Annotated in this window: 100 protein-coding genes, 2 pseudogenes and 1 riboswitch (1 of these 103 cut by a window edge); of the genes and pseudogenes, 34 read left to right on the top strand and 68 right to left on the bottom strand. The window is 71.7% G+C overall.

Translation table 11 applies throughout. From position 1 onward, the window contains the following. Positions 1-35: 35 nt before the first annotated feature. Both ABZ939_RS09775 and ABZ939_RS09770 read left to right on the top strand, forming a co-directional pair. Complete coding sequence (locus ABZ939_RS09775) at positions 36-1214, top strand: Glu/Leu/Phe/Val dehydrogenase dimerization domain-containing protein (protein ID WP_361851160.1); 1179 nt, start codon at positions 36-38, stop codon at positions 1212-1214. Positions 1215-1290: 76 nt separating this feature from the next. After that, on the top strand, positions 1291-1920 hold the full coding sequence (locus ABZ939_RS09770) for a TetR family transcriptional regulator C-terminal domain-containing protein (protein WP_361851158.1): 630 nt from the start codon (positions 1291-1293) through the stop codon (positions 1918-1920). Between the two features lie 94 nt (positions 1921-2014). On the opposite strand, the gene ABZ939_RS09765 is transcribed toward ABZ939_RS09770, so the two are convergent. From ABZ939_RS09765 to ABZ939_RS09755, 3 genes are all read right to left on the bottom strand, one after another. After that, a complete protein-coding gene (locus ABZ939_RS09765) occupies positions 2015-2839 on the bottom strand; it encodes an SIMPL domain-containing protein (RefSeq protein ID WP_361851156.1) in 825 nt (274 codons plus the stop codon). 119 nt (positions 2840-2958) lie between these two features. Beyond that, on the bottom strand, positions 2959-3972 hold the full coding sequence (locus ABZ939_RS09760; RefSeq protein WP_361851154.1) for a DUF6745 domain-containing protein: 1014 nt from the start codon (positions 3970-3972) through the stop codon (positions 2959-2961). A gap of 12 nt (positions 3973-3984) precedes the next feature. Beyond that, a complete protein-coding gene (locus tag ABZ939_RS09755) occupies positions 3985-4311 on the bottom strand; it encodes a hypothetical protein (protein ID WP_361851152.1) in 327 nt (108 codons plus the stop codon). A gap of 166 nt (positions 4312-4477) precedes the next feature. Here ABZ939_RS09755 and ABZ939_RS09750 point away from each other — a divergent pair, with 166 nt between their 5' ends. Genes ABZ939_RS09750 through ABZ939_RS09730 form a run of 5 tightly spaced genes read left to right on the top strand, consistent with a single transcriptional unit; the run spans position 4478 to position 9742 of the window. Further along, a complete protein-coding gene (locus tag ABZ939_RS09750; protein WP_361851150.1) occupies positions 4478-5437 on the top strand; it encodes an STM4015 family protein in 960 nt (319 codons plus the stop codon). Continuing rightward, positions 5434-6657 carry an STM4014 family protein gene (locus ABZ939_RS09745; protein ID WP_361851148.1) on the top strand — a complete coding sequence of 408 codons (1224 nt, stop codon included), beginning with the start codon at positions 5434-5436 and terminating at the stop codon, positions 6655-6657. Before ABZ939_RS09750 ends, ABZ939_RS09745 begins: the two co-directional genes overlap by 4 nt. 20 nt (positions 6658-6677) lie before the next feature. Then, positions 6678-7499, top strand: a complete 822-nt coding sequence (locus ABZ939_RS09740) for an STM4013/SEN3800 family hydrolase (RefSeq protein ID WP_361851317.1) — start codon at positions 6678-6680, stop codon at positions 7497-7499. Continuing rightward, complete coding sequence (locus ABZ939_RS09735) at positions 7496-8827, top strand: STM4012 family radical SAM protein (protein WP_361851146.1); 1332 nt, start codon at positions 7496-7498, stop codon at positions 8825-8827. The genes ABZ939_RS09740 and ABZ939_RS09735 overlap by 4 nt, the downstream gene beginning before the upstream one ends. A gap of 12 nt (positions 8828-8839) precedes the next feature. Then, the gene (locus tag ABZ939_RS09730) at positions 8840-9742 is read left to right on the top strand and encodes an STM4011 family radical SAM protein (RefSeq protein ID WP_361851145.1); all 903 of its coding nucleotides are present in this window, start codon (positions 8840-8842) and stop codon (positions 9740-9742) included. Here the strand turns inward: ABZ939_RS09730 and ABZ939_RS09725 are convergent. Together ABZ939_RS09725 and ABZ939_RS09720 are read right to left on the bottom strand one after the other, a co-directional pair. Next, positions 9729-10496 carry an SGNH/GDSL hydrolase family protein gene (locus ABZ939_RS09725; RefSeq protein WP_361851143.1) on the bottom strand — a complete coding sequence of 256 codons (768 nt, stop codon included), beginning with the start codon at positions 10494-10496 and terminating at the stop codon, positions 9729-9731. The two genes, ABZ939_RS09730 and ABZ939_RS09725, sit on opposite strands and share 14 nt — an antisense overlap. Positions 10497-10684: 188 nt before the next feature. Beyond that, complete coding sequence (locus tag ABZ939_RS09720; RefSeq protein ID WP_361851142.1) at positions 10685-11668, bottom strand: LysM peptidoglycan-binding domain-containing M23 family metallopeptidase; 984 nt, start codon at positions 11666-11668, stop codon at positions 10685-10687. Positions 11669-11672: 4 nt separating this feature from the next. Beyond that, positions 11673-11861: riboswitch (cyclic di-AMP (ydaO/yuaA leader) on the bottom strand. 350 nt (positions 11862-12211) lie between these two features. Between ABZ939_RS09720 and ABZ939_RS09715 the strand changes: the two genes are divergently transcribed. Continuing rightward, positions 12212-13024 (top strand): tyrosine-protein phosphatase, encoded by an 813-nt coding sequence (locus tag ABZ939_RS09715; RefSeq protein ID WP_361851140.1) that lies wholly within the window; start codon positions 12212-12214, stop codon positions 13022-13024. Positions 13025-13039: 15 nt separating this feature from the next. Here the strand turns inward: ABZ939_RS09715 and ABZ939_RS09710 are convergent, their stop codons facing one another. The 19 genes from ABZ939_RS09710 to ABZ939_RS09620 all read right to left on the bottom strand — a co-directional run bounded on the left by ABZ939_RS09710 (position 13040) and on the right by ABZ939_RS09620 (position 33588). Then, positions 13040-13195, bottom strand: coding sequence for a DUF6126 family protein (locus ABZ939_RS09710; RefSeq protein WP_361851138.1), 156 nt, complete (start codon positions 13193-13195; stop codon positions 13040-13042). 20 nt (positions 13196-13215) lie between these two features. Then, complete coding sequence (locus ABZ939_RS09705; protein ID WP_361851136.1) at positions 13216-13845, bottom strand: XRE family transcriptional regulator; 630 nt, start codon at positions 13843-13845, stop codon at positions 13216-13218. Positions 13846-13920: 75 nt separating this feature from the next. Next, positions 13921-15306 (bottom strand): aspartate aminotransferase family protein, encoded by a 1386-nt coding sequence (locus tag ABZ939_RS09700; RefSeq protein ID WP_361851134.1) that lies wholly within the window; start codon positions 15304-15306, stop codon positions 13921-13923. Then, a complete protein-coding gene (gene dxs / locus ABZ939_RS09695) occupies positions 15303-17183 on the bottom strand; it encodes a 1-deoxy-D-xylulose-5-phosphate synthase (RefSeq protein ID WP_361851132.1) in 1881 nt (626 codons plus the stop codon). The genes ABZ939_RS09700 and dxs overlap by 4 nt, the downstream gene beginning before the upstream one ends. Before the next feature lie 81 nt (positions 17184-17264). Next, on the bottom strand, positions 17265-18287 hold the full coding sequence (hpnH, locus tag ABZ939_RS09690; protein ID WP_361851130.1) for an adenosyl-hopene transferase HpnH: 1023 nt from the start codon (positions 18285-18287) through the stop codon (positions 17265-17267). 7 nt (positions 18288-18294) lie between these two features. Beyond that, positions 18295-18951 (bottom strand): 1-hydroxy-2-methyl-2-butenyl 4-diphosphate reductase, encoded by a 657-nt coding sequence (locus ABZ939_RS09685; protein ID WP_361851128.1) that lies wholly within the window; start codon positions 18949-18951, stop codon positions 18295-18297. Then, the gene (gene shc, locus ABZ939_RS09680) at positions 18951-20945 is read right to left on the bottom strand and encodes a squalene--hopene cyclase (RefSeq protein ID WP_361851126.1); all 1995 of its coding nucleotides are present in this window, start codon (positions 20943-20945) and stop codon (positions 18951-18953) included. The genes ABZ939_RS09685 and shc overlap by 1 nt, the downstream gene beginning before the upstream one ends. 107 nt (positions 20946-21052) lie before the next feature. Beyond that, entirely contained in the window at positions 21053-22153 is a 1101-nt protein-coding gene (locus tag ABZ939_RS09675; protein ID WP_361851124.1) for a polyprenyl synthetase family protein, read from the bottom strand. After that, the gene (gene hpnE, locus ABZ939_RS09670; RefSeq protein WP_361851122.1) at positions 22150-23535 is read right to left on the bottom strand and encodes a hydroxysqualene dehydroxylase HpnE; all 1386 of its coding nucleotides are present in this window, start codon (positions 23533-23535) and stop codon (positions 22150-22152) included. Before hpnE ends, ABZ939_RS09675 begins: the two co-directional genes overlap by 4 nt. An 82-nt stretch (positions 23536-23617) precedes the next feature. After that, positions 23618-24568 (bottom strand): presqualene diphosphate synthase HpnD, encoded by a 951-nt coding sequence (gene hpnD / locus ABZ939_RS09665; protein ID WP_361851120.1) that lies wholly within the window; start codon positions 24566-24568, stop codon positions 23618-23620. Continuing rightward, positions 24565-25482 carry a squalene synthase HpnC gene (gene hpnC / locus ABZ939_RS09660; protein WP_361851118.1) on the bottom strand — a complete coding sequence of 306 codons (918 nt, stop codon included), beginning with the start codon at positions 25480-25482 and terminating at the stop codon, positions 24565-24567. The genes hpnD and hpnC overlap by 4 nt, the downstream gene beginning before the upstream one ends. Before the next feature lie 315 nt (positions 25483-25797). After that, on the bottom strand, positions 25798-26451 hold the full coding sequence (locus tag ABZ939_RS09655) for a TetR/AcrR family transcriptional regulator (RefSeq protein WP_361851116.1): 654 nt from the start codon (positions 26449-26451) through the stop codon (positions 25798-25800). A 116-nt stretch (positions 26452-26567) separates the two neighbouring features. Next, on the bottom strand, positions 26568-27353 hold the full coding sequence (locus ABZ939_RS09650; RefSeq protein WP_361851115.1) for an ABC transporter ATP-binding protein: 786 nt from the start codon (positions 27351-27353) through the stop codon (positions 26568-26570). Then, on the bottom strand, positions 27346-28275 hold the full coding sequence (locus ABZ939_RS09645; RefSeq protein WP_361851113.1) for an ABC transporter permease: 930 nt from the start codon (positions 28273-28275) through the stop codon (positions 27346-27348). The genes ABZ939_RS09650 and ABZ939_RS09645 overlap by 8 nt, the downstream gene beginning before the upstream one ends. Before the next feature lie 50 nt (positions 28276-28325). Continuing rightward, positions 28326-29204 carry a glycosyltransferase gene (locus ABZ939_RS09640; protein ID WP_361851315.1) on the bottom strand — a complete coding sequence of 293 codons (879 nt, stop codon included), beginning with the start codon at positions 29202-29204 and terminating at the stop codon, positions 28326-28328. 20 nt (positions 29205-29224) lie between these two features. Further along, positions 29225-30004, bottom strand: a complete 780-nt coding sequence (locus tag ABZ939_RS09635; protein ID WP_361851111.1) for a CDP-alcohol phosphatidyltransferase family protein — start codon at positions 30002-30004, stop codon at positions 29225-29227. Further along, a complete protein-coding gene (locus tag ABZ939_RS09630; RefSeq protein ID WP_361851109.1) occupies positions 29982-31043 on the bottom strand; it encodes an iron-containing alcohol dehydrogenase family protein in 1062 nt (353 codons plus the stop codon). Before ABZ939_RS09630 ends, ABZ939_RS09635 begins: the two co-directional genes overlap by 23 nt. Further along, a complete protein-coding gene (locus tag ABZ939_RS09625; RefSeq protein ID WP_361851107.1) occupies positions 31031-31768 on the bottom strand; it encodes a phosphocholine cytidylyltransferase family protein in 738 nt (245 codons plus the stop codon). Before ABZ939_RS09625 ends, ABZ939_RS09630 begins: the two co-directional genes overlap by 13 nt. Further along, entirely contained in the window at positions 31765-33588 is a 1824-nt protein-coding gene (locus ABZ939_RS09620; protein WP_361851313.1) for a DUF5941 domain-containing protein, read from the bottom strand. Before ABZ939_RS09620 ends, ABZ939_RS09625 begins: the two co-directional genes overlap by 4 nt. Before the next feature lie 416 nt (positions 33589-34004). Here ABZ939_RS09620 and ABZ939_RS09615 point away from each other — a divergent pair, with 416 nt between their 5' ends. The 3 genes from ABZ939_RS09615 (at position 34005) to idi (ending at position 37114) form a co-directional block, all read left to right on the top strand. After that, complete coding sequence (locus ABZ939_RS09615) at positions 34005-34946, top strand: cation diffusion facilitator family transporter (RefSeq protein WP_361851105.1); 942 nt, start codon at positions 34005-34007, stop codon at positions 34944-34946. A 168-nt stretch (positions 34947-35114) separates the two neighbouring features. Then, a complete protein-coding gene (locus ABZ939_RS09610; protein WP_361851103.1) occupies positions 35115-36362 on the top strand; it encodes a bifunctional class I SAM-dependent methyltransferase/N-acetyltransferase in 1248 nt (415 codons plus the stop codon). Positions 36363-36505: 143 nt separating this feature from the next. After that, entirely contained in the window at positions 36506-37114 is a 609-nt protein-coding gene (idi, locus tag ABZ939_RS09605; protein WP_361851101.1) for an isopentenyl-diphosphate Delta-isomerase, read from the top strand. Positions 37115-37250: 136 nt separating this feature from the next. Here the strand turns inward: idi and ABZ939_RS09600 are convergent. Both ABZ939_RS09600 and ABZ939_RS09595 read right to left on the bottom strand, forming a co-directional pair. After that, positions 37251-37697 (bottom strand): annotated as a pseudogene (locus tag ABZ939_RS09600) (ATP-binding protein); the annotation flags it as partial. 131 nt (positions 37698-37828) lie between these two features. Further along, positions 37829-38458 carry an HdeD family acid-resistance protein gene (locus ABZ939_RS09595; RefSeq protein ID WP_361851099.1) on the bottom strand — a complete coding sequence of 210 codons (630 nt, stop codon included), beginning with the start codon at positions 38456-38458 and terminating at the stop codon, positions 37829-37831. A 66-nt stretch (positions 38459-38524) separates the two neighbouring features. Here ABZ939_RS09595 and ABZ939_RS09590 point away from each other — a divergent pair, with 66 nt between their 5' ends. Beyond that, positions 38525-39268, top strand: a complete 744-nt coding sequence (locus tag ABZ939_RS09590; protein WP_361851097.1) for an enoyl-CoA hydratase/isomerase family protein — start codon at positions 38525-38527, stop codon at positions 39266-39268. Between the two features lie 6 nt (positions 39269-39274). Here the strand turns inward: ABZ939_RS09590 and ABZ939_RS09585 are convergent, their stop codons facing one another. Together ABZ939_RS09585 and ABZ939_RS09580 are read right to left on the bottom strand one after the other, a co-directional pair. Further along, complete coding sequence (locus ABZ939_RS09585; protein ID WP_361851311.1) at positions 39275-39919, bottom strand: DJ-1/PfpI family protein; 645 nt, start codon at positions 39917-39919, stop codon at positions 39275-39277. A gap of 124 nt (positions 39920-40043) precedes the next feature. Then, positions 40044-41015, bottom strand: coding sequence for a GlxA family transcriptional regulator (locus ABZ939_RS09580; protein WP_361851095.1), 972 nt, complete (start codon positions 41013-41015; stop codon positions 40044-40046). Positions 41016-41138: 123 nt separating this feature from the next. On the opposite strand from ABZ939_RS09580, the gene ABZ939_RS09575 reads away from it, so the two are divergent. Both ABZ939_RS09575 and ABZ939_RS09570 read left to right on the top strand, forming a co-directional pair. Further along, positions 41139-42002 carry a hypothetical protein gene (locus ABZ939_RS09575; RefSeq protein ID WP_361851093.1) on the top strand — a complete coding sequence of 288 codons (864 nt, stop codon included), beginning with the start codon at positions 41139-41141 and terminating at the stop codon, positions 42000-42002. Positions 42003-42109: 107 nt separating this feature from the next. Beyond that, positions 42110-44509 (top strand): Tex family protein, encoded by a 2400-nt coding sequence (locus ABZ939_RS09570; protein WP_361851091.1) that lies wholly within the window; start codon positions 42110-42112, stop codon positions 44507-44509. Between the two features lie 59 nt (positions 44510-44568). Here the strand turns inward: ABZ939_RS09570 and ABZ939_RS09565 are convergent, their stop codons facing one another. The 8 genes from ABZ939_RS09565 to ABZ939_RS09530 all read right to left on the bottom strand — a co-directional run bounded on the left by ABZ939_RS09565 (position 44569) and on the right by ABZ939_RS09530 (position 54053). Next, positions 44569-44976, bottom strand: a complete 408-nt coding sequence (locus ABZ939_RS09565; RefSeq protein ID WP_361851089.1) for a hypothetical protein — start codon at positions 44974-44976, stop codon at positions 44569-44571. Next, on the bottom strand, positions 44973-45740 hold the full coding sequence (locus ABZ939_RS09560; protein WP_361851087.1) for a 2-phosphosulfolactate phosphatase: 768 nt from the start codon (positions 45738-45740) through the stop codon (positions 44973-44975). The genes ABZ939_RS09565 and ABZ939_RS09560 overlap by 4 nt, the downstream gene beginning before the upstream one ends. Next, positions 45740-47377 (bottom strand): ABC-F family ATP-binding cassette domain-containing protein, encoded by a 1638-nt coding sequence (locus ABZ939_RS09555; RefSeq protein WP_361851085.1) that lies wholly within the window; start codon positions 47375-47377, stop codon positions 45740-45742. The genes ABZ939_RS09560 and ABZ939_RS09555 overlap by 1 nt, the downstream gene beginning before the upstream one ends. Before the next feature lie 26 nt (positions 47378-47403). Then, on the bottom strand, positions 47404-48435 hold the full coding sequence (locus ABZ939_RS09550; protein ID WP_361851083.1) for an oxidoreductase: 1032 nt from the start codon (positions 48433-48435) through the stop codon (positions 47404-47406). A 103-nt stretch (positions 48436-48538) separates the two neighbouring features. Continuing rightward, positions 48539-48844 carry a hypothetical protein gene (locus tag ABZ939_RS09545; RefSeq protein ID WP_361851081.1) on the bottom strand — a complete coding sequence of 102 codons (306 nt, stop codon included), beginning with the start codon at positions 48842-48844 and terminating at the stop codon, positions 48539-48541. 77 nt (positions 48845-48921) lie between these two features. Continuing rightward, a complete protein-coding gene (locus tag ABZ939_RS09540) occupies positions 48922-50586 on the bottom strand; it encodes a BCCT family transporter (RefSeq protein WP_361851079.1) in 1665 nt (554 codons plus the stop codon). A 168-nt stretch (positions 50587-50754) separates the two neighbouring features. Further along, the gene (locus ABZ939_RS09535) at positions 50755-52065 is read right to left on the bottom strand and encodes a M14 family metallocarboxypeptidase (RefSeq protein ID WP_361851077.1); all 1311 of its coding nucleotides are present in this window, start codon (positions 52063-52065) and stop codon (positions 50755-50757) included. Continuing rightward, positions 52062-54053 (bottom strand): Xaa-Pro dipeptidyl-peptidase, encoded by a 1992-nt coding sequence (locus tag ABZ939_RS09530; RefSeq protein WP_361851075.1) that lies wholly within the window; start codon positions 54051-54053, stop codon positions 52062-52064. Before ABZ939_RS09530 ends, ABZ939_RS09535 begins: the two co-directional genes overlap by 4 nt. A gap of 182 nt (positions 54054-54235) precedes the next feature. Between ABZ939_RS09530 and ABZ939_RS09525 the strand changes: the two genes are divergently transcribed. The 7 genes from ABZ939_RS09525 to ABZ939_RS09495 all read left to right on the top strand — a co-directional run bounded on the left by ABZ939_RS09525 (position 54236) and on the right by ABZ939_RS09495 (position 62970). Further along, positions 54236-55762 (top strand): M1 family metallopeptidase, encoded by a 1527-nt coding sequence (locus tag ABZ939_RS09525; RefSeq protein WP_361851073.1) that lies wholly within the window; start codon positions 54236-54238, stop codon positions 55760-55762. A 141-nt stretch (positions 55763-55903) separates the two neighbouring features. After that, on the top strand, positions 55904-56896 hold the full coding sequence (locus ABZ939_RS09520) for a hypothetical protein (RefSeq protein WP_361851071.1): 993 nt from the start codon (positions 55904-55906) through the stop codon (positions 56894-56896). Between the two features lie 112 nt (positions 56897-57008). Then, positions 57009-58034, top strand: coding sequence for a LacI family DNA-binding transcriptional regulator (locus ABZ939_RS09515; protein ID WP_361851069.1), 1026 nt, complete (start codon positions 57009-57011; stop codon positions 58032-58034). 130 nt (positions 58035-58164) lie between these two features. Further along, positions 58165-59469: an extracellular solute-binding protein gene (locus tag ABZ939_RS09510; RefSeq protein ID WP_361851067.1), complete on the top strand. Its 1305-nt coding sequence runs from the start codon at positions 58165-58167 to the stop codon at positions 59467-59469. Between the two features lie 224 nt (positions 59470-59693). After that, positions 59694-60662 (top strand): sugar ABC transporter permease, encoded by a 969-nt coding sequence (locus ABZ939_RS09505; RefSeq protein WP_361851065.1) that lies wholly within the window; start codon positions 59694-59696, stop codon positions 60660-60662. Then, the gene (locus ABZ939_RS09500; RefSeq protein ID WP_361851063.1) at positions 60659-61498 is read left to right on the top strand and encodes a carbohydrate ABC transporter permease; all 840 of its coding nucleotides are present in this window, start codon (positions 60659-60661) and stop codon (positions 61496-61498) included. The genes ABZ939_RS09505 and ABZ939_RS09500 overlap by 4 nt, the downstream gene beginning before the upstream one ends. Before the next feature lie 80 nt (positions 61499-61578). After that, positions 61579-62970, top strand: coding sequence for a GH1 family beta-glucosidase (locus ABZ939_RS09495; RefSeq protein WP_361851061.1), 1392 nt, complete (start codon positions 61579-61581; stop codon positions 62968-62970). Here the strand turns inward: ABZ939_RS09495 and ABZ939_RS09490 are convergent. From ABZ939_RS09490 to rimP, 8 genes are all read right to left on the bottom strand, one after another. Continuing rightward, positions 62945-63862: an oxygenase MpaB family protein gene (locus tag ABZ939_RS09490; RefSeq protein ID WP_361851059.1), complete on the bottom strand. Its 918-nt coding sequence runs from the start codon at positions 63860-63862 to the stop codon at positions 62945-62947. The genes ABZ939_RS09495 and ABZ939_RS09490 overlap by 26 nt on opposite strands. Before the next feature lie 171 nt (positions 63863-64033). After that, the gene (gene truB, locus ABZ939_RS09485; RefSeq protein WP_361851057.1) at positions 64034-64930 is read right to left on the bottom strand and encodes a tRNA pseudouridine(55) synthase TruB; all 897 of its coding nucleotides are present in this window, start codon (positions 64928-64930) and stop codon (positions 64034-64036) included. Continuing rightward, positions 64930-65376: a 30S ribosome-binding factor RbfA gene (rbfA, locus tag ABZ939_RS09480; RefSeq protein ID WP_361851055.1), complete on the bottom strand. Its 447-nt coding sequence runs from the start codon at positions 65374-65376 to the stop codon at positions 64930-64932. Before rbfA ends, truB begins: the two co-directional genes overlap by 1 nt. A 29-nt stretch (positions 65377-65405) precedes the next feature. Further along, positions 65406-65699 (bottom strand): DUF503 domain-containing protein, encoded by a 294-nt coding sequence (locus ABZ939_RS09475; protein ID WP_361851053.1) that lies wholly within the window; start codon positions 65697-65699, stop codon positions 65406-65408. A 150-nt stretch (positions 65700-65849) separates the two neighbouring features. After that, entirely contained in the window at positions 65850-68942 is a 3093-nt protein-coding gene (gene infB, locus ABZ939_RS09470) for a translation initiation factor IF-2 (protein ID WP_361851051.1), read from the bottom strand. A gap of 147 nt (positions 68943-69089) precedes the next feature. Continuing rightward, positions 69090-69368 carry a YlxR family protein gene (locus ABZ939_RS09465; RefSeq protein ID WP_361851049.1) on the bottom strand — a complete coding sequence of 93 codons (279 nt, stop codon included), beginning with the start codon at positions 69366-69368 and terminating at the stop codon, positions 69090-69092. 131 nt (positions 69369-69499) lie between these two features. Then, positions 69500-70504 (bottom strand): transcription termination factor NusA, encoded by a 1005-nt coding sequence (gene nusA / locus ABZ939_RS09460; protein ID WP_361851047.1) that lies wholly within the window; start codon positions 70502-70504, stop codon positions 69500-69502. A 2-nt stretch (positions 70505-70506) separates the two neighbouring features. Beyond that, positions 70507-71004, bottom strand: coding sequence for a ribosome maturation factor RimP (gene rimP, locus ABZ939_RS09455; protein ID WP_361851045.1), 498 nt, complete (start codon positions 71002-71004; stop codon positions 70507-70509). Positions 71005-71157: 153 nt separating this feature from the next. On the opposite strand from rimP, the gene ABZ939_RS09450 reads away from it, so the two are divergent. From ABZ939_RS09450 to ABZ939_RS09435, 4 genes are read left to right on the top strand one after another with little or no spacing between them, the layout of a single operon-like run. Then, on the top strand, positions 71158-71745 hold the full coding sequence (locus ABZ939_RS09450; protein ID WP_361851043.1) for a hypothetical protein: 588 nt from the start codon (positions 71158-71160) through the stop codon (positions 71743-71745). Then, a complete protein-coding gene (locus tag ABZ939_RS09445) occupies positions 71742-72158 on the top strand; it encodes a ferritin-like domain-containing protein (protein WP_361851041.1) in 417 nt (138 codons plus the stop codon). Before ABZ939_RS09450 ends, ABZ939_RS09445 begins: the two co-directional genes overlap by 4 nt. Before the next feature lie 56 nt (positions 72159-72214). Next, entirely contained in the window at positions 72215-73114 is a 900-nt protein-coding gene (locus tag ABZ939_RS09440) for an aminoglycoside phosphotransferase family protein (RefSeq protein ID WP_361851039.1), read from the top strand. Between the two features lie 47 nt (positions 73115-73161). Continuing rightward, positions 73162-74115 carry an SPFH domain-containing protein gene (locus ABZ939_RS09435; protein WP_361851037.1) on the top strand — a complete coding sequence of 318 codons (954 nt, stop codon included), beginning with the start codon at positions 73162-73164 and terminating at the stop codon, positions 74113-74115. A gap of 71 nt (positions 74116-74186) precedes the next feature. Here ABZ939_RS09435 and ABZ939_RS09430 read toward each other — a convergent pair whose 3' ends face one another. The 10 genes from ABZ939_RS09430 to ABZ939_RS09385 all read right to left on the bottom strand — a co-directional run bounded on the left by ABZ939_RS09430 (position 74187) and on the right by ABZ939_RS09385 (position 87640). After that, complete coding sequence (locus tag ABZ939_RS09430) at positions 74187-75887, bottom strand: proline--tRNA ligase (protein WP_361851035.1); 1701 nt, start codon at positions 75885-75887, stop codon at positions 74187-74189. A 234-nt stretch (positions 75888-76121) separates the two neighbouring features. Next, positions 76122-76676: a GNAT family N-acetyltransferase gene (locus tag ABZ939_RS09425; RefSeq protein WP_361851033.1), complete on the bottom strand. Its 555-nt coding sequence runs from the start codon at positions 76674-76676 to the stop codon at positions 76122-76124. Positions 76677-76696: 20 nt separating this feature from the next. Then, on the bottom strand, positions 76697-77542 hold the full coding sequence (locus ABZ939_RS09420) for a GNAT family N-acetyltransferase (protein ID WP_361851031.1): 846 nt from the start codon (positions 77540-77542) through the stop codon (positions 76697-76699). A gap of 139 nt (positions 77543-77681) precedes the next feature. Further along, positions 77682-78839 (bottom strand): flavodoxin-dependent (E)-4-hydroxy-3-methylbut-2-enyl-diphosphate synthase, encoded by a 1158-nt coding sequence (gene ispG, locus ABZ939_RS09415; protein ID WP_361851029.1) that lies wholly within the window; start codon positions 78837-78839, stop codon positions 77682-77684. A 102-nt stretch (positions 78840-78941) separates the two neighbouring features. Next, positions 78942-80246, bottom strand: a complete 1305-nt coding sequence (locus ABZ939_RS09410) for a site-2 protease family protein (protein ID WP_361851027.1) — start codon at positions 80244-80246, stop codon at positions 78942-78944. After that, positions 80243-81493, bottom strand: coding sequence for a 1-deoxy-D-xylulose-5-phosphate reductoisomerase (gene dxr / locus ABZ939_RS09405; protein WP_361851025.1), 1251 nt, complete (start codon positions 81491-81493; stop codon positions 80243-80245). Before dxr ends, ABZ939_RS09410 begins: the two co-directional genes overlap by 4 nt. 34 nt (positions 81494-81527) lie before the next feature. Next, the gene (gene aroA, locus ABZ939_RS09400) at positions 81528-82787 is read right to left on the bottom strand and encodes a 3-phosphoshikimate 1-carboxyvinyltransferase (protein WP_361851023.1); all 1260 of its coding nucleotides are present in this window, start codon (positions 82785-82787) and stop codon (positions 81528-81530) included. A gap of 142 nt (positions 82788-82929) precedes the next feature. Continuing rightward, the gene (locus tag ABZ939_RS09395; RefSeq protein WP_361851021.1) at positions 82930-84855 is read right to left on the bottom strand and encodes an acyl-CoA dehydrogenase family protein; all 1926 of its coding nucleotides are present in this window, start codon (positions 84853-84855) and stop codon (positions 82930-82932) included. Between the two features lie 162 nt (positions 84856-85017). Continuing rightward, positions 85018-86463, bottom strand: a complete 1446-nt coding sequence (locus ABZ939_RS09390) for an aldehyde dehydrogenase family protein (RefSeq protein WP_361851019.1) — start codon at positions 86461-86463, stop codon at positions 85018-85020. A 217-nt stretch (positions 86464-86680) separates the two neighbouring features. Then, on the bottom strand, positions 86681-87640 hold the full coding sequence (locus ABZ939_RS09385; RefSeq protein WP_361851017.1) for an EamA family transporter: 960 nt from the start codon (positions 87638-87640) through the stop codon (positions 86681-86683). 101 nt (positions 87641-87741) lie between these two features. Between ABZ939_RS09385 and ABZ939_RS09380 the strand changes: the two genes are divergently transcribed. Next, the gene (locus ABZ939_RS09380) at positions 87742-88194 is read left to right on the top strand and encodes a phage tail protein (protein ID WP_361851015.1); all 453 of its coding nucleotides are present in this window, start codon (positions 87742-87744) and stop codon (positions 88192-88194) included. 96 nt (positions 88195-88290) lie between these two features. Here the strand turns inward: ABZ939_RS09380 and ABZ939_RS09375 are convergent, their stop codons facing one another. Together ABZ939_RS09375 and ABZ939_RS09370 are read right to left on the bottom strand one after the other, a co-directional pair. Continuing rightward, positions 88291-89850 (bottom strand): PucR family transcriptional regulator, encoded by a 1560-nt coding sequence (locus ABZ939_RS09375; RefSeq protein ID WP_361851013.1) that lies wholly within the window; start codon positions 89848-89850, stop codon positions 88291-88293. A gap of 95 nt (positions 89851-89945) precedes the next feature. Beyond that, on the bottom strand, positions 89946-92033 hold the full coding sequence (locus ABZ939_RS09370; protein WP_361851011.1) for an ATP-binding protein: 2088 nt from the start codon (positions 92031-92033) through the stop codon (positions 89946-89948). A 215-nt stretch (positions 92034-92248) separates the two neighbouring features. On the opposite strand from ABZ939_RS09370, the gene gabT reads away from it, so the two are divergent. Both gabT and ABZ939_RS09360 read left to right on the top strand, forming a co-directional pair. Then, a complete protein-coding gene (gene gabT, locus ABZ939_RS09365; RefSeq protein WP_361851009.1) occupies positions 92249-93583 on the top strand; it encodes a 4-aminobutyrate--2-oxoglutarate transaminase in 1335 nt (444 codons plus the stop codon). A gap of 414 nt (positions 93584-93997) precedes the next feature. Then, on the top strand, positions 93998-94444 hold the full coding sequence (locus tag ABZ939_RS09360) for a phosphatase PAP2 family protein (protein WP_361851007.1): 447 nt from the start codon (positions 93998-94000) through the stop codon (positions 94442-94444). Here the strand turns inward: ABZ939_RS09360 and ABZ939_RS09355 are convergent. Further along, positions 94410-96224, bottom strand: coding sequence for a glycoside hydrolase family 18 protein (locus ABZ939_RS09355; protein ID WP_361851005.1), 1815 nt, complete (start codon positions 96222-96224; stop codon positions 94410-94412). The two genes, ABZ939_RS09360 and ABZ939_RS09355, sit on opposite strands and share 35 nt — an antisense overlap. A 67-nt stretch (positions 96225-96291) precedes the next feature. Then, positions 96292-96759: a hypothetical protein gene (locus tag ABZ939_RS09350; RefSeq protein ID WP_361851003.1), complete on the bottom strand. Its 468-nt coding sequence runs from the start codon at positions 96757-96759 to the stop codon at positions 96292-96294. A 287-nt stretch (positions 96760-97046) separates the two neighbouring features. Between ABZ939_RS09350 and ABZ939_RS09345 the strand changes: the two genes are divergently transcribed. Then, a complete protein-coding gene (locus ABZ939_RS09345; protein ID WP_361851000.1) occupies positions 97047-99344 on the top strand; it encodes an MMPL family transporter in 2298 nt (765 codons plus the stop codon). Positions 99345-99465: 121 nt separating this feature from the next. Here ABZ939_RS09345 and ABZ939_RS09340 read toward each other — a convergent pair whose 3' ends face one another. The 6 genes from ABZ939_RS09340 to ABZ939_RS09315 are packed head-to-tail and all read right to left on the bottom strand — an operon-like array spanning position 99466 to position 106650. After that, the gene (locus tag ABZ939_RS09340) at positions 99466-100884 is read right to left on the bottom strand and encodes an FAD-dependent oxidoreductase (protein ID WP_361850998.1); all 1419 of its coding nucleotides are present in this window, start codon (positions 100882-100884) and stop codon (positions 99466-99468) included. A gap of 37 nt (positions 100885-100921) precedes the next feature. Beyond that, a complete protein-coding gene (locus tag ABZ939_RS09335) occupies positions 100922-101716 on the bottom strand; it encodes an ABC transporter permease (protein ID WP_361850996.1) in 795 nt (264 codons plus the stop codon). Then, positions 101716-102645: an ABC transporter permease gene (locus ABZ939_RS09330; protein WP_361850993.1), complete on the bottom strand. Its 930-nt coding sequence runs from the start codon at positions 102643-102645 to the stop codon at positions 101716-101718. Before ABZ939_RS09330 ends, ABZ939_RS09335 begins: the two co-directional genes overlap by 1 nt. Further along, positions 102642-103793, bottom strand: coding sequence for an ABC transporter ATP-binding protein (locus ABZ939_RS09325; RefSeq protein WP_361850991.1), 1152 nt, complete (start codon positions 103791-103793; stop codon positions 102642-102644). The genes ABZ939_RS09330 and ABZ939_RS09325 overlap by 4 nt, the downstream gene beginning before the upstream one ends. A 44-nt stretch (positions 103794-103837) precedes the next feature. Next, a complete protein-coding gene (locus ABZ939_RS09320; protein ID WP_361850989.1) occupies positions 103838-105085 on the bottom strand; it encodes a spermidine/putrescine ABC transporter substrate-binding protein in 1248 nt (415 codons plus the stop codon). Between the two features lie 50 nt (positions 105086-105135). Further along, complete coding sequence (locus tag ABZ939_RS09315; RefSeq protein WP_361850987.1) at positions 105136-106650, bottom strand: gamma-aminobutyraldehyde dehydrogenase; 1515 nt, start codon at positions 106648-106650, stop codon at positions 105136-105138. Between the two features lie 175 nt (positions 106651-106825). Here ABZ939_RS09315 and ABZ939_RS09310 point away from each other — a divergent pair, with 175 nt between their 5' ends. Continuing rightward, complete coding sequence (locus ABZ939_RS09310; RefSeq protein ID WP_361850985.1) at positions 106826-107374, top strand: NADAR family protein; 549 nt, start codon at positions 106826-106828, stop codon at positions 107372-107374. 228 nt (positions 107375-107602) lie between these two features. Here ABZ939_RS09310 and ABZ939_RS09305 read toward each other — a convergent pair whose 3' ends face one another. Then, positions 107603-108235 (bottom strand): DUF4190 domain-containing protein, encoded by a 633-nt coding sequence (locus ABZ939_RS09305; protein WP_361850983.1) that lies wholly within the window; start codon positions 108233-108235, stop codon positions 107603-107605. 75 nt (positions 108236-108310) lie between these two features. Here ABZ939_RS09305 and ABZ939_RS09300 point away from each other — a divergent pair, with 75 nt between their 5' ends. The 4 genes and pseudogenes from ABZ939_RS09300 to ABZ939_RS09285 all read left to right on the top strand — a co-directional run. Beyond that, complete coding sequence (locus ABZ939_RS09300) at positions 108311-109336, top strand: adenosine deaminase (protein ID WP_361850981.1); 1026 nt, start codon at positions 108311-108313, stop codon at positions 109334-109336. Between the two features lie 28 nt (positions 109337-109364). Continuing rightward, positions 109365-110072: a glycerophosphodiester phosphodiesterase gene (locus ABZ939_RS09295; RefSeq protein ID WP_361850980.1), complete on the top strand. Its 708-nt coding sequence runs from the start codon at positions 109365-109367 to the stop codon at positions 110070-110072. Beyond that, the gene (locus ABZ939_RS09290; RefSeq protein WP_361850978.1) at positions 110069-110854 is read left to right on the top strand and encodes an SAM-dependent methyltransferase; all 786 of its coding nucleotides are present in this window, start codon (positions 110069-110071) and stop codon (positions 110852-110854) included. The genes ABZ939_RS09295 and ABZ939_RS09290 overlap by 4 nt, the downstream gene beginning before the upstream one ends. After that, positions 110854-111278: pseudogene (locus ABZ939_RS09285) on the top strand (histidine kinase dimerization/phosphoacceptor domain-containing protein); the annotation flags it as partial. The gene ABZ939_RS09290 and the pseudogene ABZ939_RS09285, both read left to right, overlap by 1 nt. Positions 111279-111406: 128 nt before the next feature. On the opposite strand, the gene ABZ939_RS09280 reads toward ABZ939_RS09285, so the two are convergent. From ABZ939_RS09280 to ABZ939_RS09270, 3 genes are all read right to left on the bottom strand, one after another. Further along, the gene (locus ABZ939_RS09280; protein WP_361850976.1) at positions 111407-111991 is read right to left on the bottom strand and encodes a hypothetical protein; all 585 of its coding nucleotides are present in this window, start codon (positions 111989-111991) and stop codon (positions 111407-111409) included. 30 nt (positions 111992-112021) lie between these two features. Beyond that, positions 112022-112516, bottom strand: coding sequence for an HXXEE domain-containing protein (locus tag ABZ939_RS09275; protein ID WP_361850974.1), 495 nt, complete (start codon positions 112514-112516; stop codon positions 112022-112024). Positions 112517-112578: 62 nt separating this feature from the next. Further along, positions 112579-113116, bottom strand: the 3' portion of a protein-coding gene (locus ABZ939_RS09270) for an extracellular solute-binding protein (protein WP_361850972.1). 626 nt of this gene lie beyond the right edge of the window; only the last 538 of its 1164 coding nucleotides appear in the window; the start codon falls outside the window, past its right edge; the stop codon is at positions 112579-112581.

The raw sequence follows: 113116 nt of genomic DNA, 5'->3' as shown, positions 1-113116 counted from the left end.
CTGTTCAGTACCGCCGCCATTCCCGGAGTGTTCCCATGAGCGCCGCCCCCCTGCTGTCCGTCGGCTGGACCGACCACGTGACCGGCCGCCGCGGCCATCTGGTCGTCGACCGGCTGGTGCGCGGGGTGGCCAGCGGCGGGCTGCGGATGCGCGAGGGGTGCACGGCAGAGGAGGTCGCCGGGCTCGCCCGTGGCATGACCATGAAGGAGGCCCTGCACTACGACCCGAGCAGCCGGTACGTCCCGCTGGGCGGCGCCAAGGGCGGCATCGACTGCGACCCGCGCTCCCCCGAGGCGTACGGCGTGCTGGTCCGCTACCTGCGGGCGATGCGCCCGTACATCGAGCGCTTCTGGACCACGGGCGAGGATCTGGGGCTGACGCAGGACCTGGTCGACCGGGCGGCGGCGGAGGCCGGGCTCGTCTCCTCGATCCAGGCGGTGTACCCGCTCCTGGACGACGAGGAGGCGGCCAGGCGGCGGCTCGCCGACGCCTTCGCGGTGGAGGTGGACGGGATCGGCCTTGACGAGCTCGTGGGCGGCTGCGGGGTCGCCGAGTCGGTCCTCGTGGCTCTGGACCGGGCCGGGCGGCCGTACGCCGGGACCCGGGTCTCGGTCCAGGGTCTGGGAACCATGGGCGGTGCCACCGCCCGCTTCCTGGACCGGGCCGGGCTCACCGTGGTCGCGGTCGCCGATGTGAAGGGGACGATCGTCAATCCGGACGGCCTCGACGTCGAAGCGCTCCTCGCGGCCCGCGACGCGCACGGGACCGTGGACCGCTCGGCGCTGCGGCCCGGGGACCGGGAGGAGGCGGGCGACGCCTGGCTGTCGGCCGAGGCGGACGTGCTGGTCCCGGCTGCCGTCTCGTACGCGATCGACGCCGAGGCCCAGGGGCGGATCCGAGCCCGGTGGATCGTCGAGGCGGCGAACATGCCGGTCCTCCCCGAGGCGGAGGAGCTGCTCGCCGCGCGCGGGGTCGTGGTGCTCCCGGACGTCGTGGTCAATTCCGGCACCAACGCCTGGTGGTGGTGGACGCTCTTCGGCGACATCGGGGCGGACGCGGACGAGGCCTTCGCACACACCCGGCGGGCCATGCGGTCCCTGGTGGGCCGGATGCTGGACCGGGCGGAGGCGGACGGAAGCACTCCGCGCGCGGCGGCGCACGCGCTGGTGGAGGAGCGGCTGCCGGAGATCGCGGAGCGTTACGGCTGGTACTGACGGCACCGCCCGGGGCGGCCCGGCGGGCCCGCATAAATGATCATGCCCGTGTCATGTGCTGTGTAGGCTGACCGACGTGGCGAGAGTGCGGTTGAGCGTGGCGGAGCGGCAGGAGGAACTCCTCCGGGCCGCCGTCGAACAGATCGAGGCACGGGGAGTGGCGGCCGTCAGGATCGCCGATGTGGCCTCCGCGCTCGGCGTCAGCAACGCGCTGGTGCTCTACCACTTCTCGACCAAGGAGAAGCTCGTCGCCGCGGCCTTCACCTACGCCGCCGAGGCCGACCTGGCGCATCTGCGCCGTCTCCTCGGGCGGCGGACCACGGCCCTGCGCCGGCTGCGTGCTGCCGTCCGCTGGTACGCCCCTACCGGGCAGGCCAAGGGCTGGCGGCTCTGGATCGAGGGCTGGGCGGCCTGCCTGCGGGATCCGGCGCTGCGCGAGGTCGCCGGGGCGCTCGACCAGCAGTGGAAGGCCGCCCTGACCCAGGTGATCGCCGAGGGCGCGGCGGCCGGCGAGTTCCCCTGCACGGACCCGGCCGCCGCGGCCTGGCGCCTGACCGCTTTCCTGGACGGGCTCGCCGTACAGATGACCTCGTACGCCGGATCGCTCTCCCGCGCCGCGATGCTGGAGTGGGCCGACGCCGCCCTGGCCCGCGAACTCGGCCTGCCCTCGCTGGACGGCACGGCGCCGGAGTCCGCTCAGCCCTAGCCGACGCGGTCGTCCGTCGCCCGTCATCCGTCGTCGGCCCTCGGTCGCGGGCCTCTTGTCGTCCGTCGTCGGGCGTCAGTCGTTCAGCCTTCGGTCAGAGCAGTTCGTACACCGCCGTGACCGTCACCTGCTCCTCGATCTCGCCGGGGGCCAGGGGGGCCTCCGGAGCGTCTGCGGGCATTCCGGGGGCGGCTCCGGCGCCGGGGCGGACGCTGTCGCCCTCGGTCAGGGACACGAGCCGGCCGAGTCGGTGCCCGCTGAGCCTCGCGTGCTGGGCGGCTTTGTCGTGCGCGTCCTTGTGGGCGATCTCGCGGGCCTTCGCCCGCAGCGCGCTCGGGTCGGCGACGTCGAAGGCGACGCCGTTGACGCGGCCCGCGTCCCCCGCGGCGTCGGTCACCGCCCCGATGACCTGGCCCGCCCTGTCGACGTCCCGGATCTTCGCGGAGAAGCTCTGGGAGGCCTGATAGCCCGTCACCTTGCTTTCCCCGTCGGCGGTCTGGGCGTAGACCGGGGAGAGGGACAGGCTGTCGGTACGGATGTCCCGGTCCGCGACGGACTGCTTCCGCAGGGCGGCGAGCAGAGCCTCCGCCGCGGTGCGCTGGGCGGCCATCGCCTCCTTGGCTGTCTTACGGGTCGCCTCGACGCCCACCGAGAGAACCGCGAGGTCGGGCGCGGCGGCGGCCCGGCCGGTACCGGTCACGGTGAGCGTCGCCGGAGCCGTGGCGGTCGCGGTGGTCGGGGGTGCCGCTGCGTCGGGGCCCACGGCTAGCGCGGGCGCCGCAGCCCCGAGCGTCAGCGCGCCGAGCACCGTGCCCAGGGCGATCGCCCGGCCGAGCGGGCCGACGAGCGGGCGGACATGGAACGGCGAACCGATGGGTTCGGCCAGGAGTTGGCTGCTCGGGAGATGACTGGTCCTCACAGGCGTTCCTTTCGGGGGTCGCTGTGGTGCGGTCGCTGCCGGAGAGCCGCCCGGCGTCGCGCACATCCCAACACCCCCCGGCGCTCCCTCCCGCGCGCCACTCCTGCCCCGTCACCCGCTCAGGTCTGGACGAGAGGCTCGTACACCTCCGACGCCAGCCCGAACGTCCAGGCGACCCCCTGCCGCGCGGTCCGTGTCTCCGGTGGCACTCGCAGCCAGTAGGTACGGAAGGTGCCGTCCGGTTCCGGGGTCGCGTTGACCACCTCGACCATGGCCACATCCTCGTCGTCGGCCAGTTCGATGCGCCACAGCACGCCGGTCTCGTCCCGGTCCACCGGCCGGGCGCCCGACTCCGCCAGATACCGGTCGTATCCGAAGTACTCCAGCATCACGCGCCGAAGCTCGGCGTTCTCCTCGGCGCGTATCCGCTCCGGGGTGAGCCCGTCGAGCCCCGCGAGGAACTCCGCGGGCACCGACATGCCCCGCCAGGCGTACAGCGCGAAGCCGTCGCCGTAGGCGAGCGCCGGGCCGTCGCCCCGGTCCAGGCGTCCGGCCTCGTCCCGGTGCAGCTCGGTGGGGCGTTCGCACAGGACGACCGCCTTCTCGTACGGCCACCACCAGCCCGCGTGCTCGGCGACCGCGGCGAGCCCGCGGAGGCGTTCGCCACGGCCGTCGAAGGCGGCGAGCCAGGCCGCGTCGTGCTGGCCGAGGACCGCGTCGAGCAGCACCTGGCGCACGGCCGCGGCTTCGCCGGGCGCCACGGCGAGGTCGTCCACGACGGCGGACCGTATGCGGTCGGCGAGTGCGCGCGTGGTGTCCCAGAGCCGGGCCCCGGTGCTCGTCCACAGGGTGGTCCAGCCGCCGGGCCCGAGCTCGTCGTGGGCCCGTCGCCGCTCCTCGGCCCAGGGTCGGGTGCGGACCTCGTCGCGCACCGAGCGTCCCGCGTCGGCCAGTTCGCGTACGAGCGTCACGGCCGCCCGGGGCGAGTCCGCCCAGACGATCCGCTCCGGCGCCGCCAGCCCGGCCGTGCGGTAGGCGAGCCGTACCCCCGCCTCCGCCGCCGCCCGGTCGGCCGCCCCCGTGGCGGCCGCGACGGCCCGCCACCTGTCCACCGTCGTCGGTGTCCCGTTCATCTCTTCCCCCTGTCAGTCCGCGACGATCCGGTACGCACCCGGCGTGTACTCCCGCTGTCGCACCACCCGGTACCAGCCCTTCGGCAGCGGGATCGGGGCGTGCTCCTCGTGCACCACCCGTCCGCCCGTGGGCAGTTCGAGCAGCAGGGGCCCGAAGGGACCGGGCTCGCGCACCAGTCGGCCCGGGCCCGGGATCGCGTGGGCGTGCCCGGTGACCTCGCCGAGCGCGAGGACCAGCCGGCCCCTGGCGTCTCTCGGCTCCCCCGCCGCGCCCTTCACATGCGCGGGCACCGCGCTGTCCGTGACGGGCACGATCAGCACGTCTCCCTGCCGGTACATGGCTCTCCCCTCCGTGGTGAACACGCCGTGCGTCGACCACCCCTTCGACGCTAGAGGCAGCCACTGACAACGGCCTCCGGCCGCCCCCGGCGCGCGGCGTTGTCGGTGCGGCTTGGTACAACTGCTCGCGTCAGCCGATCAACGCCGTCCGGTGTCTGGAGCCCTCATGACCATTTCGGGATATCTGCAGGAGCTGAACGGCCTGCCCTCGTTCGCATTCCCGGACCGTGACTCCAACGTCGAACTGCCGGACGCCGCCTCCGTGGCCTGGCGCGTCTCCGCCCCGACGTACGGCGACCCCGACGACGAGCAGTGGGAGCAGGTCTTCGCCCGCTTCCTCGCGGACGTCGACACCGCCCGGGTCCGTGCGCTGATCGTCGGTGGCTGGAGCGAGGCGTACGACACCTCGTCCGCGGCGATCGTCGCCGCCCTCGTCGCGGCCAAGGACCGGCTCCCCGCTCTCGAGGCGGTCTTCCTCGGTGACATGGGCTTCGAGGACTGCGAGATCTCCTGGATCCAGCAGTCCGACGTGACACCTCTGCTCGCCGCCTACCCGGACCTGCGGGAGTTCGGTGTACGCGGAGGTTCGGGGCTCGCCTTCCCGGCGGTCCGGCACACCGGGCTGCGCACTCTCGTGGTGGAGTCGGGCGGTCTCGGTGCCGGGGTCGTGCGCGGCATCGCGGGCAGTGACCTGCCCTCGCTGGAGAAGCTGGACCTGTGGCTCGGCACGGACGAGTACGGCGGTGACTCCGCGGTCGCCGACCTGGAGCCGCTGCTCGCCGGCACCGGGTTCCCCGCCCTGCGCCATCTCGGGCTGCGCAACAGCGTCATCCAGGACGAGATCGCCGCCGCCGTGGCGGGCGCCCCGGTGGTCGCCCGGCTCGAGCGCCTCGACCTGTCGATGGGCACGCTCACCGACGAGGGGGCCGAGGCGCTGCTCGTGGGGCAGCCGCTCACCCATCTCACGCATCTCGACCTCTCCCACCACTACCTGTCCGAGAAGATGAGCGAGCGGATCGTCGACGCCCTCACCCCGCACGGGGTGACGGTCGACGTCGACGACGCGCAGGAGCCGGAGGACGACGGCGACGGCGAGATCTATCGGTACGTCGCGGTCGCGGAATGACGCAGTCCCCGCCCCTCGCGCACCCCCGCCTCGTCGTGGTCGGCAATCCGGGCAACCGCCGGGTCGCGTTCTTCCGCGACGCGGTGCGGGCCGCCGGGCTGCCCGACGCGCGGGTCGAGCCCTGGCTCGACGTCCTGCGGGGCGGGGCCGTGTTCCACCCGGGCGAGACGGTCCGGCTGGAGTCGCCCGGCGAGGACCCGGAGGTCGACCGGCTGCTGCGCGGCACGGACGACCCGACCCGGGTCGAGGGCACGGGCCGCTGGTACGAGGCGTTCACGGCCGCCACGGCGCGGCTCGCCCGGAGCGTCGGCGACGCCGGGGCGGTCCTGGTCGACGACCCCGACGAGCTGGCGGTGCTGTTCGACAAGCGGCTCGCGCATGCCCGGCTGCGCGAGGCCATGGTCCCGGTGCCGGACTCGCCGACGTCCGGCGCGGACGCCCCGCCCGTGGCCGGCTGGGCGGACCTCCGTTCCCTGATGGCCGCCTCCGGGCTGCGCCGGGTGTTCGTGAAACTCGCCCATGGCTCGTCCGCCTCGGGGGTGTTGGCCCTGGAGACGAACGGCGCCGGCCGGGTGCAGGCCACGACCTCCGTGGAACTCGCCCCGGACGGACGGCTCTTCAACTCCCTCCGGGTGCGCCGTTACACGACGGAGCGCGAGGTCGCCGCCGTCGTGGACGCGCTCGCCCCCGACGGGCTGCACATCGAGCGCTGGTTGCCGAAGGCGGCCCAGGGCGGCCGCGCGGCCGATCTGCGGGTGGTGGTGACCGCCGGCCGGGCCACCCATGCCGTCGTCCGGACCAGCCGCTCGCCCATGACCAATCTCCATCTGGGCGGCGCCCGGGGCGATCTGGGCGCCGTGCGCGCGGCCGTCGCCGGAGCGGGCGGCCGGTGGGCGGACGCGCTCGACGTGTGCGAGCGGGCCGCCGCCGCGTTCCCCGGCACGCAGTGCGTCGGTGTCGATCTGCTGCCGGGCGCCGGCTGGCGCCGCTTCGCCGTCGGCGAGGTCAACGCCTTCGGCGATCTGCTCCCCGGGCTCACCGGCCTGCCGGGCACCGGCGCGGAGGGTCTGGACACCTACGCGGCCCAGGTCGCCGCGCTCAGCCGCGCCGGCAGCGCCCGGACCGCCCCCAGCACGACCCGGACCGCCCGCACCACCCTCAGCTCCCCCTCCCCTGACAGCTCCCGCACCACCCGCACCACAGGAACGAGCACCGCGTGAACGAGCCGCCCGCACCCGACATGAACGAGATCGTGGGCAGCCACGATCTCCTCCTTGTCACGCTCGACACCCTCCGGTACGACGTGGCGGCGGAGCTCGCCGCCGCCGGCCGCATCCCCCACCTGGCCCGGCACCTCCCCGGCGGCCGCTGGGAGCGCCGGCATGCCCCCGGCAGCTTCACCTACGCCTCCCACCAGGCGATCTTCGCGGGCTTCCTGCCGACCCCGGCCACCCCCGGCCCGCACCCGCGGCTCTTCGCCGCACGGTTCGCGGGCAGCGAGACCACCGCGGACGGCACCTTCGTCCACGACACCCCCGATCTCGTCTCCGCTCTGGCGAAGGAGGGCTACCGCACGGCGTGCATCGGCGGGGTCGGCTTCTTCAACAACCAGGCGCCCCTCGGCTCCGTCCTGCCGGGCCTCTTCCAGGAGAGCCACTGGGAACCGGGCTTCGGCGTCACGTCCCCCACCTCCTTCGAGTCCCAGGTGACCCGCGCCGAGGAGATCGTCGCCTCGCTCCCGCACGAGCAGCGGCTCTTCCTCTTCGTCAACGTCTCCGCGCTGCACCAGCCCAACTGGTTCCATCTGCCCGGCGCGACCCGGGAGGCCGGGGACAGCCGGGCCACGCACGCGGCGGCACTGGAGTACGTCGACCGGCACATCGGCCGCCTCTTCGCCGCCATGAGCAGGCGCCGGAACTGTTTCGCGATCGTCTGCTCCGACCACGGTACGGCGTACGGGGAGGACGGCTTCACCGGTCACCGGCTCGGCCACGAGGTCGTGTGGACCGTTCCGTACGCGCACTTCGTCCTGGCCGGCCCGGAGCGGGAGGCGGTCGCATGACCGAGGTGCCACGCCCGTACCAGAGCTATGTCTACGCCTACCCGCACAAGACCGCGTACCGGCAGCTCCCCGACCCCGCGCCCGATCTCGCGGCGCTGTGGGCGGGCGAGCCGAAGGACACGCTCTCCCTCTACGCGCACATACCGTTCTGCGAGGTCCGCTGCGGCTTCTGCAATCTCTTCACCCGGATCGGCGCCCCGGACGAGCTGACCACCCGCTATCTCGACGCGCTCGACCGCCAGGCGACAGCGGTGCGGGAGGCGCTCGGCGACGCCGGACCGGTCCACTTCGCCACGGCCGCCTTCGGCGGCGGCACGCCCACGTTCCTCACCGCCGACGAGCTGACACGGCTCTGCGACATCGCGGAGAAGCGGATGGGAGCGGACCTGCGGGCCGTCCCGCTCTCCGTGGAGACCTCCCCCTCGACGGCGACCGCCGACCGGCTCGCGGTGCTGGCCGAGCGGGGCGCCACGCGGCTCAGCATCGGTGTGCAGAGCTTCGTCGAGGCCGAGGCCCGAGCCGCCGTACGCCCCCAGCGCCGCGCCGATGTCGAGGCCGCGCTCGCCCGTATCCGGGACACCGGCGTCCCCGTCCTCAACATCGACCTGATCTACGGGATCGACGGCCAGACCGAGCGCACCTGGACCCACTCCCTCGACGCGGCGCTCGCCTGGGCGCCCGAGGAGCTCTATCTCTATCCCCTCTACATCCGCCCGCTCACCGGTCTCGGCCGGCTCTCGCCCACCGCGGACCGGGACTGGGACGAGCAGCGGTTGCGGCTCTACCGCCACGGCCGGGACCATCTGCTCGCCCGGGGCTACGAGCAGGTGTCGATGCGGATGTTCCGGCGCGCGGACGCCCCGCCGCAGGGGGCCGACGACTACGCCTGCCAGACCGACGGGATGATCGGCCTGGGCTGCGGGGCCCGCTCGTACACCTCCTCGCTGCACTACTCCTTCGACTACGCCGTCGACATGAGGGAGGTCCGCTCGATCATCGACACCTACACCGGGACGGATGACTTCACGCGGGCCCAGGTGGGCCGGTGGGTCGACGCGGACGAGGCCCGCCGCCGCCATCTGCTCCAGTCCCTCCTCCAGGCCGGGGGCATGTCGACGGCCGGGTACGAAGAGCGCTTCGGCTCCTCGCCGTTCGTGGACTTCCCTGTCGAACTGGGCCGGTTCGAGGCGCTCGGCTGGCTTGATCCGACGGCCCCCGCCGGCCTGCTGCGGCTCTCCCCCGAGGGCCTGGCCCACTCGGACGCGCTCGGTCCCGCACTGTTCTCCCCGGCCGTCCGGGCGGCGATGGCTGCCTACGAGCCGAAGTAGCGGGGTGACGGCATGGACCTGACGATCCTCTACCGGGGCCCGCTCGCCTCCTGCGACTACGACTGTCCTTACTGCCCCTTCGCCAAGCGCCGCGACAGCCGCGAGCAGTTGCGCGCCGACCGGGCCGCACTGGAACGGTTCTCCGCCTGGGCGGCCGCGCAGACCGGCGACCGGCTGAGGATTCTCTTCACCCCGTGGGGCGAGGGCCTGGTCCGGTCCTGGTACCGGCGTGCCCTCACCGAGCTGTCACACCTCCCGCACATCGAGCGGGTGGCGATCCAGACCAATCTGAGCTGCCGCACCGACTGGCTGGCCGAGGCCGACCCCACGACCCTCGCGCTCTGGTGCACGTACCACCCGGGGCAGACGCCGTACGACCGATTCCTCGCCAAGTGCCACGAGTTGGCCCGCCGGGGCACGCGTTTCAGCGTCGGGATCGTCGGCCTGCCGGAGCACCGGGAGCACGCCCGGCGACTGCGGGCCGAGCTCCCGCCCCAGGTCTACCTCTGGGTGAACGCGGCCGAAGGGCACACGTACACCGACGAGGAGGCCGAGGGCTGGACGGCCCTCGACCCCCTCTTCCCGTACAGCCGCCATCCGCACCGCTCGGCCGGTCTCCCCTGCCGGACCGGCGAGTCGGTGATCTCCGTCGACGGCGACGGAACGGTACGGCGCTGCCATTTCGTCAGGGCGGAGCTGGGTCGGCTCTACGACGGTTCATACCGTGCCGCCCTGCGTCCGCGCGCCTGCCCCCTCGCCGTCTGCGACTGCCACATCGGCTACGTCCATCTGGAGACGCTGCCGCTGTACGACGTGTTCGCCGGCGGTGTCCTGGAGCGGATCCCCGAACGGATCCCCGCACCCGAACCCGCACCGAACCCCGTATCGATCCCCGTCGTGCTCAGAGGGGCATGAGGTCCGGGCGCTTCGCCTCCACGTGGTCGCCCGAGCTCTCGCCCCGCAGCCGTCGCCCGATCCACGGCACCAGGTACTCCTTGGCCCAGTGGATGTCGTCGCGCCGCACGTCCAGCGTGTTCCTCGGCGGCAGCGGCGGCCAGGGCTGGTCCGGGTCGGCGGGCACGTCCATGCCGAGGACCTGGGCGGCACGCAGCGCGACCCTGGTGTGACCCTCGGGCGAGAGGTGCAGCCGGTCGTCGTCCCAAGCCCGCCTGTCCTGCACGGACTTGAGCGACCACAGGTCCAGGACCGGGCAGCCGTAGCGGTCCGCGATGGCCCGGACATGGGCCGTGTAGGTGGCGATCTTGCCGCGCAGGTGGCGCAGCACGGGTACGTCGCGGGTGTCGAAGCCGGTCGTCACCATGACCGTGCCGACGGCCGAGGTCAGCTCGGCGACGGCCCGCTCGAAGCGCTCGGCGACGTCGTCGGGGTCGCTGCCGGGGCGGATGATGTCGTTGCCGCCCGCGCAGAAGCTCACCAGGTCGGGGGCGAGTTCCTTCGCGCGGGGCACCTGTTCCTCCACGATCTGGTCGAGGAGGCGGCCGCGTACGGCCAGGTTGGCGTAACGGAATGCGTCGTGCTCCGGCAGCTGGTCGGCGAGCAGCACCGCGAAGCGGTCCGCCCAGCCGAGGAACTTCCCGTCGGGCCCCGGGTCTCCGACGCCCTCGGTGAAGCTGTCACCGATCGCCGCGTACGACCCGAATACGTGCATGTCTCTTGATCTCGAATCGTCTGCCACGGGAGCTCATCTTTCCCTTACATGTGTGACCTACGCGACCGTAAGGAGGGGTTGACGCCTGGTGAGATACGCCACCGTTCAAGATTCTGCCAAGCCGGAATACGGAAAGCCCGAAGGGGCCCGGCACAGGTGCCGGGCCCCTTCGGGGTGCTGAGCGTGCGTCAGATGCCGACGCCGTGCGAGCGCAGGTAGGCCAGCGGGTCGATGTCCGAGCCGTAGCTCGGTCCGGTGCGGATCTCGAAGTGCAGGTGCGGACCGCTGGAGTTGCCGGTCGAGCCGGAGAGGCCGATCTGCTGACCGCCGGAGACGGTCTGACCGGCGGAGACGGAGAGGGAGGAGAGGTGGGCGTACTGGGAGTACGTGCCGTCGGCGTGCTGGATGACGACCTCGTTGCCGTACGCGCCGCTCCACCCGGCGGAGTGGACCGTGCCCGCGCCGACGGCCTTGACCGAGGTGCCGGAGGAGGCGATGAAGTCGACGCCGGTGTGGTAACCGGAGGACCACATGGAGCCGGAGGCGCGGTACGGGGTGGAGACACCGCCGCCGACAGGGGCGACCCAGCCGGAGGACGAGGCCTGCGCGGGGGCGGCCTGCGCGGGGGCGGATTCCACCGTGCTGCGCTCGGTGGAGCGCGAGCTGCGCGACTCGGCGGCACTGGCGGAGGACTTCTCGGCCTTCTTCGGAGCGGCCTTGGGCGCGGCCTTCGGGGCGGCCTTGGGGGCGGCCTTGGGGGCCGTGGCCTTCGGGGTCGCCTTGGCGGTCGACTTGGCGCCGAGGGTGAGCTTCATGCCGGGGAAGATCAGCGAGGGGTTCTCGCCGACGACCTGACGGTTGTCCTCGTAGAGCTTCTTCCAACCGCCGGCCAGGTGATGCTCGGCCGCGATCTTGGACAGGTAGTCACCGGGGACGACGGAGTACGTCTTCGGCTTCGCGGCGGGCGCGGCGGCAGGGGCGGCGGCCGGAGCCGCGGCGACGGCGGCAACGGCCTGCTCGGGCGTCACGACCGGGGCGCCCTTGTCGGCGGCGTGGGCTCCGGTCGCACCGAGGAGCGGCAGGGCGACGACGGCGCCACCGGCGCCGGCGGCGACGAATCCGCGCGTGATCGGGTTGACCTTGGGACGGCGATGCTTACCCTTCGCGGGCATGGCGAATTCCTCTCCGTCGCCTGCGAGGTGAGCTGTCGGGTTCGGACTGGAGATGTCCGGCCGCGTTCTCACGCGACTTCACCCCGAGCCGTCCGGATCTACCGGTTCGGCGTACTTACCTGGGTCCCCCGCTCCTGCCATACGTGGGTGGGTGCGGATTCCGGACGGTGGCAGGATTCGGCGGTCCGACCGGATTGACGGTGACCGTAGACGAGCGGGGTCGAGGCGAACAAGCCGCCATTTTTCATTCGCATTCACGGCCGTGATATTCGCGCCGAATTCCGGTCACCCTCCGTGGATGACGGAACCTCGATGCCCCTTTCCGGTAAGGAGATTGCCCGGAACGATCAGGCACGGTCCGTCACTTTTATGACGCTGCTCACGCACCGAAGCCCATCTCCCCTATTAACAGGGCGCGTTATACCTAAGGGCCCAATTCGGACAGAACACCCATTCCCATGCCCCGGGGGTATGCGGAGCCGAGCCCACCCGGGATGATTGCCCCAGGAACCGATCTCGACCCGCCAACCTTCAGGAGCACTCGTGACGCAGCAGCTGCCGCAGGTCCCGTCGACCGAACCCGAGCTCGCCGGGGTACGCAACTTCCGGGACGTGGGCGGCCTGCCGACCGTGGACGGTGGTTCGGTGCGGTTCGGACGCCTCTTCCGCAGCGGCCACCTCGCGCACGCCACCGAGGAGGACGCGGCCTTCCTCTCCACCCTCGGGCTGCACACGATCTTCGATTTCCGCAATCACGCGGACCGGAAGGTCGAGGGCGCGGACGTCGAACTTCCCGGCGTACGGAATGTGAACATCCCGCTCAACGACCCGGCCGACGGCAAGGAGTTCTGGAAGCTGGTCAGCACCGGCGAGCTGGAGCAGCTCCGCGCCGCCCTGGGTGACGGCAAGGCGGCCGGTCGAATGTCCGATTCGTACCGGAAGATGATTGTCGAGCGGACGGCGGAGCACAGCCGGATCCTGCACGCGATGGCCGAGGACAGCATCCCCGCGCTGATGCACTGCGCGGCGGGCAAGGACCGGGCCGGACTGTCCATAGCCATCTCGCTGCTCGCGGTGGGCGTCGAGCGCGAGGCGATCGAGGCCGACTATGTGAAGTCGAACGATCCGCACCGCCGGTACAAGGTGCGCCGCAGCTCCACCGCCGCGGACGCCATGTCGCCCGAGGTGATGGAGCTGCTCAGCCCGCTCTTCGATGCGCGTCTGGAGTACCTGCGGGCGGCGTTCGAGACGATGGAGCAGACCTGGGGCACGGTCGAGAGCTACCTCTCGGACGGCCTGAAGATCAGCCCCGAGACCCGGGAGCGGCTGCGCGAGCGGCTCGTCGTCGTGGGGTGACCCCTCCCCCCTCCGCTACTGGTTCTGCCCGCCGAGCATGAACAGCAGGTAGAGGAACCCGGCGAAGAGGTGCCCGGCCACCAGATAGGCGAAGAGCCGGAGCACGAGCCCCTTGGGGAACTTGCCCTCGCCGCGCTCCTCGCCGGTGATCGATGCGGACTTCTCGGACATATCTGCCCCTTCCGAAGGGCTCAGCGCAGATGGGGGGCTCCGTCACCGAGGCACAGCTCGGCGGCGGGGCTCTGCATCAGCGTGTGGACGAAGAGCAGCTCGGCCCCGTCGCGGTCGGCGGCGCCGATGCGGTGCGGGGTGAGCGAGTCGAAGTGCGCGCTGTCTCCCGGGTCGAGTACGTGCACGGCGTCGCCGAGCGCGAGCCGCACCCGTCCGTCGAGCACATGGAGCCACTCCTCCCCGGGATGGACGCGCACGATGTCGGCCCGGGTGGCGTACGGCACGTGGACACGAAGCGCCTGCAGGGCGCGGCCGGGGCCGCCGGCCTGGCGGTAGATCCAGCCGTCGGCCTCGACGGGCTCGGACCGGCCCGCCCGGACGATCGGGTCACGCTCGGGCGGAACCTCGCCCAGGAGCTCGGAGACCGTCGTACCGTAGATACGGGCCAGGGCGAGCAGCATGGGCAGCGAGGGCTGCCGGCGGCCCGTCTCGAGCCGGGAGAGATGCGCCGGGGAGAGACCGGCCCGCAGGGCCGCGGCCTCCAGGGTCAGCCCACGGCGCCGGCGCAGGGCGCGCAGCTGGGGCGCGACGTCCGTCAGGACGTCCGGTGCGGCAGGGTCCGGGGACTGCTCCCCGGGGAAGTGCTCCATGCCCCCATTCCGCCAGGATCTTTCCTCTGAGGCAAATTTCTTGCCCCAGAGGCAAAACTCTCCCGCGTCACGCCCTCAGCGCTGCGCCACCGCCTGCTTGACCAGCGTCTTCCCGAAGTCCCACATCAGTCCGCCTCCACCATGGGCATCGTCCATCACGGCCGTGAACGCGGTCACGAAGCGGTCCACGTCCGCGTCGTCGATGATCAGCGGCGGAATCAGCTTGATCACCTCCAGATGGTCCCCCGACACCTGGGTGAGGATCCGGTGCCGCTGGAGCAGCGGCACGACGACCATCTGGGCGAAGAGCCCCTTGCGGGCGGCCTGCAGCATCGTCCACCGGCTCCGCAGGCCGAGCGAGGACGGCCGCCCGAACTCGATCCCGATCATCAGCCCGCGCCCGCGGATCTCCTTCAGCAGCTCGTAGCGCGGGACGAGCTCCTTCAGACGCGCGGACAGCAGCCCGCCCACCCGGCGCACGTGCGCCACCGTCCCCTCGCTCTCCATGACCGAGAGCACGGCGAGCCCGGCGGCCATGGCCTGTGCGTTGGAACCGAAGCTGGCCGAGTGGACGAGGACCCGGTCCATGCTCGAGTAGACCTTCTTGAAGATCCAGTCCTTGCCGAGGGTCGCGCCGACCGGCACATAGCCGCCGGAGAGCGCCTTGGCGACACAGACCAGGTCCGGTTCGACACCGTCCTCGTGCTGGTAGGCGTAGAAGTCCCCGGTCCTGCCGAGCCCCGTCTGCACCTCGTCGGCGATCAGCAGCGCCCCGCGCGCGTGCAGCAGCTCCTGGGCGGCGCGCAGGAAGCCGGGCGGCGCCTCGTGCACCCCCTTGCCCTGGATGGGCTCGACGACGAACGCGGCCACGTCCCCCTTGCGGAGCTCCCGCTCCAGGGCGTCCAGGTCACCCAGCTCGATCGCGGTGTCGGGCAGCAGCGGGGCGAAGCCGTCCCGGAAGCCGTTCTCGCCGTTGACCGAGAGGGAACCGGTGGTGAGGCCGTGGAAGGCGTGGGTGCAGTACAGGACCCTCGGCTTCCCGGTGGCGTACCGGGCGAACTTCAGCGCGGTCTCCACCGCCTCCGTACCGCTGTTGCCGAAGAAGACGCGGTCGAGGTGCGGGCTGTGGGCGAGCAGCTTCTCGGCGAGCAGCCCGGGCAGGGGCTGGCAGTCGAAGCGGGTGAGGTCGGCGAGAGAGGCGTCCAGGACGTCGTGGAGGGCCTTGCGGACCACCGGGTGGTGCCGGCCGAGCCCCATGACGCCGAAGCCGGCGAGCATGTCGAGGTGGTCACCGCCGTCGGCGTCCCAGAAGTGGGCGCCCTCTGCCCGCTCGTAGACCTTGTCGAAGCCGATCGTGTGCAGCATCCGCGGGAGCTGGTGGTTGAGGTACCGGCTGTGCAGCTCGTAGCGCTCGGCGCCGCGTTCGGCGAGCAGCGCCGCGAGGTCGAACTCCTTGGTCATCGCCCCTTCTTCCGGGTCAGTGCCGCGCTGATGTCTCCGGCGATCTCCACCGGGGTGAGCCCCAGATCGGCGAGCACCTCGCCGCGCTTGGCGTGCGCGAGGAACTGCTCGGGGATCCCGTACGTCCGCAGGGGTACGTCGACGCCCGCGTCGCGCAGGGCCTGGCCGACGGCCGCGCCGACGCCGCCCGTGCGGCTGTTGTCCTCGACGACCGCGACGAGGCGGTGCCGCTCGGCGAGCGGGCCGAGGGCCTCGTCGACGGGCTTGACCCAGCGCGGGTCGACGACGGTGCACCGGATGCCGCGCCCGGCCAGCAGATCGGCCGCCTGGAGGCAGGCCTCGGCCATCACGCCGACGGCGACCAGCAGCACCTCCGCGTCCGGCGCCGAGGGGAGGAGCAGATCCATGGAGCCGATCCGTCCCACGGCCGGGACCGGCTCGCCCACGGTCTCCTTGGGGAACCGCAGCACGGTCGGGGCGTCGTCGACCTCGACGGCCTCGCGCAGCTGGGCCCGCAGCTGCTCGGCGTCGCGCGGCGCGGCGAGCCGCAGCCCGGGCACGACCTGGAGGATCGACATGTCCCACATGCCGTTGTGGGAGGCGCCGTCGGTGCCGGTGACGCCGGCCCGGTCCAGGACGAAGGTGACACCGCACTTGTGCAGGGCCACGTCCATGAGCAGCTGGTCGAAGGCGCGGTTGAGGAAGGTCGCGTAGACGGCGACGACCGGGTGGAGCCCACCGGCCGCGAGGCCCGCGGCGGAGACGACGGCGTGCTGCTCGGCGATGCCGACGTCCCAGACGCGGTCGGGGAAGCGCTCGGCGAACTTCGTCAGGCCGACGGGGTGCAGCATGGCGGCGGTGATCGCGACGACGTCCGGCCGCTCGGCCCCGATCTCGGCGATCGCGTCACCGAAGACGGAGGTCCAGGACGGGCCGCCGGCCGGGGTCAGCGGCTCGCAGGTGAGCGGGTCCATGGCGCCGACGGCGTGGAAACGGTCGGCCTCGTCGTCCAGCGCCGGGCCGTAGCCGCGGCCCTTCTCGGTGAGGCAGTGGACGAGCACCGGGCCGCCGAAGCGCTTGGCGCGTGTCAGGGCGGACTCGACAGCTCCGATGTCGTGGCCGTCGACGGGTCCGACGTACTTCAGCCCGAGGTCCTCGAAGAGGCCCTGGGGCGCGAACGCTTCCTTGAACCCCTTCTTGGCGCCGTGCAGCGACCCGTACAGAGGCTGTCCGATGACCGGTGTGTGCTGGAGGACGTCCTTGCCCCAGGCGAGGAAGCGCTCGTAGCCGTCGGTGGTACGGAGCGTGGCCAGGTGGTTGGCGAGGCCGCCGATCGTGGGCGCGTAGGAGCGCTCGTTGTCGTTGACGACGATGACCAGCGGGCGGTCCTTGGCGGCGGCGATGTTGTTCAGCGCCTCCCAGGCCATGCCGCCCGTGAGGGCTCCGTCGCCGATGACGGCGACCACGTGGTCGAGGCGGCCGGACACCTCGTTGGCCTTGGCCAGACCGTCGGCCCAGCCGAGGACGGTGGAGGCGTGTGAGTTCTCGATGACGTCGTGCTCCGACTCCTCGCGGGAGGGGTAGCCGGAGAGTCCGCCCTTGCTGCGCAGCTTGGAGAAGTCCTGGCGGCCGGTGATCAGCTTGTGGACGTAGCTCTGGTGCCCGGTGTCCCAGAGGATGCGGTCGTCGGGCGAGTCGAAGACCCGGTGCAGGGCGAGGGTCAGCTCCACCACGCCGAGGTTGGGGCCGAGATGGCCACCGGTCCTGGCGACGGCTCGGATGAGGAACTGTCTGATCTCCTCGGCCAGTTCGTCGAGTTCGGCTCCGCTGAGCGGCCGGAGGTCGCGCGGCCCCCGGATGTACTCCAGAATCGTCATGCTCGGCCCCCTTCGGCCCGTGGACCCGGCGTCCGGCTGCGCGCTCGGGGAGCCCTGGCAGGGCTCCCCGAGCGCCTCTGTTCACCCCCGGTTGCCGGAGACGGTCTCGCGGGCCGCCCGCAGCGACTCCTTGAGCGAGCCCATGGTGGCGAGGACGGCGGTCGGCTCGTATCCGCAGTGCGCCATGCAGTTGGCGCAGCGCGGGTCCTTGCCGCGGCCGTACTTGTCCCAGTCGGTCTCCTCGATGAGCTCCCGGTACGTGGGGACGTAGCCGTCGCTCATCAGGTAGCAGGGGCGCTGCCAGCCGAACAGCGAGTAGTTCGGGATCGCCCACGCGGTGCAGGGGAAGTCGGCCTTGCCCTCCAGGAAGTCCAGGAAGAGCGGCGAGTGGTTCAGCCGCCACCGGCTGCGGTTGCCGCCGGCGAAGGCCTTCTTGAACAGCTCCCGGGTCTGCTCGACGCCGAGGAAGTGCTCCTGGTCGGGGGCCTTCTCGTAGGCGTACGCGGGCGAGATCATCATCTCGTCGACCTGGAGGTCGTCGTTGAGGTAGTTGAGCACCTCGATGATGGTCTGCGGGGTGTCGGTGTTGAAGAAGGTCGAGTTGGTGGTGACCCGGAAGCCGCGTCGCTTGGCCTCCTTGATCGCCGCCACCGCCTCGTCGAACACGCCCTCCTTCGCCACGGATTCGTCGTGCCGCTCACGCAGCCCGTCGATGTGCACCGCGAACGCGAAGTACGGGGAGGGGGTGAAGTTCTCCAGCTTCTTGCGCATCAGCATCGCGTTGGTGCAGAGGAAGACGTACTTCTTCTTCGCCACCAACTGGCGCACGATCTCGTCGATCTGAGGATGCATCAAGGGCTCGCCGCCCGCGATGGAGACCATCGGCGCCCCGGACTCCAGGACCGCGCCGACGGCCTGGGCGACCGGCATCCGCTGCTTGAGCACACCCGCCGGGTGCTGGATCTTTCCGCAGCCCTCGCACTTGAGGTTGCAGGCGAACAGCGGCTCCAGTTCGACGATCAGCGGGAACTTGTCCCGCTTGCGGAGCTTCTGTTCGATGAGATAGGTCCCGACCCGGATGGACTGACGGAGCGGCATGGCCATAACTCGCTCACCTCCTGGGGAGCAGCAAAGAACGGTGCCATTCGAAGAATGCGGGAAGGACGGCACGAAGAACACGGAAAGCCGATATTCCACCGCGTACCGTGCCAATCCGGACCAGTTCATGTTCTGGAGCGTCCACGACCACCCGTACGGCCGCAACCGGGCGGGGACCGGCGGCGAGCGCCGTACCGAGCGTGGCGGCGGACTCCATGTCCACCGCGATGGCACCCGTGGCCCGCAGCTCGGCCCGCTCGTGGCCGCGCACGACGTGGCCCGAGCCGGTCAGCGGGCCGGTGTGGACGGTCCTCCCGGGCAGCGCCCGGGTCAGGGCCTTCACCAGCGGTTCGGTCCCGGTGCAGGGGGTGGCGCCGTCGGGGCCCCGGGTCTCGTCGGCGACGATCAGGTCCCCGGGATGCATCCCGGGAGCGAGTCCGGCGCAGAAGCCCGAGGCGATGACGACGGCGTCCCGCCAGGGCTCCCGGTCGAGCGCCCGGGACACGGCGCGGCGGGCGCGGTCCGGTCCCATGCCCGTGCGCACCACGGTGAACGGACCGGACGCGCCGCCCCGCTCACCGCTGCGCAGGGCGAGCTGCTCGATCCCGAGCGCGCACGCGATCAGCAGCGGCGCCGCGCCGGCGGACGAAGGCCCCGGTTCCTCGGCCATCACCCCTCCCTGGAGACGGCCGGTTCGCCGTTCACATAGCGCCCGAGCGCCGTGAGCGGGAACACCTGCCGGTAGAGGTGGTAGTTGATGGAGAAGTCCCAGGGGAATCCGGTGCCGGTGAAGTACGGCTCGTCCCAGGAGCCGTCCGCGCGTTGCGTCTCGGCGAGCCAGGCGACGCCCCGCTCCACCGCCTTGGACTCGCGCCCGCCGGCGGCGAGCAGCGCGAGCAGCGCCCAGGCGGTCTGCGAGGCGGTCGAGGCACCGTGCCCGATCCAGGGCTGCTCCTTGTACGAGCGCAGGTCCTCGCCCCAGCCGCCGTCCTCGTTCTGTACGGACTCCAGCCAGGCGACGGCACGGAGGATCGCGGGATGGGAGCGGGGCAGCCCGGCAGCGGTCAGTGCGGGGACCACCGAGCCCGTCCCGTACACGTAGTTGACCCCCCAGCGGCCGAACCAGGCGCCGTTCGGCTCCTGTTCGGCGAGCAACCACTCGATTCCCCTGCGCGTACGGGGGTGGTGGGCCTTGCCCTCGTAGGCCAGCATCTCCACCACATGGGCGGTGACGTCGGCCGAGGGGGGGTCGATGACCTCGCCGAAGTCGCAGAACGGCAGCCGGTTGGGGAAGGGGCTGGTGTTGTCCGCGTCGAAGGCGGCCCAGGCCCCGTTCTTCGACTGCATGCCGAGGCTCCAGCGGGCGCCGCGGGCGATGGCGGCCTCGACCCGGGCGGGGTCGTGGTGCTTGACGCGGCGCAGCGCGAGGATGACCTCGGCGGTGTCGTCGATGTCCGGGTAGTTGTCGTTGTGGAACTCGAACGCCCAGCCGCCCGGCGGAAGTCCGGGCCGGCGCACGGCCCAGTCGCCGGGCTTGACGATCTCCTCGCCGAGCATCCAGTCGGCGGCCTTCACGAGGGCCGGGTGGTCGGCCGGCAGGCCGGCATCGGCCAGGGCGATGGTGGCGAGACAGGTGTCCCAGACGGGCGACTGGCAGGCCTCGATCATGCGTGAACCGTCCTCGCGCCAGACGGCGAAGCGGTCGAGGGACTCGAGTCCGGCCCGCATGACCGGATGCCCCAGGTCGTAGCCGAGCAGATGCAGGGCGATCACCGAGTAGACGGCCGGGGGCTGGATGCCGCCCCAGCAGCCGTCGTTCTCCTGGCGTTCGACGATCCAGCGGGCGGCGACGTTCATGGCCGCCTTGCGCAGCCGGCGGGGGGCGACCTTGTGGTACAGGTGCATCGCCTTGTCGAGCCGCTGGAAGGCTCCGTCCCAACTGGCCGCGGGCGCCGGTGGCTTCACCGGATTCGGCCGGGCCGGATCGGTGTGCAGCTCGTCCAGCGGGAAGGGCGCGGGCCGCACCGGCCGCTTCGCGGAGACCACGGTGAGCGGCACGATGGTCTGCCGGGCCCAGCAGCCGAAGTCGTAGATGTTGAGCGGGAACCACTTCGGCAGGAAGATCAGCTCGGGTGGCAGCTCGGGCAGGTCGTCCCACTTCCACCAGCCGAAGAGGGCGAGCCAGATCCGGGTGAAGACACGGGCGGAGGCGATGCCGCCGCGGTCCCGGATCCAGGCGGCGGCGCGGGCCATGTGCGGGTCCTCGGGCAGGTCCCCGGCGAGACGCAGCGCCACGTACGCCTCGATGGTGGTGGAGAGTTCGCCGGGTCCGCCGTAGAAGGTCGCCCAGCTGCCGTCCTCGCGCTGCTCGCCCCGGATGAAGAGGGCGGCGGCGCGTGTGGTCTCCGCGTCCTGGATGCCGAGGAACTGGCGCAGCAGGAGGTCTTCGGCGTCCATGGTGACGTTGGTCTCCAGGTCGCCCTTCCACCAGCCTTCGGCGTCCTGGCGGCCGAGCAGATGCTCGACGGAGCGTGCCGCGGCCCGGGCCGCGATCTCTGTGAGGCCGGCCGCCGCGGGCGCGGCGGCCGTGATGTCGGTGGTGTCGCTGGCCGCGGCCGCCCGGGGTCCCACGGCCCCGGCGCTTCCGTCGGTCGTCGCTGTCATGGCTTCCCCTTCGTGCAGTCGAATACTTCTGCTTCCTCGGGTCTGCCGTCGGCCGATGCCCCGTGGCACCGGCCGGCGACTGCGCACTCATATCAGGGTGATGGTGATCATCTCTTCCGTACGACGACGAAGTCGGCGAGCGCGGTGAGCTGCGCCCTGACCCGCTCGGGCATGTCCACCTCGTGCAGGGCCTGGATGGCGATGGTGTGCTGGCGGCGGGCCTCCTGGGAGGTCCACTCGCGGCCGCCGGCCTCCTCGATGAGGGCCGCGCGGGTGGCGAACTCCTGCTCGGAGAAGGAGTCGAAGTCGCTGCTCTTGGCGTCGGCGGCGAGGAGTTCGCCGAGCTTCTCGGACGCCGGGCCGCCGGCCGCCAGGGCGGCGACGACGGGCAGGGACTTCTTGCGCTGGCGCAGGTCGCTCCAGGTCTGCTTGCCGGTGGCCTCGGGGTCGCCCCAGATGCCGAGCAGGTCGTCGACGGCCTGGAAGGCGAGGCCGAGGTGGTAGCCGTACTCCTCCAGCTTGTCCGCCGTGCGGTCGTCGGCGCCGCCGAGGACCGCGCCGATGGAGACGGCGCAGGCGAGCAGGGCGCCGGTCTTGTTGCCCTCCATCTCCAGGCACTCCTCGACGGTGACCCGCTCGCGGTGCTCGTAGGAGATGTCCTGGGCCTGCCCGTCGATGAGCTTGCGGGTGGCGGTGGTCAGCCGGCGGGTGGCGCGGCCGGCCTCGACGGTGCCGAGTTCGAGCAGCAGCTCGTTGGCGAGCGCGAAGAGGGCGTCGCCGACGAGGATCGCCTGGGCGGGGCCGTGCACCTTCCAGACGGTGTCGCGGTGGCGGCGCTGCTCGTCGCCGTCCATCAGGTCGTCGTGCAGCAGCGAGAAGTTGTGGACGAGCTCCACGGCGACCGCGCCGGGGATGCCGACCTCGGGGGCGGCTCCGGCGGCCTCGGCGGAGATCAGCGCGAGCGCGGGACGCACCGCCTTTCCGCTGTCGGCGTCCGTGGGGTTGCCCTGGGCGTCGATCCACCCGAAGTGGTAGGCGGCCACGGTGTCCATGGGCGGTGCGAGCCGGTCGACGGCCGCCCGCAGGACGGGGGTGGACAGGGTCCGCCCACGCTCCAGCAGAGCGGTCACGTCCGCGGTGTCGACGGCCGGATTCACCGGGGGCACAGTCGGCACGGTCTCTCCTCTTGTTCCAGTACTCACACTCATACCGCCTCCTGCAGCGGGTGTTCATGGCGGCGGCCGAGGCCGGAGAGCGCGGCGCCCGCGGCGCTGAAGCCGCTGCGTACGGCGCCCTCCATCGTCGCGGGCCAGCCGGTGGCGGTCCACGCGCCGGCCAGGTAGAGGCCGGGCGCGCGGGTGCGGGCGGCGGGACGGAGCCGGCCGACGCCCGGTGTGGGGGCGAACGTCGCCGTCCGCTCCCGGGTGACGAAGAAGTCCCGGATCCCGGCGCCGCGGGCCGCGGGCAGCAGCCGCTCCAGCTCCGGGAGGTAGCGCTCGCGGAGCACCGAGACCGGCGCGTCGATCTCCTCCTGGGCGGCGGACTGGGAGATGGCCAGGTACTGACCGCCACCCTTGAGACCGGAGGAGTCGGTGCGGTCGAAGACCCACTGCACCGGGGAGCCGAGCGCGGTGAAGAACGGCTGCCTCAGCACCTTGCGGTCGTAGACGACGTGCACGTTGAGGATGGGTGCCGTGCCGATGTCGAGCAGCCGGTCGGGGTCGTCGAGGGCGCCCTCGGGCAGCAGCTCGCGGGTCTCGCGCTGCGGCACGGCGAGCACGACGGTGTCCGCCTCGATGGTCTCCCCCGGTACGTCGACGTTCCACCGTCCGTCGTCGGTACGGGAGATCCGTGTGGCCTTGGTCCGCAGTTCGGTGCGTACGCCGAGGGAGTCGAGGGCCTTGCGGGCCAGGGTGTCGTGGAGCTCGCCGAGGGGCACGTGCGCCCAGCCGATGTCCGCGGCGCCCGGCTCGGAGAGCAGGCCGGTCTTGAAGACCATCGCGGCCAGGCCCATGGAGGCGTGCGGCGCGGTGGCGTTGAGGGTGGCGACGCCGACCAGGTCCCACAGGGCCTCGACGGCGCGCGGGGACTGGCCGTGGCGGCCGAGCCAGGTGGCGAAGTCGATGCCGTCGAGCGCCGGGTCGGCGGGGTCGAGCGCCTTGAGCGCCAGCGCGGCGCGCCCGACGCTCGCGCGCTCCACGAGGGAGAGGTGCGGATAGGTCGCCAGGCTCTTGGCGAGGTGCAGCGGTACGGGCAGGGCGGTCCGGCGCAGCCGTCCGAGGCGGGGGCCGCGGGGGTGGCCGACGTCGAGGACGGGCACGTCGAGCCGGTTCTGCAGGGGCGCGAGGCGGGCGCCGTCGACGCGGTCGAGGAACCAGCGGTAGGCGGTGCAGCAGCGCAGATAGACGTGTTGTCCGTTGTCGACGGTGAGTTCGCCGCGTTGGAACGAGAACGCGAGGCCGCCGAGCCGCGGCCGCCCTTCGAGCAGCGTCACCTCCAGCCCGGCGTCGGCAAGCTGCAGCGCGGTGGTGATCCCGGCGAGCCCGCCGCCGATCACGACGGCGTGCGAGGCCGTCTCCTCCTGGCTCATACCGCCTCCCGTCGGGCCGTCGAAGTGAGGGACGCCGCGGTGCGGCGGGGGGTTGCCCGGTGCCGGGCGGCGTACGGGCGCATCACGCGCGCCTCCTGACGGTCCGTCGGGAGATATGGCGGGTGTCGAGACCGGAGAGGCCGCGCACGGCGACGTACGCCTTCTCCCGGCCGGGCAGCGAGACGCGGCCGCGCAGCACCGCCTCGGGGTCGCGTTCGATCCGGTCGAGCAGACGCCGGTAGATCCCGGCCATGGCGGCGACGCAGGCGCCGCTGCGCCGGTCGAGCATGGGGAGGAGCCGGTAGCCCTCGGCGAACAGGGCGCGGGCGCGCCGGACCTCGAAGTGCACGAGTCCGGTGAAGTCGGCCCCCTCGGGCGGGGTCTCCTTCTCGAAGCCGTCGCCGCAGCCGAACTTGGCCAGGTCGTCGGCGGGAAGGTACGTGCGCCCGCTCCCGGCGTCCTCGCGGACGTCCCGGAGGATGTTGGTCAGCTGCAGGGCGAGTCCGAGTGTGTCGGCGTACTCGGGGGCGCGCTCCGCCCCCTGCGCGCCGGGCTGGGTGCCGAACACCCCGAGGGAGAGCCGTCCGATGGCGCCCGCGACACACCGGCAGTAGACCTTGAGGTCGTCCCAGGTCTCGTACGTCTCGCCGCGGACGTCCATCAGGACCCCGTCGATGAGTTCGTCGAGGCCGCCGAGCGGGATGGGGAAGCGGTGGGAGGCGTCGGCGAGGGCCACGGCGACGGGGTCGGTGTCGTCCTCGTCCACCTCGTTCCGCCGGATCCGATCCAGGAGGGCGCGGGTGGATTCCAGCCGGTCCCGCTTCGCCTCGGGCGCGAGGGCACCGTCGCCGATGTCGTCGACCCGACGCGAGAACGCGTACAGCGCCGACATGGCCTGCCGCTTCTCCGTCGGCAGGAGTCGGATGCCGTAGGCGAAGTTGCGTGCCTGGTGGCCGGTGACGGCCTCGCAGTAGCTGTACGCGGCCTGTACCGGCGCGGACGTCTCCGTCTGTACCTCCACGGTCCGGCTCACCCCTCTCTCCGCGCTCTGAGCAGGACCGCTCCCGCTTCGCGCATCAGACTCGGCTTGGTGGGCTTGGGCGGCTTCGGCAGTACGTCGTACCCGCCTCCGGCGGCGGCGATCGCGTCGAGCGCGGCGAGCCCGCCGGCGGTGAAACCGGCGAGCAGCAGACGCAGCCTGCCGTGGACGCTGCCCACCAGCGGGGTGCCGTCGTGCAGCAGCTCGCGGGCGCGCTGCGCCTCGAAGGCGATCAGCGCACGGACCGACGCTCCGGCGGTGGGCCGGGCGAGGTCGTCCTCCGTGACGTGGAAGGCCTTCATGTCCTCGGCGGGCAGGTAGATCCGGTCGCGGCCGAGGTCCTCGGCGACGTCCTGGAGGTGCTCGACGATCTGCAGCGCGGTGCAGATCGCGTCGGAGCGGCGGATGCGCTCGGGGGTGGCGGTCCCGGTGATCCCGAGGACGAGCCGGCCGACGGGGTTCGCGGAGAGTTCGCAGTACGCGAGGAGGTCGTCGTAGGTCTCGTAGCGGCGCACCAGCTGGTCCTGGCGGTTGGCCTCGATCAGGCCGAGGAACGGCTCGGGGGTGAGCCCGCGGCGCCGTACCGTCGGCTGGAGGGCCCGCAGCAGGGGGTGGCGCGGGTTCGAGTCGAAGACCCGCGTCAGATCGGCCTCGAAGGCGTCCAGCATCGCGAGCCGGTCCTCGGCCCGCTCCGGGGGGACGCCGAGGTGGCGGGCGTCGGCTCCGCCGGGTGCGAGATCGCCGTCGCCGATGTCGTCGACGAGGCGGGCGTAGCCGTAGACGGCCATGAGGTCGTCGCGCCAGGCGCGCGGCAGGAAGAAGGGGGCCACGGGGAAGTTCTCGTCCGCGGCCTTGTCGAGCGTGGTGCGCGATGAGGCGTCGGGGCGCACCTGCCGGATTCCCGTCACTGGGGGCTGCCCGACGCGGGGACGGCGACACCCTCGTGGAGCTGGAGATTTTGCGTCATGGCCGTCACATCTCCTGTTCTACACTGCCGATCCAATCCATCCTATTTCGGACACGCCACCGGGCCTCCCCAGAGGGCTCGCCGCCTGACGGCCGGGACGCCTAGGGGGTATCGCCCCACTTGCCACGAATCAGCACCGGTACAGCTTACGTTGTACAACGCCCGCCGCCTCGTCGGGGTGCGCGCCGCATTGCGAAAACATCACCGGGCGCGCCAACCATCCCGCGCGGCACGGAAGTTCACGGCTTCTTGACGTTCAGTCGGCGCGGGCGCCGGAGACGACCATGGCGAGGGTGGACTCGACGACGTCCGCGCGCCGCCGCTCCGGGAGACGGCGCAGCGGGCCGTCGAGCAGGAGGAGTGACAGTCCGTGCACGGCCGACCACGCGGCGGCCTCGGCGGCCGGGCGCGCCTGGCGCGGGATGCGGCCGACCCGGGCCAGGGCGTGCAGCGCGTCCGTGAGCAGCGTGAACGCCCGGATCTCGGGTTCAGGCTCGGACGGACGCCCGGTCGGCGTCCACTCCTCGCCGCAGGCCGGGCGGGGGGTGCAGAACGCCGCACGGTAGAGGCCGGGCTGCTCCAGGGCGAAGCCGACGTAGCCGCGGCCGAGTGCGGCGAGTCGCAGCTCCGCGGCGACGGTCTCGTCGTCGGCCCCGGGGGCCCGGTCGGCGGCGCGCTCCATGGAGTCGGCGAGCGCGCGCTGGGCGTGGATCTTGACGGCCCTGAGCAGCGCGCCGCGGCCGTCGAAGTGCCGGTAGGCGGCGGTGGGTGAGACCCCGACCCGGCGGGCCGCCTCGCGCAGGACGACGCGGTCGGGCCCTCCTTCGGTGGCCAGGTCGACGGCGGCGCAGATCAGCGCGTTGCGCAGGTCGCCGTGGTGGTAGGACTTTCCCCCCGAGATCGCTGCCATGCGCTCATCCTGCCCGATGTTGACCGCATGAACATTCCAGGCGAGGGGCACGCCGCGCCGCGGAGAACGCGAAGGCCCCCGCCGGTTCGGCGGGGGCCTCGTGAGGCGGGGCGGGACTACTTCCCGGTCTCGCGCTCGTACGCCTTGATGACCTCGTCCGTGGGCCCGTCCATCAGGAGCTCGCCCTTCTCCAGCCACAGCACCCGGTCGCAGGTGTCCCTGATCGACTTGTTGCTGTGACTGACCAGGAAGACCGTGCCGGCCTCCTTGCGGAGCTCGCGGATCCGCTCCTCGGAGCGGATCTGGAACCGGCGGTCACCGGTCGCCAGCGCCTCGTCGATCATCAGCACGTCGTGGTTCTTGGCGGCCGCGATGGCGAAGCGGAGCCGGGCGCCCATGCCGGAGGAGTACGTGCGCATCGGCAGGCTGATGAAGTCGCCCTTCTCGTTGATGCCCGAGAAGTCGACGATCCCCTCGTAGCGCTCGCGGATCTCTTCCTTGCTCATTCCCATGGCAAGGCCGCCGAGAATCACGTTGCGCTCACCGGTGAGGTCGTTCATCAGCGCCGCGTTGACGCCGAGGAGCGAGGGCTGGCCGTCGGTGTAGACCTTGCCGCTCTCCGTGGGGAGCAGTCCCGCGATGGCGCGCAGCAGCGTCGACTTGCCGGAGCCGTTGCTGCCGATGAGGCCGATGGCCTCGCCGCGGTACGCGGTGAAGGAGACGCCGCGCACGGCGTGCACCTTGCGGACGCCGCGGGAGACCTCGGCCTTTCCGCGGCCGATGATCCGGCTGAGCGCCGCCGTGGCGCTGCCCTTGCCGCCGCCACCGGTGTGGACCCGGTAGACGATGTGGACCTCGTCGGCGATGACGGTGGGAACGCGTCCCTGAGTGGAATCAGCCACGGCCGTACCTCTCCTCGGCCTTCCAGAAGTAGACGAAGCCCCCGGCGCCGATGACCAGGGCCCAGCCCAGGGCGGCCATCCAGACGTGCGACGGCAGGTTCGCCGATCCGTAGCCGTCGATCAGGGCGAACCGGATGAGGTCCATGTAGAGGGCCGCCGGGTTGTACATGAGGACGTCGGCGATCCAGGCCGGCTTGTCGGCCAGCATCACCGGGATCGAGAACATCACGCCGGACGCGTACATCCACGTGCGCATCACGAACGGCATCAGCTGGGCGAGGTCGGGCGTCTTGGCACCCATCCGCGCCATGATCATGGCCAGGCCGACGTTGAACACGAACTGCAGGAGCAGGGCCGGGACCAGGAGCAGCCAGCTCAGCGACGGGTAGCTGCCGAACGCGATCGCGACGGCCGCGAGCACGATCATGGAGAACAGCAGCTGCTGGAGCTGCTGGAGAGCGAACGAGATGGGCAGCGTGGCGCGAGGGAAGTGCAGCGCCCGGACCAGTCCGAGGTTGCCGGAGATCGCCCGGACGCCCGCCATCACCGAGCTCTGTGTGAAGGTGAACACGAAGATCCCCGTCACCAGGAAGGGGATGTACACCTCGGTGGTCATCCCCTGACCGGCGCCCAGGATCAACCCGAAGATCAGGTAGTAGACCATCGCGTTCAGCAGCGGGGTCGCCACCTGCCACAGCTGGCCGAGCTTGGCCTGGCTGTACTGCGCGGTCAGCTTGGCCTGGGAGAACGCCAGGATGAAGTGGCGCCGGCCCCACAGCTGGCGGACGTACGCGAAGAGCCCGGGCCGGGCGCCACTGACCGAGAGACCGTACTTCCTGGCCAGTTCGGCCGGGGTGAGGCCGTCATCGGCGGAAGGCGGGGCGCTCGTCGCGACCGCACCGTCGTGGGTTGTGTCACTCACAAGTCGAAACTTTCGTATCCAAGATGCGCGGCAAGTCGGGTACCACGTTGTCACACGACGGGCGGGCGTCCCAGTCGGGTCAGCCGCCACACCGTACGCCATTTCATGGGCCGTCGCGGTCCGCAGGGAGTGGCCCAGCCTTCCCGGAATCCGCCGATCCACGCCTTGAGGGCGGGGACGGAGGGGCGCCGCGCGAGAGTCAGCAGCAGCCAGACACCGAGATAGACCGGAACCAGGGGAGCGGGCAGATTGCGACGGGCCAGCCACACCCGGTTGCGGGCCACGTTGAAGTGGTACGACGCGTGCCGGGAGGGAGGTGTGGTGGGGTGCAGCAGCACCATGTCGGAACGGTAGTCGATCATCCAGTCGGCGTCGAGCGCCCGCCAGGCGAGATCGGTCTCCTCGTGGGCGTAGAAGAACTCGCCCGGCAGACCGCCGACTTCGGTGAGCACCTTCGTACGGACGGCGTTGGCGCCGCCGAGGAAGGTGGTCACGCGCGAGGACCGCATCGGGTCCGCCGCGCGCAGCCGCGGCACGTGCCGGCGCTGAGTGAGGCCCGTCTCGGGGTCCGCGATCCGGAAGCTGATGATGCCCAGCCGCGGATCGGCGGTGAACGCCTGGCGGACGAGCTCGGCGGTGTCCGTGTGGGCGAGCAGCCCGTCGTCGTCCAGGAAGAGCAGGGCGTCGACGGGGCCGCAGGGCCCACCGGGGCCGAAGGCGTCGATGCCGACGTTGCGGCCGCCGGGGATGCCCAGGTTCTCGGGCAGGTCGATGGTGTGGACACCGTCGGGCACACCCGTCACGGGGGCGCCGTTGCCGACCACGACGACCTCGATCGGGTCGCCGTCCTGCTTGGCGACCGAGTCGAGGAGCGCGCGCAGATCGTCGGGGCGGTTGCCCATGGTGATGATGACGGCGCCCAGCTTCATCGGCGTACTCACGCTTGTCCTCACTTCAGCCGGCTCGACGCCAGGATCGACACCAGGTGCAGCACCGTCTGCAGGAGCGCGATGCCGGCCAGTACGGCGACACCCAGCCGCGAGAAGAACAGGTCGTCCCTGACCGCGTCGACGACGGCCAGGACGAGGATCAGCAAGGAGGCCTCGATCCCGAGGACCAGCCGGTGGAACTTCAGCGCGGCGGCGGCCCGGCGGGCCAGCGCCATGCCGGACGAGCGCGGCTCGGAGGCGGCCTCCTTGACCGGCGGCAGCCCGCCCTGGTGCCGGGCGACACCGACGAGGTCGGTCTCGGCCTTGATCAGGATGGCGCCGAGGGCGGCGAGGGTGCCGAGGAAGGCCCACAGCCAGTCGATCCGCCCGGAGCCCCACAGGTCGGCGGCGCGCAGACCGAAGCCGACGAGGACGGCGGCGTCGCACAGGTAGGCGCCGACCCGGTCGAGGTACACGCCGGCGAGCGAGAACTGCTGCTTCCAGCGGGCCACCTCGCCGTCGACGCAGTCGAGCAGCAGATACAGCTGGACCATGACTACGCCGAGCACGGCGCCCCAGATCCCCGGAATCAGCAGAGCCGGGGCGGCGAGGACACCCGCGAGGGTCATCACGTACGTGAGCTGGTTCGGCGTCACCCGGGTCTTCACCAGATGCCGGGTGATCCGCAGCGAGATCTCCCGCATGTAGAGGCGGCCGCCCCAGTGTTCGCCGCTCCGCCGGTCCTTCACGCCCGCGGGGTGAACGACCGGGCGGAGCTCAGCTACCGATGGCTTTTGCATAGTCGGCGTACGCGTCCCTGATCTCGTCTGTGGACAGGTCGAGGTGCTCGAGGATGGTGAAGCGGCCCGGCCGGGTCTGCGGGGCGAACTCCACGGCCCGGACGAACTCGTCCACGGTGAAGCCGATCTCCTCCGGCAGCACCGGCAGGCCGTGGCGGCGCAGCGTCTCGACCATCAGCCCGGACGCGTCGGTGGCGCCGCGCAGATGCATCGCGAAGGCCGCTCCGAGTCCGCACTGCTCGCCGTGGCTGGCCGCGCGGGCCGGGAAGAGCAGGTCGAAGGCGTGGCTGATCTCGTGGCAGGCGCCCGAGGAGGGGCGGGTGTCGCCGCTGATCGACATGGCGATGCCGGACATCACCAGGCCCTCGGAGAGCGTGACGAGAAAGTCGTCGTCGCCGACGCCGCCGGGGTGGCGGAGCACGGCCTCGCCGGCGCTGCGGGCCATGGCCGCGGCCAGGCCGTCGACCGGCTCGCCCGTCTCGCGGTGCGAGAGCTCCCAGTCCGCGATGGCGGACAGGTTGGAGATCGCGTCGCCGATGCCGGAGCGGACGAAGCGCACCGGGGCGTCCCGGATCACGTCGAGGTCGATGACCAGCGCGATCGGGGTCGGCACACCGTAGGAGCCGCGCCCGTTGTCGTTGTCCAGGGTGGAGACCGGCGAGCAGATGCCGTCGTGCGACAGGTTCGTGGCGATGGCGACCAGCGGCAGGCCGACCCGGGCCGCCGCGTACTTGGTCACATCGATGATCTTGCCGCCGCCGAGGGCGACCACGGCGTCGTACCGCTTGCCGCGCATGGCGTCGGCGAGCTTCACGGCCGCGTCGATGGTGCCGCCCTCGACCGGGTACCAGTCGGCGCCGGGCAGCTCGGGGGCGAAGTGGTCACGCAGCTTCAGGCCCGAGCCGCTGCTGATCGCCACGGCGATCCGGCCGTTGCTGGAGATCCGCTGGTCCGCGAGGAGCGTGGAGAGGTCCTCCAACGCTCCCCGGCGGATGTCGACGACGACCGGCGAGGGGATCAGCCGGGTCAGTACTGGCACGCGATGTCACGGCCCTTCGCGAGGTCGTCGTGGTTGTCGATCTCGACCCACTTGACGTCGCCGATGGGGGCCACGTCGATGGTGAAACCGTCGTCGACGAGCTTCTGGTAGCCGTCCTCGTAGTACAGGTCGGGGTCGCGCTCGAAGGTGGCCTTCAGGGCGTCGGCGAGCGCCTCGGCGGCCTCGGGCTCGATGAGGGTGACGCCGATGTACTCGCCGGTGGCGGTGGCCGGGTCCATCAGCTTGGTGATCTTCCGGACGCCCTTGCCGTCGGCGGTGATGACCTTCATCTCCTCGTCGGCGAGGTTCTTCACCGTGTCGAGGGCGAGGATGATCTTCTGGCCGTCGCCGCGCGCGGCGAGCAGCGTCTTCTCGACGGAGACGGGGTGGACGGTGTCGCCGTTGGCGAGGATCACACCGCGCTTGAGGACGTCACGGGCGCACCACAGGGAGTAGGCGTTGTTCCACTCCTCGGCCTTGTCGTTGTCGATCAGGGTGATCGAGACGCCGTAGGTGGCCTCCAGGGCCTCCTTGCGGGCGTACACGGCCTCCTTGCGGTAGCCGACGACGATGGCGACCTCGGTGAGGCCGACCTCCGCGAAGTTCTTCAGCGTCAGGTCGAGGACGGTCGTCTCACCGTCGACAGGCACGAGGGCCTTCGGAAGCGTGTCGGTGTAGGGGCGCAGACGCCGTCCGGCACCGGCTGCCAGTACGAGGCCAATCATGCTGTTTCTCCTTCGTCGTGTACGGCGGGTGCTCCGGAGGACACCCAGAAGCGGATGGACTCCACGAGCACCACGAGCGCGACGGTGACCGCCAGGGCGGTGAGCGCCAGGGTGAAGTCGTTGCCACGGCTCGCCAGCAGGGCGGCGAGGACCGTCACCAGCAACGTGCGGCCCTCGTGACCGCCGATGGTGCGCACCAGCCAGGTGGGCGGCGCGCCGGTGCCGCCGCGGATGCGGTACACCGTGTCGTAGTGATGGTAGGCGACGGCGGCCACCAGTCCGTAGGCCGCGGGCAAGGCCCCGTTCACCTCGGAGCGGGCCGCGAGGATCAGGATCGTGCCGTACTCGGCGGCCCGGAAGACGGGCGGCACGAGCCAGTCGAGGGCGCCCTTGAGGGGGTGGGCGACCGCGACGGCGGAACAGATGACATAGAACACGGCCGCGACCACGACCTGGGCGCTGCCGAAGTCCCGGGCGCCGGCGGCGGTCAGCAGGGAGACCGCGCCGATCGTGGCGACCACGGGCGGGACCCAGGCGCCCTTGATGTTCGGGCGGGTGGCCGCCAGGAGCTGGGCGAGCGGCCCCGAGTCCGCCAGGTCGGCGAGGGCCTGCGCGGCCCGGTCCGTGCGCTTCGCCTTTCGCGTCAGCGAGCGCAGCACGCGCCCCGCGGTGGTGTAGCAGGCGCCGAAGGCGCAGCCGATGATCAGGGCCCAGAAGACGATCCGCGGGGTGGTGACGGCGGTCAGGACTGCGATCATGGCCCAGCGCTCGCCGATCGGCAGGATGATCATCCGGCGGACCCAGACGGTCCAGCCCACGCTGTCGAGGCGGTTCGAGAGGGCCGCGGTGGGGCTCGTGTTGGCCGTGGCGTCGTGGTTGGCCTCGTTGAACGAGAAGTCCACGACGTGGCGGCAGGTCATCAGGACCATCGCGCCGAGCGCGAGCGCCCACACGTCGTCGCCGTTCCGCGCCGCCCCGAGGGCGAGGCCCGCGTAGAAGGCGTATTCCTTGGCGCGGTCGAAGGTGGCGTCGAGCCAGGCGCCCATCGTCGAGTACTGCAGGGAGTAGCGGGCGAGCTGCCCGTCGGTGCAGTCCAGGACGAAGGAGACCAGGAGCAGGACGCCGGCCGCGATGTACCCGCCGCGCTCGCCGGTCGCGGCGCAGCCGGCCGCGATCAGGGCGGTGAGCAGCGAGGCGGTGGTGACCTGGTTCGGGGTCAGTCCGCGCCGCGCGCACCAGCGGGCGATGTAGCGCGAGTACGGGCTGATGAAGAAGGTGGTGAAGAAGCCGTCGTGGGCCTTCACGGCCGAGCGCAGCCGTACGGCCTCGTCGTCGACGGCCGCGACGGCGTCGCGGGCCGCGTGCCGGCCCTCCGCGTCGCTCGGTACGGCGGCGACGAGGGAGCCGAGCTCGGGACGGTGCACGGCGACGCCGTCGTCGGCGAGCGCGGCGGCGAGCGTGTCGGGCAGACCCTCGCCCGCGGCGACGGGTACGGGCCCGGGGGCCAAGCCCGGCACCGGCGCGGACACGTCCGTCAGCGCGCGGGCGAGCGCCGGGCGGGCCTCGCTCTGCGCGGTGAGCGCGCCGGGTACGGCGGAGGCGGGGAAGCGGGGGTCCGTGAGGGCCAGCCGCAGCGCGTGAAGGTGTCCGACGAAGCGGGGGTCGACCACGGCGACCCGCTCGCCGGCCGGTACGGCGGCGAGCAGTGCGCCGGCGTCACGCGGATCGGAGGCGACCCTGACGTCGAAACCGAGCGACCGCAGATCGCCGTCGAGCGACGATCCGGGTACCGGCGGACCGGTGAGGATGGCGGTCGACAGACGAACTCACTCCTTGGAGCTGACGGGCGGGCCGGCGGGGCCCATGACACGGCCCCGGGCACGGCGGTACGGCCCGGCATCGGGCGGCAGCACGTCGGCTGAGGCTATCGGATGAACGAAAGCGGGAGTTCACCGAGGCTTTGCGGTGCGGACTCCCCCGGGCCCACTCGAAATCCGTGCGAGCGCGCCCCGTCCTGCGGAGATCATCATGGGCGATCGACGTCCCACCCCACAAACCGCGCTCGGGTGGCCCCTTCGCCCGACCGTCGCACCGTTGCCCGACCGGTCCGTATAACCGCAGGTCAGACGATACGACAACGGTGTTCAGTGCCGTGTTGCGTATACCCCCCACCCGTAGTTCACTGGCGAATCGGGGACCATCGGGATCACTGACGACACGACCGGGAGGCCTTGTCATGGGGGCTGGACACGACCACGGACACAGTCACGGCGGACCGCCGCGCACGGGGACCGCGGCGGCGGCCTACAAGGGCCGGCTGCGGATCGCGCTCGCGATCACACTGTCCGTGATGGTGGTCGAGATCGTCGGCGGCATCGTGGCGGACTCGCTCGCGCTGATCGCCGACGCGGCCCACATGGCCACCGACGCGGTCGGGCTGGCGATGGCACTGCTCGCGATCCACTTCGCCAACCGCCCGCCCACGGAGAAGCGCACCTTCGGGTTCGCCCGGGCCGAGATCCTGGCCGCGCTGGCCAACTGTCTGCTGCTGCTCGTCGTCGGCGGCTATGTGCTGTACGAGGCGATCCAGCGGTTCATCGAGCCGGCCGAGACCAAGGGCGGTCTGACCATCGCGTTCGCGCTGATCGGTCTCGTCGCGAACATGATCTCGCTCTCGCTGCTCGTCCGCGGCCAGAAGGAGAGCCTCAATGTGCGCGGCGCCTATCTGGAGGTGCTCGCCGACGCGCTCGGCTCGGTGACGGTCCTGATCTCGGCGGGCATCATCCTGGCCACCGACTGGCAGTACGCCGACCCGATCGCCTCGATCGTGATCGGCCTGATGATCGTGCCGCGCACGGTGAAGCTGCTGCGCGAGACCCTCGACGTGCTCCTGGAGTCCGCCCCCAAGGGGGTCGACATGGCGGAGGTCCGCGCGCACATCCTGGCGCTGCCGGGCGTCGAGGACGTCCACGATCTGCACGCCTGGACGATCACCTCCGGGATGCCGGTGCTCTCCGCCCACGTGGTGGTGGACCAGGCGGCGCTGGACTCGGTGGGCCACGAGAAGATGCTGCACGACCTCCAGGGATGCCTGGGCTCCCACTTCGACGTGGAGCACTGCACCTTCCAGCTGGAGCCGGTCGGTCACGCGGAACACGAGGCGAAGCTCTGTCTGTGACTGTTAGCCTTCTCGCACAGACGTGAGGTGGAGAGGAGCTGAGGTTGATGACCGTCGCGATGGAGGCTGCCCACAGCGGCAGCGCCCGGTCCTCCCTCAGCTTCCGGGTTTCCGGCTGACCTGACGTTCCGCGTCGGCCGGGGCCCTCTCACACAAGGGTTTCCCACGTTGTCCGACAACGCTCTGTACACCGCTTTCTTCACCCTGCACCACGGGCTTCCGCGACAGGGTCCCGGCTCCGACTCCACGACCCGCCGACTGCTCGCGCTCTGCGGACCGCTCCCCGAGCGGCCGCGCGTGCTCGATCTCGGCTGCGGCCCCGGCCGCTCCGCGCTGCTCCTTGCCGCCGAGGCCGGAGCCGAGGTGACAGCCGTGGACCTGCACGAGCCGTTCCTGGAAGAGCTGCGGCAGACCGCCGACGCCCGCGGGCTCGGCGCCTCCGTCCGTACGCTCAACGCCGACATGGGCGCACTCCCGTTCCCCGACGGATCCTTCGATCTGGTCTGGGCCGAGAGCTCGGCCTACACCCTCGGCTTCGACACCGCGCTGCGCGAGTGGCGCCGGCTGCTGGCTCCCGGCGGGACCCTCGCGCTCACCGAGTGCGAGTGGACGGTGGACGCACCGAGCCAGGAGGCCCGCGCCTTCTGGAATCGGCACTACACGCTGCGCACCACCGCCGGGAACACCGCGGCGGCGGTCGAGGGCGGCTATCGCGTCCTCGGGGTCGTCCCCCAGCCCGAGAGCGACTGGGACGAGTACTACGGCCCGCTCGCCGAGCGGGCCGACGCCGCGGACCCGGCGGCCCCCGGCATGGCAGAGGCGCTCGCCTCGACCCGTGAGGAGATCGCCATGCGCCGTGACCACGGCGGCGAGTACGGCTACACCGGCTATGCCCTGCGGCCCGCCGACGCCCGGTGGCACACGCGGGAGGAGACGGCCGCCGACATTCCGCGCGTACGGGAGATCAACGCGGCCGCCTTCGCCACGAAGGAGGAGGCCGCACTGGTCGACGCCCTCCGGGAGGACGACGACGCCTGGCTGCCCGGTCTCTCGTACGTGGCCGAGGCGGCCGACGGCACGGTGGCGGCGTACGCGCTGATCACCCGCTGCCATGTCGGCGGCGTCCCGGTGGCGGCGCTTGCCCCGGTCGCCGTCGATCCGGCGTACCAGCGGCAGGGTGCCGGAGAGGCCGTCGTCCGGGCCGTGCTCGACGCGGCGCGGCTGCGCCGGGAGCGGCTCGTCCTGGTGCTCGGTCACCCGGAGTACTACCCGCGCTTCGGCTTCGCACGTGCGTCGGAATATGGGATCAAGCCAGGTTTCGAGGTTCCGGACGAGGCCATGATGGCGCTGGTCCTGGACGGTTCCGGCCCGGCACCCCGGGGCATGATCCACTATCCGGCGGCCTTCGGGGTCTGACGTGTCGCCCGCTCCCGCCGCACCGGGTGTACTCCGGTGCGGTGGGAGCGGGCCATGTCCGGCCTGCGAAGTACGGACAAGCCGCTTTTGTGCGGCAGACTGAGGGTGCCCCACCGGGCCGAGGACCGAAGCGAAGGATGGGTATGCCGACCACATCAGCCACCGCGGCACACAGCTCGCCGAACGGAGTCTCTTCGGGCGGCGTCCCGGAGTCGATCATGCTCGAGCTGGTCGACGAGGACGGCAACACCATCGGTACGGCCGAGAAGCTCGCCGCCCACCAGGCTCCCGGGCAGCTGCACCGCGCGTTCTCCGTCTTCCTCTTCGACGAGTCGGGCCGGCTGCTGCTGCAGCGCCGCGCGCTGGGCAAGTACCACTCCCCCGGTGTCTGGTCGAACACCTGCTGCGGCCACCCGTACCCGGGCGAGGCGCCCTTCGCGGCCGCCGCCCGGCGTACGTACGAGGAGCTGGGCATCTCGCCCTCGCTGCTCGCCGAGGCGGGCACCGTCCGCTACAACCACCCGGACCCCGCGTCGGGCCTGGTGGAGCAGGAGTACAACCACCTCTTCGTCGGGATGGTGCAGGCCGACCTGCGGCCGGACCCGGAGGAGGTCGAGGAGACGGCCTTCGTGACGGCGGAGGAGCTGGCGGAGCGGCACGCGGCCGCGCCGTTCTCCGCCTGGTTCATGACGGTCCTGGACGCGGCGCGTCCGGCCGTCAAGGAGCTGACGGGTCCGTCCGGGGGCTGGTGAACCCAGGCGCGGTCGGGGTGCCGGGCAGGATCGAGGTGCCGGGCCCGATCGGGGTGCCGGGCCCGATCGGGGTTCCGGTCGCCGTCGCGGGCGCCTGGGCGGCGATTCCCGGCGCCGGCGCCTGCCCCGCCACCCGGGGCGCGAGGGGCAGTGCGGCCCAGATGATCTTGCCACCGCTCGCGGTGTGCTCGACGTCGCACGCCCCGCCGGCCTCCAGCGCGATCTCCCGCACCAGGAGCAGCCCGCGGCCGCCCGTCTGGCCGTAGTCCGCCTCCAGCGCCTTGGGGCGGTACGGATGGTTGTCCTCGACGGACACCCGGATCCACTCCGCTCCGATCGCCACCTCCACCGCCACTTCCGGGGAGAGCAGCGCCGCGTGCTTGACGGCGTTGGTGACCAGCTCCGAGACGATCAGGAGCAGGCCCTGGACCGTGTCCTCGTGGGCCGGCACCCCTTGACGGATCAGCAGGTCCCGTACAGCGTGCCGGGCCTGCGGAACGGAGACGTCGACCGCGGGAGCGGTGAAGCGCCAGACCCCTTCGTAGGACGGTGGCCGTGCGGGGACGCTCCCCCGGCTCTCCATAGTCCGGCTCCCACCCTCGTGCTCGATTGTCGCCACGGAATCGAGTGTTGGTAATCCATAGGTCCGGACCGGGCTACTGACCAGAAGTCGACGCGTATCGACCAGATTCTGATCGGGTGAGTATGCCAACGTCAGTTGTTCGACTGCTCCTGATCTTCTTCTGACGGCTTCGGAGGGGTGGGCGGGGCGGGCGGCGTGACCATGCTGACGATCCGCCGGCCACCGACACCGATGGCGATCAGGCCGAGACCGTCGAAGAGCAGGGCCAGCGAGAAGAAGACCCCGAGGACGTACCGGCTGCTGTCGGGCCAGTCGAAGAGCACGAACAGCCCGAGCAGGATCCCGAAGGCTCCCTGGACGAGCGTCCAGCCGAACTGCGGTCCGCGCACCACCACACTGCCCACCAGCCGGAACACCCCTCCGGTCAGGAAGAGCAGTGCCGCGAACATGGTCAGCGCCTCGGCCGTGCCCTCCGGATGGCGGATGACGACGAGCCCGGCCGCGATGTTCAGGGCGGCGACCACCACGGCGAGCCAGAAGTAGCTGGTGCCGCGGGACTCGATGGCGTGCAGCAGACCCACGACACCGCCGATGAGCAGGAGCCAGCCGAAGAGGAGCATCGAGGTGAGGGTGGCGAGGCCGGTGTAGATCAGACCGACGATTCCGGCGACGACGAGCAGGGCGCCGAGGAAGGCGAGCCAGCCGAAACTGCGGCGCAGCTTCTTGCCCTCGCGTACGGCGTCGTGGGAATCCTGGGCCATGGGCGCGCCTCCTCCTCGACCCCCTTCTTGATCGTACGGTCGGGGTGCCCGGATAGCATCCGGCGCATGGAGCCGCAGCTGAGTGTCAGCGTCGTCGACGGGGTCGCCACCGTCGTCATCTCGAACCCCGCCAAGCGCAATGCGATGACGGCCACGATGTGGCGGTCCCTGCCGGGGCTGCTCGGCCCGCTGGCGACCGACCCCGGGGTCCGCGTCCTGGTCCTCACCGGTGACGGCGGGACCTTCTGCGCAGGCGCCGACATCTCGACGCTGCGCGAGCCGGGCGACGAACAGCAGTCGCTCGCGGTACGGGCAGAGGAGGCGCTCGCCGCCTTCCCGAAGCCGACGCTCGCCGCCGTCCGCGGCTACTGCGTGGGCGGCGGCAGCCAGCTCGCCGCGGCATGTGACCTGCGGTTCGCCGAGGAGGGGGCGCGATTCGGGGTCACCCCGTCGAAGCTCGGCATCGTCTATCCCTCCTCCTCGACGCGTCGGCTGGCCTCGCTGGTGGGGCCCTCGGCCGCCAAGTACCTGCTCTTCTCGGGCGAGTTGATCGACGCGGAGCGGGCCCTGCGCACCGGCCTGGTGGACGAGGTGCTCCCGGTCGGCGAACTGGACAAGCGGGTGGGCGAGTTCACCCGGGTCCTGGCCTCACGCTCCCTGCTGACGCAGGCGGCGGCGAAGGAGTTCGCCGACGGACGCACCGACCGGGACGCGTACTGGGCGGAGCAGGCGCGCGGAAGCGGCGACACCGCGGAGGGGGTCGCCGCCTTCCTGGAGCGCCGCGCGCCCCGCTTCACGTACGGGATCTGAGCCGGGTCAGCCCTCCTGGGCGAGAACCTTCTCGCCCTGCCCGCGCCAGTGCGCGACGATCCCGGCCGGCGCCTTCTCCGGGGAGCCCGCGTCGTAGGGCGGCTGCGGGTCGTACTCCGTCAGGAGCTGGATCGTCTGCGCCACCTCGTCACCGGCGATCCGGCCGACCAGGTGCAGCGCCATGTCGATGCCCGAGGACACCCCCGCGGCGGTGACGTACTTGCCGTCGAAGACGACCCGCTCGCCGGTGGGTTCCACGCCGAGCGGCTTCAGCTCGTCGAGCGCGAGCCAGTGGGCGGTGGCCCGGCGGCCGGCGAGCAGGCCCGCGCCGGCGAGGATCAGTGAGCCGGTGCACACCGAGGTGGTCCAGGTGCTGGTGGCGTCGGCCGTACGGACCCAGGCGAGGATCTCGGGGTCGTGCATCGCCTCGCGCGACCCCGGCCCACCGGGGACCAGGACGATGTCCGGGTTCGGGACGTCGGCCAGGGCCTTGTCGGCGACGAGGGCGAGGCTCCCCTGATCGTTCCGGACCGGTCCGGCCTCCTTGGCGACGAAGACGGTCTCGGCTCCAGGAAGCCGGGCGAGCAGCTCGTAGGGGCCGACGGCGTCGAGCGTGGTGAAGCGGTCGTAGAGCAGGACGGCGATCTGCATGGTGTTCCCCTCGGTGGTCGGTGCAGTGCGTCGGACGGTGCGTGAGTTGGGCATGACGGTTCAGTACGTCGGTCGGTGCGTGGTTTCGGCACGACGGTTCAGTACGTCGGTTCAGTGCGTCGGTTCAGTGCGCGGCTGATACGGGTGCGTGGAAGCGGCGCCGGTACTCGGCCGGGGCCGTGTCGAGCGCCTTGACGAAGGCCCGCCGCATGGCCTCGGGCGTGCCGTAACCGGCCGCCCGGGCGACCTCCTGGACGCCGTCGGCCGTCTCCTCCAGGAGCCTGCGCGCGTGTTCGAGCCGGACCCGGTCGACGTATCTGCCCGGGGTCGTACCGGTCTCCGCCTGGAACGCGCGGGCGAAGTGGCGCGGCGACAGCCGGGCGCGGGCGGCCAGCGCCTCGACGGAGAGGTCCCCGTCGGGATGCTCGGTGATCCACTGCTGGAGGTCGCGCAGAGGTTCCCGGCGGGCGGTCTGGGCGGCGAGCTGGGCGCTGAACTGCGCCTGGTTGCCGGGGCGGCGCAGAAAGACGACCAGGTGGCGGGCGACGGTCAGCGCGGCGTCGCGGCCCAGGTCCTCCTCCACCAGCGCGAGGGCGAGATCGATGCCCGCGGTCACGCCGGCGGAGGTGGAGACCCTTCCGTCGCGGACGAAGATGGGTTCCGCCTCCACCTCGACCCCCGGGTAGCAGCGGGCGAGATGGTCGCAGGCGATCCAGTGCGTGGTGGCCCGGTGGCCGTCGAGCAGTCCGGCCTCGGCGAGCAGCAGGGCTCCGGTACAGACGGAGACCAGGCGCTCGGCGTGCGGGGCGTTCTCCCGCAGCCAGTCGATCAGCCGGGGGTCGGGACGCCGGGTGCCCTCGCCCCCGGGGACCAGCAGGGTGTGCGGGCGGTCGGCGTCGGCGAGCGTCGTGTCCGGGAGCATCCGCAGGCCGCTGTGGGTACGGACCGGACCGCCGTCGAGCGAGGCGGTCAGGATCGGGTAGGCGGCGTCACCGCCGGATGCTCGGCCGGCGCCGGCGAACACCTCCACCGGTCCGGTGACATCCAGGCTCTGCACGCCGTCGAAGAGGACGACGAGCACGGGTCGCTTCGTCATGCCTCCATCCTTGGCGGGGGCGGCTGATGGCCGCAATGACGAAGACCCCACCTTTCCTGCCATCGACCACTCGCGACAGCCCTGGCCTTCCCGTCGTACCGACCAGTCGGTAACGTGCCGTCCATGACCTCTCTGCCGCCCCGTGCGGGCCGCCGCTGCCATCACATGCTCAACCCGATGCACTCCACGGTGTACTTCTCGCCGGACCTGGACACCGAGTTCCGGGCCCTCGGATTCGAGGACCCGTCGGCCATGCGGCTCGCCTCGCGCAGCGCCGCCATGGGAGCCGTGGGCGCCGGAACCGTCGCCGCGGCCTTCTACAACTACAACGTCGAGCTGCTGGCCCGGCATCTGCCCGCCGTCTGGGACATCGCCTCGCCGGCGGAGGTGGGCGCCGCGCGGCTGCGGGCCGTGGACACCACGATGCGCCGCCTCCTCGGCGAGGAGGCGGTCGCCTCGGCCGAGATGGCGGAGGCCGCCGAGCTCGGCCTGCGCGCCACCGAGGCCTGCACCCGGCACGCCCGGCCGCTCTACTCGGCCCACGCCGACCTGCCGGTCCCGGAGCAGCCGCATCTGCGGTACTGGCACGCCGCGACGCTCCTGCGCGAGCACCGGGGCGACGGCCACCTGGCGGCCCTCCTCGGCGCGGGCCTCGACCCGCTGGAGGCGATGGTCAGCCACACCGCCACGGGCATGGGCATGAACCCGCGCTGGGCCCTGGGCAGCCGGGGCTGGCGGCGCGCCGACTGGGACGCCGCGGCCGCGCGGCTGCTGGAGCGCGGGCTGCTGAACGCGGACGGCGAGCTCACCCCCGAGGGCATGGGCCTGCGCGACGCGGTGGAGGAGCACACGGACCGCCTGGACTCCGCCCCGTACGAGCACCTGGGCGCGGCGGGCGTCGAGCGGCTGACGGAGCTGGGCAAGGGCTTCCGCAACGCGGCGTTCCTCGCGGGGGCCTTCCCCGCGGACCTCAGCGACAAGGGCTGACGGGGCGCGCCGGCCGCGTTCCGCGGCGGGGCGGGTGCGGCATTCCGGTGAGCGACCCGGCAGAATGCAGTCGCAAGCTTGAGGCGCGAGAAGGCGAGTCGGACACCGTGACGACGTCCATCGAAGGCAGGATCGCCGAGGAACTCGGCGTACGCGAGCGACAGGTGAGGGCGGCCGTCGAGCTGCTCGACGGCGGGTCGACCGTGCCGTTCATCGCGCGCTACCGCAAGGAAGCGACCGAGATGCTCGACGACGCGCAGCTGCGCACGCTCGAGGAGCGGCTGCGTTATCTGCGGGAGCTGGAGGACCGGCGGACCGCCATCCTCGATTCCGTTCGGGAGCAGGGCAAGCTGACGGCCGAGGTGGAGGCCCAGATCCGGGCCGCCGACACCAAGGCCCGCCTGGAGGACATCTACCTGCCCTTCAAGCCCAAGCGCCGCACCAAGGCGCAGATCGCCCGCGAGGCCGGTCTCGAGCCGCTGGCCGAGGGGCTCCTCGCCGACCCGTCGGTGGAGCCGGCGGCCGCCGCCGCGGCCTTCGTCGACGCCGACAAGGGCGTCGCCGACCCGGCCGCCGCGCTGGAGGGCGCCCGCGCGATCCTGACCGAGAAGTTCTCCGAGGACGCCGACCTCATCGGCGAGCTGCGCGAGCGGATGTGGGGCCGGGGCCGGCTGGCCGCGAAGGTCCGGGACGGCAAGGAGGAGGCGGGCGCGAAGTTCGCCGACTACTTCGACTTCGCCGAGCCGTTCACCGCGCTGCCCTCGCACCGGATCCTCGCCATGCTGCGCGGCGAGAAGGAGGACGTCCTCACGCTGGAGCTGGAGCCGGAGGAGCCTTCCCAGACGGCCGGACCGTCCTCGTACGAGGGGATGGTCGCGCACCGCTTCGGGGTCGCCGACCGTGGGCGTCCGGGCGACAAGTGGCTGCTGGACACGGTCCGTTGGGCCTGGCGGACCCGGATCCTGGTCCACCTCGGGATCGACCTGCGGCTGCGGCTGCGGACGGCGGCGGAGGACGAGGCGGTACGGGTCTTCGCGGCGAACCTGCGCGACCTGCTGCTCGCCGCCCCGGCCGGGACGCGGGCGACGCTGGGCCTCGACCCCGGTTTCCGTACGGGTGTGAAGGTCGCCGTGGTCGACGCGACGGGCAAGGTCGTGGCCACCGACACGATCTATCCGCACGTCCCGGCGAACAAGTGGGACGAGTCGCTGGGGAAGCTGGCGCGGCTCGCGAAGGAGCACGCGGTCGAGCTGGTCGCCATCGGCAACGGCACCGCGTCCCGCGAGACCGACAAACTCGCTGCCGAACTCATCGCCAAGCACCCGGAGTTGACGCTCACCAAGGTCATGGTGTCCGAGGCCGGCGCCTCGGTGTACTCCGCCTCCGCGTTCGCCTCGCAGGAACTGCCGGGCCTGGACGTGTCGTTGCGCGGCGCCGTCTCGATCGCGCGTCGGCTGCAGGACCCGCTGGCCGAGCTGGTGAAGATCGACCCGAAGTCGATCGGTGTGGGGCAGTACCAGCACGACCTGTCCGAGGTGAAGCTCTCGCGTTCGCTGGACGCGGTGGTCGAGGACTGTGTGAACGGCGTCGGCGTCGACGTCAACACCGCCTCCGCGCCCCTGCTTTCGCGGGTGTCCGGGATCGGTGCCGGGCTGGCCGAGAACATCGTGGCGCACCGCGACGCCAATGGGCCGTTCCGCTCGCGGAAGGCGCTGAAGGACGTGGCGCGGCTCGGACCGAAGGCGTACGAGCAGTGCGCGGGCTTCCTTCGGATCCGGGGCGGCGACGACCCGTTGGACGCGTCGTCGGTGCACCCGGAGGCGTACCCGGTGGTGCGGCGGATGGTGAAGACGACGGGCGGCGAGGTCGCGTCGCTGATCGGCAACACGGGTGTGCTGCGGTCGCTGCGGGCGGACGACTTCGTCGACGAGACCTTCGGTCTGCCGACGGTCACCGACATCCTGCGCGAGCTGGAGAAGCCGGGACGGGACCCGCGTCCGGCCTTCCGGACGGCGACGTTCAAGGAAGGCGTCGAGAAGATCGGCGACCTGGCGTCGGGGATGATTCTGGAGGGTGTCGTCACGAACGTGGCGGCCTTCGGTGCCTTCGTGGACATCGGTGTGCACCAGGACGGTCTCGTGCACGTGTCGGCGATGTCGAAGACGTTCGTCAAGGACCCGCGGGACGTGGTGAAGCCGGGTGACGTGGTCCGGGTGAAGGTCCTGGACGTCGACATCCCGCGGAAGCGGATCTCGCTGACGCTGCGGCTCGAGGACGAGGCGAAGACCGAGGCGGGCGGCGGGGGCGCGCCGAAGCGGGAGCGGGGTGAGCGGGGCGGACGCCCGCCCCAGCAGCGCCGCGGGGCCGGCGGCGGTGGCGGTGGCGGTGGCGACCGGGGTCGCTCCCAGGCCTCGGCCCCGGCCCCGGCGAACAGCGCGATGGCGGACGCCCTGCGCAAGGCGGGCCTGCTGAACGAGGGCGGCGGCGGCAAGCGGCGCGGCCGCTGACGTGGTGCGGGCCCGGCCTGACGGCCGGGCCCGATGTTCCCCATCGGTTCGGGGCGTTCCTACGCGTTCGGGAGGAAGCGCAGGGCCCATTCCGCGCGGTTGGCCACCGTCAGGTCGTCGTCCTCCGTCAGGGGCTCGAGCACGGTGCGGGCAGCCTTCGGGTCGGCCTGGACCAGGTCGACGATCTCGGTCGCCAGGGAGTCCTGGTCGTCGCCGAGGTCGACGGACGAGGCCCGCAGCAGGGCCGGCAGTGCGTCCGGGCCGCCGATCGCGGCGAGGACGCCGCCGAGCAGCTCGCGGGCGTAGGCGTTCCGCTCGACGAGGGCGCGGTCCAGTTCGGCCTGGAGCCGTGGGAGCAGCGCGGCGTCGCCCGAGGCGGCGATCTCGTCCGCCAGGTCGATCGTCTCGTCGACGTCGGCGTCGAGGTCGTCCAGCATCTCGGTGAGCCGGGTCAGCAGGTCGGTCATGGTGCCTCCAGGAATGCGCCGTCCGTCAGGACGGGGACGGTCTCCGAGGTGTCGACCTCGGCGGCCACCGCCACATCCTGCGGATAGCCGTACTCGTACAGTTCACGCCCTGAATCGCAGTCGTGCAGCACCGCCACGGGGTCCTCCGTCGCCTCCCAGAGCGTGGCCGCAGCCCGCGCCTCGGGTGTCAGCTCGTACGGGCCCAGGGCGCGCAGCGCCGACAGCACGGCTCCGGCGCCGAGCAGGTCCTCCAGGGCCGGGCGCAGCGAGCCGTCCGGCCACCGTTCGCCCGAGGCGATGACGGCGAGGGAGCGAAGCGAACGGGGGTCCCCCGAGGCGGAGCTCTGGGGGAGGGCCCCGGAGCCGTACCCCTGCCGCGAGAGCCAGCGGGCGACGGCCGTGGGGTTGCGCAGCGAGGCGGCGACGACCGGCGCCTGTCCAGCCTGCGCCGCGATCGTGGATCCGTTCGGGGAGGGCAGGACGAGCCGCGGGGTGTGCGGGGCGGCTCGCAGGGCCGCCGGGGAGAGCGACCACGGCGACGCGGGCGACGCCTCGCTGCGGCCGACCGCGAGCGCCGCGTCCAGCTTCGCCGCGTACTCCACGGCCGTCGCGTCCCGCCAGCGGTACGGGTGGACGGCGGTGCCGGACTCCACGGCGACGCCGACCGCGGTCGTGAAGGAGAGGACGTCGACGACGACCAGGCACGCGGCGTCCCGGGCGAGGACGGCCGCCTCTGTCGGGCCCCAGCCGAAGGTGACTCGCATCAGAGCTCGGTCACCTTGCCGTCCGCGACCTCGATGCGGCGGGTCGTGTGCACCGCGTCGAGCATCCGCCGGTCGTGGGTGACCAGGAGCAGCGTGCCGGTGTACGAGTCGAGGGCGGACTCCAGCTGCTCGATGGCCGGCAGGTCCAGGTGGTTGGTCGGCTCGTCGAGCACCAGCAGGTTCACCCCACGGCCCTGGAGCAGGGCCAGCGCGGCGCGGGTGCGCTCGCCGGGCGAGAGCGTGGTGGCGGGGCGCAGGACGTGGTCGGCCTTGAGGCCGAACTTCGCCAGGAGTGTCCGGACCTCGGCGGGCTCGGTCTCGGGCACCGCCGCGCAGAAGGCGTCGAGCAGCGACTCGGAGCCGTGGAAGAGCTTCCGCGCCTGGTCGACCTCGCCGACCACGACGCCCGAGCCGAGGATCGCGTCCCCCGCGTCGAGCGGGAGCCGGCCGAGGAGCGCGGCGAGCAGCGTCGACTTGCCTGCCCCGTTCGCGCCGGTGATGGCGACGCGGTCGGCCCAGTCGATCTGGAGGGTGGCGGGCCCGAAGCGGAAGTCGCCGCGCCGGACCTCGGCCTCGCGCAGGGTCGCCACGACCGAGCCGGAGCGCGGGGCGGCGGCGATCTCCATCCGCAGCTCCCACTCCTTGCGGGGCTCGTCGACGACGTCGAGCCGTTCGATCATCCGCTGCGTCTGGCGGGCCTTGGCGGCCTGCTTCTCGCTGGCCTCGCTGCGGGCGTTGCGGCCGAGCTTGTCGCTGTCGGTGGCCTTGCGGCGGGCGTTCTTGACGCCCTTGTCCATCCACGACCGCTGCATGTGGCCGCGTGCTTCGAGGGCGGCCTTCCGGCCCGCGTACTCCTCGAAGTCCTCGCGGGCGTGCCGCCGGGCGGTGTCGCGCTCCTCCAGGTACGCCTCGTAACCGCCGCCGTAGAGCGTGATCTGCTGCTGGGCGAGGTCGAGTTCGAGGACCTTGGTCACCGTGCGGGTGAGGAACTCGCGGTCGTGGCTGATGACGACCGTCCCCGCGCGCAGGCCCTGCACGAAGCCTTCGAGCCGCTCCAGACCGTCGAGGTCGAGGTCGTTGGTGGGCTCGTCGAGCAGGAAGACGTCGTAGCGGGAGAGGAGGAGGGAGGCGAGTCCGGCGCGGGCGGCCTGGCCGCCGGAGAGCGAGGTCATCGGCTGGTCGAGGCCGACGGTGAGGCCGAGCGAGTCGGCGACCTCCTCGGCGCGCTCGTCCAGGTCGGCTCCGCCGAGGCCGAGCCAGCGCTCCAGGCTGACGGCGTACGCGTCGTCGGCGCCCGGCGCCCCGTCGACCAGGCCCTGGGTGGCCTCGTCCATGGCCGTCTGCGCCGCGGCCACGCCGGTGCGGCGGGCCAGGAACTCCCGTACCGTCTCGCCCTCGCGTCGCTCCGGCTCCTGCGGGAGGTGGCCGACGGTGGCGGTGGGCGGGGAGAGCCTCAGCTCTCCGTCCTCCGGGGTGTCGAGCCCGGCGAGCAGGCGCAGCAGCGTCGACTTGCCGGCGCCGTTGACACCGACGAGGCCGATGACGTCGCCGGGGGCGACGACGAGGTCGAGGCCGGCGAAGAGGGAGCGTTCGCCGTGGCCGGCGGCGAGGTCCTTGGCGACGAGGGTTGCAGTCATCAGGAGATGAATCGTATGCCACCGCGTCAGCGCTCGACCGGGACCACCAGCTCGCTGCCGGTGGTGCGCGCCACCAGGAAGGACTGCCCCTTGACCGCCTTGGCGTCCAGCGCGATGCGGTGGGTGCCCGGCTCCAGCACGTCGTCGAGGAGCAGCTTCTCGTGGGTGCGGTAGAGACGGTCGAGGCGGTACGCGACGAGCTGGACGCCGACCGCGGAGGTGACCTCCACCACGGCCTCGGCTCCCGTGGCGGCCAGCGCCGTGACGCGGCGCCGCTCCGGCGGGGTCGGGTCGAGGGCGGCGACGATCTGGGCGACGAGGACGGGGACGACCGGGGCCAGGCCCTCGACGTACGCGACGTCGACTCCGGCCCGCTCGAAGGAGCCGCGCACCTGGGCCCGTGCCTCTTCGGTGACGGCCCGGCCGAAGGCGACGGCGCCGTAGCCGCGCAGCTCGTCGTCGGTGACCCCTTCCGTGTCGTGGACGATGTCGGCGCCGATGCCGATGGTGCGCAGGGCGGCGGCGAGTCTGCCGAGGACGGCCGCCCGGGCGCCGATGAGCAGGACGCGGCGGGCGGCGGGTGCCGCCTCGTCCGGTTCCTCCCGCAGCAGCCGCTCCAGCTCGGCGCGGTACCGGTCGCCGCGGAAGCGGTACGGGCCGATGCCCCGGTAGCCGTTGAAGTCGAGGTCGGCGGTGTCGTCGGTCTGCCAGGCGAAGTCGCGCCACACGATGTCCTCGCCGTCGCGCTCGATGACGGCGGTGACCGCCCCGCATCCGAGTCCGTCGCACTCGGGGCAGCCGTAGATCACATGACGGCCGCCGGCCAGCGGGGCCTCGGCGTCGAGGAGGAGGCCGCGGACGCTCTCGGTCAGGATCGCGGGCGGGATGTCGGAGGCGAGGGGTGAGACGGCGTCGAGGTCGGCGAGGCGGAAGAGCAGCGGCCGCCCGTCGACGACGAAGTCCAGGAAGTCCCGGTGCGCGCGGTGGCTGCCGCCCGGGGAGACGGATCCCGTGCGTATCGCGGGGGCGAGGGCGAAAGTCGCGTACTCGGCAGGCATGTGAGGAGTATTCCCCGGCGCCGGGTGATCCGTGCATGGTCGGTCGGTGAGCCGAGGCTCCGGCCCGATCGGGAGATCGAGCCGGAGCCGGGCCTGTGGGGGGTTACTTCCAGGGCTTGGGGGCGTTGTTGTCCGCGTCGATGCAGTTGCGGACCTGCCGGTCGATCGCGTCGGCCTGGGCGCGGGCCTTGCGGGCCTCCGCCGTGGCGCCGAGGCGCTGGAGCTGGGCCGCCTTGGTGCGGAGGTCGGCCGACTGCTGACGCATCTTGCTCACGTTGCAGACGATCTTCTTGCCGGCCGCGTGCGCGGGCTCGGCGGTCACCGTCTGGCCGAGCAGCAGGCCCCCGGCCAGCAGCGTCGTCGTGGTGAGGGCGGTCAGGGTGCGGCGCAGCGGCGTCGCGTACTTCATGTGGTTCTCCAACTTCCGGGCCGTGGGGACCCGTTCAGGTACGGTCAATACCGGTCGGTAACCCTAACCCACATGGATCAAGAGCCCTGACCCGGCGTTCCCGTTCCCGGTCCGATCCGCAGCTCGAAGTCGCCGTCGTACTTCTCGTGGCCCGCGATCACGGCCAACTCGACGACCTCCACCCCCACTTCGCCACGGACGATCAGCGGGTCCTTGCGCAGGTCCCGCATCAGCGCGACGCACATGCCGATCATCACGAGCACGAACGGCGCCGCCACGAGGATCGTGAGGTTCTGCAGGCCGGCGAGCGCGTCGCCCTGGCCGTCGCCGATGAGGAGCATGATGGCGGCGACCGCCCCGGTGACCACGCCCCAGAACACGACCACGGGCCGGGTCGGTTCGAAGGAGCCGCGCTGCGACAGGGTGCCCATGACGATCGAGGCGGCGTCCGCACCCGAGACGAAGAAGATGCCGACGAGGATCATCACGATCAGACTCATGGTTCCGGTGAGGGGGAACTCCTGGAGCAGGCCGAAGAGTTGCCCCTCGGGCGTCTCCTCCCCGGCCAGTCGGCCCTCCTCGCTCAGCTTCATCGCCGAGCCTCCGAAGACGGCGAACCAGACCAGACTCACCACGCTCGGCACGAGAATGACACCGCCGACGAACTGACGGATCGTCCGGCCCCGGCTGATCCGGGCGATGAACATGCCGACGAAGGGTGTCCAGGAGATCCACCACGCCCAGTAGAAGACCGTCCAACTCCCGAGCCATTCATGGATGTTGTCGCCGCTGGTCGCCTCGGTGCGGCCGGCCAGCTGCGGCAGGTCCCCGATGTAGGCGGCGATCGAGGTGGGCAGCAGATCGAGCACGACGATGGTCGGGCCCGCCACGAAGACGAAGACGGCGAGCACCAGGGCGAGCACCATGTTGGTGTTGGAGAGCCACTGGATGCCCTTCTCGACACCGGAGACGGCGGACAGCACGAAGGCCACGGTCAGGACGGCGATGATGCCGACGAGCAGCCCGGTGCCGGTGTGCTCCATCCATCCCAACTCCTCGACACCGCTGCCGATCTGGAGCGCGCCGAGGCCCAGGGAGGCGGCCGAGCCGAAGAGGGTGGCGAAGATGGCCAGGATGTCGATGACCCGGCCCGGGCCTCCGTACGCCCGTCGCTCGCCCATCAGCGGGACGAAGACGGCGCTGATGGTCTGCCGCCTGCGCCGCCGGAAGGTGGAGTACGCGATGGCGAGGCCGACGACGGCGTAGATCGCCCAGGGGTGGAGCGTCCAGTGGAAGAGCGTGGTGGCCATCGCGGTCTGCATCCGCTCGGCCGAATCCACGGGGTGGGTGCCCGGCGGCGGGGTGCCGTAGTGGGCCAGCGGCTCGCTCACGCCGTAGAACATCAGGCCGATGCCCATGCCCGCGCTGAACATCATCGCGATCCACGAGACCGTCCGGAACTCCGGCCCCTCGCTCTCCTGCCCCAGGGTGATCCGGCCGTAGCGGCTGATCGCCAGCCACAGCGCGAAGACGACGAAGCCGGAGGCGGCGAGCATGAACGCCCAGCCGCCGTTGCGGATCAGACCGTCGAGGAGTTCGCTGGAGGCGCTCTCCAGGCTGTCCGTGGCCGTGGCACCCCAGACGACGAAGGCCACGGTGAGGACGGCGGTGACACCGAACACGATCCGGTCGGTGCGGGCGCGTTGGTGGTGGCCGGGCCGGCCGGGGAGGTCCGCCGTCACCGGCAGCCCCTCCCGGCCTCCCCGATCGCCGCCGCCTCCACGGCCGCCCGTTCTCTGATCTTCCTGCGACACAGGTGGCACCTTTCACGGCATTACGGGGCGAACTGAACTCACTCCCGTAAGGCAGTACCACACGCGACGCGGAGTTCCGCGGACCAACTCAGCCCATCAGCAGACCTCCACGGGCCGACCGGTGGTGAGGCGGTAGGTCGCCCGGCCGTCGAGCAGCAGCGGGACGAGCGCGCGCTGGGACTGCCGCAGGGGCACGAAGACCCCGTCGCCGTCCCGTCGCACCGTGATCCCGTGCAGGGCGAGTTCGTCGCCGAACTCGGCGTACTGCGCACGGTCCAGGCGGTAGCCGCAGGGCGGGTCCTGGATCGTCTCGGCGGGCTCGGCCGGGTCGTTGTCGGCGCCTCCGAGCAACACCGGACCGCGGTCGGCGAACCCGGTGTGCCGGGCCGCCGCCGTGGCTGCGGCGAGCTGCCCGCGCCGCTCGTCGACGTAGGCGAAGGCACCCTTCAGGGCGACGAGTTGGGTGGTCACGCGGCGCCGCTGGTTGCGGGCGGTGTCGTCCTCCTCGGCCTGGGTCAAGGCTTCGACGCGGGTCTCGACGAGCAGGCCGACGGAGTGCTTGACGCCGGCCGTGTTGCGCAGGATCCGCTCCTGGCCGTCGCCCGCGACCTGCTTGATCGGCTTCCCGGTGAGGGGGTCGGTCCAGATTCCGTAGATGCCGCTGCTGAATCCGGCGGCCCCAGCCGACGGCCGGACGTAGGACTCCGACAGGCTGTGGGCCTCGTCGTGCACGCGCGCGTCGGTGTTGAGGTTGCGGGGCCAGAGCGCGAGCAGGTCCTTGTCGTAGTGGGGCGAGGTCCCGCCGTACTCGTGCAGGTCGTAGATCACCTCCGGGCGCCGGTCGCGGATGAGGGCGGCCAGGGACCGGCCCTCGGCCGTCTGCAGCGCGATGTGGTCGCGGTTGACGTCGACCCCGTCGGCGTTGCCCCGGGTGTCGGCCTCGCGCCCGTCCGGATTGGCGGAGGGAACGACGAGGACGGTGGTGCGGGAGAGGAATCGGCGTGTCTCCGGGTCCCGGGCGTACGCCAGATCGCGCACGGTGGTGAGACAGGCCTCCCGGCCCGACGGCTCGTCACCGTGCTGGCTGCAGACCAGCAGCACGGTGGTACCGGCGCTGCCCGCGCCCACCGTGGCGAGCCGGAGCGGGCGACCCTGCTTCGTCGTGCCGATGGTTCGCACCGAGACACGGTCGCTGCCCCTGTCGACGGCGGCGAGGAACTCCGTCTCCTCCGGCTCAGTGGTCCACCGGGCACCGGCGCTCCGCTCGAAGCCCGTCCTCGGGAGCGGCGCGGGGGCCGCGGTGTCCGCGGCCTCCGCGGGGACGGCGACGAGCGGGAGGCCGAGGGCGGCGAGGCCCGCCACGAGGGTGAGCGTGCGCCGGGAACGGCGGTGCGGTGCGCGGGTCATCGGGCCTCACCCGGGACAGGGATGTCCGAGCGCGAGGGCCCGACACCCGTGAGCGGTTGCCCGGTCCGGGCCAGGCGTGCGTCGACCGTACCGGCCGTCGCCCGGGCGAAGGCTTCGGCGCCGCCGACGAGCGGCAGCTTCGCCGACGTTCGGGCGAGATCGAGTGTGATCGTCGGTGTGGTGGACGGAGGGTCGAGGAGGTCCTTGTCCGTGCCGCCGACGATCAGGGCGAGCCGGTGTCCGGCCGGGACCACGTGGTCGGTGGCCGCCAGCTTCAGCGTCATCGTGTACGCCTTGCCGGGGGTCAGCGGCCGGCCCTTCGCGGGGTTCGCCCAGGTGCCCAGGTCCGCCCAGCCACGGCTGACGACGGTGAAGTCCACATCCGCCGTACGGGCCTTCGTCTCCTTGAAGCAGGCGCTGTCGCCGCTCGTGCTCGCGCCCCAGCAGGACCGTTCGGTGAGCGTGGTGATGCCCTCGCCGGCCGCCGCGTAGTCCCGGATCGTGTCCGGGCCGAGGTCGACGAGAACGGCCGTCAGATGTGCGGTCGCGGTCGTGGGCGTGGCGGTGACGGTCACCGTGGAGGAGCCGGAGAGCCGCAGATCGCGCGCGAGCGGCCGAGTGACGAACCCGGCCTTGGCGGGCGTCGACTCGTCGATCCGCGCGGCCCAGTCGGTCTCGCCGAGGCCCGGGTCGTCGGTGAAGGTCTCCGTGGCGCCGGGGGCGGCGGGGGTACGACCGAGGGTGCCGACGCCGGGCGCGGTGCCCGTGCCGGGACGCAGGGTGGTGGGCTCGGTGGCGCGCGGCGGCCACACCCGGTCGGTGGTCCAGCGGTCCGGGGCTCGCTCGATGTCGGCCATCGGCTCGCGGTCGATGCCGTTCTCGTAGCCGAGGAGGTAGTGGTCGAACCAGCGGTGCAGGGTGTGGACCCAGTCGGCGCGCCGGAAGTCGAACGGGTCGACGTGGCCGGTCTGCGAGAGCCAGATCTTGCGCTCGACGCCGTGGGCGGCGAGGGCGTCCCACCACTGGCCGAAGTGGTTGGCGCGGACGTTGAGGTCCTGCTGACCGTGCACGACGAAGACGCTGGCCCTCACCTTGCCGGCGTCCGGGACGTGGTTGCGCTCGCTCCAGGCGCGGGTCCAGTCGCCGCTGTACGGGGTGGCGGCCGTGATGCGGTCCTGGACGGCGCCGCAACGGGCCTTCGCCTCGGGGCTGTCGACGTAGTCGGAGAGCCAGCTGGGGTTGGCGTTGTAGAGCGGCGCGCCCTGGGAGTGGAAGTAGTCGTACCAGGAGGAGATCGCGCCGATCGGCACGATGGTCTCCAGGCCCTCGACGCCGGTCGCGGCGACGCCGTTGGCGATGGTCCCGTCCCAGCTCTTGCCGATCATGCCGACCTTGCCGGTGGACCAGGTGGTGGCCCGGGCGCGGTCGGAGCCGGTACGGGTGGTGTATCCGCGGGCCCGGCCGTTCAGCCAGTCGACGACGGCCTTGGCGGACTGGACGTCGGAGCGCCCGCCGACGTCGTCGCAGCCGTCGGAGCGGTTGGTGCCGGCGAGATCGACGGCGACGAAGGCGTACCCGCGGGGAACGAAGTAGTTGTCGTAGAAGAGCGGGAACTGGACGGGGTTCCCGGCCGCGTCATAGGTCTTCTTCTGGCCTTCGTTGCCGCGTCCGCAGCAGGCGTAGTACGGGCTGGCGTCCATGATGACGGGGATCTTCCGCCCCGCCGCGGCGGGCTCGCGGGGCCGGACGATGTCGGCGGCGACCCGGTCGGTGCGGCCGTCGCCGTCGCCGTCGAGTCCGGTGTCCACCCAGACGGACTCGCGGATCGCGTCGGCGTAGGAGTGGACGGGCTGCGACTCCCGTACGGGGGCCTTCGCCTGAGCCCCGGTCGGGGGCACCAGCGCGGTCATCAGGGCGGCCGCGGCGGCCGCCACCAGGATTCTGCACGACAGACGGGCTCTGCGGGTTCTCCGCACAGGTATCGGCATGGGGCGGAACGTACCCCGGTCAACTCCCGTACAAAAGAGTGCCGTCGAGAGACGGATGGTTCATTTCGGCCGAATGGCGATCGTGTGACAGGTGGTCCTCTGGACGTGACGGGGCGTCGGGTGCTGAATAGCGTCGTTAAGGACCGAACACCACTCACGCTTCTTACTGACTTGGAGCTCTCGTGCACCGCAGACTTGTCGTTCCGAGCGCGCTCGCGGCCTCTCTCCTGCTGGCGATCCCGGCATCGGCCGCCGACTACGTTCCGGGCGCATCGGGCATCGGCGACCCCTACTACCCGGCCAGTGGCAACGGCGGTTACAACGTCTCCCACTACGACCTGCGGCTGAAGTACCAGCCCGCCACCGACCTCCTGGAGGGCACGGCGACCATCCTCGCCACGACCACCCAGAACCTCTCCCGCTTCAACCTGGACCTCGGACTGAAGGTCAGCGAGGTGCGGGTCAACGGCAAGAAGGCGGCGTTCACCACCAGAGGCGAGCAGGAGCTGGAGATCACGCCGGCGAGCCCGCTGGAGAAGAACCGTACGATCTCGGTCGTCGTGCGGTACGCGGGCAAGCCCTCCGAGGTGAAGATCGGCGGCTGGACCGCCTGGCACCGCACGCCCGACGGCGGTGTCGCCGCCCAGGAGCCGGACTCGGCCGCTTGGTGGTTCCCGTCCAACGACCATCCCCTGGACAAGGCGACCTTCGACGTCTCCGTCTCCGTACCGGACGGCACGCAGGCGATCAGCAACGGCGTGCTGCAGTCGCAGTCCTCGCGGCTCGGCTGGACCCGCTACAACTGGCGCTCCAACAAGCCGCAGGCGACGTATCTGGCCACGCTCGCCGTCGGGAAGTTCGACATCACCACGGACAAGACGGCGAACGGCCTCCCGGTCCTCAACGCGTACAGCAAGGACCTCGGCGACAACGCGGGTGCGGCGCGGGCCTCGATCGAGCGGACGACCGAGGTCGCGGAGTGGCTGGAGGAGGTCTTCGGGCCGTACCCCTTCAACGCGCTTGGCGGTTACGTGCCCAACGTGACCAGCGGCTACGCCCTGGAGACGCAGACCCGGCCGTTCTACAGCCCACGGCAGTTCTCCAACGGGGCGAACGTGTCGGTGGTCGTGCACGAGCTGGCGCACCAGTGGTACGGCGACAGCGTCTCGGTCGACAACTGGAAGGACATCTGGGTCAACGAAGGCTTCGCCCGCTACAGCCAGTGGCTGTGGTCGGAGAAGGAGGGCGAGGGCACGGCGCAGGAGCTGGCGGACTACGTCTACGCGACGCGCACGGCCGAGGACCCGTTCTGGACGGTCAAGCCGGGTGACCCGGGTCCCGACAACCAGTTCCACATCGCCGTGTACGACCGGGGCGCGCTTGCGCTCCAGGCGCTGCGCAACGAGATCGGCGACGAGGACTTCTTCGCCATTCTGAAGGGCTGGCCGACGGAGTTCGCCTACGGCAACGCCAAGGTCGGGGACTTCGTGAAGTACGCGGAGCGGGTCTCGGGCAAGCCGCTGGCCGCGCTCTTCGACACCTGGCTGTACCAGCCGGTGAAGCCGGCGGCTCCGGCCGCCGCGGAGGCGGGCGTGTCGGCGCGGTCCGCGGCCGCCGCCCCGGCGGCGCGGCCGGAGCGGCCCGCGCAGCCGAAGTCGTGGAAGAAGATCGCGGAGACGAACACGATCCACGAGCACGACGCGCACTGATCCCGTCCGACGGCGGCCTCGGGACTCCCCGGGGCCGCTGTCGGACCCACCCGCTAGGGTCGCGATCATGAGCGACGCGATCGAGCGGCTGGGTGGGACCGACAGCGGCGACCGGCCGAATCCGGTGTACGGCGACGTCCGGTGGCCGTCGTGACGGGCGGGGAGCGGTACGGCGATCCGGCGGTGCGGGAGGCCGTGGCGGAGCGGGTCCACGGCGAGTGGGGGCTCGAACTGCCCGGCTCCTTCTTCCGTTTCGTGGACTTCCTCGCCTCGCTCGGGCCGGTCGAGCAGCGGGCTCTGCGGGACCTGGAGATCACGCCGTTCGGGGTGATGGACCTGTTCGCCGACCCCGCCGCCCTCCCCGGCGACGGGCTCGACATCCGGGTGCACGGGCGTTACTACCGCGATCCTCCGGAGTTCCTGACCTTCCTGCACGGCGGCTCCGACGGACTCCACTTCGGGCTCTGGTCCGACGACGGGCGTACGTGCGAGGGCGTCGCCTCGTACTGGACCAACGACGGCGGTGGGATCGAACGGCGCCACCGCACCCCGCTGGAGGCGGTGCGGGCGCGGATCGAAGCTGCGCAGCGGGACCTCGCGGAGTACGCGTCGGACGGGGACGAGGAAGAGCTGGCACGGCTCGCGGACCTGGGGCTGCTGCGGGGGGCGCTGACCGGCTTCGAGACCGGGGAGCGTACGGAGAAGGGGCTCGCGTACTCCCAGGCGTACGAGTACCGTCGGCCGGCCGTCGACACCGACCGGACCACGACCCTGGACGGGGCGGGCGCCCTGGTGTCCGGCACGACGGCCCTGAACCGGCCGCCCCACCACGGCGCCGACGAGTACCGCTTCGGCACCTTCATGGACGAGCTGTTCGACGACGAGGAGCAGCTGCGGTCCGCCCGCGCCGAGGCGTTGCGACGCGCCACCGCCGGCGATCCGGCCGAGGCGCTGGCGCTCGGCCGGGACCTGCACTGGGCCTCGTACGGCAGACCGGAGCGCGAGGAGTACGCGAGCGAGCTGCTGGCCCTGGCCTACCGGGACCTCGGCCGCCCGGCCCTGGCCGCGATCGCGGAGACCCACCACCGCCACCGCGCCCTCGCGAACGTGAACGTGCTGCGCCCGGCGCGCTGAGCGGCGGGGACCGCCGGGAGAGCGCTTTCCCGGGACGGTCCCACCGGCCCCGCCACCGGTTACCCTCGACGCTGTCAGCACCGTCACCCACCGTGCCCGTGAGGAGCCACCCTTGAGCGAGTCGACGTCCGGGACGCGCCCCACCCTGGAAGCCGTCGCCGAGCGCGCCGGGGTCTCCCGGGCGACGGTGTCCCGTGTCGTCAACGGCGGGGCCGGTGTGCGCGAGGCCCTGGTCGTGAAGGTGCGCAAGGCGGTCGAGGAGCTCGGCTACATCCCCAACCACGCGGCCAGGACGCTGGTGACCCGGCGCAACGGCGCCGTCGCCGTGATCATCGCCGAGCCCGAGTTCCGGATCTTCTCCGACCCGTTCTTCGAGCAGCAGGTGCGCGGCATCAGCCGGGAGCTGACCGCGCATGACGCCCAGCTCGTACTGCTCTGGGTGGAGGGGCCGGGCGACCACGAGCGGATCGCCCGCTACCTCGGCGGCGGCCATGTCGACGGAGCGCTGGCCTTCTCGCTCCACAACGATGACGAACTCCCCGAGATCGTCCGGCGCGTCAAGGTCCCGACGGTCTTCGGCGGCCGCCCGGGCTGGACCGGACCCGAGAACGAGCCACCGGTCCCCTACGTCGACTGCGACAACCGCGGCGGGTCCCGCGCCGCCGTGCGGCACCTGCGCGCGCTCGGCCGCCGGAAGATCGCGCACATCACCGGCCCCCGCGACCAGACCTCCGCGCTCGACCGCCTCGACGGATACCGGGACGAACTGCCCGACGCCGCGCCCGACCTGGTCGCCGAGGGGGCGTTCACGGAGGAGAGCGGGGCGCTGGCGATGGCCGGCCTCCTCCGGCTCCATCCCGACCTGGACGCCGTGTTCGCGGCCAACGACCTCATGGCCTCCGGCGCGCTGCGCGTCCTGCGCGCCCAGGGCCTGCGGGTGCCCGAGGACGTGGCACTCGTCGGCTTCGACGACATGCTGCCGGTGGCCGAGGCGACCGATCCACCCCTCACGACGGTCCGTCAGGACATCGAGGGCATGGGCCGGTTGATGGTACGGATCCTGATGCGCACCCTGGACGGAGAGGCCGCGGAGCCCGTGATCACACCGACCGAACTGGTTCGGCGCGCCTCCGCGTAAGGGTTCTGAATCCGGGAGCCAACTACCCGAGTACACCGAGCTGTTACGCGTTCGACTCTTGACGGGAACCCGGCCGGGGAGGCACGCTCCTGACGCATTCCTGAGAGCGCTCTCAAAACGGAGGCTTCCCATGCCCACTGCCCGAGCCGCCAGATCGACCGCCGCCCGAATCGGCGCCGTCGTCCTCACCGGGGCCCTGCTCGCCGCCTGCGGATCCGGCGGATCCGACGACGCCTCCGACAGCGCGGGCGGAAAGGTCACGATCACCGTCGACCTCTACGGCTCCTTCGGCTACAAGGAGGCCGGGCTGTACGCCGCGTACGAGAAGCTCCACCCGAACGTCACCATCAAGCAGACCGACACCGAGGACGAGCAGGACTACTGGAAGTCGCTGCAGACGCGGCTGGCCGGCGGGGGCGGACTCGCCGACGTCCAGGGCATCGAGGTCGGCCGGATCGCCTCGGTCACCCAGCAGCAGGCGGACAAGTTCGAGGATCTGACGAAGTACGGGGCGGACGCCCTCAAGGGCGAGTTCGCCGACGCCAAGTGGTCCGCCGCGACCACCACGGACGGCAAGGTCCTCGCTCTCGGCACGGACGTCGGCCCCGAGGCCATGTGCTACCGCACGGACCTCTTCAAGCAGGCCGGACTCCCCACCGACCGAGCCGAGTTGGCGCAGAAGTGGTCGACCTGGGAGGGCTATCTGGAGCTCGGCCGGCAGTACAAGGCCAAGGCCCCGGCCAAGAGCGCCTGGCTGGACAGCGTCGGCAGCCTGTTCACGGTCATGATCGGCCAGGAGAAAGAGCGGTACTACGACGCCTCGGGCACGCTGATCTACGCCGACAACCCGGCCGTGAAGACGGCGTGGGAGACCTCGGCGAAGGCCGCCGAGGAGGGCCTGAGCGCCAAGCTCGACCAGTGGTCGCCGCAGTGGAACCAGGCGTTCTCCGCCGGTTCCTTCGCGACGCTCCCCTGCCCCGCGTGGATGCTCGGCTACATCAAGGGCCAGGCCGGCGACGCGGGCAAGGGCAAGTGGGACATCGCCAAGCTTCCCGGCGGCGCCGGGAACTGGGGCGGCTCCTACCTCTCCGTACCGCGGGCGGCGAAGCACAAGAAGGAGGCGTACGAGCTGATCAAGTGGCTCACCGCCCCCGAGCAGCAGGCCACGCTCTTCACGAAGCAGGGGAACTTCCCCTCGTCCACCGACGCCATCGCCCAGGTCGCGTCGGCGACGGACCCGTACTTCGGCGGCGCGCCGATCGGCCAGATCTTCGGCGACGCGGCCAAGGCGTCTCCGGTGCAGGTGCTCGGGGTCCACGACAAGAACGTCGCCGACCAGATCACCAACGCGCTGAGCGAGGTGGAGCGCAAGGGCACCAGCCCCGACAAGGCGTGGTCGAACGCGCGGAAGGGCGTCGAGAACGCCATCGGCTGAGCTCGCGCGGGGGCCGTGCCCAGGCCCCCGCCCGCCGCCCGCCCCGTCCGGTCCCGTGGCTCAGCCGCCCGCCCCGCACCGCACCGCTTCGCCCAGCGCCACGGCTCAGCCGCCCGCCCCGCACCGCACCGCCCCGCGTCCACCCGGTCCCGTGCCTCAGCCGTCCCGACCGCCTCTCGCCCGCACCGCCCCGCACCCCCCCTCCCGACCCGAAGGGCCGCACCGTGACCCTGACCGCCTCCGGGCCGGCGACGGCACCCGTCCCGCCGCCGCCGGCCCGGTCCTCCCGCCCGGCACCCCGCCGCAGGTGGGCCGCCCTCGTCCCGTACGCCTATCTCGCCCCGTTCTTCACCCTGTTCGCGGCGTTCGGTCTCTTCCCGCTGCTCTACACCGCCTTCGTCTCGCTCTACCGGGTCGAACTGCAGACCCCGGGCGACATGGAGTGGCGCGGCCTCGGCAACTACGCAGCGCTGCTCACCGACGAGTTCTTCTGGACCGCGCTGCGCAACACCTTCACCATCGGGGTCCTGTCCACGGTCCCGCAGCTCGCCATGGCTCTCGGCCTCGCGCATCTGCTCCACTACAAGCTGCGGGGCCGGACGTTCTTCCGCACGGCGATGCTGCTGCCGTACGCGACGTCCGTGGCCGCCGCCACGCTCGTCTTCGCCCAGCTCTTCGGCCGGGACTTCGGGCTCGTCAACTACGCCCTCTCCCTGGTCGGGTTCGACCCCGTCGACTGGCAGAACGACACGTTCGCCTCGCAGATCGCCGTCTCCTCGATCGTCGTCTGGCGCTGGACCGGCTACAACGCCCTGATCTATCTCGCCGGGATGCAGACCATCCCCTCCGAGCTGTACGAGGCCGCCGAGATGGACGGCGCCTCACGGTGGCGGCAGTTCTTCCACGTCACCCTGCCCGGGCTGCGTCCCACGATCGTCTTCACCACGGTCGTCTCCACGATCGGCGCGACCCAGCTGTTCGGTGAGCCGCTGCTCTTCGAGGGCTCGATCTCGGGCGGCATCTCGCACCAGTACCAGACCCTCGGGCTCTATCTGTACGAACAGGGCTGGGGCTTCTTCCACCTGGGCCGGGCCGCCGCCATCGCCTGGCTGATGTTCCTGCTGATTCTCGTCCTGGTCGGAGTCAACGCCCTGCTCGTGCACCGCCGTTCGCGGAAGGAGGGCCGGGCATGAGCATGCGTGTCGCCGGCCGTACGGGCCACGGGGGCAGGATCACGTACGCGATCCTGATCCTGGCCGTTCTCGTCTCCGCCTTCCCCTTCTACTGGACGATCGTCGCCGCGAGCCGCTCCAACGCCGATCTGGCGCAGGTGCCGCCGACCCTGCTGCCGGGGCCGAACCTCTTCCGGAACTTCGAGGCGGTCATGGAGGAGGCCGACATCGGCACGGCGCTCCTCAACTCCCTCGTGGTGTCCGGCTCCATCACGGTCGGCACCGTGCTGTGCTGCACCCTGGCCGGGTTCGCCTTCGCCAAGCTGCGCTTCCGCGGGCGGGGCGCACTGCTCGCGATCACGGTCGGCACGATGATGATCCCGCCGCAGCTCGGGGTGATCCCGCTCTTCATGCTGATCGCCGAGCTGGGCTGGGTGAACCAGCTGCAGTCGGTGATCCTGCCCGGTCTCGTCTCCGCCTTCGGGGTCTTCTTCATGCGGCAGTACCTGGTGCAGTCGCTGCCGGACGAGCTGATCGAGGCGGCCCGGGTCGACGGGGCGTCCTCCGCCCGGATCTTCTGGTCGATCGTGGTGCCCGTCGCTCGGCCCGGCATGGCGGTGCTCGGGCTGCTCACCTTCATGGCCGCCTGGAACGACTTCTTCTGGCCGATCGTCGCCCTGTCCTCGCAGGAGCCGACCGTCCAGGTCGCGCTGCGCCAGCTCGGTGGCGGCTATGTCCACGACCAGTCCGTGATCATGGCGGGCACGCTGCTCGGCACCCTGCCGGTGCTGCTCGTCTTCGGCTTGCTCGGCCGGCAGATCGTGGGCGGCATCATGCAGGGCGCCGTCAAGGGCTGAGCCGACGCCGGCCGGTCGTCCGCCGGAGCCGTACAGGACCGACCCGTATCTCCCCTCACTCTCACAGGAGTTCTCCGTTCATGAACGCTCTCTTCCCTGACGGCTTCCGCTGGGGAGCGGCCACCGCCGCCTACCAGATCGAGGGCGCGGCCACCGAGGACGGCCGCACCCCGTCCATCTGGGACACCTTCAGCCGTACGCCGGGCAAGGTGCGCAACGGCGACACCGGTGACGTCGCCGCCGACCACTACCACCGGATGCGCGAGGACGTGGCCCTGATGAAGGAGCTGGGCCTCACGGACTACCGCTTCTCCCTCTCCTGGTCCCGGATCCAGCCGACCGGGCGAGGGGCGGCCAATCAGAAGGGGTTGGATTTCTACCGCGCGCTCTCCGACGAGCTGCTGGAGGCCGGGATCCGGCCGGTCGCCACGCTCTACCACTGGGATCTCCCGCAGGAACTCGAGACTGCCGGCATGAGCGGCTCCGCCGCGGGGGGTGGCTGGCCCGAGCGCGCGACCGCCGAACGGTTCGCCGAGTACGCGGGTCTCGCCGCCGAGGCCCTCGGCGACCGGATCAGCACCTGGACGACCCTCAACGAGCCCTGGTGCGCGGCCTTTCTGGGCTACGGCTCCGGGGTCCACGCCCCGGGCCGCACCGACGACGAGGCCGCGTTGCGCGCCGCCCACCATCTCAATCTGGCCCATGGTCTGGCCGCCCGGGCCCTGCGCGCGGCCGTGCCCGCCACGGCGGAGCTCTCGCTGACCCTCAACCTCCATGCGATCAGGGCTCTTTCGGACTCCGCCGAGGACGCGGACGCGGCCCGTCGCATCGACGCCGTCGGCAACCGGATCTTCCTCGACCCGGTCTTCCACGGCCGTCTGCCGGCCGATCTGGTCGAGGACACGGAGCGGATCACGGACTGGTCCTTCGTACGGGACGGCGACCTGGACGTGATCTCCACGCCGATCGACTCGCTCGGGATCAACTACTACTCCCCCACCGTCGTCGCCGCCGGCTCCTCGGAGTCCCCCTCGCCATGGCCGGGCGCGCCGGACCGGGTGCGTTTCCTGCCCGCGCCCGGGCCGCGCACGGCGATGGACTGGCCGGTGGACGCGGACGGCCTGTACGAGCTGCTCGTCCGGCTGCGCGACGAGCTGCCGGGCGTGCCGCTGCTGATCACCGAGAACGGCGCCGCGTACGACGACTACGCCGACCCGGAGGGCGAGGTCCACGACCCGGAGCGGGTGGCGTACGTCGACGCCCACCTCTCGGCCGTGCACCGGGCGATCGCGGACGGCGCCGATGTGCGCGGGTACTTCCTGTGGTCGCTCCTGGACAACTTCGAGTGGGCGTACGGCTACGGCAAGCGGTTCGGCATCGTCCACGTGGACTTCGCGAGCCAGCGCCGTACACCGAAGGACAGCGCGCGCTGGTACGCGGAGGTGATCAGGCGCGGCGGGCTGTCCCGCTGAGCCTCGCCTCGCGGCGCGCCTCGCGGGCGAGCGGCAGGTAGCGCAGCCGCTCGGGGAGTACGGGCACCACGGCCCGTACGACCCGGGCGAACCGGCGCAGCCGGCGCTCCTGGGCGTCGGTCCACTCCAGGCCGAGGGCCTCCCGGGCGTCCGGCGGCATGAGGCCGAGGGTGACGAAGGAGCGGAAGCGGGCGAGGTGGGGCAGGATCACCGGCCACAGCGCCCTGAGCAGCAGCCGCAGCGGCAGGGGGCCGCGGTCGGGCGGGGGCACCGGCTGGTCGGTGGCGACGAGCTCGCGCAGGACGACGGTGGTCTCCAGCTCGCCGAGCATCTTGCGGTAGTACGGCCAGAATTCCTCGATCGTCTGCGGCATGTCCCGGTCGTGGATGCCGAGGATGCGGCCGACCTGGAGCCACTCGGCGTAGAGCCTCCGTTCCTGGGCCTCGGTGAGCGGGCGGTGCAGGAGGCGCAGGCCGTGGTGGTAGACGGGGAAGCCCGTGGCATGCACCCAGGCGTAGTTCGACGGGGTGAGCGCGTGGTAGCGGCGGCCGTGGGCGTCGGTGCCCTGGATGGTCCGGTGGAGTTTCCGGAGCCGGCGCCCCTCCTCGGCCGCGTCCTCGCCCCCGTACACCCAGAGCAGCGCGGAGCGCAGCGAGCGCTCACCGCGGCCCCAGGGGTCGGTGCGGAAGACGGAGTACTGGTCGACGCCCGCGCCGACGGCCGGGTGGGCGACCTGGAGGGCGAGCGCGGAGGGCAGCATCAGGAGGCCCCGGACGTCCCCCGCGACGCTCCACAGCACTCCGCCGACGGGCGGCGGCTCGGGCGCGGTCTCCTTCGGGCTTCCGTCCGTGGCGGTCCGGGTCGGCCCGACGGGCCTGGCCGGTCCGGTCATGGATCCACTCTCCTCACGTTCTCAGCCTGCCCCGGCCCGGCTTTTCCGGCAAAGGGCACACATGGGTCGGGGGCGCGGGCCCGGCCCCAGCCCCGGGCGCGGGCCCCGCCCCGGGGGGGGGTGGGGGGCGGGGCCCCGCCCCCGCCCCCGCTCCACCATGAACAGGGCGGCTCAGCCGAAGACGGCCAGGCTCTTGGCCTTGCCCTTCTGGTCCTCCACGAGCGCCAGCAGACGGCCGTCCGGGCCGAACACCGCCACGGGACCGGCGGGGTAGGACGGCATCTCCAGGCGGACACCGTTCAGGAGCAGCCGGGCGCGCTTCTCGTCGACGTCCCAGCGGGGGAACGCCGCCGCGGCCGCGTCGGCGACCGGCATGACCGTCAGCTCCTCCTGGAGCTGGTCGAGGGTCCGGGCCGAGTCCAGCTTGTACGGGCCGACCCGGGTCCGCCGCAGCGCGGTCAGATGACCGCCCACGCCGAGCCCGGCGCCCAGGTCGCGGGCGAGCGCCCGGATGTACGTGCCGGAGGAGCAGACCACGGAGACGACGAGGTCGACGACGGGCGTGCCGTCCTCGGCGGTGGCCTCCCGGACGTCGTACACCTGGAAGGACGAGACCGTGACCGGCCGGGCCGGGATATCGAACTCCTCGCCGCCGCGCACCCGCGCGTACGACCGCTTGCCGTCGATCTTGATGGCGGAGACCTTCGACGGCACCTGCATGATGGCGCCGGTCAGCTCCGCCACGCCCGCGTCGATCCCCTCACGGGTCACCTTGGACGCGTCCACGGAGGCCGTGATCTCGCCCTCGGCGTCGTCGGTGATCGTCGTCTGGCCGAGGCGGATGGTGCCGAGGTACTCCTTCTCGGTCAGCGCCAGGTGACCGAGCAGCTTGGTCGCCCGCTCCACGCCGAGGACGAGGACGCCCGTCGCCATGGGGTCGAGCGTGCCCGCGTGGCCGACCCGCCGGGTCCTGGCGATCCCGCGCATCTTGGCCACGACGTCGTGCGAAGTGAAGCCCGACGGCTTGTCGACGATGACAAGGCCGTCGGGCGTCTTTGCGGTGCTCATCAGGCGGTGGTGCCCTCTTCGTCCTCGTCGGGCTTGCGGTACGGGTCGGCCTCGCCGGCGTACTTCGCTCCGGACGACGCCTCGCGCACCGCCGCGTCCGAGGCCCGTGCCTTGTCGAGGAGGTCCTCGATCGTCTTGGCGGTCTCCGGGAGGGCGTCCGCGACGAAGGTCAGCGTCGGCGTGAACTTCGTCCCGGCCGCGGCACCGACGGCGGAGCGCAGGATGCCCTTGGCGCTCTCCAGTCCGGCGGCGGCGCTGGCCCGCTCCTCGTCGTCGCCGTAGACCGTGTAGAAGACCGTGGCCTCCCGCAGGTCACCGGTGACGCGGGTGTCCGTGATGGTCACGTGCGTACCCAGGCGCGGGTCCTTGATGCCGCGCTGCAGCTTCTCGGCGACCACCTCCCGGATGAGGTCCGCCAGCTTCTTCGCCCGCGCGTTGTCGGCCACTGGTCCTTCTCCTTCTTTGCCTTGCTCATTCAGTCTTCATCAGTGTGGAGCCTGCGTCGCACCGACAGCAGCTCCACCTCGGGCCGCGCCGCGACCAGCCGCTCACAGCGGTCGAGCACGTCCGATACGAACCCCTGGTCCCCGGACACCAGCGCGACGCCCAGCCGGGCCCTGCGATGGAGGTCCTGGTCGCCCACCTCGGCCGCGCTCACAGAGAACTTGCGCTGGAGCTCGGCGACGATGGGCCGGACGACGGAGCGTTTCTCCTTCAACGAATGAACGTCGCCGAGGAGCAGATCGAAGGACAGAGTCCCCACAAACATGTAGTGCCGGATGTCCCGCCGGTTCGGGTTCGGTGGCCTGCCATGCCGTCGCTTGGCAGGGACACCAGAACCGTACACGCAACGGCCGGGGCCGATCGACGGAATAACTTCCGCCGACCGGCCCCGACTCACTGCTGCGATCGGACGCGATCAGGCGCGAGGCTTCTCGCGCATCTCGTACGTCGCGATGACGTCGTCGATCTTGATGTCGTTGAAGTTTCCGAGGTTGATACCACCCTCGAAGCCCTCGCGGATCTCGGTGACGTCGTCCTTGAAGCGGCGCAGACCCTCGATGTTGAGGTTCTCCGCGATGACCTTGCCGTCGCGGATGAGGCGCGCCTTGGTGTTGCGCTTGACCTCGCCCGAGCGGATGAGGACACCGGCGATGTTGCCCAGCTTGGACGAGCGGAAGACCTCGCGGATCTCCGCCGTACCGAGCTCGACCTCTTCGTACTCCGGCTTGAGGAGGCCCTTGAGCGCCGCCTCGATCTCCTCGATGGCCTGGTAGATCACCGAGTAGTACCGGACGTCGACGCCCTCGCGCTCCGCCATCTGCGCGGCACGGCCGGCAGCGCGGACGTTGTAGCCGATGACGATGGCGTCGGAGCCCATGGCCAGGTCGATGTCGGACTCGGTGACCGCACCCACACCGCGGTGCAGGACACGGATGTCGACCTCTTCGCCGACGTCGAGCTGGAGCAGCGAGGACTCGAGAGCCTCGACCGCACCGGACGCGTCGCCCTTGATGATGAGGTTGAGTTCCTGGACCAGACCGGCCTTGAGCACCTTGTCGAGGTCCTCGAGGGACACCCGGCGGACGCGCTTGGCGAAGGCGGCGTTGCGCTCACGCGCAGCGCGCTTCTCGGCGATCTGACGGGCCGTACGGTCCTCGTCGACAACCAGGAAGTTGTCGCCGGCACCCGGGACGTTGGTGAGACCCAGGACCAGGACGGGAGTCGACGGGGTCGCCTCCTCGACGTTGTTGCCCTTGTCGTCGAGCATCGCCCGGACACGGCCGTACGCGTCGCCGACGACCATCGTGTCGCCGATGCGCAGCGTTCCGCGCTGGACCAGGACGGTCGAGACGGCACCGCGACCGCGGTCGAGGTGGGACTCGATCGCAATACCCTGCGCGTCCTGGTTCGGGTTGGCCCGCAGGTCGAGCGAGGCGTCGGCGGTGAGGACGACGGCCTCGAGCAGGGAGTCGATGTGCAGACCCTGCTTGGCGGAGATGTCGACGAACATGGTGTCGCCGCCGTACTCCTCGGCCACCAGACCGAACTCGGTCAGCTGACCACGGACCTTGGTCGGGTCCGCGCCCTCGACGTCGATCTTGTTGACCGCGACGACGATCGGGACGCCGGCGGCCTTGGCGTGGTTGAGCGCCTCGATCGTCTGCGGCATGACGCCGTCGTTGGCCGCGACCACGAGGATCGCGATGTCGGTCGACTTGGCACCACGGGCACGCATGGCGGTGAACGCCTCGTGACCCGGGGTGTCGATGAAGGTGATGCGGCGCTCTTCACCGTTGACCTCGGTACCCACCTGGTAGGCACCGATGTGCTGGGTGATGCCACCGGCCTCGCCCGCGACGACGTTCGTCTTGCGGATGGCGTCGAGCAGTCGGGTCTTACCGTGGTCGACGTGACCCATGACGGTGACGACCGGCGGACGGGAGACCAGAGCCTCTTCGCCGCCCTCGTCCTCGCCGAACTCGATGTCGAAGGACTCGAGCAGCTCGCGGTCCTCCTCCTCGGGCGAGACGATCTGAACGGTGTAGTTCATCTCGTCGCCGAGGAGCTGCAGCGTCTCGTCGGAGACGGACTGCGTGGCCGTGACCATCTCGCCGAGGTTCATCATCACCGCGACGAGCGACGCCGGGTTGGCGTTGATCTTCTCGGCGAAGTCGGTGAGGGACGCACCGCGCGACAGGCGAATGGTCTCGCCGTTGCCGCGAGGCAGCATCACGCCGCCGACCGACGGGGCCTGCATGGCCTCGTACTCCTGGCGCCTCTGACGCTTCGACTTGCGACCGCGACGCGCGGGACCGCCGGGGCGACCGAAGGCGCCCTGCGTGCCACCACGGCCACCGGGGCCACCGGGACGGCCACCGAAGCCGCCGGGACGACCGCCGAAGCCGCCGCCACCGCCGCCGGGACCACCCGGACGACCGCCGCCGCCACCGGGACCACCGGGACGACCGGCAAAGCCGCCGCCGCCACCGCCGGGACCGGCCGGACGGCCGGCGAAGCCGCCGCCACCGGGACGACCGCCGCCGCCACCCGGACGACCGCCGGGGCCACCGGGGCCACGACCGCCGGGGCCACCACCGGGACGCGGGCCGGCAGCGGGACGCTGCGGCATCATGCCGGGGTTCGGACGGTTACCGCCGGGCGCGCCGCCCGGACGGGGAGCCTGCGGACGCGGCATGCCACCGGGGGTGGGACGCGCGCCGCCCTGGCCCTGGGGACGCGGGGCGCCACCGGGGCCGCCCTGCGGACGCGGGGCACCCGGAACGGCACCGGGGCCGCCGGGACGGGGGGCACCGCCACCCGGACGGGGCGCCTGCGGGCGCGCCATTCCGGTGGAGCCACCCGAGGTGAAGGGGTTGTTGCCCGGACGGGGACCGGCCGGACGGGCACCGCCGGGACGCGGAGCGCCCTGGCCCTGCGGACGCGGGGCACCCTGGCCCTGCGGACGCGGCGCGCCCTGACCCGGACGGGCGGGACGCTCGCCGGCGGGACGGGGTCCCGGGGTCGCGCCACCGGGACGCTGACCGGCGGCGGGGGCCGACGGAGGCGCGGTGAACTCGGGGGCGGCCGGAGCCGGCGTGACCGGCTTGGGCGCGGGCTTCGGACCCGGGCGCGGGCCCGAGGCGGCCGGAGCCGGAGAAGGGGTGCTGCTCGCCGGGGCGGCCGGAGTGACCGGGGCCGCAGGCGCGGCGGGGGCCGGCTTGGGGGCCGGGGCGCCGGGCTTCGGGGCAGCGGGACGTGCCGCGGCGGCCGGGGAGGGCGCCGAGGGCTTCGAGGGGGCGGCCTTACGAGGCGCGCCAGGCTTCGCAGCGGTCTTGCCGGCGCCACCGCCGGGACCCTGCAACGCATCAGTCAACTTGCGCACGACCGGCGCCTCGATTGTCGAGGACGCCGAACGGACGAATTCACCGAGTTCTTGGAGCTTGGCCATGACGACCTTGCTCTCCACACCGAACTCCTTGGCGAGTTCGTATACCCGGACCTTAGCCACTTCGCTCCTTTTAGGTCCGGTTACCGCCGGACCGTCGCTACTTCATGGGCGTACTCATCGCGTACTCATCGAGTGCTCATCGCAATCTCGACCTACTTCCAACTCGCGAGGTACCTGACCGCACGGTGTTCCGTGCCGTACTTCTTCTTACGGTGCTGCCTGCTCGATGTGAAAGCGGATTTCCGCCGTTTCGAGCGGCCCCTGGACCCTGAAGGCCCTCGGGAACGCCCGGCGGCGGACCGCCATGTCGAGACAGACCGAGGCGGGGTGCAGATACGCACCCCGGCCGGGCAGCGTACCGCGATGATCGGGGACGCACGCGCCCTCGACCTCCACGATGCGCAGCAGATCGCTCTTGGCCGCTCGCTCCCGGCATCCCACACAGGTTCGCTCAGGGCACGCGCGGGCTTGCGTCCGGCCAGACACGGCTAAGTCTACCTCCCCGTATCGACCTCACCCGTTCGGGGCAAGAATCGAACGGTCGTTTGTCGTGATCTCGCCCTCACACAACGTGACGAGGGCGAGAGCTATTCCCTGCGATCCGCCTCGCGGCGCGCTCAGTCCCGATCGCGCTGCTCGTCGGACTGCTCGGTGTCCGGGCGGATGTCGATGCGCCAGCCGGTGAGGCGCGCGGCGAGGCGGGCGTTCTGCCCTTCCTTGCCGATCGCCAGCGACAGCTGGTAGTCCGGCACGGTCACCCGGGCGGAACGGGCGGCCAGGTCGACGATCTCGACCTTGGAGACCCGGGCCGGGGAGAGCGCGCTGGCCACCATCTCGGCCGGGTCGTCGGACCAGTCGACGATGTCGATCTTCTCGCCGAGCAGCTCCGCCATGACGTTGCGCACCCGGCTGCCCATGGGGCCGATGCAGGCGCCCTTGGCGTTCAGGCCCGAACGGGTGGACCGTACGGCGATCTTGGTGCGGTGGCCCGCCTCGCGGGCGATCGCCGCGATCTCGACGGAACCGTCGGCGATCTCGGGGACCTCCAGCGCGAACAGCTTCTTCACCAGATTGGGGTGGGTGCGCGACAGGGTGACGGAAGGACCGCGGACACCCTTGGCGACCCGGACGACGTACGTGCGCAGCCGCAGACCGTGCGTGTACTCCTCGCCCGGCACCTGCTCCTGCACCGGAAGGATGGCTTCCAGCTTGTCGTCCAGCTTGACGAGGACGTTCTTCGGGTCCTTGCCCTGCTGCACCTGGCCGGCGACGATGTCGCCCTCGCGGCGGGCGTACTCGCCGAAGGTGACGTCGTTCTCGGCGTCGCGCAGCCGCTGCTGGATGACCTGGCGGGCGGTGCTCGCCGCGATCCGGCCGAAGTCCGACGGGGTGTCGTCGAAGTCCTTGGGCTCCTGGCCCTCCTCCAGCTCGGAGGGGTCTTCCTTCGCCCACACCGTCACATGACCGGTCTGCCGGTTCAGCTCCACGCGCGCGTGGCGGCGGGCGGAGGGGGTGCGGTGGTACGCGATGAGGAGGGCCGACTCGATCGCCTCGACCAGCAGGTCGAACGAGATCTCCTTCTCTTGTGCCAAGCCCTTCAGGAGCTTCACGTCGATGTCCACGGCTACGCCTCCTCTTCCTTCTTGTCCTTGCGGTTGAACTCGATCTGGACACGCGCCTTGGCGATGTCGGCGAACTCGGCCCGGCGGGCGGTGGGCTTGCGCCCCTTCACGCCCGGCACTTCGAGGTCGATGCCGTCGTCGTCCACGGCGAGGATCCGCGCGACGACCTCGCCACCGTCGTTCAGCTGCAGCTTGACCAGGCGGCCCGTGGCGCGCACGTAGTGGCGGTGCTCCTTCAGCGGGCGCTCCGCGCCCGGGGTGCCGACCTCGAGGTCGTACTCCCCCTCACCCATCACGTCCGTCTCGTCCAGCGTCGCCGAGAGCGCGCGGCTCACATCGGCGACCTGGTCCAGGTCGGCTCCTTCGTCGGAGTCGACGACGACGCGCAGCACCCGCTTGCGTCCCACGGAGGCCACCTCGAGCTCTTCGAGTTCGAGTCCCTGCGAGGCGATGAGCGGCTCGAAGAGTGCTCGCAGCCTGTCGCTCTGGGTGGTGCTCATCCGGGTGACTCCTCGGCCGCGTGTGCTGTTGTGGGTTTCGTCGCGTGTCAGACCAAAGGGTATCCGGTCCCGGGGGGTGTTGCCGTCCATGGGGCCGGGGGCCGAAGGTACGCTCGCCTGCGGTGATCTTCGACCGAGGCCGAGGGAGTGGATGTGGGGCGCACGGGGACCCTGGGCAGGCGGGCGCTCCTGACGGCGGGGGCGGTGACGCTGGCCGGCTGCACCTCCGACGGGGGCGGCGGCGAGCGGCCGAGGAAGCAGACCGCGGCCGAACGGGCGGCGCTCGCCGAGGCCGCGCTGCGCCGCGGATCGGCGGCGAAGAGCCGGTCCCTGCTGGAACGTTACGACGCGGTGCTCGCCGCGCACCCCTCGCTGACCGCCCGGCTGACACCGCTGCGGCGCGCGGTCGCCGCGCACGCCGCCGCCCTGGCCGAGGGCCTGGCCGGGAGCGGGGCGCCGAGCGCCTCCCCCTCCGTCCGCCCTGCCGAGACCCCCGCCGCGGCGGCGAAAGCCGCTCCTTCGGCGGGCACCCGATCGGCGGACGCCACCACTTCCCCGGTCCCCGTTCCGGCCGATCCGGCGGCCGCCCTCGAGGAGCTGGCCGCCGCCGCCCGCAGAACCGCCGACGCGCACGCGGCCACGCTCCTCGAAGCGCCGCCCGAGTACGCCCGTCTGCTCGCCTCCGTGGCGGCGGCCGGAGCGGCCCACGCGTATCTGCTGACCGAAGGAGGCCGGGGATGAGCGCCCTCGAGGCGGCGCAGGCCGCGCTCGCCGCCGAGCACGCGGCGGTGTACGGGTACGGGGTCGTCGGCGGCCGGATCGGCGCCGAACGACGCGCCGAGGCCACGGCGGCGTACGAGGCGCACCGGGCACGGCGGGACGGGCTGCGCAGGACCGTACGGGACCTGGGCGGGGAGCCGGCCGCCGCGGCGGCCGGCTACGAACTGCCGTTCGCGGTACCGGACACGGCCGCTGCCGTACGGCTCGCGGCGGTCCTGGAGGACCGGGTCGCAGGGGTGTACTCCGATCTCGTACGCGCCGCCGAGGGACCGCTGCGGCGGGACGCGGCCGCCGCGTTGCGCGAGGCGGCGGTACGGGCCGTTCGCTGGCGCGGCACCGACGTAACCTTTCCTGGGCTCGCCGAGCGGGTGTGAGTCCGGCCCTGACGGCCCTGACCAGGCTCCGGTACTGCAGAAGGAACAACGCACGCATGGCTTTCGAACCGCCGCAGCGACTGGTGCGGGCGCTCGGCGAGACGTACGGGGACGCAGTCGCGGCCGAGTGGCTCGGGAAGCTGCCCGAGCTCGCGCAGAGCGCGCTGGAGCACGCCTCCCTGGAGAGCGAACGGGTGATGGCGCCCGGCGGGCGCAGCAGCCTGGTCGTGCTCGTACGGCGGCCCGACGGCTCCCCCGCGGCGCTGAAGATCGCCCCCGAGGTCGCCCGGCCCGACCTGGAGCGGGACGCGCTGGCGCACTGGAACGGCTGGGGCGCGGTGCGGCCGCTGGAGACGCCCGAGGGCGGTTCGCTGCTCCTGGAGCGGCTGCACCCCGAGGTGTCGCTGCGGTCCCTGCCGGAGGCGAAGGCGCTGCTGGAGGCGGCGGGCACGGTACGGAAGCTGTGGGTCGAGCCGCCCGCGGAGCACGGCTTCGAGTCGGTCGCCGAGCGGACGGCCGGCCAGGCGGCGGCGATGGAGTCCTACCGCGCCGACGACGAGGCCGGTGCGCTGACCGCCGCCGCGCTGGAGGCGCGCGAGGAGCTGGTCGCCGACTCCCCCGAGACACTGCTGCTGCACGGGAACTTCCGCCAGGGCAAGGTGCTGGCCGGTGACCGCGCGCCCTGGCTGGCCGTGGGCCCCGAGCCGCTGGTCGGCGAGCGCGCCTACGATCTGGCGCGGCTGGTACGGGACCGGGTCGAGGACCTGGTGGCCACTTCGGCGGGGGCCTCGGCGGCTCGCCGGCGGGTCAACAAGCTCGCGGATTCGCTGGAGGTGGACCGCGAGCGGCTGCGGGGCTGGACCCTTTTCCGGGCCGTCGAGTCGGGTACGCGGGCGCTGGCGGCGGGGCGCCGGCAGGACGCGGAGCTGTTGCTGGAGTTCGCGGGCTGGCTGTAGGGGAATAACCTGGCTGTAACGCTCGGCTCGGACCTCAGGGGGTCGTGATGGTCGAGGAGCTGTTGACAGCGCTGGCGGCGACCGGAACTGCGGTCGTGGTGTACACGGCGGCGGCCGCGCGCGTGGTGAAGCAGTACGAACGGGGCGTGGTCTTCCGCTTCGGTCGGCTGCTGAACGAGGTCCGGCAGCCCGGTTTCACGATGATCGTCCCGGTCATCGACCGGCTGCACAAAGTGAACCTCCAGATCGTGACGCTGCCGGTGCCCGCGCAGGAGGGCATCACCCGGGACAACGTGACGGTGCGGGTGGACGCGGTCGTGTACTTCAAGGTGGTCGACGCGGCGGACGCGCTGGTGCGGGTGGAGGACTACAAGTTCGCCGTCTCGCAGATGGCGCAGACCTCGCTGCGGTCGATCATCGGCAAGAGCGACCTGGACGATCTGCTGTCGAACCGGGAGAAGCTCAACCAGGGCCTCGAGCTGATGCTGGACAGCCCGGCGATGGGCTGGGGTGTCGCGATCGACCGGGTCGAGATCAAGGACGTCTCGCTGCCGGAGACGATGAAGCGGTCGATGGCCCGCCAGGCGGAGGCGGACCGGGAGCGGCGGGCCCGGGTGATCAACGCGGACGCGGAGCTGCAGGCGTCGAAGAAGCTGGCGGAGGCGGCGGGGGTGATGTCGACCCAGCCGGCGGCGCTGCAGCTGAGGCTGCTGCAGACGGTGATGGCGGTGTCGGCGGAGAAGAACTCCACCCTGGTGCTGCCGATTCCGGTGGAGCTGCTGAGGTTCCTGGAGCGGGCGGGGCAGACTCAGGGCGAGCCGGGGGGCGAGGCCAGGACGGCGCCGGCGGTGCCGGTGGCTCCGCCGGAGACCTTCCAGGACCCGGTACCCGACCGCGCCCTGACCACCGACCTCCCGGACCTGGACGACCTCCCGGACCTCCCGGCCGACACGCTGCTGGGCGCCCCGGCGGACCCGACCCCCCGGGACGAGGCGGCCTGACGGGCCTCGTGCCCACAACCCACGGGCGGGCGGGCCCCGAAGGGTCCCGCCCGCTCCTCGCCTGTCGCGCGTCAGGCGCTCAGGCGGGCGATCGCCTCGGCGACCGGGAGTTCCTCGCGCTCACCCGTGCGGCGGTCCTTCAGTTCCACGACGCCCTCGGCCGAGCGGCGGCCCGCGACCAGGATCTTCGGGACGCCGATGAGCTCCGCGTCGGTGAACTTCACGCCCGGGGAGACGCCCGCGCGGTCGTCGACCAGGACGCGGAGGCCCGCGGCGGCCAGCTTGTCGGAGACCTCGAGGGCCAGCTCGGTCTGGAGGGCCTTGCCCGCCGCGACGACGTGGACGTCGGCCGGGGCGACCTCGGCGGGCCAGCACAGACCCTTGTCGTCGGCGGACTGCTCGGCGAGGGCCGCGACCGCGCGGGAGACGCCGATGCCGTACGAGCCCATGGTCACGCGGACCGGCTTGCCGTTCTGGCCGAGGACGTCGAGCTTGAGGGCGTCGGCGTACTTGCGGCCGAGCTGGAAGATGTGGCCGATCTCGATGGCGCGGTCCAGCGTCAGGCCGGTGCCGCACTTGGGGCACGGGTCGCCCTCCTGGACGACCACGACGTCGACGTACTCGTCGACCTCGAAGTCGCGGCCCGCGACCACGTTCTTCGTGTGCATGCCCTCCTTGTTGGCGCCCGTGATCCACGCCGTGCCCGGCGCCACGCGCGGGTCGGCGATGTACTTCACCTTCTCCAGGCCCTGCGGGCCGACGTAGCCGCGGACGAGGTCCGCGCGCTCGGCGAAGTCGCTCTCGGTGACCATCTCGACGGTGGCCGGCGCGAAGTGCTCCTCGACCTTGCCCATGTCGACCTCGCGGTCGCCGGGCACGCCGACGGCGACGATCTCGCCGTCGACCTTCACCAGGAGGTTCTTCAGCGTCGCGGAGGCCGGGACGCCGAGGGAGGCCGCGAGGGTCTCGATGGTCGGGGTGTCCGGGGTGGGGATCTCCTCGGCGGCCGCGACGGCGGAGCCGTCCACCGGCTTGAGCTCGTAGGAGATCGCCTCGGTGTTCGCGGCGAAGTCGCAGTTCGGGCAGTCGGCGAAGGTGTCCTCGCCGGCCTCGGCCGGGGCGAGGAACTCCTCGGACTTCGAGCCGCCCATGGCGCCGGCGGTGGCGGCGACGATGCGGTAGTCGAGGCCGAGGCGCTCGAAGACGCGACGGTATGCCTCGCGGTGCAGGGCGTAGGACTGGGCGAGGCCCTCGTCCTCCGTGTCGAAGGAGTACGAGTCCTTCATCAGGAACTCGCGGCCGCGCAGGATGCCGGCCCGGGGACGGGCCTCGTCGCGGAACTTCGTCTGGATCTGGTACAGGATGACCGGCAGGTCCTTGTAGGACGAGCACTGGTCCTTCACCAGGAGGGTGAAGATCTCCTCGTGGGTCGGGCCGAGGAGGTAGTCGCCGCCCTTGCGGTCCTGGAGGCGGAAGAGCTCGGCGCCGTACTCGTCCCAGCGGCCGGTCGCCTCGTAGGGCTCACGGGGCAGCAGGGCGGGGAGGGAGACCTCCTGCGCGCCGATGGCGTCCATCTCCTCGCGGACGATGCGCTCGACGTTGGCGAGGACCTTCTTGCCCAGCGGCAGCCAGCTCCAGATGCCGGCGGCGGTACGGCGGACGTAGCCGGCGCGGACGAGGAGCTTGTGGCTGAGGACCTCGGCGTCCGCCGGGTCGTCGCGCAGCGTCTTCGCCATCAACTGGGACATGCGCTGGACCGGTGCGTTGGCCATGGTTCTCGTACTCCTGCCGGGTAAGGGTGGTGGCTAGGGGGTGTCCGGCGGACCAGGGCCGGACAGGACGCGGCGTCTGGTGCGGTGGATCGCAAGGCGCCGGAGCGCCTCGATAGCGGAGCTATTCAGGCGTTTCGGCAGCGCGGCGAGGTGCCGTGCCAGGCGTCGTGGCCCCGGCCATGGTCCGCCGGACACCCCCTAGGAGGTTAGCCGGGCGGCCCGCGCGGGCGGAAATCAGTTCCGGCGCGGCAGCGGCAGCGGGGCGCCCATCACGGCGTACGGGCGGGGTGCGCTGGGGAAGTGGACCTGCCGGGCCAGGTCGACGTAGCCCAGTGCCCGGTACAGGCCGCGGGCCGGGCTCTCGGTGTCGATCGCGGAGAGGATCGAGCGGGGCAGCTCCGACTGGTCGGTGATGGTGGTGATCAGCTCACGGCCGAGACCGCGGCCCTGGTACGAGGGGTGGACATGGAGCTCGGTGATCACGAACGAGTCGTCGAGCCAGTCCACGGTGCCGGTGGCGCGGAGGTACGGCTCGACGACGCCGGACCACCAGTGGGTGCGGTCGTTGGGCATCCCGTACACGAAGCCGACCAGCCGGCCGGCGGCGGTGGTCGCGCCGTACGCGCAGGCACCGGGGTTGAGCAGATGGCGGAGCACGATGTGGCGTCGTACGACGATCTCGTCCTCGCTCAGTCCGAAGGCGAGCGCCTGGACGGCGAGGGCGTCGTCCACCCGCGCGGCGAGGTTGACCGGTCCGATCGTGACCTCAGCGATCTCTGCGTCATCCATGTCGGCACCCTACAAGTGCGTCAGAACAGCACGCTCATGAAGGCGCCGACCTCGCGGAAGCCGACGCGCCGGTACGCGGCCCTGGCCGGGGTGTTGTAGTCGTTGACGTACAGGCTGACGACGGGAGCGACGTCGGCGAGGGCGTAGCGCAGCACGGCGGCCATGCCGGTCTCGGAGAGGCCGCGGCCGCGGAACTCCGGGGCGACCCAGACGCCCTGGATCTGGCAGGCCTGGCGGGTGGCGGCGCCGATCTCGGCCTTGAAGACGACCTTGCCGTCCTCGATGCGGGCGAAGGAGCGGCCGGCGCCGACGAGTTCGGCGACGCGGGCCTGGTAGAGCAGTCCGCCGTCGCCGGCCATCGGCGAGATGCCGACCTCCTCGGTGAACATGGCCACGCACGCGGGCATGATCACCTCCATCTCGTCCTTGCGGATGCGGCGGACGAGCGGGTCGGGCTCGACGGTGGCGGAGGGCTCCTCGGTGACCATCAGCGGCTGCTGGGCGCGGACGTCGCGGGCGGGGCCCCAGCTGGGTTCGAGGAGTCGCCAGAGCTGGGTGGTGGGTTCGACGGGGCCGACGATGGAGGAGCAGCGGCGGCCGGTCCTGCGGGCACGGTCGGCGAAGGCGCGGACGGCGTCGGGGGTGGCGCAGATGGGGACGAGGTTGGCGCCGGAGTAGCAGAGGGAGCGCAGCTGCCCGTCGGTGTACCAGCCCCACATCTCGCCGCCGAGGCGCCAGGGATCGAGTCCGGCGGCCTGGACGCGGGCGGTCACGAAGGCGTTCTCGACGGGGGCGCTCTCCAGGACGGCGAGCGCGGCGCCGAGGTCGGCGGGTTCGAGGACCCGGGTGGTGGTCTGCGTCAACACGAGGGGGCCTCACCATGCGGTCTGCTGATCTCCGCACTTTACCCGGCGTGCCCGGGAGGTGCGGTCCGCTCGCGACGAAGCTCCGCCACGGCCCGTTTCGACGGGCTCGGTGGCGGGGCTTCGTGACGTGCGTACGGGGTCAGCCGGCGACGGCGACCGTCGGCTCGCCGGACATCACGCCGTCCTTCTCCATCTGCTCGGCGATCTTCATCGCCTCTTCGATGAGGGTCTCGACGATCTTCGACTCGGGGACGGTCTTGATGACCTCGCCCTTGACGAAGATCTGGCCCTTGCCGTTGCCGGAGGCGACGCCGAGGTCGGCCTCGCGGGCCTCGCCGGGGCCGTTCACGACACAGCCCATGACGGCGACGCGCAGCGGGACCTCCATGCCCTCCAGGCCGGCGGTGACCTCTTCGGCGAGCTTGTAGACGTCGACCTGGGCGCGGCCGCAGGACGGGCAGGAGACGATCTCCAGGCGGCGCTGGCGCAGGTTGAGCGACTCCAGGATCTGGATGCCGACCTTGATCTCCTCGGCCGGCGGGGCGGAGAGAGAGACGCGGATGGTGTCGCCGATGCCCTCGGAGAGCAGCGCGCCGAAGGCGACGGCGGACTTGATGGTGCCCTGGAAGGCGGGGCCGGCCTCGGTGACGCCGAGGTGCAGCGGGTAGTCGCACTGGGCGGCGAGCTGGCGGTAGGCGTTGACCATCACGACCGGGTCGTTGTGCTTGACCGAGATCTTGATGTCGCGGAAGCCGTGCTCCTCGAAGAGGGACGCCTCCCAGAGGGCGGACTCGACGAGCGCCTCGGGGGTGGCCTTGCCGTACTTCGCCAGCAGCCGGGCGTCGAGCGAGCCGGCGTTGACGCCGATCCGGATCGGGGTGCCGGCCGCGGAGGCCGCCTTGGCGATCTCCTTGACCTTATCGTCGAACTGCTTGATGTTGCCGGGGTTGACGCGGACCGCGGCGCAGCCGGCGTCGATGGCGGCGAAGACGTACTTCGGCTGGAAGTGGATGTCGGCGATGACCGGGATCTGCGACTTCCTGGCGATCGTCGCGAGCGCGTCGGCGTCGTCCTGGGTCGGACAGGCCACGCGGACGATCTGGCAGCCGGAGGCGGTCAGCTCGGCGATCTGCTGCAGCGTGGCGCCGATGTCGGACGTACGGGTCGTCGTCATCGACTGCACCGAGACGGGTGCGTCGCCGCCGACGGCCACCGATCCGACCTGGATCTGACGGCTCTTGCGCCGCTCAGCGAGCTTGGTCGGAACGGACGGGATACCGAGAGAGATCGCGGTCATCAGCTGTACAACCCCAAGGTGTGGTTCATCGGGCTCAGGTCTTCGAGATTACCGCCCCGGCGGCGGGCGGCCGGACACCGCAGGGGTCCGGCCGCCCATCCGTCACGTCAGCTTCACCGGATTGACGATGTCGGCGGCGAGGACGAGCAGCGTGAAGCAGACGAAGACGCCCGCCACCACATAGGCCACCGGCATCAGCTTGGCGACGTCGAACGGGCCCGGGTCGGGGCGCCTGAAGATCCGCGCGGTGTGGCGGCGTACGGACTCCCAGAGGGCGCCCGCGATGTGCCCGCCGTCGAGCGGCAGCAGCGGCAGCATGTTGAACAGGAACAGCGAGACGTTGAACATCACGACCAGCTGCACGAAGAAGACCAGGATGGTCTGCGGCGGGGCGTCGATGTTCATGAGCTCGCCGCTGATCCGGGCCGCGCCGACGACGCCGACCGGGGAGTCCTGCTTGCGCTCGCCGTCGCCGAACGTGGCGTCCCACAGGTCCGGGATCTTGCCGGGCAGCGCGAGGACGGCCTCGGCGCCGGCCTGGACCTGGTCGGTCATGCGGGTCGTGGCTTCGCCGAAGCTCAGCGGGACGACCTCGCGGGCGGACTCGAAGCCCAGATAGCCGGCGGGGACGTACGCGAGCGGCTTGGCGACGTTCCCGTCGGCGTCCTTCTTCAGCACCTTGTTCTCGAGGAGCGTGGGGTGCAGGTCGACTTCCTTGCCGTCGCGCAGGACGGTGACGGTGGCCGGGCCGATCGTGCCGCGGATGCGGTCGGAGAGGGTGTTCCAGTCGCTGACGCGCTCACCGTTGAAGGCGACGATCCGGTCGTCCTTGAGCAGGCCCGCGGCCTTCGCCGGCGAGGGGCGGTCGCCCGTCTGGCAGGTGTCGCGCTTCTGGCTCTGGTCGATGACGCAGTTGGTGACGCCGCCGACCTTGGTGGTCTGGGTCTCGAACCCGATGGCCATGGCGCTGCCGAAGAAGAGCAGGACGGCCAGGATCAGGTTCATGAACGGGCCGGCGAACATCACGATCACGCGCTTCCACGGCTTGCGCGTGTAGAAGAGCCGGGTCTCGTCACCGGGCTGGAGCTCCTCGAAGGAGGCCTCGCGGGCGTCCTCGATCATGCTCCGCCACGGCGAGGTGGAGCGGGCCTCGATACGGCCGTCCTTGCCGGGCGGGAACATGCCGATCATGCGGATGTAGCCGCCGGCCGGGATGGCCTTGATGCCGTACTCCGTCTCGCCCTTCTTCTTGGACCAGATGGTCGGGCCGAAGCCGACCATGTACTGGGGCACGCGGATGCCGAAGAGCTTGGCCGTGGAGAGGTGGCCGAGTTCGTGCCAGGCGATGGAGATCACCAGGCCGATCGCGAACAGCACCACGCCGAGGAGCGTGAGGAGAGTGGTCATGCGCGCGCCTCCGCGATTGCCTTCGCTGCCAGTTCCCGGGCCCGGGCGCGGGCCCAGGTCTCCGCTTCGAGGACGTCCGACACCGTGAGCGAGGTTCCCTTGGCGGGCTGCCCGTGCTCGGTGACGACTGCGGTGACGGTATCCATGATTCCGTTGAACGGCAGCCTTCCGGCGAGAAACGCCTCCACGCACTCCTCGTTCGCCGCGTTGAAGACGGCGGGAGCGGTGCCGCCGAGCTCGCCGACATGGCGGGCGAGGCCGACGGACGGGAACGCCTCGGTGTCGAGCGGGAAGAACTCCCAGCTGGACGCCTTGGTCCAGTCGAAGGCGGGGGCGGCGTCCGGGACCCGCTCGGGCCAGCCGATGCCGACGGCGATCGGGCCGCGCATGTCCGGCGGGGTGGCCTGGGCGAGGGTGGAGCCGTCCGTGAACTCGACCATCGAGTGGACGTACGACTGGGGGTGGACGACGACCTCGATGCGGTCGAAGGGGATGTCGTAGAGGAGGTGCGCCTCGATGACCTCCAGGCCCTTGTTGACGAGCGTCGCGCTGTTGACGGTGATGACCGGGCCCATGGCCCAGGTGGGGTGGGCGAGCGCGTCCTCGCGGGTGACGTGGGAAAGCTCTTCCCTCGTACGGCCGCGGAAGGGGCCGCCGGAGGCGGTGACGACCAGCTTGCGGACGTCGGCGCGGGTGCCGGCGGCGAGCGCCTGGAAGAGGGCGGCGTGCTCGGAGTCGACCGGGATGATCTGGCCGGGCTTGGCCAGCGCCTTGACCAGCGGACCGCCGACGATCAGCGACTCCTTGTTGGCCAGGGCGAGGGTGCGGCCGGCTTCGAGGGCGGCGAGCGTGGGCGCCAGGCCGATGGATCCGGTGATGCCGTTGAGCACGGTGTGGCAGGGCGAGGCCGCGACCTGGGTGGCGGCGTCCGGGCCCGCGAGGATCTCCGGCAGGGGCTCGGAGCCGTAGAGCGCCTTCAGCGCGTCACGGAGCTCCGGCACCACCTCCTCGCGGGCGACGGCGACCGTCGCGACCCGCAGCCGGTGCGCCTGCTCGGCGAGCAGCCCGACCCGGCCGCCGGAGGCGGCCAGGGCGGTGACCCGGAAGCGGTCGGGGTTACGCAGGACCAGGTCGATGGCCTGGGTGCCGATGGATCCCGTGGAGCCGAGGACGACGATGTCCCGGCGGCCTTCGACCGGTGCGAAGACGATGTGCGGGTCGGCGAGAGGAGAGGGGCGGTCGCTCATGCCCCCCATTCTTGCCGCAAAGACTGTGCGGTCATCACTGGGTGCGGGTGAACGCTCCGGAGGCCGTACCGAACGCCGTTCCGAAGACGCGGTGGAAGTCCGGGAACGTCTTCCGTACGCAGCCGGGGTCGTCGAACGTGATGCCGGGCGTGCGCAGGCCCGTGACCGCGAAGGACATGACGATCCGGTGGTCGCCGTGGGTGGCGATCTCGGCGGGTCCGGCCGGGGTACCGGGGTGGATCTCGATCCAGTCGGGGCCGGTCGCGACCGTGACGCCCAGGCGGCGGAGGTTCTCGGCGCAGGCGTCGAGGCGGTCGCACTCCTTGACGCGGGTGTTGGCGACGTCCTCGATGCGGACCGGTCCGTCGGCGAAGGGCGCGATCGCGGCGAGGGTCGGCATGGTGTCGGAGATGTCGCGCATGTTGACGGTCAGGCCGCGCAGCGTTCCCGTACCGGAGACGGTGGTGGCCGTGTCGGTGATCTCCACGTCGGCGCCCATCCGGCGCAGGACGTCGACGAAGCCGAGGTCGCCCTGGAGGGCGCCGGTGCCGAGCCCGGGAACGGTGACGGTGCGGCCGGGCTCGATGGCCGCGGCTGCGAAGAAGTAGGAGGAGGTGGAGGCGTCGGGCTCGATGGCGTACGTCGTCGCCCGGTAGCCGGTGGGCGCGACGGTGTAGGTGCGGCCCTCCTGGGTGATGTGCGCCCCGAAGGCCCGCATCATGGCGAGGGTGATCTCGACGTACGGCTCCGAGACCAGGTCGGTGACGGTGATGGCGAGGCCCTCGGCGGTGAGCGGCCCGAGCATGAGCAGCGCGGTCAGGTACTGGGAGGACTGGCCGGCGTCGAGGGTGAGCGCGCCGCCCTTGATGCCGCGGGCGGTGACGGTGAGCGGGTGGTGGCCCTCGTTCTCCTCGTGCCGGAGGTCGACGCCGAGGCTGCGGAGGGCGGTGCTGAGGGGGCCGAGGGGGCGGCGGCGCATCTGGGGCGAGGCGTCGAAGCGGAAGGTGCCGTGGCCGGCGGCGGCGAGGGTGGGGAGGAAGCGGGCGGTGGTGGCGCCGTCGCGGCAGTACACGTCGGCGGCGTCGACGGCCGGCCCGGTGGGCCGCCCCTCGATGTGCCAGGCCCCCGGCTCCTGCCGGACCTCGTAACCGAGCGACTTCAGCCCTTCGGCGAAGCCCTCGGTGTCGTCGGAGAGGAGGGGCCGGAGGAGCGTGGTGGTCCCGTCGGCGGCGGCGGCGAGGAAGAGCGCGCGGGCGGTGACGGACTTGGAACCGGGAATCTCGATGACGGTCACGGAGTCATGGTGCCGTGTCCCGGGGCCCCCGGTCGCGTGAGTCCGTCGTTCGGACATCCGGTTGTGGGCATCTGTTCCTCCCTCCAGGGCGAAGCCCCAGGGGGAGGAACAGATGCCCACAACCGGGAAGGTCGGCAGCTCGTCAGGGGATCTTGCGGTGGGCGTTCTCCTGCTGCGATGGGCCCGGCATCGCGTCGGCGATCCAGGGGCCGTCGTCCGAGGGGTCCACCACGCCCGCCTCCAGCCACTCGAAGCGGCCCGCGAGGACCCCGTCCACCACCCGGCGGTCCAGGTCGTCCGTGTTGGACCAGAGGCGCACGAAGAGCTCCTCCACCCTCAGCCGCGCCTGCCGGCAGAACGCGTCGGCGAGCGCCTGGGCCTCCCGGCCGTGCTCCCCCGTCGACCGCAGCAGCTCCGCCCGTACGCACGCCGCGCTCATCGCGAAGAGCTCCGCGCCGATGTCCACGATCCGCCCGAGGAACGCCTGCTTCAGCTCCATCCGGCCCTGCCACCTCGACATCGCGTAGAACGTCGAGCGGGCGAGCTTCCTCGACGTCCGCTCCACGTACCGCAGATGCGTCGCGAGTTCGCCGAACTCCCGGTACGCGCCCGGCACCTGGCCCTGCCCGGTGACGAGCTTCGGCAGCCAGCGGGCGTAGAACCCGCCCGCCCGCGCCCCCGCCCGCGCCTTGTCGCCCAGGGACTTGTCCGGGTCGATGATGTCGCCCGCCACGGCGAGGTGCGCGTCGACCGCCTCGCGGGCGATGAGCAGGTGCATGATCTCGGTCGAGCCCTCGAAGATCCGGTTGATCCGCAGATCGCGGAGCAACTGCTCGGCCGGTACCGCCCGTTCCCCGCGCGCCGCCAGCGAGTCGGCGGTCTCGTACCCGCGGCCGCCGCGGATCTGGACCAGTTCGTCGGCGATGAGACAGCCCATCTCGGAGCCGTAGAGCTTGGCGAGCGCGGCCTCGATGCGGATGTCGTTGCGGTCCTCGTCGGCCATCTGCGAGGAGAGGTCGACGACGGCCTCCAGGGCGAACGTGGTCGCCGCGATGAAGGAGATCTTCGTGCCGACCGCCTCGTGGCGTGCGACCGGCTTGCCCCACTGCTCCCGTACGGCGGCCCATTCGCGGGCGATCTTCAGCGCCCACTTGCCGGCGCCGACGCACATCGCGGGGAGTGAGAGCCGGCCCGTGTTCAACGTCGTCAGCGCGATCTTGAGGCCGGCGCCCTCCGGGCCGATGCGGTTCTCGGCCGGGACCCGGACGCCGTGGAAGCGGGTGACGCCGTTCTCGAGCCCTCGCAGGCCCATGAAGGCGTTGCGGTGCTCGACGGTGATGCCGGGCGAGTCGGCCTCGACGACGAAGGCGGTGATGCCGCCCCGGTGGCCCTCGGACTTCGGCACCCGCGCCATGACGACCAGCAGGTCGGCGACGACGCCGTTGGTCGTCCAGAGCTTCACCCCGTCGATGACGTAGGCGTCGTCGCCGTCCGGTACCGCCGTCGTGGCGAGCCGGGCCGGGTCGGAGCCCACGTCGGGCTCGGTGAGCAGGAAGGCCGAGATGTCCGTGGTCGCGAGGCGGGGGAGATAGGTGTCGCGCTGTTCCTGCGTACCGAAGATCTTCAGGGGCTGCGGTACGCCGATCGACTGATGGGCCGAGAGCAGTGCGCCGATCGCGGGGCTCGCGGAGCCGACGAGGGCGAGGGCGCGGTTGTAGTACACCTGGGTGAGGCCGAGGCCACCGTACTTCGGGTCGATCTTCATCCCGAACGCGCCGAGTTCCTTGAGGCCGGTGACGACCTCGTCGGGGATGCGGGCCTCGCGTTCGATCAGCCGCCCGTCGATGCGCGTCTCGCTGAACTCCCGCAGCTTGGCGAGGAAAGCCTCGCCGCGCCGCACGTCCTCCTCGGAGGGGAGCGGGTGCGGGTGGATGAGATCCAGCCGGAAGCGGCCGAGGAAGAGCTCCTTGGCGAAGCTGGGTTTGCGCCAGGTCTGCTCGCGCGCGGCCTCGGCGACCTGACGCGCTTCTCGTTCCGTGACCTTGGGCCGCTGGGTGGGTGCGGACATGAACCAACTCACCTCGCCGCTGGTGGGGGCTTGTGGCTACTCGTCCGTAGTACCCGATTTCATGGCGTTCCGATAGACGAGAAGACGGCCGGAGCCCCCGCACAGTGGGCTCCGGCCGTCGGTCTCGTGGATCCGTACGGGTGATCCGTACGTCCGTACGTGTTACAGCGCGAGGCCCGTGAGGACCAGGACACGCTCGTACGTGTAGTCGTCCATCGCGTACTTGACGCCCTCGCGGCCGACGCCGGACTTCTTGGCGCCGCCGTACGGCATCTGGTCGGCGCGGTAGGACGGGACGTCGCCGATGATCACGCCGCCGACCTCCAGCGCGCGGTGGGCGCGGAAGGCGGTCTGCAGGTCGTGGGTGAAGACACCGGCCTGGAGGCCGAAGTCCGAGTCGTTGACGGCGGCGAAGGCCTCGGCCTCGCCGTCGACCTTGGCGATGGTGAGGACCGGTCCGAAGACCTCGGCACGGGCGAGGGTGACATCGGCCGGGAGGTCGGTGAGGACGGTCGGGGCGTAGGTCGCACCCTCGCGCTTGCCGCCGGTGAGGAGCTTCGCACCGGCCTGGACGGCCTCGTCGACCCAGGACTCGACGCGCTTGGCGGCGTTCTCGTCGACCAGCGGGCCGACGTCGGTGGTGGCGTCGGTCGGGTCACCGGTGACCTGGGCCTCGACGGCGGCGACGACCTTCGGGACGAGCCGGTCGTAGACCGAGGCGTCGGCGATCACGCGCTGCACGGAGATGCAGGACTGGCCGCCCTGGTAGTTGGAGAAGGTGGCGATACGGGTCGCCGCCCAGTCCAGGTCCTGCTCGGAGGCCCAGTCGCCGAGGACGACGGCGGCGGCGTTGCCGCCGAGCTCCAGGGTGCAGTGCTTGTGCGGCACGGACTCCTGGATGGCGTAGCCGACCTTGTCGGAGCCGGTGAAGGAGATGACCGGGAGGCGCTCGTCCTGGACGAGGGCGGGCATGCGGTCGTTCGGCACGGTCAGGACGGACCAGGAGCCGGCCGGCAGGTCGGTCTCGGCCAGCAGCTCGCCCAGGATCAGCGACGAGATGGGGGTGGCCGGGGCCGGCTTGAGGATGATCGGGGCGCCGACGGCGATGGCCGGGGCGACCTTGTGGGCGCTGAGGTTCAGCGGGAAGTTGAACGGCGCGATACCGAGGACGACACCCTTGGGGATGCGGCGGGTGATCGCCAGACGACCGACGCCACCGGCCTCGGTGTCGAGGCGCTGGGCCTCTCCGCCGTTGAACCGGCGGGCCTCCTCGGCGGCGAAGCGGAACACGGAGACGGCACGGCCGACCTCACCGCGGGCCCACTTGATGGGCTTGCCGTTCTCGGCGGAGATGACCTGGGCGATCTCCTCGGTGCGCTCGGCGAGACGCTTCGACACGTGGTCGAGGGCGGCCGCGCGGACGTGCGCCGGGGTGGCGGCGAACTCGTCGACGACGGCGTGCGCGGCGGCGACGGCCTCCTCGACCTGGGCCTCGGTGGGCACGCTCACCTTGCCGACGAGCCGGCCGTCCCAGGAGGAGGTGACGTCGAAGGTGTCCTCGCCGGTGGCCTCGCGGCCGGCGAGCCAGAAGGCGTGGGTGGCAGTCATTGCGTCCCGGCCCTTTCGTGTCGGTTGGGTGTCTCCGTGCCACGTTAGGGCCGAGGGGGCGGACCGTCGTTTGTCCGGTGTGGAGTGGTGAGGGGTGGCTGTCCTGCCGGATTGGCCGAAGAAGGGCCGAAGCGGGGGGCGCGGGGACCTCGCCCCACCCGGCCAGGGCCTGTCCGGCGGATCGGGGGCGGACCCGGCCATGATCCGCCGGACACCCCTAGCTGCGGCGTTCCGTCGAGACGATCAGCCAGACGCCGGCCACGACGACGGCGCCGCCGATCGCGATCGGCCAGGTGACGGACTCGTTCAGGACGAGGGCGCCGAGCAGGACGGCGACGACGGGGTTGACGTACGCGTAGGTGGCGACGAGCGAGATCGGGGCGGTCTGCAGCAGCCAGGCGTACGCGGTGAAGGCGATCAGGGACCCGAAGACGATCAGGTAGGCGAGCGCGGTCCAGGAGCGGGCGGAGAACGCGGCGAGGTCGAGGCCGTGCTGCTCGCCGCGGATCAGGCCCAGCGCCGCACAGCCGAGGCCGCCGGCGACCATCTCGTACGCGCTGGCGGTGAAGGCGTTGGCGGGCATCGGGAGGCGGGAGGACGAGAACGAGCCCACGGACCACAGCAGGGTCCCGACGACGACGAGGAGGACACCTCCGAGGCGGACGTCGCCACTGAGTCCGGGGAGGGTGAGGACGGCCAGGCCGGCGAGCCCGAGGAGGACCCCGGCGACTCCGCCGATGGTGGGGCGCTGCCCGAAGACGGCCTTGAGGACGACGACCCAGGCGGGTACGACGGCGACGAGCAGGGCGGCGAGCCCGGAGGGGATGGAGGTCTCGGCGAGGACGACGAGCCCGTTGCCGCCGAGGAGCAGGAGCAACCCGACGAGAGCGGCGGAGCCCAGCTGCGCACGGCTGACCCGGAGCGCGGCGGGACCCTGCCGCCAGGCGATCAGCCCGGCGAGGAGGAGCCCGGCGACGACGAAGCGGAATCCGGCGGAGAGGAACGGCGGCATGGTCTCGACGACGATCCGGATCCCGAGGTAGGTGGACCCCCAGACGACGTACACGATCCCGAGCGCGGCCCAGACGGCGCCGGAGATCCGGCGGGAGGCGGCTCCGGGGGCGGCGGGGCGGGAGGTGCGTTCCTCGGAGGCGGGATCGGCCGCGGGGCTTGTCATGCCCAGGAGAGTAAGGAATTCCGTGGCGAATGATCAATGATTTTGCCCGCGATCGGGCAGGAATGGCCTGTGCGGGACGTTCCGCGAGTGAGGAGAGTGCTGTGGCCCTTCCCGATTCCGACGGTGTCGTCGGCGATTCCCTCGGCCTCGAGTGCGACGGGGTCGTCGTCGCGCAGCTCGCCGAGGTCAGTGGTCTGTCGTCGGACCAGGACGTCATCGAGCTGAAGCAGAACACGGCGGACGGCAAGTACGTCGTCACGAAGCTGCCCGGCCGGCCCAAGGCGGGCGAGGTCACGATCACCCGCCGCGTCACCGGGGACGGCGGATTGGAGGGGTGGCTCACGGATTCAGGGTTGGGCCGGCGGGACGCGGGCTTCGGCCGGGCGGCCTCGGTCGCGGTCCTCGTGTACGCCGACGGGGGCGTGCCGGTCAGGCGCTACACGCTCGTGAGGGCGTTGCCGAAATCCCTGGAGACCGTCGTGCTCACCTCGGGCGACTCCTCCATCCTGGTGGAGAAGCTGGTGATCACGTACGAGGACATGGAGGCGGGGTGATCCGCGGAACGCCCTCCAGGCCCCTGGCCCCCGGCGCCCCGGCCGGAATCCGCCGGACGCCCCCCGGCGCCCCGGCCGGGATCCGCCGGATACCCGCTACGGCTCCTCCGTGTCCGTGCCGGTCGCCTTGAGGGCCAGCCAGAGTTCCATCCGGACGTCCGGGTCGTCCAGGGAGCGGCCCAGGATCTCCTCCACCCGGCGCATCCGGTAGCGCAGCGTGTGGCGGTGGACGCCCAGGTCCGCCGCCGCCGCGTCCCACTGGCCGTGCCGGGAGAGCCAGGCCCGCAGGGAGGCCACGAGGTCGCCGCGGCCGGTGGCGTCGTGCTCGTACAGGGCGCGGAGCATCCCGTCGGCGAAGGCGCGGACCGCGTCGTCGGCGAGCAGCGGCAGGACCGAGCCGGCCGCCAGGTCCTCGTGCTCGACCAGCGCCCGCCCGCGCCGCCGGGCCACCGACAGCGCCTGCTCGGCCTGCTTGTACGCGGCCGCCGCCGCGATCGGCCCCGCAGGGGCCGAGAGGCCGACGACGACACCGGCCTCCTCCGCGTCCCGTTCGGCGTACCCCTCGCAGGCCGTGACGACCGCCCCGCCGTCCCCCGCCAGGACCAGAAGCCGTTCCTCGCCCTCCGGAACGGTCAGGACCGTCTCCCCGGCGCGGGCCGCGGCCGACTCCAGCGCCTCGGCCAGCACCGGCAGCGGCGGTTCGCCCTCCCGCTCCCCCGCCGCCGGTTCGGCGATCAGCAGCCGGAAGGGCGCGTCGAGGAGCCCGCCGTACAGATCACCGGCCACCGCCCGGGCATGGTCGGGCTGGCCGGACAGCATCATCCGCAGCACCGCCGCGCCGAGCCGCCCCTCGGCCGCCTGGAGCGAGCGCGAGCGCTCCGTGGTCAGCGTCAGGAGCGCGATGGCGGAGTGCACGGCGTACCGTTCCGCCGTCCCGAGCGGTGCCCCGGTCCCGACCGCGAGCGCGCCGCGGACCCGCCGCCCGGTGCCCAGCGACTGGAGCTCCACCCGGTCGTCCGTGCCCCCGACCACCGCGCTCGCGGGCGCGGGCCGCTCCCGGAGCCGTTCGACGTCGGGCGTCAGCCGGGCGGCCCGGCGCGCCGCCCACTCGGGCGACACGGCGAGGACGGTGCCGGAGGTGTCGTACAGCGCCGCCCAGCCGTCCACGTGCGCCGCGAGCCGGGCGACCACCGCGTCCGGGCCCTCCGCGAGCGCGGCGCGGGTCAGTTCCCGCTGGGCCTCGAAACCGGCCGTCACGGCCCGGTACTGGTCGGCCGCGATCGCCGCCGAGACGGCCTTGCTGATCGCCAGGAACGGCGTGCGCCGCGGCACTTCGAGGAGCGGCAGCCCCTCGGCCCGCGCCGCTTCCACGAGAGCCTGCGGGATGTCCTCGTAGTTGACGCCGACGGCGAAGCCGAGCCCCACGACACCGGCGGCCAGCAGCCGCCGGACATAGCGGTGCATCGCCTCGGAGTCCTCGGCGTCCAGGGTGAGCGCGGTGGTGAGCAGCAGCTCGCCGCCCTCCATGTACGGGACGGGGTCGGCGAGCTCGCTGACATGGGCCCAGCGCACGGGGGTGTCGAGGCGGTCCTCACCCGCGCGGACGGTGAGCTTGAGCGCCGAGTGCTGGACGAGTGAGGCGAGGGTGGGCGGCATTGGGGACCGTCGGACCTTTGAGCGAGGGGTCGCCGCTCAGCCGAGCGGCGCCCCCGATTGTGCCAGGGCACAGGGGCGCCCGCTCCGGCTCCGGCTCAGCTCCGCAGATCCACCAGCAAGGGTGGCGTGTGTTCGCCCCGCACATGGGTGAGGGACAGCACGGCGTGCCCTGCGGGGACCGCGTGCGCGAGGTCGGAGGCCGACCAGCGCTCGCGCTCCACCTCTCGTACGGTCACTGCCTCCGCCGTCGCGGCCTTGCCGGTCACCAGGCGCCGCATGAAGTGCAGGGCCTTGGTGAGCGGCTCGTCGGAGATGATCTGCCGGTTGGTGACGTCCCGGGTCTGCACCCATTCGGTGCCCCAGGTCTCGGCGAACCGTCCGCCGTCCCAGGGCGCGATCCCGGCGAACGCCATCCGGCAGCCGACCGCCCCGAGCAGCGGCCCGCGCAGCGCCTCCGGCACGTCCTCCAGGCTGCGCAGCGCGAGAACGACGCCGGCGTTGGCGGAGCGCAGCCGCTGCACGGCCCGTACGGAGTCGCCGGTGACGGTGTACGTGGCGTCGTCGAGGACCAGGCAGGCGAAGAGGGAGCGGTCGCGGCGGGCGAGGGCGGCCTCGGCGAACTGGGCGAGCAGCAGCCGGGAGACGATCCGGGAGGCTTCGGCGTGGCCGCGTTCGGGGAGATCGACGCGGACGCGGAGCGGATGCTCGACGGCGCGGAGGGAGAACTGCCGCTCCGCCCCCTCGGTGCGGAAGAAGCGGTGGAAGGCGGGCCGGTCGAGGAAGGCGATGCGTTCGGCGAGGAGGTCGCCGACGTCGTCGCCGCGTGCGGCCTGGCGCTGCCGGGCGTCCAGCTCGCGCAGCTGGGCGGGGTCGCCGGCGACCGCGGCGCGCAGCGCGGCGAGCGCCTCGGGTGTGCCGCCGAGCAGCTCGCGCAGCTCGGGCACTCCGGGGAATCGGCTGTGGGCGGCATGGAACGGCCCGATCAGCTGGGCGAGCGCGGTGGCGGCCCGTCGGCTGTCGGCGACGAGGTCCCCGACGAGCGCCTCGGCGAGGATCCGGGCGGCCTCGTCGGGGTCGTCGGCTCCGCCGTACAGGTCGAGGTCGTGGGTGGAGTCGGGCCGCCCGACGGAGACGACCACGTCGAAGGCCTCGTCGGGGCCGACGGCGGCGCCGTGGGAGGTGACGGCGACGACGGCGGCGCGGTTGGCGAGGGCCTGCAGACAGAGCGACTCGACGACGGGCCGCACGAGCCGCACGGTCTTCCCGGCCCCGGCGGGCCCGACGGCGAGCAACGAGGTCCCGAGCAGGCTCGGCTCCAGGGCGACGCCGGTGGTGCGGCGGGCGTAGGGGTTGCGGGGGTGGTCGGCGGCGGTGCCGATGCGCACCTGGTCGGTGGCCAGGTCATGGGTGGCGGTACGGACGGGCAGGTCACGCAGGCCCGAGGGGTGGCCGCAGGCGGCGGCGCCCCGGGTGCGGACGGCCTCGGTGAAGGCGGCGAGCCGCTCCGGGCGGGTCCGTACGCCCTGCCAGGCGCGGCGGATCCGGGCGTAGTCCACGTCTCCGAGGACACCGTGCCGGGTGGCCTCGGCGAGCTGGGCCGCGGCCTCGGTCAGCCCGGCGTCGCGGAGCTCGGGCCATTCGGCGGGGTCGGCGGCCGGTGGGGGCGGCGGGGGCGCGGTGTTCTTCGGGCGGGTGTAGCGGCGCCAGATGTCCGGCACATGCCCGATGCGGCCGAAGAAGACGAGGAAGGCGCCGCCGACGACGGCGTAGTAGGTGTAGCTGGCGGCGGCCCAGGTGTCGGCGTCCGAGCGCCAGGTGTCCGGGGTGAGGACGAGCAGCGGCCAGAGCCAGTAGCGGCCGAGGTAGCCGTTCCAGAGGAGGGACCAGAGGAGCCAGCCGCTGAGCAGCGCGACGAGGGCTCCGGCGAACAGCCGGCGCGCCGGCACGTCGTCGGGCTCCTCCTGCGGGCGGGGCCGGTGTCCGAGCCGCCAGATGCCGGGTTCGGCGGCGGGCCTGGGGATGCGGAGCCATTCGGCGACCCCGACCCGCGTCGGCGCGTGGGCGGGCGGTGGTGGGACCGCGGGCGCCTGGGGCGGGGGGCCGGGCGGCACGGGCGGACCCGCCGGGCGCGGGACCGCGCTCCCCCGCGTGTCGCGTGACTCGTACGTGCCTTCGGTCTCCATGAACCCCTGCCCCCTGACCAGCCAGGTCGCCACATCTGTGCCACCGTCAATCTAGTGGGCATGAACCGCCCCGGAGCGGTTTCGCGGCCGCCATGTCCATCACGGACAACGACACATCCGCAACACTCCCGATCGGCGCATGCCCGCGCCCCTCCCCCGCGCCTAGCCTGCGGAAGAAACCCACAAGTGCGTCCAGAACACCCCAGGAGCCCCGCATGAACGCTGTCCCGCAGGAGCGGCGCGTCGTCACCGCCATCCCCGGTCCGAAGTCGCAGGAGCTGCAGGCCCGCCGCCTCGACGCCGTGGCCGGCGGCGTGGGCTCCGTGCTGCCCGTCTTCACCGCGAAGGCCGGCGGCGGCATCATCGAGGACGTCGACGGCAACCGTCTGATCGACTTCGGCTCCGGCATCGCCGTGACCTCCGTCGGCGCCTCCGCCGAGGCCGTGGTCCGCCGCGCCGCCGCGCAGCTCGCCGACTTCACGCACACCTGTTTCATGGTGACGCCGTACGAGGGCTACGTCGAGGTCTGCGAGGCGCTCTCCGAGCTGACCCCGGGCGACCACGCCAAGAAGTCCGCGCTGTTCAACTCGGGCGCCGAGGCCGTCGAGAACGCGGTCAAGATCGCCCGTTCGTACACCAAGCGCCAGGCGGTCGTCGTCTTCGACCACGGCTACCACGGCCGTACGAACCTGACGATGGCGCTGACCGCGAAGAACATGCCGTACAAGCAGGGCTTCGGCCCGTTCGCGCCCGAGGTCTACCGCGTGCCGGTCGCCTACGGCTACCGCTGGCCCACCGGTGCCGAGAACTGCGGCCCCGAGGCCGCCGCCCAGGCGATCGACCAGATCAGCAAGCAGATCGGCGCCGAGAACGTCGCCGCGATCATCATCGAGCCGGTCCTCGGCGAGGGCGGCTTCATCGAGCCGGCCAAGGGCTTCCTGCCGGCGATCGTGAAGTTCGCCAACGACAACGGCATCGTCTTCGTCGCGGACGAGATCCAGTCCGGCTTCTGCCGTACCGGCCAGTGGTTCGCCTGCGAGGACGAGGGCATCGTCCCGGACCTGATCACCACCGCCAAGGGCATCGCGGGCGGTCTGCCGCTCGCCGCCGTCACCGGCCGCGCCGAGATCATGGACTCCGTCCACGGCGGCGGCCTGGGCGGCACCTACGGCGGAAACCCGGTGGCCTGCGCCGGCGCCCTCGGCTCCATCGAGACCATGAAGGAGCTCGACCTCAACGCCAAGGCGAAGCACATCGAGTCGGTCATGAAGACTCGCCTGGCCGCCATGCAGGAGAAGTACGAGATCATCGGCGACATCCGCGGCCGCGGCGCCATGATCGCGATCGAGCTGGTCAAGGACCCGGCCACCAAGGAGCCGAACCCGGAGGCCGCGGGCGCGCTGGCGAAGGCCTGCCACGCCGAGGGCGTGCTGGTCCTGACCTGTGGCACCTACGGCAACGTGCTGCGTTTCCTGCCGCCGCTGGTGATCGGCGACGACCTCCTGAACGAGGGTCTCGACGTCATCGAGAGCGCGTTCGGACAGATCTGACACCTCTTCGGAACACGCTGTGAAGAAGGTGTGGGGGGCCGATGGCGGGATGGAGATCCGGCTGTCGGTCCCCCTTTCTCTGCCGTACGGTTTCTGCAGATGAGAGAAACACCCCGCTCGCAGGGGACTGCGGGCGACGCCAGGGCGGAGCCTCCCCAGCCCCGCCTTGACCGTGCCATTGCGCACACCACTGGAGCCTCCGGCTCCGGAACTCCTCACCGATCGGATGGCCGCCCGCCCCACACCCCCCGGGGCGCGCGGCAGCCCGGTCAAGGCGGCCTCCCCGGAACCACCCCCCCTGTTCCGGGGAGGCCGGCTGTCTTCTCGGCGGTCGTTCTGTTCGCCGTCCTCACCTGGCAGGTCCTCGTCGAAGGACCGCTCGCCCGGCTCGACGAGCGCGTCTCGCGCGCCCTCGTGGACACGGTCCCCCGCCGGCTCTCCGAACTCGGCGCCGATCTCGGCAATCTGGCGGTCGCGCTTCCGGTCCTCGTGTGCGCGATGGCGTACGCGGCCTACCGTGGCCGTCGCGCCCAGGCGCTGTACGCGGGTCTCGCGATGGCTCTCGTACCGGCCGTGATCATCCCCCTGAAGGAGTGGACGGCCCGCCCGGGCCCTCTGGAGCCCTGGGCCGCGGGCTACTACCCCTCGGGGCACACGGCGACGGCGATGGTGGCGTACTTCGGCGCGGCCTTTCTCGTCTCGAAGCGGCTGGTCCCCGTCGCCGCCGTTCTCACGGCGCTGACGGGGACCGGCCTGATCCTGCGCGGCTACCACTGGCCCCTGGACGTGCTGGCCAGTCTCATCCTGGGTCTGCTGCTCCTGACCGTCAGCTCCACCTGTACGCGTCGAAGTTCCGGCTGAACTCCCAGCCGTTGTACCGGTCCCAGTTGATCGACCAGGTCATCAGGCCGCGCAACGCCGGCCAGGTGCCGTGGGTCTGGTAGGTGCCGCAGTTCGTCTTCTTCGTCAGGCAGTCCAGGGCCTTGTTCACTTCGGACGGTGTCGTGTGGCCGTTGCCCGCCTGAGTGGAGGCCGGGAGGCCGATGGCGACCTGGTCGGGGCGGAGGGGCGGGAAGACGCGGTCGGTGTTGCCGGCGACCGGGAAGCCGGTGAGGAGCATGTCGGTCATGGCGATGTGGAAGTCCGCGCCGCCCATGGAGTGGTACTGGTTGTCGAGGCCCATGATCGAGCCCGAGTTGTAGTCCTGGACGTGGAGCAGGGTGAGGTCGTCGCGCAGGGCGTGGATGACCGGGAGGTAGGCGCCGGCGCGCGGGTCCTGACCGCCCCAGGGGCCGGAGCCGTAGTACTGGTAGCCGAGTTGGACGAAGAAGGTCTCCGGGGCCATCGTCAGGACGAAGCCCGAGCCGTACTTCGCCTTCAGGGTCTTCACCGCCGAGATCAGGTTGACGATCACGGGGGAGGTCGGGGCGCGGAAGTCGGTGTCGCCCGCCTGGAGGGAGAGCGAGTGCCCCTCGAAGTCGATGTCCAGGCCGTCGAGTCCGTACTCGTCAATGATCTTCGAGACGGAGGAGACGAAGGCGTCCCGGGCGGCCGTGGTGGAGAGTTGCACCTGGCCGTTCTGGCCGCCGATGGAGATCAGGACCTTCTTGCCCGCGGCCTGCTTGGCCTTGATCGCCGCCTTGAAGTCCGCGAGTGACTCCACGTTCGGGCATTCCGTCTGCGGGCAGAGGCTGAAGCGGATGTCGCCCGAGGTCACCGAGGTCGGTTCGCCGAAGGCGAGGTTGATGACGTCCCAGGAGTCGGGGACGTCGGCCATCCGGGTGTGGCCGGAGCCGTTGGCGAAGCTCGCGTGGAGGTAGCCGACGAGCGCGTGGGCGGGGAGGCCGCCGCCGGGGTTCCCGCCGCCGGCCGTCGTGCTCGCCGTCACGGCCGTGGACTTCGCCGACTCGCCCGCGCTGTTCGCGGCCGAGATCTGGAAGGCGTAGGAGGTGGAGGGCGCGAGGCCCGTCGCGGTGTACGAGGTGCCGGTGACCGTCGCGACCAGGGCTCCGTCGCGGTAGACCTTGTAGGAGGTGGCGCCGGGGACGGCGGGCCAGGTCAGCGAGACCGACGAGGAGGTCGCGGAGCCGGTGGCCAGGCCGGTGGGGGTCGCGGGTGTCTCGACCGGGGTGCCGCCGGGGCCTATCAGGGAGAGGTCGTCCGCGTGGTAGGCGCCGGTGCCGTACCAGCCGTGGGTGTAGATCGTCACCGAGGTCGTCGAGGCCCCGGTCGTGAACGTGGTGCTCAGCTTCTGCCAGTCGGGGGCTGACTGGGTCCAGGTGGAGACGTCGGTGGTGCCGGTTCCGGACGCGCCGAGGTAGACGTAGCTGCCGCGCACCCAACCGCTCAGCGTGTAAGCGGAGTTCGGCCTGACCGTGACGGTCTGGGAGCACTTGGCGTGGTCGCTCCCCGCGGGCGTGGCCCGCAGCGCCTTCGTCCCGCTGCGCACGGGTGACGTGACCACGGCTCCGCTGCCCGCCGTACAGCTCCAGCCGTCGAGACCGGATTCGAAGCCGCCGTTGCGTGCGAGGTCGGGGTCGGCGGCCTGGGCCGCGGGCGTGAGGGCGACGAGTCCGCCGGCGGCGAGGACGCCCGCCAGCGCGAGGACAAGAGGTCTGGTGCGTGAGGGGGTGCGGTCCACAACTGCCTCCGGGGGTGGGGGAATCGAGGTGGAGCGCGCCACAGCATGGTCCAGACCAATCAAGTGGTCAAGACCTCTGCCCTCCCTGCCCCCTTGCCAGTTGGCCCGCCGCCTCGTGCATCGCCAGCTCCAGGAGCGAGGCGTCCGTGAGCGCCCCGCTTCCGTCGGGCGGGATCAGCCAGCGCACTCCACCGGTCACCCGCCCCGGGTAGGGGACGACGATCCAGGTACCGCGTCCGGCGCTGCGCACCCCCGTACCGAGCCAGCGCGCCGCCGTGCCGGGTGGCACGAAGAAACCCGTACGGGCCTCGCCGAAGTCGGCCAGGACCGGCCCGGGCCGGGTCACGAGACGGCTCAGCACGTCGAGCGTGGGGCAGCCGAGCTCCCCCGGCAGGATCAGCACGTCCCAGCGCCTGCCGGCGGGCAGCAGCGCCACCCCGAGGGGATTGCGCTCCCATTCCCACCGGCAGGCGTCGGGATCCGGCGCCACCGACGCCAGCCATTCCACTGCGGTCTTGACCCCCGAACCAGTCATTGCCCATGGCCTCCATTCCGTGTACGGACACGACGTCCACACGCAGAGAGCGGGGTGGGCGACGATCATTACGCGGGTTCGGGCCGCCCGTTGGTAGTGAACTGGGTCACACCGCAATGGAGTGAGGTGCGCCGGGGGCGCACACCCGGCGCACATGACGGGACCGCAGGCAGGCGGGACGCGCCCGATCGGGTGGACGGCGGCGGCCCGGGTCGGCGCCTTCCGTCGCCCGCCCGTCCGCGCGTGTTCGTATGGGCCTCCGCGCCGACCACGCCACGGGAGTACCCATGCCCTTTCCCCAGTCATCGGGTGCCGCGCCCGGCGAACCACGCTCCCGCAAGGGGATGCTGCGGCGGATGGGCGAGTGGTCGGCCCGTCACTTCGTCATCGTGCTGGTCGCCTGGATCGTGGCCCTGGCCGGCCTGATGGTCCTTCAGCACGCGTACGGCGGTGAGTACTCCGACAACTACTCGCTGCCCGGCACCCAGTCCCAGGAGGGGCTCGACGTGCTCCGGGCCCACGAACCGGCGGCCGGCGGCTACAGCGCCCAGGTGGTGCTGTACGACTCCGCCAAGCCGTTGACCTCGGTGAGCGACCAGATCTCCTCGGCGGTCACCTCCCTCGGGAAGCTGCCGCACGTCCTGAGCGCGCAGAACCCGCTGCCGCCGCCCGGCACCACGCCGCCGACCGTCCCGCCGGGTACGCCGAATCCAGGACCGCTCTCGACCGACGGCAAGACCGGCTACATCACCGTCCGTTTCGACGTCCAGCCCTCCACTCTCGGCGACGACTACCTGGACGGTGTGGACAGCGCGGTGGAGCCGCTGCGCGCCGCCGGTGTCGAGGTCGAGTACGGCGGCTCGCTGGGCGAGCTGGCACGGCCCGAGGCGGACGACCGGTCCAGCGAGGCGATCGGCTTCGGGGTCGCGATCGTCGTGCTCCTGATCGGCTTCGGCAGCCTGCTGGCCGCCCTGCTGCCGCTGGTCACCGCGCTGTTCGCGACCATCTGCGGGCTCGGGGTGCTCGGCCTGCTCGCCGCCGTGTGGACCTTCGCGACCGTCTCCCCCACCCTGGCCACGATGATCGGCATCGGTGTCGGCATCGACTACGCGCTCTTCCTGATCACCCGGCACCGACAGCTGCTGATGAACGGCCTGGACCCGGTGACGGCCGCCGGGAAGGCCACCGCGACCAGCGGACGGGCCGTCCTCGTCTCGGGCTGCACCGTCATCATCGCCCTGTCCGGGCTGTGGGTCTCCGGCCTGACCTTCATCGGACTGCTCGGCCTCGCCGCGACCGCCACCGTCGTCACCGCCGTGATCGGCGCGCTGACGCTCGTACCGGCGATGCTCGGGCTGATCGGGCGGCGGATCGACCGGCTGAAGGTCCGCACGCCGATCGCCGAGACCGACCCCGAGGCGGGCACGGAGCACGGGACCTGGCACCGCTACGCGCTGCGCGTGGAGCGCCGGCCGTGGTGGTTCCTCACTGCGGGCCTCGCGGTGCTGGTGGTGCTCGCCGTGCCCATGTTCTCCATGCAGCTCGGGCACATCGGCGACGGCGCCGACCCGACGTCCTTCACCGACCGCCGCGCCTTCGACCTGATGTCCTCGGCCTTCGGCCCGGGCTCCAACGGCCCGCTGACCCTGGTCATCGACCAGACCTCGGTGCCCGACGCCGACCGGTCCGCCCTCGCCTCTCAGGCCCAGAAGGCCCTCACCGGAGTCCCGAACGCCGCCCTGATCACCCCGCTGACGCCGACCTCCGACGGGGACGTCCTGCTCGCCACCGCCTACTCGGTCGCCGCGCCGCAGGACGAGCGGACGACGCAGCTGGTCAACGACCTGACCGACACCGTCCTCCCGAACGCCGTCGCCGGAACCGACGCCGCCACGTACGTCACGGGCACCACCGCCGCCCAGGTCGACTTCCTCGACATCGTCTCCAGCCGGCTGCCGCTCATCATCGCCGTGGTCGTGGCCCTGGCGTTCCTCGTCATCCTGGTCGTGTTCCGGGGGCCGCTGGTCGCGGCCAAGGCCGCCGTGCTCAACCTGCTGTCGATCGGCGCCTCGTACGGAGTCGTGGTCGCCGTCTTCCAGTGGGGCTGGGGCGGCCCGGCGCTCGGGGTCGCGGGCAAGGTGCCCATCGAGAGCTATGTGCCGATGATGATGTTCGCGATCGTCTTCGGTCTGAGCATGGACTACGAGATCTTCCTGCTGTCCCGCGTCCACGAGGCCTGGCTGCGCACCGGCGACGCGAAGGCGAGCGTCGCGCACGCCCTGGAGATCACGGCTCGTGTCATCACCTGTGCGGCGCTCATCATGGTGAGCGTCTTCGCCGCCTTCATCATCAGCGACAACATCGTGGTGAAGATGCTGGGTCTCGGCCTGGCCGCGAGTGTGCTCATCGACGCGACGGTCGCGCGGCTGCTGCTGGTGCCCGCCGTGATGACGCTGCTCGGGGAGAAGGCCTGGTGGACCCCGCGCCGGCTGGACCGGATCCTGCCGCACGTGGACACGGAGGGCGACAGCGAGATGGCCACGGCGGGCGGAAGCGGCGCGGCGGGGCCACGGAAGACTCCGTGACCCCGCCACCCGGCCGGACCACCGACCGCCGGACGACCCGACGGCCGGACCACCGACCGCCGGACGACCCGACGGCCGGACCGCCGGACCGCCCGCCCGACCCTGATCCGCCTGACAGGCCCTAGCTGTCGAAGCCCAGGCCCAGGCGGTCCATGGCCTTCAGCCACAGATTGCGGCGGCCGCCGTTCTCGTCCGCCCGAGCCAGCGACCACTTGGTGATGCCGATGCCGGCCCAGGCGATCGGCTCGGGCGGGAACGGCAGCGGCTTGGAGCGGACCATCTCCAGCCGCGTACGCTCCGTGCGCTCACCGGCCAGCAGGTCGAGCATCACGTCCCCGCCGAAGCGGGTGGCGCCGACGCCGAGGCCGGTGAAGCCCGCCGCGTACGCGACCTTGCCCTGGTGGGCCGTGCCGAAGAAGGCGGAGAACCGCGAGCAGGTGTCGATCGCGCCGCCCCAGGCGTGGCTGAAGCGGAGCCCCTCCAGCTGCGGGAAGCAGCGGAAGAAGTGCTCGGCGAGCTTCAGATACGTCTCCGGGCGGTGGTCCATCTCGGCGCTGACCTTGCCGCCGAAGCGGTAGATGGCGTCGTAACCGCCCCACAGGATCCGGTTGTCGGCGGTGATCCGGAAGTAGTGGAACTGGTTGGCGCTGTCCCCGAGCCCCTGGCGGTTCTTCCAGCCGACGGCGGCGAGCTGCTCCGGCGAGAGCGGCTCGGTCATCAGGGCGTAGTCGTACACCGGGACGGTGTAGTGCCGGACCCGCTTGACCAGCGAGGGGAAGACGTTGGTGCCGAGCGCCACCCGGCGGGCGAGGATCCGGCCGTACGGGGTGCGCACGCCCATGCCCGCGCCGACGGAGACGAGGTCGAGGCCGGGGGTGTTCTCGTAGATCCGCACGCCCAGGTCCGCACAGGCCCGCTTCAGGCCCCACGCCAGCTTGGCGGGGTTGAGCATGGCGACACCGCGCCGGTCCCACAGGCCGCCGAGGAAGGTCGGGGAGTCGACCTCCGCGCGGACCGCGTCCCCGTCGAGGAGTTCGAGACCGTCCGCGAGACCGAGCCGCTCGATCTCCGCGTACATCTCGGCGAGTTCCTCGAGCTGGTGCGGCTCGGTGGCGACGTCGATCTCGCCGGAGCGCTCGAAGTCGCAGTCGAGGGAGTAGCGGGCGACCGCCGCCTCGATGGCGTCGAGGTTGCGCTCGCCGAGCTCCTCCAGCTTCGACAGCTCACCCGGCCAGCGGGCGAGTCCGTTGCCGAAGCCATGGGTGAGGGAGGCGGCGCAGAAGCCGCCGTTGCGGCCCGAGGCGGCCCAGCCCACCTCGCGGCCTTCGATCAGGACGACATCCCTGGAGGGGTCGCGCTCCTTGGCGAGGAGCGCGGTCCACAGTCCGCTGTATCCGCCGCCGACGACGAGAAGGTCGCACTTCTCGGTGCCGGTGAGGGCGGGCAGGGCTCCGGGCTTGCCGGGGTCTTCCAGCCAGAAGGGGACGGGCTGGGCGTCGGAGAGAGATTGTGCAGCACTACGCATGGCGACTGGGGCCATGGTTTCCAACTCCTTCAGGGCCTTCTCAGGGCCGTACTCAGCTTGTCGCTGTTTTCTTGCGCCGGTTGGTGACGATCTGTCCGGCTACCACCACCAGGACGGCGATGACGAACATGGCCGTACCGATGACGTTGATCTGGACGGGCGTGCCACGCTGCGCCGAGCCCCAGACGAACATGGGGAACGTGACGGTCGAGCCCGCGTTGAAGTTGGTGATGATGAAGTCGTCGAACGAGAGCGCGAAGGCGAGCAGCGCTCCGGCGGCGATGCCGGGAGCGGCGATCGGCAGGGTGACCCGTACGAAGGTCTGCACGGGGCCGGCGTAGAGGTCGCGCGCGGCCTCCTCCAGACGCGGGTCCATCGACATCACCCGCGCCTTGACCGCCGTCACCACGAACGACAGACAGAACATGATGTGGGCGATCAGGACCGTCCAGAAGCCCAGCTCGGCGCCCATGTTGAGGAAGAGCGTGAGCAGGGAGGCGGCCATGACGACCTCGGGCATGGCCATCGGCAGGAAGATCAGCGAGTTGATCGCGCCGCGCGCCCGGAAGCGGTAGCGGACCAGCGCGAAGGCGATCATCGTGCCGAGGATCGTGGCACCGAGGGTGGCCCAGGCGGCGATCTGCAAGGACAGGGTGAGGGAGCCGCACAGGTCGGCGACGCCGCACGGGTCCTTCCAGGCGTCCAGGGAGAACCGCTGCCAGGCGTAGTTGAACCGCCCGTTCGGCTTGTTGAACGAGAACACCATCACGACGATGTTCGGCAGGATCATGTACGCGAGCGTCAGCAGGCCCGCGATGGCGACAAGGTTCCGACGGATCCAACGCATCAGACCAGGTCCTCCGTTCCCGCACGGCGGATGTAGACGGTGACCATGAGGAGCACGATCGCCATGAGGATGAAGGACAGCGCGGCGGCCGTCGGATAGTCGAGCACCCGCAGGAACTGCGACTGGATGACGTTGCCGACCATCTTGGTGTCGGTCGAGCCGAGCAGCTCGGCGTTGACGTAGTCGCCGCTGGCCGGGATGAAGGTGAGCAGCGTGCCCGAGACCACGCCCGGCATGGAGAGCGGGAAGGTCACCTTGCGGAAGGTGGTGGCGGGGGACGCGTACAGATCCTTGGCGGCCTCGTGCAGCCGGCCGTCGATCCGCTCCAGGGAGGTGTAGAGGGGCAGGATCATGAACGGCAGGAAGTTGTACGTCAGACCGCAGACGACCGCCATCGGGGTGGCGAGGACGCGGTCGCCCTCGGTCCAGCCGAGCCAGCTGGTGACATCCAGGACGTGCAGCGCGTCGAGCGCGCCGACGACCGCGCCGCCGTCGGCGAGGATCGTCTTCCACGCCAGCGTCCGGATGAGGAAGCTGGTGAAGAAGGGCGCGATGACGAGGACGAGCAGGAGGTTGCGCCAGCGGCCGGCCTTGAAGGCGATCAGATACGCCAGCGGGTAGCCGAGGAGCAGACACAGCAGGGTGGCGGTACCGGCGTACAGCAGGGACCGGACGAACTGGGGCCAGTACTCCTGGAAGGCGTCCCAGTAGGTCTGGAAGTGCCAGGTGACCTCGAAGCCCTTCTCCAGGGAGCCGGTCTGCACGGAGGTGGAGGCCTGGTAGACCATCGGCAGCGCGAAGAAGACGAGCAGCCAGATGATGCCGGGCAGGAGCAGCCAGTACGGGACGAGGCGCTTGCGCGCGGACGCCTTGCGCACGGGCAGTTCCCCTGTCGGTGGCGTTTCTTCCTTGGTCAGCGTCGCGGTCACGAGGCGTCCTCCACCGTCTCGACGCCCGCGTCGATGTCCTGGTCGGCGTCGAGGCCGAAGGTGTGGGCCGGGTTCCAGTGCAGGACCACCTCGGCGCCGGGCACCAGTCGCGCGTCGCGTTCGATGTTCTGCTCGTACACCTGGAGTTCAGCGCCCGCCGGGCTGTTCACCACGTACTGGGTGGAGACTCCGATGAAGGAGGAGTCGGCGATCCGGCCGGTGACCTTGTTGCGGCCGTCGGCGATCGAGCCCGCGTCGTCGGCGTGCGCGAGCGAGATCTTCTCGGGACGGACGCCGACGAGGACCTTGCCTCCGGTGCGTACGGTCGCCGAACAGCGGTCCGCGGGCAGCCGGAGCTTGCCGCCGCCGGCCGTCACGACCAGGTCGGAGCCGCCGGTCTCGGCGACCTCCGCCTCGATGAGGTTGGAGGTGCCGAGGAAGTTCGCCACGAACGTGGTCTGCGGGTTCTCGTACAGGTCGGCGGGGGCGCCGAGCTGCTCGACCCGGCCTCCGTTCATCACCGCGACCTGGTCGGCCATGGTCATGGCCTCCTCCTGGTCGTGGGTGACGTGTACGAAGGTGATGCCGACCTCGGTCTGGATGCGCTTGAGCTCCAGCTGCATCTGGCGGCGCAGCTTGAGGTCGAGGGCGCCGAGCGGCTCGTCGAGGAGGAGGACCTGCGGGTGGTTGATGAGCGCGCGGGCCACGGCGACGCGCTGCTGCTGACCGCCGGAGAGCTGGTGCGGCTTGTGCCGGGCCTTGTCGCCGAGCTGGACGAGCTCCAGCATGTCGTCGACCTGCTTCTTCACCGACTTGATGCCGCGCCGGCGCAGACCGAAGGCGATGTTCTCGGTGATGTCCATGTGCGGGAAGAGCGCGTAGGACTGGAAGACGGTGTTGACCGGCCGCTTGTACGGCGGGAGGTCGGTGACGTCGGTGTCGCCGAGGAAGACCGAGCCGGTGGTGGGGTCCTCCAGGCCGGCGATCATCCGCAGCGTGGTCGTCTTTCCGCAGCCGGAGGCGCCGAGGAGCGCGAAGAACGAGCCCTGCGGAATGGTCAGGTCGAGCGGGTGGACGGCGGTGAAGGAGCCGTACGTCTTGCTGATGCCGGTGAGACGGACGTCGCCGCCGGTGTTCGTGTCAGTCATGGGTTGCGATCCCGGGGTCGTGAGAGAGGTGGACGGCGTACGGCTCAGGCACCGATGAGCTTGGCGAACTTCTCCTCGTACGCCGTCTCCTCCTCGCTGGTCAGCGAGCGGAAGGCGTGCGACTTCTTGGCCATGGCCTTGTCCGGGAGGATCAGCGTGTTGTTCGCCAGCTCGGGGTCGATCTTCGCGAGCTCGTCCTTCACCCCGTCGACCGGGCAGACGTAGTTGATGTACGCGGCGAGCTGGGCGGCGACCGGGAGCTCGAAGTAGTAGTCGATGAGCTTCTCGGCGTTGGCCTTGTGCCGCGCCTTGGCCGGGACCAGCAGGTTGTCGCTGGAGGTGATGTAACCGGCGGACGGGATGGCGAACTTGATGTCCGGGTTGTCGGCCTGCAGCTGGATGACGTCACCGGCCCAGGCGAGACAGGCCGCGAGGTCGCCCTTGTCCAGGTCGGAGGTGTAGTCGTTGCCGGTGAAGCGCCGGATCTGCTTCTTGTCGACGCCCTTCTGCAGCCGGCCTATCGCCGCGTCGTAGTCGGCGTCCGTGAAGTCGCCCGGGTCCTTGCCCATGTCGAGCAGGGTCATGCCGACCGAGTCGCGCATCTCGGTGAGGAAGCCGACCCGGCCCTTGAGGGAGGGGTCGTCGAGGAGCTGGGAGACCGAGTCGACCTTCTTGCCGCCGGTCGCCTTGGAGTTGTAGGCGATGACGGTGGAGATGCCGGTCCACGGGTACGAGTAGGCGCGGCCCGGGTCCCAGTCGGGGCGACGGAACTGGCTGGAGAGGTTCGCGTACGCGTTGGGGAGGTTGGCCGCGTCGAGCTTCTGCGCCCAGCCGAGGCGGATGATCCGCGCCGCGAGCCAGTCGGTGACGCAGATCAGGTCGCGGCCGGTGTCCTGGCCGGCCGCGAGCTGCGGCTTGATCTTGCCGAAGAACTCGACGTTGTCGTTGATGTCCTCGGTGTACTTGACCTTGATCCCGGTGCGCTTCGTGAACGCCTCCAGGGTGGGGCGGGACTTCTCGTCCTCGCTGACGTCCATGTACTCGGTCCAGTTGGAGAAGCTGAGCTGCTTCTCCTTCGCCGAGAAGTCCGTGGACGCGGGGCCCTGCCCCTCCCGCTTGGCCGGCGGGATGCCACAGGCGCTCAGGCCGGCGAGTCCGCCGAGCGTGAGCGCCCCGACGCCTCCGGCGCGCAGCATCGAACGGCGGGTGAGGGCGCCCCGGCCGCTCGTCAGGCTGCGCCGCATCGCGGCCAACTGCGCCGCGGACAGGCTGTCGGGCTCGTACTGCTCCATGCGCTGTGCCCTTTCGGGATGGTTTCGCCGCTGGTCGGGCGACGTACTGGCTATCGGTCCCCGAAGATCGTGCGGTGCCAGTCCTTCGCGGCGACCGCCGTGTTGTCGTACATCACGTGCTTGACCTGCGTGTACTCCTCGAAGGAATACGCCGACATGTCCTTTCCGAACCCGGAGGCCTTGTAGCCTCCGTGCGGCATCTCGCTGATGATCGGAATGTGGTCGTTGACCCAGACGCACCCGGCCTTGATCTCGCGGGTGGCCCGGTTCGCCCGGTAGACGTCACGGCTCCAGGCGGAGGCGGCGAGGCCGTAGGGGGTGTCGTTGGCGAGCCGGATGCCCTCGTCGTCGCTGTCGAAGGGCAGGGCCACCAGGACCGGTCCGAAGATCTCCGACTGCACGACCTCGCTGTCCTGCGCGGCGCCGGTGATCAGGGTCGGACGATAGTACGCGCCGTCCTTGAGGTCCCCGCCCGGAGCCTCGCCGCCGGTGACGACGGTGGCGTAGCCGCGGGCGCGGTCGACGAAGGCGGCGACGCGGTCGCGCTGGACGTGGCTGATCAGCGGGCCCAGGTCGGTGGAGGGGTCGAAGGGGTCGCCCAGGCGGACGGTCTCCATGAGCTCGGCGACCCGGGCGACGAAGGCGTCGAAGAGCGGGCGCTGGACGTACGCCCGGGTGGCGGCGGTGCAGTCCTGGCCGGTGTTGATGAGCGAGGCGGCGACGGCGCCGTGGGCGGCGGCCTCGAGGTCGGCGTCGTCGAAGACGACGAAGGGGGCCTTCCCGCCGAGCTCGAGGTGGAGCCGCTTGACGGTGGACGTGGCGATCTCGGCGACCCGCTTGCCGACCGGGGTGGAACCGGTGAAGGAGGTCATGGCCACGTCGGGGTGGCCGACGAGGTGTTCGCCGGCGGTGCGGCCGGCGCCGGTGACGATGTTGACGACACCGTCGGGGATGCCGGCCTCGGTGGCCGCCTGGGCGAACATCAGCGAGGTGAGCGGGGTGAGCTCGGCCGGCTTGAGGACGATCGTGTTGCCCGCGGCGATCGCCGGGAGGATCTTCCAGGCGGCCATCTGGAGCGGGTAGTTCCAGGGGGCGATGGAGCCGACGACACCGATCGGCTCGCGCCGTACGTACGAGGTGTGGTCGCCGCTGTACTCGCCGGCCGACTGGCCCTGGAGGTGGCGGGCCGCTCCCGCGAAGAAGGCGGTGTTGTCCACGGTGCCGGGTACGTCGAACTCGGTGGACAGCTTGATGGGCTTGCCGCACTGGAGGGACTCCACGCGGGCGAAGTCCTCGGCCCGCTCGGCGAGCATCCCGGCGAACCGGTGCAGCGCGTCGGAGCGCTCTCCGGGGGTGGCGCCTGCCCAGCCGGGGAAGGCGTCCTTCGCGGCGGCGACGGCGGCGTCCACGTCGGCGGTGGAGGCGAGTTCGTACGTGTACACGCTCTCGCCCGTGGCCGGGTCGACGACGCTGTGCTCCTCACCCGAGGTTCCGGGCCGCAGCCGCCCGCCGATGTACTGCGCGCCGTCCGCGAAGCGGTCGGTCACCTGGAAGCGGTTGCCCATGACGCTCTCCGTTGTTCCAGCTCGAATTGAGTGCCGATCCTGACAGAGTGATGCCGGGCCAACAAGTGATTCCGTTGTTGCCTTTTGGTTACGCGACGGAATCGGTCGACCATGTGTCGAGGGGTCGGGGAAATGAGCGTACGGAGTGTCCGTGGCGGCTGCCAGAATCGCGTGCATGGGGAAGATCGACGAGCTGACGGAGCAGGTCAGCAGGGGTGAAATGGTGAAGTGGCTGCACTTCTGGGGCCACCGACCGAGGCCGGACGGGCAGCTCTCGGCGAGCTGTCTGAGCCAGTGGTGGGAGTCACCCTTCGAGGTCGACGGGGTGCGGTACGCGACGGCCGAGCACTGGATGATGGCGTCGAAGGCGCGGCTCTTCGGTGACCCGGAGGCCGAGCGGGCCGCGCTGTCGTCCCGTACGCCCGCGGAGGCGAAGAAGGCCGGGCGGCTGGTGAAGGGCTTCGACGAGGCGGTGTGGGAGCGGGAGCGCTTCGGCATCGTCGTGGCGGGGAGCGTCCACAAGTTCGGCTCGGACGAGGGATTGCGGGCCTTCCTGCTCGGCACGGGCGGCCGCGTTCTGGTGGAGGCGAGCCCGCTGGACCGGGTGTGGGGCATCGGCCTCTCCGCCGACGACCCGCGTGCGAAGGACCCGTCCCGCTGGCGGGGGCTGAATCTGCTGGGCTTCGCGCTCATGGAGGCGCGGGAGCGCCTGCGGGGCGCGTAGCGCAGGAGGGACCCCGCGCAAGCGCGGAGCCCCTCCTGCGTACCGACTCGGTCTAGGGAGTGTCCGCAAAGTGTCGCCGTCCGCCCGCAGGGCGGGGTCCGCGGCGTCCGGTGCGTGCGATCGCAAGGCGGCCGGAAGCCCTCGTAGCGGAGCTACTTGGGCTTTTGGCCAACGCAGCGAGCGTGCGTGCTGGGCGTCGCGGACCAGGCGAGACTTTGCGGACACGACCTAGCGGTTCTCGACCACCAGGCTCGTCGCCCACGGGTCGTCCGTGTCGTCGAAGGACTCGTCCTGGGCGATCGCCCAGATGATGAAGCCCAGGAACACCGAGCTGATCAGGATGCCGATCGCACCGAGGACGATGCCCGCGGTCGCCATCCCGCCGTTGTTCGCCTCGCCCCGCTGCACCTTCTTGCGGCCGATGATGCCGAAGACCAGCGCCAGGATGCCCAGGACGACCCCGGCGCCGTACATGCAGAAGCCGACGGTCGCGATGATGCCGAGCACCATCGCCGCCGTCCCCATCCCGTTGGACGGGGCAGCCTGCCAGCCGGGCTGGCCGTAGCCCGAGTATCCGGGGTAGCCCGGGTAGCCGTACCCCGTCGGCGCGGACGCGGCCGGCGTCGCGGCCGGGTAGCCGTACGCACCGGGCGTGGTCGCGGGCCCTCCGGGGGCCACGGGCGGCGGCGGCACGTCCCCCGCCGCCGGCATCGACGTCATCGTCGGCTGGTCGTGCACCGGCGGACGGTCCTGCGGACCGGGCGTGGCCGGCTTGCTCAGTTCCACCCCGTCGCGGTTCGGCGGAGCCCACGGATCCGCCGGGTCGTACCCGCCCCGCTGCTGGTCGCTGTTGTCAGACATGGGCCTCCCCCATCGTGGTCCCGCCATGCTACGACCTCGCCCCTGGCGCCGACCGGCCCGGCCTACGATGATCCGATGACCGATCTCCACTCCTTCATCGCGGGACTTCCCAAGGCCGAGCTGCACGTCCACCACGTCGGCTCCGCCTCCCCCCGGATCGTCGCCGAGCTGGCCGCCCGGCACCCCGACTCGAAGGTCCCCACCGACCCCGAGGCACTCGCCGACTACTTCGACTTCACCGACTTCGCGCACTTCGTCGAGGTCTATCTCTCGGTCGTCGACCTCGTCCGCACCCCGGAGGACGTCCGGCTGCTGACCTTCGAGATCGCCCGCGACATGGCGCGGCAGAACATCCGGTACGCCGAGCTGACCATCACCCCGTACAGCTCCACCCGCCGCGGGATCGAGGAGCGCGCCTTCATGGCGGCCATCGAGGACGCCCGCAAGGCCGCCGAGGCCGAGCTGGGCGTCGTGCTGCGCTGGTGCTTCGACATCCCGGGCGAGGCCGGTCTGGTCTCCGCCGAGGAGACCGCCCGGCTCGCGGTCGAGCTGCGCCCCGAGGGCCTCGTCTCGTTCGGGCTCGGCGGCCCGGAGATCGGCGTACCGCGCCCGCAGTTCAAGCCGTACTTCGACCGGGCGATCGCGGCCGGCCTGCACTCCGTGCCGCACGCGGGCGAGACGACGGGCCCGCAGACGATCTGGGACGCGCTGAACGATCTGGGCGCCGAGCGCATCGGCCACGGCACCAGCGCCGTGCAGGACCCGGAGCTCCTGAAGTACCTGGCCGAGCACCGGATCCCGCTGGAGGTCTGCCCGACCTCGAACATCGCGACCCGCGCGGTCGCCGATCTGGACCAGCACCCCATCAAGGAGATGGTGGCGGCCGGCGTCCTGGTGACGATCAACAGTGACGACCCGCCGATGTTCGGTACGGACCTGAACAACGAGTACGCGGTCGCCGCCCGTCTCCTGGAGCTCGACGAGCGCGGTCTGGCGGCGCTCGCCAAGAACGCGGTCGAGGCGTCCTTCCTCGACCCGGCCGGGAAGGCCCGCATCGCCGCGGAGATCGACAGCTACACGGACACGTGGCTCGCGCGCTGAGACTCGTACCAGCCGCAACAATGGCCCCATGGACCACGTCACCATGGACCACATCACTGCCGTAGGGCACCGCGGCGATCCGTACCGCGTCCGTGAGAACACGATCCCCTCGATCGTCTCGGCGATCGAGGGGGGCGCGGACGCCGTCGAGGTCGACGTCCGGCTCACCGCCGACGGCATCCCCGTCCTTCTCCACGACGACACGCTCAAACGGCTCTGGGGGCACGACCGGCCCCTCGCCGCACTCACCCTGACGCAGCTGCGCGAGCTGACGTACGACGGCGTCCCCACCCTGCGCGAGGCGCTGATCGCGGCCGGGCCGCACCGGCTGATGCTCGACCTGCCCGGCGGGGACGAGGCATCGGTCCGCACGATCGTCGGCACGGTCCGCGAGTGCGGGGCCGCCGAACGCGTCTACTACTGCGCGGGCGGGGTGGCGATGCTCCAGGTCCGGGCCGCCGACCCGGCCGCGGAGATCGCCCTCACGTGGACGACACTGGCACCGCCGCGTGCCGTACTCCTGGACGCGGTGAAGCCCCGCTGGCTCAACTACCGCTTCGGGCTGGTGAGTCGGGAGCTCGCGGAGCGGGTGCACCGCGACGGGTACCTGCTGTCGGCCTGGACCGCGGACACCCGGCGCACCATGCGTAAGCTCCTGTCCCACGGGGTGGATGCGATCACCACCAACCGCGTCGACGCGCTCGCCGCCGAACTGCGAAGGGGCACACCGAGGTGACCGGGACCGACAGGATCCGTACCGACATCGCGCACAACGCCCGGGTATGGAACTACTGGCTGGGCGGCAAGGACAACTATCCGGTGGACCGGGCGGTCGGCGACCAGGTCACCGGTCTCTACCCGAGCATCGGCGAAGTGGCCCGCGCGGACCGGGCGTTCCTCGGCCGGGTGGTGACCCATCTGGCGGCCGAGGCCGGGATGCGCCAGTTCCTGGACATCGGCACGGGCCTGCCGACCGCCGACAACACCCACGAGGTCGCCCAGCGGATCGCGCCGGAGGCCAGGATCGTCTACGTCGACAACGACCCGATCGTGCTGACCCACGCCCGCGCGCTGCTGACCAGCGCCCCGGAGGGGGTCACCGAGTACGTCGACGCGGACGCGCGGAACCCGGAGCACATCCTGGAGGCCGCGGCGCGGACGCTGGACCTGTCGCGACCGGTCGCGGTGATGATGCTGGGCATCCTCAACTTCGTCCTGGACACGGACGAGGTCCGGGGCATCGTCCGGACCCTGATGGACGCGGTGCCCTCCGGCAGCCATCTCGTCCTCACCCACCCCACCCTGGAGCCGGCACTCGGCGGCGAGGGGAACGTCGCGGCGATGAAGTTCTGGAACGAGAACGCCACGCCGCCGATCACCGCCCGCAGCCGCGCCGAGTTCGCCTCCTTCCTGGACGGGCTCGACCTCCTCGAACCGGGGATTGTCTCGTGCGCAAGCTGGCGGTTCGCCCCGGCGAGCGAGGTGGCGCAGTTCGGCGCGGTGGGCCGCAAACCGTAATGGGCATACGGGGGGAGGTACGGGGGTGGTGGGAGCGGGCCAGGGTGCCGGCGGCCGCCCATCCTCCCCCGAGGCTTCGCATGGGGGTACGCCCATCTCGCCTGCTCGCCGTCGACATCGGGATCGCGCTGCTCGTCCTGGCGGCCATGACGATGCCGTTCGTGGTGCCGCGCCCGCCGGAACTGGAGCCGGCGACCTGGCCCGCGTACGGGCTGACCACGCTCACCGTCGTCCCGTTGACACCGACGCCCGGCAGCGGGCCACGCGCGTGGAGGCCGAGCGGGCCGCGGCGCGCGAACGGGCGGGGATCGCACGGGAGATGCACGACGTCCTCTCGCACGCGGTGAGCCTGATGGTCGTGCAGGCGGAGGCCGGCCCGGTGGCCGTGCGCGCGGCCCCCGGGCGGGCGGAGGCAGCGTTCGACCGGTGGGGTCACAACGCGGCGATCGCCTCGACCCGCGACGGCGCGCGCACCCCGGTCTACAGCGTCAACTCCACGGACACGAAGGGCCAGGACACGAACAAGGTCGCGCTGAACGTCATGGTGGCGACCTACGGCGCGCCGACGCCCTGAGGCGCTCCGGCCGTCGCCGCTCCGGCCGTCGCTGCTTCGGCCGTCGCTGCTTCGGCCGTCGCTGCTTCGAGCCGCTTGATCATCCGGCGGAGGACGAGCAGCGGGATCACCCCGAAGACGCCGAACGACATGTCGATGACCGACCACCAGAACGGGATGTCCCGGATCGGGCCGCAGATGAGGGCGAGCGGGATGATCCCGGCGCAGGCGATCATCCCGAACTCGATCACCCAGATGTTGCGGACCGGGTCGCGGTAGGGGCCGTAGAACGCGACGGCGATGACGAGGTGGGCGAAGGCCAGCCAGTCGGTGCCGTAGAGCAGGAAGGGGTACTGGGCGTCGGCGGTGTCGGTCCCCTGCCGTACCCGCTCGATCCACTCCAGGAGACCGGGGAAGAGCTCCGCCACGGGGGCCGCCCAGGACGTCAGCGCGTCTTCGGTGAGGCGGAGTTCGGTGACGAGCGGGAAGGCGGTGAGCCCGCTCAGCACCAGACAGACGATGAAGACGATCAACCATGCGCGGATACGCCTGAGAAGGGCTCGCGGCCCCTTCGTCTCGTTCATGACAGCACCCTACGCCCGTCATGAACGCGTTCAAAAATGGGGGTGTCCGGTCACCTTCCGGGCCAGCGCGTGCGCGGCGACGGTCACGCCGCCTGCCACCGCGAGCCCCGTCACCAGGTCCCTCGCCCGCGTCGGCCGCAGCACACCGGCCCGCCGCAGCCGCCCGCGCGCCCAGAGCGTGAAGGGCACGACGATCAGCGGCGAGGTCGCCGAGCCGGGCGTGTACCCGCGGACGGCGGCGGCCTGGGCCAGGTGGACCAGGCCGTGCAGGCCGAAGCCGTTCAGCGCGGCCTGGTAGAAGCCCGAGCGGCCCCCGGAGCGGTGTCCCGCGGCGGCCGCGGCGGCGACGACGGCCCCCACCGCCGCCACGGCGACGGCGAACTCCCGCTCGTCGACGCTCTCCATGGCCTTCCACACCGCCTCGGGGACCTCGGGGAAGCGTTCCCGCAGCTCCGCCAGATGGTCCCGGACCCAGCGGGGTCCGAGGAGGATCTCTTCGGCGTCGTGCAGGGCCCACGCGGCCAACAGCCCAAACGTCACAGCCGAGTTCACGGTGGTGTTCACGGTCGATGTCACACCGGGGGAACTCACAGGCCGACGATCGAGTTCCACCTCTTCGTGAACTCCGCGCGCTCCTCGGAGGTGATGTCCCGGGCGATCGCGAGGCGTCCCCGCATCGCGTCGTCGGGAAAGATCAGCGGGTCCTCGGCGAGGGCCGCCAGTTCCTCGTCGTCGGAGTCGGCCAGGACGTCCCGGGCGGCGGGGACGGGGCAGACGTAGTTGACCCAGGCGGCGAGCTCGGCGGCGACCTCGGGCTCGTAGTAGTAGTCGATCAGCTTCTCGGCATTGGTCTTGTGCTGCGCGAGGTTGGGGATCATCAGCGACTCGGCCCAGAGTTCGGCGCCCTCCTCGGGGACGACGAACTCGATGTCGGGGTTGTCGGCCTGGAGCTGGATGACGTCGCCCGAGTACGCCTGACAGGCCAGCACGTCGCCGGTCGACAGGTCCTTGATGTAGTCGTTGCCGGTGAAGCGCCGGATGTGCCGGTCCCGTACGAGTCCTTCGATCTGCTCGCACACCGCGTGGAAGTCGTCGGGGGTCCACTTCGTCACGTCGACCCCGTTG

This window comes from Streptomyces sp. NPDC046712 (assembly GCF_040645695.1).
GTDB lineage: Bacteria > Actinomycetota > Actinomycetes > Streptomycetales > Streptomycetaceae > Streptomyces.
The sequence above is the reverse complement of the archived record's forward strand: the minus strand, read 5'-3'. Positions and strand labels throughout refer to the sequence as shown.

Excerpts from the sequence above, each read along its gene's own strand:
- ispG (WP_361851029.1), bottom strand. The coding sequence starts at position 78,839 with ATGACCGCGATCTCTCTCGGTATCCCGTCCGTTCCGACCAAGCTCGCT.
- ABZ939_RS09675 (WP_361851124.1), bottom strand. The coding sequence starts at position 22,153 with ATGAGTGTGAGTACTGGAACAAGAGGAGAGACCGTGCCGACTGTGCCC.
- ABZ939_RS09345 (WP_361851000.1), top strand. The coding sequence starts at position 97,047 with ATGCCCTTTCCCCAGTCATCGGGTGCCGCGCCCGGCGAACCACGCTCC.
- ABZ939_RS09640 (WP_361851315.1), bottom strand. The coding sequence starts at position 29,204 with ATGAAGCTGGGCGCCGTCATCATCACCATGGGCAACCGCCCCGACGAT.
- ABZ939_RS09310 (WP_361850985.1), top strand. The coding sequence starts at position 106,826 with ATGGGGAAGATCGACGAGCTGACGGAGCAGGTCAGCAGGGGTGAAATG.
- ABZ939_RS09735 (WP_361851146.1), top strand. The coding sequence starts at position 7,496 with ATGACCGAGGTGCCACGCCCGTACCAGAGCTATGTCTACGCCTACCCG.
- ABZ939_RS09705 (WP_361851136.1), bottom strand. The coding sequence starts at position 13,845 with ATGGAGCACTTCCCCGGGGAGCAGTCCCCGGACCCTGCCGCACCGGAC.
- truB (WP_361851057.1), bottom strand. The coding sequence starts at position 64,930 with ATGAGCACCGCAAAGACGCCCGACGGCCTTGTCATCGTCGACAAGCCG.
- ABZ939_RS09550 (WP_361851083.1), bottom strand. The coding sequence starts at position 48,435 with ATGCCTGCCGAGTACGCGACTTTCGCCCTCGCCCCCGCGATACGCACG.
- ABZ939_RS09730 (WP_361851145.1), top strand. The coding sequence starts at position 8,840 with ATGGACCTGACGATCCTCTACCGGGGCCCGCTCGCCTCCTGCGACTAC.
- idi (WP_361851101.1), top strand. The coding sequence starts at position 36,506 with ATGCCGACCACATCAGCCACCGCGGCACACAGCTCGCCGAACGGAGTC.
- ABZ939_RS09370 (WP_361851011.1), bottom strand. The coding sequence starts at position 92,033 with ATGGAGACCGAAGGCACGTACGAGTCACGCGACACGCGGGGGAGCGCG.
- shc (WP_361851126.1), bottom strand. The coding sequence starts at position 20,945 with ATGACAGCGACGACCGACGGAAGCGCCGGGGCCGTGGGACCCCGGGCG.
- ABZ939_RS09545 (WP_361851081.1), bottom strand. The coding sequence starts at position 48,844 with ATGAAGTACGCGACGCCGCTGCGCCGCACCCTGACCGCCCTCACCACG.
- ABZ939_RS09425 (WP_361851033.1), bottom strand. The coding sequence starts at position 76,676 with ATGGATGACGCAGAGATCGCTGAGGTCACGATCGGACCGGTCAACCTC.
- ABZ939_RS09305 (WP_361850983.1), bottom strand. The coding sequence starts at position 108,235 with ATGTCTGACAACAGCGACCAGCAGCGGGGCGGGTACGACCCGGCGGAT.
- ABZ939_RS09395 (WP_361851021.1), bottom strand. The coding sequence starts at position 84,855 with ATGTCCGCACCCACCCAGCGGCCCAAGGTCACGGAACGAGAAGCGCGT.
- ABZ939_RS09595 (WP_361851099.1), bottom strand. The coding sequence starts at position 38,458 with ATGGCCCAGGATTCCCACGACGCCGTACGCGAGGGCAAGAAGCTGCGC.
- ABZ939_RS09340 (WP_361850998.1), bottom strand. The coding sequence starts at position 100,884 with ATGGCCCCAGTCGCCATGCGTAGTGCTGCACAATCTCTCTCCGACGCC.
- ABZ939_RS09720 (WP_361851142.1), bottom strand. The coding sequence starts at position 11,668 with ATGCCCGCGAAGGGTAAGCATCGCCGTCCCAAGGTCAACCCGATCACG.
- ABZ939_RS09325 (WP_361850991.1), bottom strand. The coding sequence starts at position 103,793 with ATGACTGACACGAACACCGGCGGCGACGTCCGTCTCACCGGCATCAGC.
- ABZ939_RS09750 (WP_361851150.1), top strand. The coding sequence starts at position 4,478 with ATGACCATTTCGGGATATCTGCAGGAGCTGAACGGCCTGCCCTCGTTC.
- ABZ939_RS09560 (WP_361851087.1), bottom strand. The coding sequence starts at position 45,740 with ATGCGAGTCACCTTCGGCTGGGGCCCGACAGAGGCGGCCGTCCTCGCC.
- ABZ939_RS09335 (WP_361850996.1), bottom strand. The coding sequence starts at position 101,716 with ATGCGTTGGATCCGTCGGAACCTTGTCGCCATCGCGGGCCTGCTGACG.
- ABZ939_RS09530 (WP_361851075.1), bottom strand. The coding sequence starts at position 54,053 with ATGCCGATACCTGTGCGGAGAACCCGCAGAGCCCGTCTGTCGTGCAGA.
- ABZ939_RS09585 (WP_361851311.1), bottom strand. The coding sequence starts at position 39,919 with ATGCAGATCGCCGTCCTGCTCTACGACCGCTTCACCACGCTCGACGCC.
- ABZ939_RS09685 (WP_361851128.1), bottom strand. The coding sequence starts at position 18,951 with ATGGCCGAGGAACCGGGGCCTTCGTCCGCCGGCGCGGCGCCGCTGCTG.
- dxs (WP_361851132.1), bottom strand. The coding sequence starts at position 17,183 with ATGACGATTCTGGAGTACATCCGGGGGCCGCGCGACCTCCGGCCGCTC.
- ABZ939_RS09745 (WP_361851148.1), top strand. The coding sequence starts at position 5,434 with ATGACGCAGTCCCCGCCCCTCGCGCACCCCCGCCTCGTCGTGGTCGGC.
- ABZ939_RS09580 (WP_361851095.1), bottom strand. The coding sequence starts at position 41,015 with ATGACGAAGCGACCCGTGCTCGTCGTCCTCTTCGACGGCGTGCAGAGC.
- ABZ939_RS09655 (WP_361851116.1), bottom strand. The coding sequence starts at position 26,451 with ATGGCAGCGATCTCGGGGGGAAAGTCCTACCACCACGGCGACCTGCGC.
- ABZ939_RS09760 (WP_361851154.1), bottom strand. The coding sequence starts at position 3,972 with ATGAACGGGACACCGACGACGGTGGACAGGTGGCGGGCCGTCGCGGCC.
- ABZ939_RS09500 (WP_361851063.1), top strand. The coding sequence starts at position 60,659 with ATGAGCATGCGTGTCGCCGGCCGTACGGGCCACGGGGGCAGGATCACG.
- ABZ939_RS09575 (WP_361851093.1), top strand. The coding sequence starts at position 41,139 with ATGACCTCTCTGCCGCCCCGTGCGGGCCGCCGCTGCCATCACATGCTC.
- ABZ939_RS09710 (WP_361851138.1), bottom strand. The coding sequence starts at position 13,195 with ATGTCCGAGAAGTCCGCATCGATCACCGGCGAGGAGCGCGGCGAGGGC.
- ABZ939_RS09565 (WP_361851089.1), bottom strand. The coding sequence starts at position 44,976 with ATGACCGACCTGCTGACCCGGCTCACCGAGATGCTGGACGACCTCGAC.
- ABZ939_RS09700 (WP_361851134.1), bottom strand. The coding sequence starts at position 15,306 with ATGACCAAGGAGTTCGACCTCGCGGCGCTGCTCGCCGAACGCGGCGCC.
- ABZ939_RS09725 (WP_361851143.1), bottom strand. The coding sequence starts at position 10,496 with ATGCACGTATTCGGGTCGTACGCGGCGATCGGTGACAGCTTCACCGAG.
- ABZ939_RS09435 (WP_361851037.1), top strand. The coding sequence starts at position 73,162 with ATGGTCGAGGAGCTGTTGACAGCGCTGGCGGCGACCGGAACTGCGGTC.
- ABZ939_RS09300 (WP_361850981.1), top strand. The coding sequence starts at position 108,311 with ATGACCGATCTCCACTCCTTCATCGCGGGACTTCCCAAGGCCGAGCTG.
- ABZ939_RS09440 (WP_361851039.1), top strand. The coding sequence starts at position 72,215 with ATGGCTTTCGAACCGCCGCAGCGACTGGTGCGGGCGCTCGGCGAGACG.
- hpnH (WP_361851130.1), bottom strand. The coding sequence starts at position 18,287 with ATGGCCATGCCGCTCCGTCAGTCCATCCGGGTCGGGACCTATCTCATC.
- ABZ939_RS09535 (WP_361851077.1), bottom strand. The coding sequence starts at position 52,065 with ATGACCCGCGCACCGCACCGCCGTTCCCGGCGCACGCTCACCCTCGTG.
- hpnE (WP_361851122.1), bottom strand. The coding sequence starts at position 23,535 with ATGAGCCAGGAGGAGACGGCCTCGCACGCCGTCGTGATCGGCGGCGGG.
- ABZ939_RS09350 (WP_361851003.1), bottom strand. The coding sequence starts at position 96,759 with ATGACTGGTTCGGGGGTCAAGACCGCAGTGGAATGGCTGGCGTCGGTG.
- ABZ939_RS09755 (WP_361851152.1), bottom strand. The coding sequence starts at position 4,311 with ATGTACCGGCAGGGAGACGTGCTGATCGTGCCCGTCACGGACAGCGCG.
- ABZ939_RS09615 (WP_361851105.1), top strand. The coding sequence starts at position 34,005 with ATGGGGGCTGGACACGACCACGGACACAGTCACGGCGGACCGCCGCGC.
- rimP (WP_361851045.1), bottom strand. The coding sequence starts at position 71,004 with ATGAGCACCACCCAGAGCGACAGGCTGCGAGCACTCTTCGAGCCGCTC.
- ABZ939_RS09775 (WP_361851160.1), top strand. The coding sequence starts at position 36 with ATGAGCGCCGCCCCCCTGCTGTCCGTCGGCTGGACCGACCACGTGACC.
- ABZ939_RS09375 (WP_361851013.1), bottom strand. The coding sequence starts at position 89,850 with ATGCCGCCCACCCTCGCCTCACTCGTCCAGCACTCGGCGCTCAAGCTC.
- ABZ939_RS09320 (WP_361850989.1), bottom strand. The coding sequence starts at position 105,085 with ATGGAGCAGTACGAGCCCGACAGCCTGTCCGCGGCGCAGTTGGCCGCG.
- ABZ939_RS09510 (WP_361851067.1), top strand. The coding sequence starts at position 58,165 with ATGCCCACTGCCCGAGCCGCCAGATCGACCGCCGCCCGAATCGGCGCC.
- ABZ939_RS09495 (WP_361851061.1), top strand. The coding sequence starts at position 61,579 with ATGAACGCTCTCTTCCCTGACGGCTTCCGCTGGGGAGCGGCCACCGCC.
- ABZ939_RS09280 (WP_361850976.1), bottom strand. The coding sequence starts at position 111,991 with ATGAACGAGACGAAGGGGCCGCGAGCCCTTCTCAGGCGTATCCGCGCA.
- ABZ939_RS09430 (WP_361851035.1), bottom strand. The coding sequence starts at position 75,887 with ATGGCCAACGCACCGGTCCAGCGCATGTCCCAGTTGATGGCGAAGACG.
- dxr (WP_361851025.1), bottom strand. The coding sequence starts at position 81,493 with ATGAGCGACCGCCCCTCTCCTCTCGCCGACCCGCACATCGTCTTCGCA.
- ABZ939_RS09625 (WP_361851107.1), bottom strand. The coding sequence starts at position 31,768 with ATGATTGGCCTCGTACTGGCAGCCGGTGCCGGACGGCGTCTGCGCCCC.
- ABZ939_RS09555 (WP_361851085.1), bottom strand. The coding sequence starts at position 47,377 with ATGACTGCAACCCTCGTCGCCAAGGACCTCGCCGCCGGCCACGGCGAA.
- ABZ939_RS09410 (WP_361851027.1), bottom strand. The coding sequence starts at position 80,246 with ATGACCACTCTCCTCACGCTCCTCGGCGTGGTGCTGTTCGCGATCGGC.
- ABZ939_RS09590 (WP_361851097.1), top strand. The coding sequence starts at position 38,525 with ATGGAGCCGCAGCTGAGTGTCAGCGTCGTCGACGGGGTCGCCACCGTC.
- ABZ939_RS09315 (WP_361850987.1), bottom strand. The coding sequence starts at position 106,650 with ATGGGCAACCGCTTCCAGGTGACCGACCGCTTCGCGGACGGCGCGCAG.
- ABZ939_RS09740 (WP_361851317.1), top strand. The coding sequence starts at position 6,678 with ATGAACGAGATCGTGGGCAGCCACGATCTCCTCCTTGTCACGCTCGAC.
- ABZ939_RS09295 (WP_361850980.1), top strand. The coding sequence starts at position 109,365 with ATGGACCACGTCACCATGGACCACATCACTGCCGTAGGGCACCGCGGC.
- ABZ939_RS09635 (WP_361851111.1), bottom strand. The coding sequence starts at position 30,004 with ATGCAAAAGCCATCGGTAGCTGAGCTCCGCCCGGTCGTTCACCCCGCG.
- ABZ939_RS09385 (WP_361851017.1), bottom strand. The coding sequence starts at position 87,640 with ATGACAAGCCCCGCGGCCGATCCCGCCTCCGAGGAACGCACCTCCCGC.
- gabT (WP_361851009.1), top strand. The coding sequence starts at position 92,249 with ATGAACGCTGTCCCGCAGGAGCGGCGCGTCGTCACCGCCATCCCCGGT.
- ABZ939_RS09490 (WP_361851059.1), bottom strand. The coding sequence starts at position 63,862 with ATGACCGGACCGGCCAGGCCCGTCGGGCCGACCCGGACCGCCACGGAC.
- ABZ939_RS09475 (WP_361851053.1), bottom strand. The coding sequence starts at position 65,699 with ATGTTTGTGGGGACTCTGTCCTTCGATCTGCTCCTCGGCGACGTTCAT.
- ABZ939_RS09445 (WP_361851041.1), top strand. The coding sequence starts at position 71,742 with ATGAGCGCCCTCGAGGCGGCGCAGGCCGCGCTCGCCGCCGAGCACGCG.
- ABZ939_RS09390 (WP_361851019.1), bottom strand. The coding sequence starts at position 86,463 with ATGACTGCCACCCACGCCTTCTGGCTCGCCGGCCGCGAGGCCACCGGC.